The 115,343-nt window shown below is 59.9% G+C and carries 95 protein-coding genes and 2 pseudogenes; 46 read left to right on the forward strand and 51 right to left on the reverse strand.

All coding sequences use genetic code 11. The annotated features are described in order from the left end of the window. Positions 1-188, forward strand: a 188-nt coding sequence (locus HAV21_RS22030; RefSeq protein ID WP_208096672.1) for a hypothetical protein, incomplete at its 5' end; no start/stop codon positions are given. A gap of 44 nt (positions 189-232) precedes the next feature. On the opposite strand, the gene HAV21_RS10675 is transcribed toward HAV21_RS22030, so the two are convergent. The 3 genes from HAV21_RS10675 to HAV21_RS10685 form a co-directional block, all read right to left on the reverse strand. Further along, positions 233-2,320 (reverse strand): PhoX family phosphatase, encoded by a 2,088-nt coding sequence (locus tag HAV21_RS10675; protein WP_166841674.1) that lies wholly within the window; start codon positions 2,318-2,320, stop codon positions 233-235. 80 nt (positions 2,321-2,400) lie between these two features. After that, complete coding sequence (locus tag HAV21_RS10680; protein ID WP_166841675.1) at positions 2,401-3,417, reverse strand: o-succinylbenzoate synthase; 1,017 nt, start codon at positions 3,415-3,417, stop codon at positions 2,401-2,403. Positions 3,418-3,478: 61 nt separating this feature from the next. Continuing rightward, a complete protein-coding gene (locus tag HAV21_RS10685) occupies positions 3,479-4,081 on the reverse strand; it encodes a hypothetical protein (RefSeq protein WP_243753233.1) in 603 nt (200 codons plus the stop codon). A 101-nt stretch (positions 4,082-4,182) separates the two neighbouring features. Between HAV21_RS10685 and HAV21_RS10690 the strand changes: the two genes are divergently transcribed. From HAV21_RS10690 to HAV21_RS10700, 4 genes and pseudogenes are all read left to right on the forward strand, one after another. Beyond that, positions 4,183-4,824, forward strand: a complete 642-nt coding sequence (locus tag HAV21_RS10690; RefSeq protein WP_166841676.1) for a DUF2510 domain-containing protein — start codon at positions 4,183-4,185, stop codon at positions 4,822-4,824. Then, positions 4,821-4,916, forward strand: a pseudogene (locus tag HAV21_RS22565) (DUF2510 domain-containing protein); the annotation flags it as partial. The gene HAV21_RS10690 and the pseudogene HAV21_RS22565, both read left to right, overlap by 4 nt. 51 nt (positions 4,917-4,967) lie before the next feature. Then, positions 4,968-5,408, forward strand: a complete 441-nt coding sequence (locus HAV21_RS10695; protein ID WP_223942667.1) for a DUF2510 domain-containing protein — start codon at positions 4,968-4,970, stop codon at positions 5,406-5,408. 61 nt (positions 5,409-5,469) lie between these two features. Next, positions 5,470-6,552, forward strand: a complete 1,083-nt coding sequence (locus HAV21_RS10700; protein WP_166841678.1) for a LacI family DNA-binding transcriptional regulator — start codon at positions 5,470-5,472, stop codon at positions 6,550-6,552. 167 nt (positions 6,553-6,719) lie between these two features. On the opposite strand, the gene HAV21_RS10705 is transcribed toward HAV21_RS10700, so the two are convergent. Genes HAV21_RS10705 through HAV21_RS10720 form a run of 4 tightly spaced genes read right to left on the reverse strand, consistent with a single transcriptional unit; the run spans position 6,720 to position 11,388 of the window. Continuing rightward, on the reverse strand, positions 6,720-8,102 hold the full coding sequence (locus tag HAV21_RS10705; RefSeq protein ID WP_166841679.1) for a glycoside hydrolase family 32 protein: 1,383 nt from the start codon (positions 8,100-8,102) through the stop codon (positions 6,720-6,722). 27 nt (positions 8,103-8,129) lie between these two features. Then, on the reverse strand, positions 8,130-9,002 hold the full coding sequence (locus tag HAV21_RS10710; protein ID WP_142938230.1) for a carbohydrate ABC transporter permease: 873 nt from the start codon (positions 9,000-9,002) through the stop codon (positions 8,130-8,132). A gap of 8 nt (positions 9,003-9,010) precedes the next feature. Then, a complete protein-coding gene (locus tag HAV21_RS10715) occupies positions 9,011-9,973 on the reverse strand; it encodes a sugar ABC transporter permease (protein ID WP_166841680.1) in 963 nt (320 codons plus the stop codon). Continuing rightward, complete coding sequence (locus tag HAV21_RS10720; RefSeq protein ID WP_166841681.1) at positions 9,970-11,388, reverse strand: sugar ABC transporter substrate-binding protein; 1,419 nt, start codon at positions 11,386-11,388, stop codon at positions 9,970-9,972. The genes HAV21_RS10715 and HAV21_RS10720 overlap by 4 nt, the downstream gene beginning before the upstream one ends. 53 nt (positions 11,389-11,441) lie before the next feature. Between HAV21_RS10720 and HAV21_RS10725 the strand changes: the two genes are divergently transcribed. Then, positions 11,442-12,455 carry a phosphatase PAP2 family protein gene (locus HAV21_RS10725; RefSeq protein ID WP_166841682.1) on the forward strand — a complete coding sequence of 338 codons (1,014 nt, stop codon included), beginning with the start codon at positions 11,442-11,444 and terminating at the stop codon, positions 12,453-12,455. 48 nt (positions 12,456-12,503) lie between these two features. Here the strand turns inward: HAV21_RS10725 and HAV21_RS10730 are convergent, their stop codons facing one another. After that, complete coding sequence (locus tag HAV21_RS10730; protein WP_166841683.1) at positions 12,504-12,773, reverse strand: hypothetical protein; 270 nt, start codon at positions 12,771-12,773, stop codon at positions 12,504-12,506. 219 nt (positions 12,774-12,992) lie between these two features. Here HAV21_RS10730 and HAV21_RS10735 point away from each other — a divergent pair, with 219 nt between their 5' ends. Continuing rightward, positions 12,993-14,360, forward strand: coding sequence for an acyltransferase (locus tag HAV21_RS10735; RefSeq protein WP_166841684.1), 1,368 nt, complete (start codon positions 12,993-12,995; stop codon positions 14,358-14,360). Between the two features lie 101 nt (positions 14,361-14,461). Here HAV21_RS10735 and HAV21_RS10740 read toward each other — a convergent pair whose 3' ends face one another. The 10 genes from HAV21_RS10740 to HAV21_RS10785 all read right to left on the reverse strand — a co-directional run bounded on the left by HAV21_RS10740 (position 14,462) and on the right by HAV21_RS10785 (position 34,072). Next, positions 14,462-17,257, reverse strand: a complete 2,796-nt coding sequence (locus HAV21_RS10740; RefSeq protein WP_347877640.1) for a S8 family serine peptidase — start codon at positions 17,255-17,257, stop codon at positions 14,462-14,464. 172 nt (positions 17,258-17,429) lie between these two features. After that, on the reverse strand, positions 17,430-18,647 hold the full coding sequence (locus HAV21_RS10745) for an MFS transporter (protein ID WP_166841686.1): 1,218 nt from the start codon (positions 18,645-18,647) through the stop codon (positions 17,430-17,432). A 427-nt stretch (positions 18,648-19,074) separates the two neighbouring features. After that, positions 19,075-20,922: a chaplin family protein gene (locus HAV21_RS10750; protein WP_166841687.1), complete on the reverse strand. Its 1,848-nt coding sequence runs from the start codon at positions 20,920-20,922 to the stop codon at positions 19,075-19,077. A 98-nt stretch (positions 20,923-21,020) separates the two neighbouring features. Further along, complete coding sequence (locus HAV21_RS10755; RefSeq protein ID WP_166841688.1) at positions 21,021-22,106, reverse strand: hypothetical protein; 1,086 nt, start codon at positions 22,104-22,106, stop codon at positions 21,021-21,023. Positions 22,107-22,220: 114 nt separating this feature from the next. Then, on the reverse strand, positions 22,221-23,093 hold the full coding sequence (locus HAV21_RS10760) for an MBL fold metallo-hydrolase (RefSeq protein WP_208096676.1): 873 nt from the start codon (positions 23,091-23,093) through the stop codon (positions 22,221-22,223). Positions 23,094-23,186: 93 nt separating this feature from the next. Then, a complete protein-coding gene (locus HAV21_RS10765) occupies positions 23,187-24,764 on the reverse strand; it encodes a polysaccharide pyruvyl transferase family protein (RefSeq protein ID WP_347877641.1) in 1,578 nt (525 codons plus the stop codon). Positions 24,765-24,833: 69 nt separating this feature from the next. Next, entirely contained in the window at positions 24,834-27,740 is a 2,907-nt protein-coding gene (locus tag HAV21_RS10770; RefSeq protein WP_243753254.1) for an S-layer homology domain-containing protein, read from the reverse strand. Positions 27,741-28,218: 478 nt separating this feature from the next. After that, positions 28,219-31,176, reverse strand: coding sequence for an Ig domain-containing protein (locus tag HAV21_RS10775; RefSeq protein WP_166841851.1), 2,958 nt, complete (start codon positions 31,174-31,176; stop codon positions 28,219-28,221). Between the two features lie 200 nt (positions 31,177-31,376). Then, the gene (locus HAV21_RS10780; protein ID WP_166841691.1) at positions 31,377-31,979 is read right to left on the reverse strand and encodes a hypothetical protein; all 603 of its coding nucleotides are present in this window, start codon (positions 31,977-31,979) and stop codon (positions 31,377-31,379) included. 362 nt (positions 31,980-32,341) lie between these two features. Beyond that, the gene (locus HAV21_RS10785) at positions 32,342-34,072 is read right to left on the reverse strand and encodes a polymerase (RefSeq protein ID WP_243753235.1); all 1,731 of its coding nucleotides are present in this window, start codon (positions 34,070-34,072) and stop codon (positions 32,342-32,344) included. A gap of 285 nt (positions 34,073-34,357) precedes the next feature. Between HAV21_RS10785 and HAV21_RS10790 the strand changes: the two genes are divergently transcribed. Both HAV21_RS10790 and HAV21_RS10795 read left to right on the forward strand, forming a co-directional pair. Then, entirely contained in the window at positions 34,358-36,847 is a 2,490-nt protein-coding gene (locus HAV21_RS10790; protein ID WP_347877642.1) for an S-layer homology domain-containing protein, read from the forward strand. A gap of 124 nt (positions 36,848-36,971) precedes the next feature. Further along, positions 36,972-39,950 (forward strand): S-layer homology domain-containing protein, encoded by a 2,979-nt coding sequence (locus HAV21_RS10795; protein WP_166841694.1) that lies wholly within the window; start codon positions 36,972-36,974, stop codon positions 39,948-39,950. Positions 39,951-39,968: 18 nt separating this feature from the next. On the opposite strand, the gene HAV21_RS10800 is transcribed toward HAV21_RS10795, so the two are convergent. Beyond that, positions 39,969-40,181 carry a DUF4177 domain-containing protein gene (locus tag HAV21_RS10800; RefSeq protein ID WP_024817767.1) on the reverse strand — a complete coding sequence of 71 codons (213 nt, stop codon included), beginning with the start codon at positions 40,179-40,181 and terminating at the stop codon, positions 39,969-39,971. A 252-nt stretch (positions 40,182-40,433) separates the two neighbouring features. Between HAV21_RS10800 and HAV21_RS10805 the strand changes: the two genes are divergently transcribed. Further along, positions 40,434-41,222: a hypothetical protein gene (locus tag HAV21_RS10805; protein WP_166841695.1), complete on the forward strand. Its 789-nt coding sequence runs from the start codon at positions 40,434-40,436 to the stop codon at positions 41,220-41,222. A gap of 16 nt (positions 41,223-41,238) precedes the next feature. Here the strand turns inward: HAV21_RS10805 and HAV21_RS10810 are convergent, their stop codons facing one another. The 6 genes from HAV21_RS10810 to pdhA form a co-directional block, all read right to left on the reverse strand. Further along, the gene (locus HAV21_RS10810; protein WP_166841696.1) at positions 41,239-41,898 is read right to left on the reverse strand and encodes a maleylpyruvate isomerase family mycothiol-dependent enzyme; all 660 of its coding nucleotides are present in this window, start codon (positions 41,896-41,898) and stop codon (positions 41,239-41,241) included. A 65-nt stretch (positions 41,899-41,963) separates the two neighbouring features. Further along, the gene (locus HAV21_RS10815; RefSeq protein WP_166841697.1) at positions 41,964-42,245 is read right to left on the reverse strand and encodes a helix-turn-helix domain-containing protein; all 282 of its coding nucleotides are present in this window, start codon (positions 42,243-42,245) and stop codon (positions 41,964-41,966) included. Beyond that, positions 42,242-42,646 (reverse strand): VOC family protein, encoded by a 405-nt coding sequence (locus tag HAV21_RS10820; protein WP_166841698.1) that lies wholly within the window; start codon positions 42,644-42,646, stop codon positions 42,242-42,244. Before HAV21_RS10820 ends, HAV21_RS10815 begins: the two co-directional genes overlap by 4 nt. A 283-nt stretch (positions 42,647-42,929) precedes the next feature. Further along, positions 42,930-44,423: a dihydrolipoamide acetyltransferase family protein gene (locus HAV21_RS10825; protein ID WP_243753236.1), complete on the reverse strand. Its 1,494-nt coding sequence runs from the start codon at positions 44,421-44,423 to the stop codon at positions 42,930-42,932. A gap of 2 nt (positions 44,424-44,425) precedes the next feature. Continuing rightward, the gene (locus tag HAV21_RS10830) at positions 44,426-45,514 is read right to left on the reverse strand and encodes an alpha-ketoacid dehydrogenase subunit beta (protein ID WP_142938199.1); all 1,089 of its coding nucleotides are present in this window, start codon (positions 45,512-45,514) and stop codon (positions 44,426-44,428) included. Next, on the reverse strand, positions 45,511-46,728 hold the full coding sequence (pdhA, locus tag HAV21_RS10835) for a pyruvate dehydrogenase (acetyl-transferring) E1 component subunit alpha (protein ID WP_166841700.1): 1,218 nt from the start codon (positions 46,726-46,728) through the stop codon (positions 45,511-45,513). Before pdhA ends, HAV21_RS10830 begins: the two co-directional genes overlap by 4 nt. A gap of 171 nt (positions 46,729-46,899) precedes the next feature. Here pdhA and HAV21_RS10840 point away from each other — a divergent pair, with 171 nt between their 5' ends. The 3 genes from HAV21_RS10840 (at position 46,900) to wecB (ending at position 49,742) form a co-directional block, all read left to right on the forward strand. Then, positions 46,900-47,364: an Lrp/AsnC family transcriptional regulator gene (locus HAV21_RS10840; RefSeq protein ID WP_014922530.1), complete on the forward strand. Its 465-nt coding sequence runs from the start codon at positions 46,900-46,902 to the stop codon at positions 47,362-47,364. 7 nt (positions 47,365-47,371) lie between these two features. Beyond that, the gene (locus tag HAV21_RS10845; protein ID WP_243753237.1) at positions 47,372-47,908 is read left to right on the forward strand and encodes a YdcF family protein; all 537 of its coding nucleotides are present in this window, start codon (positions 47,372-47,374) and stop codon (positions 47,906-47,908) included. Positions 47,909-48,587: 679 nt separating this feature from the next. Then, complete coding sequence (wecB, locus tag HAV21_RS10850) at positions 48,588-49,742, forward strand: UDP-N-acetylglucosamine 2-epimerase (non-hydrolyzing) (protein WP_166841852.1); 1,155 nt, start codon at positions 48,588-48,590, stop codon at positions 49,740-49,742. Positions 49,743-51,130: 1,388 nt separating this feature from the next. Here the strand turns inward: wecB and HAV21_RS10855 are convergent. The 6 genes from HAV21_RS10855 to HAV21_RS10880 all read right to left on the reverse strand — a co-directional run bounded on the left by HAV21_RS10855 (position 51,131) and on the right by HAV21_RS10880 (position 56,367). After that, complete coding sequence (locus HAV21_RS10855; RefSeq protein ID WP_166841701.1) at positions 51,131-51,565, reverse strand: serine acetyltransferase; 435 nt, start codon at positions 51,563-51,565, stop codon at positions 51,131-51,133. Positions 51,566-51,569: 4 nt separating this feature from the next. Continuing rightward, positions 51,570-52,262: a WecB/TagA/CpsF family glycosyltransferase gene (locus tag HAV21_RS10860; RefSeq protein WP_208096681.1), complete on the reverse strand. Its 693-nt coding sequence runs from the start codon at positions 52,260-52,262 to the stop codon at positions 51,570-51,572. A gap of 40 nt (positions 52,263-52,302) precedes the next feature. Further along, complete coding sequence (locus HAV21_RS10865; RefSeq protein WP_166841703.1) at positions 52,303-53,370, reverse strand: prenyltransferase/squalene oxidase repeat-containing protein; 1,068 nt, start codon at positions 53,368-53,370, stop codon at positions 52,303-52,305. Next, the gene (locus HAV21_RS10870; protein WP_166841704.1) at positions 53,370-54,356 is read right to left on the reverse strand and encodes a glycosyltransferase family 4 protein; all 987 of its coding nucleotides are present in this window, start codon (positions 54,354-54,356) and stop codon (positions 53,370-53,372) included. The genes HAV21_RS10865 and HAV21_RS10870 overlap by 1 nt, the downstream gene beginning before the upstream one ends. 56 nt (positions 54,357-54,412) lie before the next feature. Next, positions 54,413-55,549: a hypothetical protein gene (locus HAV21_RS10875; protein ID WP_208096683.1), complete on the reverse strand. Its 1,137-nt coding sequence runs from the start codon at positions 55,547-55,549 to the stop codon at positions 54,413-54,415. 383 nt (positions 55,550-55,932) lie between these two features. After that, positions 55,933-56,367, reverse strand: coding sequence for a hypothetical protein (locus HAV21_RS10880; protein ID WP_166841706.1), 435 nt, complete (start codon positions 56,365-56,367; stop codon positions 55,933-55,935). A 449-nt stretch (positions 56,368-56,816) separates the two neighbouring features. Here HAV21_RS10880 and wecC point away from each other — a divergent pair, with 449 nt between their 5' ends. After that, the gene (wecC, locus tag HAV21_RS10885) at positions 56,817-58,112 is read left to right on the forward strand and encodes a UDP-N-acetyl-D-mannosamine dehydrogenase (protein WP_166841853.1); all 1,296 of its coding nucleotides are present in this window, start codon (positions 56,817-56,819) and stop codon (positions 58,110-58,112) included. Positions 58,113-58,873: 761 nt separating this feature from the next. Here the strand turns inward: wecC and HAV21_RS10890 are convergent. Both HAV21_RS10890 and HAV21_RS10895 read right to left on the reverse strand, forming a co-directional pair. Continuing rightward, a complete protein-coding gene (locus HAV21_RS10890) occupies positions 58,874-60,064 on the reverse strand; it encodes an O-antigen ligase family protein (RefSeq protein ID WP_166841707.1) in 1,191 nt (396 codons plus the stop codon). Positions 60,065-60,239: 175 nt separating this feature from the next. Further along, the gene (locus tag HAV21_RS10895) at positions 60,240-61,781 is read right to left on the reverse strand and encodes a polysaccharide biosynthesis tyrosine autokinase (protein WP_166841708.1); all 1,542 of its coding nucleotides are present in this window, start codon (positions 61,779-61,781) and stop codon (positions 60,240-60,242) included. A gap of 228 nt (positions 61,782-62,009) precedes the next feature. On the opposite strand from HAV21_RS10895, the gene galE reads away from it, so the two are divergent. From galE to HAV21_RS10920, 5 genes are all read left to right on the forward strand, one after another. Next, positions 62,010-63,023, forward strand: a complete 1,014-nt coding sequence (gene galE, locus HAV21_RS10900) for a UDP-glucose 4-epimerase GalE (RefSeq protein WP_166841709.1) — start codon at positions 62,010-62,012, stop codon at positions 63,021-63,023. 410 nt (positions 63,024-63,433) lie between these two features. Then, the gene (locus HAV21_RS10905; RefSeq protein WP_243753239.1) at positions 63,434-64,870 is read left to right on the forward strand and encodes a sugar transferase; all 1,437 of its coding nucleotides are present in this window, start codon (positions 63,434-63,436) and stop codon (positions 64,868-64,870) included. Between the two features lie 586 nt (positions 64,871-65,456). Continuing rightward, a complete protein-coding gene (locus HAV21_RS10910; protein ID WP_243753240.1) occupies positions 65,457-66,767 on the forward strand; it encodes a DUF4012 domain-containing protein in 1,311 nt (436 codons plus the stop codon). Positions 66,768-66,943: 176 nt separating this feature from the next. After that, positions 66,944-67,570 (forward strand): LPXTG cell wall anchor domain-containing protein, encoded by a 627-nt coding sequence (locus HAV21_RS10915; RefSeq protein WP_166841712.1) that lies wholly within the window; start codon positions 66,944-66,946, stop codon positions 67,568-67,570. Positions 67,571-68,558: 988 nt separating this feature from the next. Further along, entirely contained in the window at positions 68,559-69,341 is a 783-nt protein-coding gene (locus HAV21_RS10920) for an SGNH/GDSL hydrolase family protein (RefSeq protein WP_166841713.1), read from the forward strand. A 430-nt stretch (positions 69,342-69,771) separates the two neighbouring features. On the opposite strand, the gene HAV21_RS10925 is transcribed toward HAV21_RS10920, so the two are convergent. The 4 genes from HAV21_RS10925 to HAV21_RS10940 all read right to left on the reverse strand — a co-directional run bounded on the left by HAV21_RS10925 (position 69,772) and on the right by HAV21_RS10940 (position 72,994). Beyond that, positions 69,772-69,984 carry a hypothetical protein gene (locus HAV21_RS10925; protein ID WP_166841714.1) on the reverse strand — a complete coding sequence of 71 codons (213 nt, stop codon included), beginning with the start codon at positions 69,982-69,984 and terminating at the stop codon, positions 69,772-69,774. A gap of 323 nt (positions 69,985-70,307) precedes the next feature. Then, positions 70,308-71,129, reverse strand: a complete 822-nt coding sequence (locus HAV21_RS10930) for an alpha/beta hydrolase (protein WP_166841715.1) — start codon at positions 71,127-71,129, stop codon at positions 70,308-70,310. Positions 71,130-71,288: 159 nt separating this feature from the next. Further along, positions 71,289-72,716 carry a right-handed parallel beta-helix repeat-containing protein gene (locus HAV21_RS10935; protein ID WP_166841716.1) on the reverse strand — a complete coding sequence of 476 codons (1,428 nt, stop codon included), beginning with the start codon at positions 72,714-72,716 and terminating at the stop codon, positions 71,289-71,291. Between the two features lie 134 nt (positions 72,717-72,850). Continuing rightward, positions 72,851-72,994, reverse strand: coding sequence for a hypothetical protein (locus HAV21_RS10940; RefSeq protein ID WP_166841717.1), 144 nt, complete (start codon positions 72,992-72,994; stop codon positions 72,851-72,853). A 1-nt stretch (position 72,995) separates the two neighbouring features. Here HAV21_RS10940 and HAV21_RS10945 point away from each other — a divergent pair, with 1 nt between their 5' ends. From HAV21_RS10945 to HAV21_RS10955, 3 genes are all read left to right on the forward strand, one after another. Continuing rightward, complete coding sequence (locus HAV21_RS10945; protein ID WP_166841718.1) at positions 72,996-74,084, forward strand: substrate-binding domain-containing protein; 1,089 nt, start codon at positions 72,996-72,998, stop codon at positions 74,082-74,084. A gap of 250 nt (positions 74,085-74,334) precedes the next feature. Continuing rightward, entirely contained in the window at positions 74,335-75,426 is a 1,092-nt protein-coding gene (locus tag HAV21_RS10950; protein WP_243753241.1) for a TerC family protein, read from the forward strand. A gap of 118 nt (positions 75,427-75,544) precedes the next feature. After that, positions 75,545-75,877, forward strand: coding sequence for a winged helix-turn-helix domain-containing protein (locus HAV21_RS10955; protein ID WP_243753242.1), 333 nt, complete (start codon positions 75,545-75,547; stop codon positions 75,875-75,877). Between the two features lie 126 nt (positions 75,878-76,003). Here HAV21_RS10955 and HAV21_RS10960 read toward each other — a convergent pair whose 3' ends face one another. After that, positions 76,004-76,261 (reverse strand): metal-sensitive transcriptional regulator, encoded by a 258-nt coding sequence (locus HAV21_RS10960; RefSeq protein WP_017200146.1) that lies wholly within the window; start codon positions 76,259-76,261, stop codon positions 76,004-76,006. A 123-nt stretch (positions 76,262-76,384) separates the two neighbouring features. On the opposite strand from HAV21_RS10960, the gene HAV21_RS10965 reads away from it, so the two are divergent. From HAV21_RS10965 to HAV21_RS10975, 3 genes are all read left to right on the forward strand, one after another. Further along, positions 76,385-76,999 carry a rhodanese-like domain-containing protein gene (locus HAV21_RS10965; protein WP_166841720.1) on the forward strand — a complete coding sequence of 205 codons (615 nt, stop codon included), beginning with the start codon at positions 76,385-76,387 and terminating at the stop codon, positions 76,997-76,999. Then, a complete protein-coding gene (locus HAV21_RS10970) occupies positions 76,996-77,754 on the forward strand; it encodes a sulfite exporter TauE/SafE family protein (protein ID WP_166841721.1) in 759 nt (252 codons plus the stop codon). Before HAV21_RS10965 ends, HAV21_RS10970 begins: the two co-directional genes overlap by 4 nt. Before the next feature lie 81 nt (positions 77,755-77,835). Continuing rightward, on the forward strand, positions 77,836-79,236 hold the full coding sequence (locus tag HAV21_RS10975) for an MBL fold metallo-hydrolase (protein WP_166841722.1): 1,401 nt from the start codon (positions 77,836-77,838) through the stop codon (positions 79,234-79,236). Positions 79,237-79,573: 337 nt separating this feature from the next. On the opposite strand, the gene HAV21_RS10980 is transcribed toward HAV21_RS10975, so the two are convergent. Then, complete coding sequence (locus HAV21_RS10980; protein ID WP_166841723.1) at positions 79,574-80,998, reverse strand: potassium transporter TrkG; 1,425 nt, start codon at positions 80,996-80,998, stop codon at positions 79,574-79,576. 378 nt (positions 80,999-81,376) lie between these two features. Here HAV21_RS10980 and HAV21_RS10985 point away from each other — a divergent pair, with 378 nt between their 5' ends. The 6 genes from HAV21_RS10985 to HAV21_RS11010 are packed head-to-tail and all read left to right on the forward strand — an operon-like array spanning position 81,377 to position 89,281. Further along, entirely contained in the window at positions 81,377-81,475 is a 99-nt protein-coding gene (locus tag HAV21_RS10985) for a potassium-transporting ATPase subunit F (protein WP_166841724.1), read from the forward strand. Positions 81,476-81,481: 6 nt separating this feature from the next. Beyond that, on the forward strand, positions 81,482-83,149 hold the full coding sequence (kdpA, locus tag HAV21_RS10990) for a potassium-transporting ATPase subunit KdpA (RefSeq protein WP_166841725.1): 1,668 nt from the start codon (positions 81,482-81,484) through the stop codon (positions 83,147-83,149). Further along, positions 83,146-85,278, forward strand: coding sequence for a potassium-transporting ATPase subunit KdpB (kdpB, locus tag HAV21_RS10995; RefSeq protein WP_166841726.1), 2,133 nt, complete (start codon positions 83,146-83,148; stop codon positions 85,276-85,278). Before kdpA ends, kdpB begins: the two co-directional genes overlap by 4 nt. A gap of 9 nt (positions 85,279-85,287) precedes the next feature. Beyond that, positions 85,288-85,902, forward strand: coding sequence for a potassium-transporting ATPase subunit C (locus HAV21_RS11000; RefSeq protein ID WP_166841727.1), 615 nt, complete (start codon positions 85,288-85,290; stop codon positions 85,900-85,902). Between the two features lie 47 nt (positions 85,903-85,949). Next, positions 85,950-88,607: a DUF4118 domain-containing protein gene (locus HAV21_RS11005; protein ID WP_166841728.1), complete on the forward strand. Its 2,658-nt coding sequence runs from the start codon at positions 85,950-85,952 to the stop codon at positions 88,605-88,607. Further along, positions 88,604-89,281 carry a response regulator gene (locus tag HAV21_RS11010; protein ID WP_166841729.1) on the forward strand — a complete coding sequence of 226 codons (678 nt, stop codon included), beginning with the start codon at positions 88,604-88,606 and terminating at the stop codon, positions 89,279-89,281. Before HAV21_RS11005 ends, HAV21_RS11010 begins: the two co-directional genes overlap by 4 nt. 53 nt (positions 89,282-89,334) lie before the next feature. Here the strand turns inward: HAV21_RS11010 and HAV21_RS11015 are convergent, their stop codons facing one another. After that, a complete protein-coding gene (locus HAV21_RS11015; RefSeq protein ID WP_166841730.1) occupies positions 89,335-89,793 on the reverse strand; it encodes an SRPBCC domain-containing protein in 459 nt (152 codons plus the stop codon). A gap of 101 nt (positions 89,794-89,894) precedes the next feature. Between HAV21_RS11015 and HAV21_RS11020 the strand changes: the two genes are divergently transcribed. From HAV21_RS11020 to HAV21_RS11035, 3 genes are all read left to right on the forward strand, one after another. Then, positions 89,895-91,064 carry a glycosyl hydrolase gene (locus tag HAV21_RS11020; RefSeq protein ID WP_347877643.1) on the forward strand — a complete coding sequence of 390 codons (1,170 nt, stop codon included), beginning with the start codon at positions 89,895-89,897 and terminating at the stop codon, positions 91,062-91,064. Positions 91,065-91,574: 510 nt separating this feature from the next. Further along, positions 91,575-91,898 carry a hypothetical protein gene (locus HAV21_RS11030; protein WP_166841733.1) on the forward strand — a complete coding sequence of 108 codons (324 nt, stop codon included), beginning with the start codon at positions 91,575-91,577 and terminating at the stop codon, positions 91,896-91,898. Between the two features lie 192 nt (positions 91,899-92,090). Next, positions 92,091-92,897: an ImmA/IrrE family metallo-endopeptidase gene (locus tag HAV21_RS11035; protein ID WP_166841734.1), complete on the forward strand. Its 807-nt coding sequence runs from the start codon at positions 92,091-92,093 to the stop codon at positions 92,895-92,897. 82 nt (positions 92,898-92,979) lie between these two features. On the opposite strand, the gene HAV21_RS11040 is transcribed toward HAV21_RS11035, so the two are convergent. Both HAV21_RS11040 and HAV21_RS11045 read right to left on the reverse strand, forming a co-directional pair. Next, a complete protein-coding gene (locus HAV21_RS11040; RefSeq protein WP_166841735.1) occupies positions 92,980-93,408 on the reverse strand; it encodes a hypothetical protein in 429 nt (142 codons plus the stop codon). Between the two features lie 26 nt (positions 93,409-93,434). Then, complete coding sequence (locus HAV21_RS11045; RefSeq protein WP_166841736.1) at positions 93,435-93,860, reverse strand: hypothetical protein; 426 nt, start codon at positions 93,858-93,860, stop codon at positions 93,435-93,437. A 378-nt stretch (positions 93,861-94,238) separates the two neighbouring features. Between HAV21_RS11045 and HAV21_RS22470 the strand changes: the two genes are divergently transcribed. Both HAV21_RS22470 and HAV21_RS11055 read left to right on the forward strand, forming a co-directional pair. Further along, positions 94,239-95,246, forward strand: coding sequence for a hypothetical protein (locus HAV21_RS22470; protein ID WP_208096687.1), 1,008 nt, complete (start codon positions 94,239-94,241; stop codon positions 95,244-95,246). A 112-nt stretch (positions 95,247-95,358) separates the two neighbouring features. Continuing rightward, positions 95,359-95,571 (forward strand): hypothetical protein, encoded by a 213-nt coding sequence (locus HAV21_RS11055; protein WP_166841737.1) that lies wholly within the window; start codon positions 95,359-95,361, stop codon positions 95,569-95,571. Positions 95,572-95,700: 129 nt separating this feature from the next. On the opposite strand, the gene HAV21_RS11060 is transcribed toward HAV21_RS11055, so the two are convergent. Together HAV21_RS11060 and HAV21_RS11065 are read right to left on the reverse strand one after the other, a co-directional pair. Then, on the reverse strand, positions 95,701-95,928 hold the full coding sequence (locus tag HAV21_RS11060; protein WP_142938172.1) for a helix-turn-helix transcriptional regulator: 228 nt from the start codon (positions 95,926-95,928) through the stop codon (positions 95,701-95,703). A 2-nt stretch (positions 95,929-95,930) separates the two neighbouring features. Next, positions 95,931-96,593 carry a hypothetical protein gene (locus tag HAV21_RS11065; RefSeq protein WP_166841738.1) on the reverse strand — a complete coding sequence of 221 codons (663 nt, stop codon included), beginning with the start codon at positions 96,591-96,593 and terminating at the stop codon, positions 95,931-95,933. Between the two features lie 159 nt (positions 96,594-96,752). Between HAV21_RS11065 and HAV21_RS11070 the strand changes: the two genes are divergently transcribed. Both HAV21_RS11070 and HAV21_RS11075 read left to right on the forward strand, forming a co-directional pair. After that, on the forward strand, positions 96,753-97,334 hold the full coding sequence (locus tag HAV21_RS11070) for a DUF1349 domain-containing protein (protein ID WP_166841739.1): 582 nt from the start codon (positions 96,753-96,755) through the stop codon (positions 97,332-97,334). A 125-nt stretch (positions 97,335-97,459) separates the two neighbouring features. Beyond that, positions 97,460-97,972, forward strand: a complete 513-nt coding sequence (locus HAV21_RS11075) for a hypothetical protein (RefSeq protein WP_166841740.1) — start codon at positions 97,460-97,462, stop codon at positions 97,970-97,972. 48 nt (positions 97,973-98,020) lie between these two features. Here the strand turns inward: HAV21_RS11075 and HAV21_RS11080 are convergent, their stop codons facing one another. Genes HAV21_RS11080 through HAV21_RS11090 form a run of 3 tightly spaced genes read right to left on the reverse strand, consistent with a single transcriptional unit; the run spans position 98,021 to position 100,632 of the window. Then, on the reverse strand, positions 98,021-98,611 hold the full coding sequence (locus HAV21_RS11080) for a TetR/AcrR family transcriptional regulator (RefSeq protein ID WP_208096689.1): 591 nt from the start codon (positions 98,609-98,611) through the stop codon (positions 98,021-98,023). A 15-nt stretch (positions 98,612-98,626) separates the two neighbouring features. Further along, positions 98,627-99,916: an ABC transporter permease gene (locus tag HAV21_RS11085; RefSeq protein WP_166841742.1), complete on the reverse strand. Its 1,290-nt coding sequence runs from the start codon at positions 99,914-99,916 to the stop codon at positions 98,627-98,629. Then, on the reverse strand, positions 99,913-100,632 hold the full coding sequence (locus tag HAV21_RS11090; protein WP_166841743.1) for an ABC transporter ATP-binding protein: 720 nt from the start codon (positions 100,630-100,632) through the stop codon (positions 99,913-99,915). The genes HAV21_RS11085 and HAV21_RS11090 overlap by 4 nt, the downstream gene beginning before the upstream one ends. Positions 100,633-100,740: 108 nt before the next feature. On the opposite strand from HAV21_RS11090, the gene HAV21_RS11095 reads away from it, so the two are divergent. The 4 genes from HAV21_RS11095 to HAV21_RS11110 all read left to right on the forward strand — a co-directional run bounded on the left by HAV21_RS11095 (position 100,741) and on the right by HAV21_RS11110 (position 102,565). Beyond that, positions 100,741-101,622, forward strand: a complete 882-nt coding sequence (locus HAV21_RS11095) for an NmrA family NAD(P)-binding protein (protein ID WP_166841744.1) — start codon at positions 100,741-100,743, stop codon at positions 101,620-101,622. A gap of 28 nt (positions 101,623-101,650) precedes the next feature. Beyond that, positions 101,651-101,773 (forward strand): DUF4193 family protein, encoded by a 123-nt coding sequence (locus HAV21_RS22570; protein ID WP_166841745.1) that lies wholly within the window; start codon positions 101,651-101,653, stop codon positions 101,771-101,773. A gap of 52 nt (positions 101,774-101,825) precedes the next feature. Then, positions 101,826-102,233, forward strand: a complete 408-nt coding sequence (locus tag HAV21_RS11105; protein ID WP_243753243.1) for a MarR family transcriptional regulator — start codon at positions 101,826-101,828, stop codon at positions 102,231-102,233. 152 nt (positions 102,234-102,385) lie between these two features. Further along, positions 102,386-102,565 (forward strand): hypothetical protein, encoded by a 180-nt coding sequence (locus HAV21_RS11110; protein ID WP_142938166.1) that lies wholly within the window; start codon positions 102,386-102,388, stop codon positions 102,563-102,565. Between the two features lie 73 nt (positions 102,566-102,638). On the opposite strand, the gene HAV21_RS11115 is transcribed toward HAV21_RS11110, so the two are convergent. Continuing rightward, positions 102,639-104,102 (reverse strand): protein adenylyltransferase SelO, encoded by a 1,464-nt coding sequence (locus tag HAV21_RS11115; protein ID WP_166841747.1) that lies wholly within the window; start codon positions 104,100-104,102, stop codon positions 102,639-102,641. Positions 104,103-104,278: 176 nt separating this feature from the next. Here HAV21_RS11115 and HAV21_RS11120 point away from each other — a divergent pair, with 176 nt between their 5' ends. Next, the gene (locus HAV21_RS11120; RefSeq protein WP_243753244.1) at positions 104,279-105,406 is read left to right on the forward strand and encodes a hypothetical protein; all 1,128 of its coding nucleotides are present in this window, start codon (positions 104,279-104,281) and stop codon (positions 105,404-105,406) included. 17 nt (positions 105,407-105,423) lie between these two features. Here HAV21_RS11120 and HAV21_RS11125 read toward each other — a convergent pair. After that, positions 105,424-105,948, reverse strand: a pseudogene (locus tag HAV21_RS11125) (serine protease); the annotation flags it as partial. Between the two features lie 24 nt (positions 105,949-105,972). Between HAV21_RS11125 and HAV21_RS11130 the strand changes: the two are divergent. Then, the gene (locus HAV21_RS11130; RefSeq protein ID WP_243753245.1) at positions 105,973-107,004 is read left to right on the forward strand and encodes an S-layer homology domain-containing protein; all 1,032 of its coding nucleotides are present in this window, start codon (positions 105,973-105,975) and stop codon (positions 107,002-107,004) included. Between the two features lie 56 nt (positions 107,005-107,060). Here the strand turns inward: HAV21_RS11130 and HAV21_RS22265 are convergent, their stop codons facing one another. Further along, positions 107,061-107,753 (reverse strand): S-layer homology domain-containing protein, encoded by a 693-nt coding sequence (locus HAV21_RS22265; protein WP_243753246.1) that lies wholly within the window; start codon positions 107,751-107,753, stop codon positions 107,061-107,063. 777 nt (positions 107,754-108,530) lie between these two features. Between HAV21_RS22265 and HAV21_RS11140 the strand changes: the two genes are divergently transcribed. Then, positions 108,531-109,916 (forward strand): PQQ-binding-like beta-propeller repeat protein, encoded by a 1,386-nt coding sequence (locus HAV21_RS11140; RefSeq protein WP_347877644.1) that lies wholly within the window; start codon positions 108,531-108,533, stop codon positions 109,914-109,916. 372 nt (positions 109,917-110,288) lie between these two features. After that, positions 110,289-112,757, forward strand: a complete 2,469-nt coding sequence (locus HAV21_RS11145; RefSeq protein ID WP_243753263.1) for a choice-of-anchor L domain-containing protein — start codon at positions 110,289-110,291, stop codon at positions 112,755-112,757. Between the two features lie 74 nt (positions 112,758-112,831). Here HAV21_RS11145 and HAV21_RS11150 read toward each other — a convergent pair whose 3' ends face one another. Continuing rightward, positions 112,832-115,201 (reverse strand): glycosyltransferase family 2 protein, encoded by a 2,370-nt coding sequence (locus HAV21_RS11150; protein WP_243753264.1) that lies wholly within the window; start codon positions 115,199-115,201, stop codon positions 112,832-112,834. Positions 115,202-115,343 lie beyond the last annotated feature (142 nt).

The raw sequence follows: 115,343 nt of genomic DNA on the forward strand, positions 1-115,343 counted from the left end.
CAACCGCCGAGCCGGCGGCATACCACCAGCCAAAGCCCACACCAACTACCAAACCCGCGCCCAGCAACCCCTGGCCGCCTAACCAAAAACAACAACGAGACCTGTCTCAAAAACTTGACGACCGCATTGGTTCAGGCACGCGTGATGTGAGCGAGCGTCGGATGACGAAAATGCTCCCCCACCCATAACAGCGGGAGAGGGAGCATTTCGTCAGTATCGAAAGAAGCAGGCGTTACTTGCGGAAGACCTGCACCACCGAGGGGCGAGGGGCGCGCACTGCACCGGCGGGAGGTGTGGCTCCGGCCGGAACGTAGTCCGGGAAGAAGGAGTTCTGGGCTGCGAATGAGCCGTCCTCGCCAGGGTGCTGAACGGCGACGAAGACGGTGCGTTCTTCATCGTGAATGATGGGTCCGCATGTTTCGGCGTCGCGTGGGACAGCGAGGAACTGCTCAACCTTGCCGCGCTCAGGTCCTTCGAGGGTGACCTTGAAGAGCCCGTCCGCGTAGCCGATGGTGCCGGGGGCGCCGTCGGTGGAGATCCAGAGGTTGCCCACGGAATCGAAGGCCACATTGTCCGGGCATGAAATGGGCGAGACCTTGTTGGCCGGGAATCCGGAGAAGTACGTGGAGGTGTTCTTGGCGGGATCGCCAGCTACCAGCAGGAGGCTCCAGTTGAACTTGGTGCCTGTTTGCTCGCGACCTTCGGTGATCTCCACGACATGGCCGTCACGGTTCAGGGTGCGCGGGTTGACCTCGGTGGCGCCTTCCTTGCCCGGCTTGCCACGGTCCGTGTTGTTGGTGCAGGCGACGTAGACCTTGCCCGTACGCGGGTGGGGCTCCACGTCCTCACAACGGTCCATCTTGGTGGGGCCAACCTTGTCGGCAGCGAGGCGGGTGTAGACGAGAACTTCGGGGACGGTCATGCCCGGCACAGCGGAGGTGCCGTTGACCACCAGCGGAAGCCATTCACCAGTGCCATCGAACGCACCGTCGGCAGGGAGTTTGCCCGTGCCGTCAATGTCGGCAGGAGAGTCACCCGTGAAACGAGCCACGTAGAGGTCGCCCTCAGAAAGCAAGCTCATGTTGTTCTTGCGGGCTTCCTTGGAGTCACCAGCCTGGTACTTCCCCTTGGAGACGAACTTGTAAAGGTAATCAAAACGCTCGTCGTCGCCCATGTACGCCACTACGTGACCGGAAGGAGCGACGATGACGTTGGCGCCCTCGTGCTTGAAGCGGCCCATGGCGGAGTGCTTCTTAGGGGTAGAGGTGGGATCGAACGGATCCACTTCCACGATCCAGCCGAAGCGATTGGTCTCGTTGACGTAGCCGGAGTTACGGGTGTCGAAACGAGGCTCGTCGAGCTCCCACTGGCGTGTGGTTGCCTTCGCGGAAATCCCATAGCGCTTGTCGCCGTCGCTGGTGCCCGGAGCTGCGAAGTATCCGTTGAAGTTCTCCTCACCGGAGAGGATGGTTCCCCACGGGGTGGTCCCACCGGCGCAGTTGCCCAGCGTGCCCTTAATCCAGCGGCCGGCGGGGTCGTCAATGGTCTTGACTAGGTTGGTGCCAGCCGCGGGTCCGGTCAGCTCGTAGACAGTGTCTGTGAGGAAGCGCCGGTTCAACGGTGCGCCCTGGACGTAGCTCCACGGCTTGTTTTTGTTCTTGCGCTCGAGCTCCACCACGGCCAGTCCGTGCCCTGCGCGACCGATTGCCCGTGCTTCGGCGGGGTCGAAGCCTACGGGCAGCATGATGTTCTCGTTGGTGTACTCGTGGTTGCTGAACAGCACGGCCCGGCGGTCTTTGGATCCGGGGATCGGCAGGATGTCCGTGTAGTCGTTGTTGTAGCCGAACTGGCGGGCCTGTGCTGCCGCAGTCTGCGCGTTGAGGTCGAAGGCCGGCGAGTCAGCGAAGAGGGGATCGCCCCAGCGGATGATCGGTTTCCAGTCAAAGCCCTCGGGGACGGTGAAGGCATCCACTGCTGCATCTACGGGCTTGATGGCGGTGAACTTCAGCTTGGACTTGTCGAAGCCCTTCTTTGCGGCATCGGAGAGCCCTTGACCGGAGTCGGCCACAGCGGTGTCACCACCGGTTACGGCACCACCGAGGACGATTGCAAGCGCTCCGGCGGCCCCGAGCCCCAGCGCTGCGCGGCGGGACATAGCGGTTGAGGCGATGTCGCGGAAGTAACCATTGGCGCTGGTGTTGCAAACCTCGCCTGAGCAGGCGTTGTCGCATTTCAAGGCACACGTGACGGGGCTCCGCTTGCCTTTTGTGTGGCCGAGCATGGGGAGCAGCGGAAACGTGCGTCCGGTGGTTTCAGACATGGGGGTATAGACCTTCCAGAGGATGTACGAGGTTCCCGCTGAGCCTTTCAGCGGAATCCAAAGCTGAGAGGTCCCTCTGGTTAAGACCCGGTGAACAAACCGTGCTGGTTTCGCGCCAACGTTGAGTGCACGCGGCGGAGCCGGTCCAGCCACCAGTCCCTGCGCTCCCCCGGTGCCGCGTACTGCTCAAGCAGCCCAGCATCGGCCAGGGTCTCACGTAACTGGATTGCGCCGTCGTCGGCCACCAGCGGGTCCAGCGTGATGTCCGAAGCGAACAGCGAAACGGTGCCAAGGCCGCAGGCATAGGGAAGGGACGGGAGCGCGGCTGCGAGCGCCAGGCCGGCACGTATTCCCACCGAGGTGTCAAGTGCCGAGCTTACGACGGCGGGCAGCCCGGCTTGCTCCACAATGTCCAGTGCACTCGCAACTCCCCCGAGTGGGGCGACCTTAACTACGATCAGGTCAGCCGCACCGGCCCTGGCAACACGAAGGGGGTCTTCTTCCTTCCGGACACTCTCGTCCGCGGCGATGAGTACCGGTGTACCTGCAGCAGTCAGCCGACGCCGGACCTCCGCCAGGCCGCCAATGGTGGGGACGGGTTGTTCAGCATATTCGAGGCCTACTGCGGATAGTTTGCCAAGGGCTTCCACGGCTTGCTCTACGTCCCATCCCCCATTGGCATCCACCCGGATGGCAGCTTCAGGAAGGGCCTCGCGTACTGCATTCACTCTGGCGACGTCATCCGCCAGTGCCTGTCCCCGCTCCGCAACTTTGATCTTGACGGCGTCAACCCTGCCGAAGCGCGCAAGCACCTCAGGCACACGTTCGGCCGCGACGGCGGGAACTGTAGCATTGACCGGGATCCTGTCCCGCAAAGGCGGGGGGAAACCAAGCCAGCCCGCTTCCAAAGCTGCGGCCAGCCAGCGGGAGGATTCGTCGTCGTCGTATTCGGGGAAGGGGCAGAACTCACCCCATCCAAGAGGTCCTCGCAGGAGGAGGGTCTCGCGCTCCATGATGCCGCGGAATTTCACGCGCATGGGTAGCGAGACTACGTGGGCGGAATCGAGGAGTTCTTCGAGCGAGGGAAATGCAGGCATATTGCCACTGTACCGGCGGCTTCCCACCCAAGAGGCAGGCCAATTCGGCTATGTGGAAAAGCTACTGGTCCCAGTATTTCTGCGCGTCCGCCAAGGCTTCAGCCAACTGCTCACCGGACAGGACGAGCGAGCTTTCCGGTATCCCCAGCGCTTCCCATCGCAGTACGAGTGTGATGTCCTCCATTGGCAACGGCCATAACCAGTACCTGCCGGTGAATTGAACGAACTCGGAGTTGTTGCTTCCACCGCCGCCTCCCAAGGTTGTCAGCACAGGGCCAGTGACGGCTGCATCTTCGAAGGCCGCCGGTCCGTTGATGGCCGAAACAGCCTTGCGTCCGTCCGCAACAGCTACACCCAGTTCCAGTCCCGTCCGGGTGTCCAGGCTTGACCGCGGGTGGTTGTAGCTCTCCTCCACCATCTCCCGCCACTCCTGGTCCGATTCGGTGCCCCGCCGCACCGACCAGACCAGGTCAAACAGGCAACCTGTGGAGTACACCTCCACAAGTTTCAGGACCACCACGGTGCGGCTGTCCTTGTGAACAAACCCGCCGACGCGCGCAATACCGGGCAGCTCGTCCGACGGCGGGCCGAGCCACCCCGGCTGGGCAGGCTGCGGTTCCCGCGGCCGGGCGGGCTGCTCGGGGAGGTCATCGAAGAAGCTCATGATCCATCCTTACACCGCTGCAACGGGACCGGGAGAGGTGCGTGGCAACCGAGAGGCAGCAATCGCGATATTCTCGGAATACGACTCAAAGTGGGGGAGATATGACTCAATCAACGCCCGGTTCCGCGACGCCTCCCGGCTGGTACCCGGACCCTTCAGACCCGCGGCTCGTCCGGTGGTGGGACGGACGCGCGTGGACAGCCAACCAGGCGCCGGCTCAGTTCCAGGCGCCAGGACAGTTCCAGGTTCCCGTCCAGCAGCCACGTCCGCAGCTCAGCCCGGAGACTCCGGTGTACAACCCGTTTATCTGGGCGATCACCTTGTTGCCGCTGCTGTCCATCCTGCTTCTACTCACGTGGCAGCCGGAGTTCAGGATGATCACCACCCGGCAGGGGGTCACCACCATGGATCCTTTCTCCATGTACACCCCTGGCTATTTCCTGCTGATGGGCGCTAGTTTCCTGTCCTACGGGCTTTCGGTGTTTTTCGCTTTCCTGGACCGTCAGCGCCTCCTCAAGTCCGGCGTCGTCCGTCCATTTCACTGGGCGTGGGCGTTCCTTAGCGCGCTGGTGTACGTGATCGGCCGCTCTGTGATCGTTAGGAAAGTGGCGCCTAATCGTGGGCTGTGGCCTGTCTGGGCAACAATCGCCGTGTTTGTTATCAGCATGGTGATCACCGGCATCTGGATGTCCAATTTCATGCAGTCCGTGTATTCCCAGCTGGGGTATTCGGTCCAGACGTGACAGTTCCCGGGTGGTATGCAGATGCTCGGGACCCCCACAGCCTCCGATGGTGGAACGGTACTGAGTGGGTAGACCACGTGGTACCTGCAGGGGTCCCACGTCCAGCGATTCAGCGCCCGATGCTTCGCCAAGGCCAGAGCGTTGTGAATCCGTACATCTGGCTTATTGCCGTCCTGCCTTTCCTTCCGGGCCTACTCATGTTGACGTGGCATATCGAGATCCGTACCTACACCCGGAACGGCGCCCTCACCCTGGACCCCGCCACGATCATCAGCACTGGCTACTTCCTGATCTGGGGCGGATTGGTCTTAACCTATTGCTCCACAGTGGTGCTGGCCCTGCTTGATACCCGACGCTTGCTGAAAACGGGCGTCACGCGACCATTCCACTGGGCATGGTCCTTTCTGGGAGGGATTCCCTATGTCATTGGACGGTCGGTGGTAATCCACAAGGTGGCTCCACGGCGGGGCTTGTGGCCACTGGTGGTCATCCTCGCGGCGTGGGGACTTTATTTCGTGGCGGGAACTATCAAGGCCTTGGACTTCATGGAGGCCGCGTTGCGTGAATTGGGTTACCCAGCCTGACCCCACCGGATCCTCACACGCGTTAGGTAGACTGCTGACAATAAAGGACGGAAGGACTTCCATGAACCGCAAGGCCACTGCACTGGACGTCGCCAAGAGGGCGGGTGTGTCCAGGAGCGCGGTCTCGCTGGTTCTAAATGGGCGTGGCGACGGGAACGTGGCCAAGGAGAGCCAGGACCGGATCCGGCAGGCCGCCCTTGAATTGAACTACTCCCCCAACGCTATTGCCCTGAGCCTGCGGAACCAGCGCTCCCGTGTGATCGGCATCCTGTCCGACGAAGTAGTGGTCAGCCCCTTTGACGGCAACATCATCGGTGGCGCCGACGACGTCGCCCGCAGCCGCGGCTTTGTGACCGTAGTGATGGACACCGAAAGTGATACCGCCAGGGATGCGAGCGCCATTGAAACGCTCCTGGATCGGCAGGTTGATGGGCTCATGTACGTGACAGTTGGCTTGAAACCCATTGAGATTCCGCACGGCATGCTCCGCGTCCCCTCGGTCCTTGCCAACTGCTATGACAACCACCCTCAACAGCAGCTGCATCACGTCATTCCTGACGAGGTATCCGGTGGCAGGATGGCCACGGAGCACTTGTTGGAACTTGGCCACCGGGACATTGCGCTGTTTGCCGGGTTGGAGGACTCGCCCGCGGCCCCGTTGCGTGTTCAGGGCTACCGGGATGCACACGCAGCGGCCGATATCCCGGTCCATGCAGACCGGATCTTCATGGCCGGCTGGGATATCGACGCCGGTTTCCGCGGCGCCATGAAACTGCTCGACGGCGTGTCCCCGGCTGATCGGCCCACGGCCATCATGTGCGCGAACGATCGCCTGGCGGTGGGTGTGACCCTTGCTGCCGCGCGTTTGGGACTCAGTGTTCCCGGGGACCTGTCCATCATGGGCTACGACGACGAAACCCGGATCGCCGACACCATGGTGCCTTCACTCACCACCATGGCGTTGCCCCTGCGGGAGATCGGCCGTGCCGCCATGACCACGCTGCTGGACGCGATCGAGGGCACGGGCGAAAGCGCGGGCGTAGGCGCGGGCACCCCCACAGCAGGAAAGGGAACCACGGTCGAAACGATGGTTCCCTGCCGCTTAGTGGTGCGCGAGTCCACAGGCCCCGCCCCCACCCGCTAACACCGCCCGTTGCGAGGCCCGCTCTGCACCCCTCGACACACCCAAAGCCTGCAAAGCAGGCCTCACAACACGCAGCCCCCTCGTTGCGAGGCCCGCTCTACACCCTTCGACTCACCCAAAGCCTGCAAAGCAGGCCTCACAACGGACGTACGACGGCGGCCTGCCGCCTACTCGGGCAGCGTCAACTCCCAGACGTCGGCAGTCGCGCCATCGGGCAAGGTGAGCTGCCATTCCTCCCCCGGAGCCGGGTAAGCCCGGACGGTGGTGGCCACGGAACCGGTGCGGTAAACCTCCACGAGGGACGCATCGATAAAGATGCGCAACTGCTCGTCCGGAGTCGGGGAGCCTGCGTAAACCACTTGAGCGGCGGCCCCGGACCCAAGCACCAGCTCCACGGAACCGGCACCTGCAGCACCCCGGACCAGCACTTCGGCGAATTCGGGAACCGCAACGGCACCGGCAGCACCTGTAACCACAGCAGTACCCCGATACGCCTCAACCTCGGGCGCAGGAGAAACAGCGAGCGCCCCGCCAACCACGGACAAAACCCGGGGGTGCGTCAACACACCCGACCACCCGGCGTCGTCGACTTCTTTTTGCGTGCGGCCCCGGCGACCATCACGTCCTGGCCCCTCGTTGGCCCACCCCCACAGCAGTGCCGCGGGTGAGGACCCATGGGCGAGCTGCATAATCTGAGGAGCGTAGAAGTCGCGGCCGAAATCGGACTTCCCCCCGGAGGAAGGCGCAAACACCGGCAGCCCGGACACAGGGTCCAAGGACAGGGACCCGATCAGGTGCCCTACCCCGTTGGCGTGCTCGTGGTCGTCGCCGGAGAGCCACAGGGAGAACATCATGACCCAGCTGGACCCACCGGAAGAAGAAGGCACTTCCACCAGCTGCGGGCATTCCCAGATCTCGGCGGGCGTATGGGCAGCGGCCACGGGGTGGTCGCTGGTGAGCCAGATGCCCTGGTACTCCCACGCGTCCATGTCAGACACCGTGTACAAAAGCAAAGCGGCGCGGCCGTCGGATAGACCTGCCCCTTGCATGGCGTAACGCGCACCGCCAAACCAAAAAATAAAAGGGTCCCGCACTGCGGTGACCAGCGGATCCGAGGGCATTGACGCCGCAACGTGCCCGTCCTGTTCCCAGGAAACAAGGTCGGCAGAGCCGCGGGCAATGACCACCTGGGAATGACCCCCGTGGTCCTTGATACCGGAATAACAAGCGGTTGGCACGCCGTCGTCGTCGGTCACCACACCGGTCCAGCATCCAGCGGAGTCAGGGCCGCCCGCCTGCGGCGAAAGCGCTACGGGGTGCTCTTCCCAGCGCACTAAATCAGTGGAGCTCACATGCCCCCAGTTGATCTGGGAGTGCCGCGCGGACAGGGGGTTGTACTGGAAGAACACGTGGTAGCGGCCGTTGATGTAGCTGACACCGTTGGGATCGTTGATCCATCCCTGCGCAGGCCGCGGGTGGAAGCGCGGGAAGGCGGGATCCGGGTGCGTCGCCGCCATGGAAAGAGAGGAAGAGAGTGCAAGGTCCGTCAACGGAACCCCTTTCAGAAAGATCGGTAATTACTTGCCCGTGCCTGCGGTGAGCCCGTCCTGCAGCGCGCGCTGGCCGAACATGAACACCACCAGCGCGGGAATCATGGAGAGGACAACGCCGGCCAGGACCACGGAGATGCTTCCGGTGCCGAGGTTGCCTTGGAGCGAGACCAAGCCCAGGGGCAGGGTGAAGTTCTGCTCGGAGATGGTCATAATCAGTGGCCTGAAGAACTCGTTCCAGTGGAAGTTGAACGCCAGGATGCCCACAATGGCCAGGCCAGGCATGGCCAGCGGTGCATACACCGAGCGGAACGTCCGCCACGGCGAGGCACCGTCGATCGCGGCCGCTTCAGCGAGCTCACCCGGCAACCCCATGAAGTACTGGCGCATCAGGAAGGTGCCGAACGCCGTCGGGATGGCCGGAATGATCAGCGCGAGCAGTGTGTCGGAGAGTCCGACGCCGCGGATCAGCATGAAGACGGGCACAATGGTGACCTGCGCAGGCACCATCATGGTGGCCAGCACGATCGAGAACAGCGCGCCGCGGCCCCGGAACTTCAAGTGCGCAAACGCGTAGCCTGCCAGCGCTGCGGTGATCATCTGCCCCACCGCGATCAAACCGGTCACCAGGGCACTGTTAATGACCAGGGCCACGATGTTGAGCTGCTTGAACACTTGCTCATAAGAGGTCAGGTCCGGGTTCAGCGGCAGGAACGCGGGCGGCAGCTGGAAGGATTCCGACGGCGGTCGCAGCGAAGTGGACAACGTCCACATCACCGGGCCCAGGACGAAGACGGATGCGATCAGCAAGACAACCACGCGGATGGCTACGGACCAGTCGCGCTTCTTCCGCTTCACTACAGGCGCCGTGGTGGTGACACGTTCTTGAATGGTGGTCATGGCGGGCCTTACTGGTAGAAGACGAATCGTTTGCTGAGCCGGAATTGCGCGGCGGTGATGGCCATGATGATCAGGGTCAGGATCACGCCGATCGCCGATGCCTGGCCGAACTCAAGGCGCTGGAACGCGGACTCGAAGATCACCATCACGGCTGTTCGTGTTGAGTCACCGGGTCCGCCGCGGGTGAGCACGTAGGGCTGATCGAACACTTGCAGCGCGTTGATGATCGCCATCACCGAGGCCACCAAGGTGGTGGGGCTCAGCAGGGGCAGGGTGACGAACCAGTGCTTTCGCCAACCCGTGGCACCGTCAATCGACGCGGCCTCATACGTCTCCACCGGAATGGAGGCCAGCCCGCCAATGAACAGCAGGAACGAGAAGCCAAAGTTCTGCCACACATAAACAAGAATCACGACGGCGGCTGACCCGGTTGGCGTTGTCAGCCACGGGACCGCTGGGATGCCAACGATGGACAGCAACCAGTTCACGACGCCGAATTGCTCGTTGAAGAGGTACCGCATGAAGATCGATACCGAGGCTGCGGAAAGGATCAGCGGGAAGAAGAACGCCGATCGGAAGAACACCCTAAGCCAGGAAGGGAGCTTCTCCTGCACCATGATCGCCAGGCCAAGTGCCAGTCCGAGCTGGAGGGCCACAGCCACCACCACAAACACGATGGTGTTCAGGAATGACACACGGACCGTGGGGTCCTGTACCACCTCAGCGAAGTTGTCGAAGCCCACGAACGTTGGTGCCGAGATGATGTCCCAGCGGAAGAATGCGAGCGCGATCGAAGCGACGATTGGCAGCAAGGTGAAGATGCCCATGCCCACGATGGTGGGGGCAAGGAATGCCCAGGGCAGCCAGCGTTGCTGCATCCGGCCGCGCTTGGACGGCTGCGCGTGTTTGTGGGTCGGCTTCCGTCCCGACTCGCTCCCCGTCCCCGTGGGCGTACTGGTTGCGGTGCTCATGGCTGCCTCCTCAGGGCCAGTTCAAGGTCGCGCTGCATGGAACTGAGGGCGTCCTTGAGTTGACGCTCGTCTCCACTGACAGCCAGGCTTACGTTTTTCATGAGGGCTGTTTCCACGGAAGCCTGCTGGGGTGGCGCTGGAATGGGACCTGTGGTGGGGAACCTGTCCAGGGTGTCGTAGAAGACCTTCCAGTTCCGCGGACCTGTTCCTGCGTAGAGCTGTTGGTTGGCCATTGAACGACGCGCAGGGGTGGTGTTCGGTGTGGGGAACACGATTTGCATGGCTTCACGGCTGGAGCTGAATTTCACCCATTCCCAGGCGGCGTCCTTGTCCTTGGCGGTCTTCATAATCGCGTAGCCCGCCGTGCCGAACTGATGCCGCTGGGTCCGCCACTTGGGGAAGAACTGGACGTCGAAGTCGTTCTCCGTCATCCCCGCCTCGTGGAGGCCTTGCACCCAATAGCCGCCCGCCGGCGTCGTACCTATCCTGTTGGAGGCGAAGAGGCCGATCAGAGAGTTACCGCCGCCTTCCTCCGGCCGCACACCCAATCCGTCCTTCACGAGTCCGCGGAGGTAATCGAAGGATTCGAAGACCCTGGGGTCATCGGCGTTGGGCTCAAGCCACTGGTAGCCGCCGGAGCGGAGGTTGCGGGAGGGGTCGTTGGCATAGAACCCGTCCCACAGCCATTCACCACCCGGGGACTTGGTCTCCTTGAGGAAGCTGGTGTCATTGGCGTAGAGCCACGGCACCACTCCACCGAAGAGCCGGTTGGTCCAGTAGTACGGGGTGAAATCCTTGGGGTTGGCCTTCTTCATGGCGGCGAGGGTGCTGCGGAAGTCCGTATGCGTCCAGTTGTCGGACGGCCGTTCCAGGCCTGCTTTGGTCAGTGCCGTGGTGTTGTAGTACATATTGGCGGCGTTCCAGTCGATGGGGAGCTGGAACAGGCTGCCCTTGTACATGAACGCTTCCACCAGGCTGGGGTGGACATCCTCGAAGTATTCGCGCATATGATCGGCGTCGCGGCGCAGGTACTCATCCAGCGGGTGGGCTAGTTTCTCTGCGAAGAGTTGGGCGCCTTCTGTGGCCACGTATACGACGTCCGGCGGGGTGCCGGCTGCAACCATGGTGAGGATCTTGGTGAAGAAGTCCTTCCAGTCCACCGCTTGGATTGCCTGGACCTTGACCTTGATTTCGGGGTGGACCTTGGCGAAAGCGTCGATGACCTTCTGGCGGGCTTCAGCGTCCGCGGCGGTACCCATGATGGCGATGCTGAGGCTATTGTCTCCGCGGCCTGGAATGTCGGCCCCGGTCAGGCGCGGCCACGACGCCGCGGTGACTCCGACAATTCCTACGCCGAGGGCGGTGAGGGCACTCCTACGTGTGAATTCACGCAAAGCCCCATTGGTTCCCGACATGTAGATTTCCTTCCCTAACACGTGTTAGGAAGCCTATTCCTGTCACCTAACACGTGTCAAGCGTCACAGGAATGTTGCCAAGGCCTCACCTTCGGCCGCCACGCTCGGGAGCGACTCACACGAGCTATCCAGAGAACTGTGGCAGTCTAGTCAGAATGAGTTCCCAGCAATTCCGCACCAGCGGGAGGTCGAGCAAACGGCCGCTTCAAGGACGCGACGCCGGCGCGGGCACAGGATTTCTCTTCTGCCTCGCCACGATTGCCAGCGCCGTTGGCCTGGCCGCGACGTACTACTTCTTTGTGCGCACCACTGCCGGCCAGTTCATCGACGAGTCCGCACTGGTTGAAGCTACCGTTCTGGGCGGAACAGCCGGCAGGGCTTCCACCGAATTCCTGGATATGCTCCCCATGCTTTCGCTGGCAATTGCAGCCATCATGGTTCTCTTCGTGACCGTGGCGCGCAGGCGATGGACCGCCGCCGTAATCGCAGTGGCAGCCTGCATCGCCGCCAACGCAGCCACACAAATTCTCAAGCTCCTCATCCCGGACCGGCCCGACCGCGGCGTACAAACACTCGTACTGAACTCACTCCCCTCCGGACACACCACACTGGCCGCGTCCGCCGCAGCCGCCGTGTTCCTCATGGTCTCGCCCCGCTGGCGCCCCCTGGCAGGCTTCCTCGGCAGCACCTTCGCTGTAGCAACAGGCGTCTCCACGCTCATCAACCAGTGGCACCGCCCGGCCGACGTCGTGGCCGCATTCCTGGTAGTGGCCGTCGTCATGCTCCCGGCAGGATGGCTCATCCTCCGCACCGGCAACAGCTGGAACGTCTGGGCGGGTTACGGTGAACACTGGGCCGCCTCCCGGCTGTGGGTGTGGCTCACCGTAGCGGCCCTGGCGATCGCTACTTTTGTTGCCGCCTACTCGCTGATCCAGGTCATGCCCGGCCTCAGCACAGACAGCACCATCGACTACTTCTGGGCCGGCACCGCCTTCATCGTGATCGCCGGATACCTGTCCGCCCTTGGCGGCACGTGGCTTTTTGGTATGGCGGCGCGCAAGGGCTGACGCTCTTTGAGGGGCGATCGGCGCTAAAGGGTGCGCCGCACCCGGCGCTTAGTCCTTTGGACGGACCGAGTCGAAAAATTTGGGCTCCGGGGAAGGCGAAACACGGTTCCGGGCCTGCTCCTGGATGAAGTGCCGATCCTCATCGGTGAGCACCGTGCCACCATGGGCATCCATAGTGTCCCCCTCCCCCGTTTCCGCATTGATGATCGCGGTGACAGTCCTCGGCACAATCATGGTTCCCGGATTGTCGACGAGCCATTGCTGTGTTTCGGGAGAAAGCTGGTCCCAAAATTCTTTGATGTGCACAACGATCAGCACTGCCCTTCATTGGTGGGGGTAGATTCGCAAACTGCGCCATGCGCGGCGGTGGAACACTCGGTTGATCAGGGACGGAGGTGCTCTTCTAGGCTACGCCGACCCGCGCCGATTCCACCCTGCAATCACCAACGTTTTCGGGGATGACGTCGACTACTTACTCCTCATGAGTTACAGTTAGTCCAATCGATGGACAAACAACTGCTAATCACAGGAGCTCGCATGTCATCCACCCTCAGGCCCGACTCCCGCAAATCCGCCCCGCGCCGGAGCACCCCGGCTGGCACCGTTCCCGCATCCCGCGATTTGGTGGTGGACTTCATCCGCGTTGCCTGCATGTTTGCTGTTGTTGCGGTTCATTTGCTCATGATGGGGATCAGCGTGGACGAGTCCGGCATCGGCGTGGGCAATCCCCTGACGTCGCTGAGCTGGTTTGCGCAAGGTACGTGGTTCGGCCAGGTCATGCCCCTGTTCTTTATCGTGGGCGGTTTCGCCTCGCTCACGTCGTGGCGCAGCCTGCAACGCAAGGGCGGCGATGGCGGCGACTACCTCAGGAACCGGGTGCTGCGGTTGGTTCGGCCTACGGTCGCCTTGTACATCTTCCTCGCCCTTGCTTTGTGGAGTGCGACGGCGGCTGGTGTCCCCGTCGATTTGCTCACCGTTATCGCTGCGGGCGCCGGAGTGCAGTTGTGGTTCCTGGCCGCGTATCTTATCTGCCAAGCCATGGTCCCCACCATGGCAAAATTCCACGAGGCAGCGCCTTACCGGACCATCGCAGCGCTGGCCGCGGGCGCCGTCGTCGTCGATGTCTTTCGTCTGGGCCTGGAACGCAACCCTTGGGGTTTCGACTCGAACCCGATCGGCCTGCTGAACATGGTGTTCGTGTGGGGCCTCCTTCAACAGCTTGGGTTCTTCTACGCCGACGGCTTCTTTGACCGTTTCGCCAAGTGGAAGCTCGTGCTTGCTGCTGCCGGCTGCTACGCCGTGATGGTTCCACTCACGCATGCCGGGCCGTATCCGGTGGACATGCTGACCAGCCAGAACCCGCCCATGTTTCCCCTGATCCTGGTAGGGCTGGCACACATTCTGTTGGTGAAGGCCGTCTACCCGGCGCTGCAGCGATGCGTCCACATCGGTTGGGTGCAGAAGGTGATGTTCGTGGTGGGTAGTCGGGCCATGACCATCTACCTGTGGCACCTGCCGTTGATCATCGCCATGTTTGGCATTGCTCTGGTCCTGCGACTGCCGTTCCCCGAACCGGCCGGCACCGAATGGTGGCTCACCCGGCCGCTGTTCTACGTAGCTGCTTGGGCCCTGGTGCTGCTCGTTTCCACCCCACTGGTCCGGCTGGAACTTGCCAGCACAGCGCTGGCACCGGGTGCATCGCGGCCGGCGATGTGGCGCATCGCCCTCGGAACCGTGCTGGCGATCATCCCGCCGTTCGTGGTGATGAGGTCTGCGCTGGACGTTTCGAATGCTAGCTGGGGGCTGGTGCTGCTGGTGCTCGCCGTAGCTCTGGTGTCCGGGAAGCTGCCGGACCGGGCATGGAAGACCCCGCGAAGTGTTTCGTCCGGGGCCGTGGCTTCCTGACCTGCTTTGAAAGACGAAGGGCCGCAGAACAACCTAATGGGGTTGTTCTGCGGCCGTTCTTTGTTCAAAAGAGGTCGGTAAGTCGCGACCCCCGCGAACAGCTATGGCATGCGGTAAAGGAATGCCGCCATGGCGTCGCGGTTAATGGGTTCCATCGGCTGGTACCAGTAGTTGTTCTCCCCCAGTTGCCAGCCGGAGGAGATCCCGGCAACGCTCATCCAGACCATTTCCTTGTAGAACAGCTGGCCTGAATCGAGGTCCCTGAAAGGTGGATTCATGGGTGCTTCATAGTCGGGCTTGTTGACCAACCGGTACAGGAAGGCAGCCATCGCATCGCGTTTAATCGGGGTCAGCGGCTTGTAGTAACGCGCCCCGTTCTCAGTCCATCCGGACGAAATGCCGGTTTCTGCCAACCATGCCATCTCCTTGTAGAACTGCTGCGTGGTTGCAACGTCCATGAAGGGAGATTTCGCGGGAGGTGTGTAGTCCGGTGAGCCGGCCGCACGGTAGAGGAATGCTGCCATTGCATCACGGTTGATGGGTGTCACGGGCCGGTACGAGACGGATTTGTCCGCCTCCACCCAACCGGTAGAGATCTTGCGGTCTGCAAGCCAGGACATTTCCTTATAGAACTGCTGGGTGGTCGCCACATCCCGGAACGGTGAAACAGCAGGCGCCATAAATTCCGGCCCCTTTGCGCTGAAGTAGGCTTTCCACTCGGAAGTCGCCCCGTTGAGCACTGCATAACCGCTCTTCGGAACGGCTGTGATTTTGGCCTGTCCTCGGGCGGGGTGAGTTCCGGCTGGGAGCGTTTTGCCATCCACTTGGTAGTCCATGGTCTCTGACTCCGGAATAGTGTAGCGATCGTTGCCCATGTACGGGGCTTCGGTGAACACTATGGCTTCAGGCGTAACAGCCTTGTCAGCGGCAACTACAACAGCTGTCGGCTGGCTGCCCATCTCCAACAGAGAGTAGGGGGTTTTGGATCCCATGACGTGCACGGAGAGTGTGCTGCCGAGGTCTTCACTCGTCAGGGTGTAACTCGGCGCACTGGATACGTGCTCTCCAGTGGTACCGGCCTTGTTGCGGGTCCAGCGATAGGTCAAGTCCACAGGGGCCGGGCCCCACGTACCCGGGTTGGCCGTTAGGGTGCTTCCCACGTAGGCCGAGCCCGTGATAGTGGGCACGCTACCAAACAAGGTTCCGGGAGCCACTTGAGCTGTGGGCTCCGAGGTTGCGGAGACGGCCGGTGCGAACTTCTTGGTGGCAGTAACAGTGACCGTGATGGTGGCTTGGTGATCATCCTCAGTCACCCAGTAACCGTTGCCGGTTGCTCCGGGGATGGGTGTTCCCCACCGATTCCACTGATAATTCCAGGTGGCTTCATAGGTGTTTCCCCAGTTGCCAGGTTCAGCAAGCAATAACTTGCCAACAGCAGCCTCACCGGAAATTGTGGGAGTGCCCGCCGTGATTGGCGCAGCCTCGGCTGCCACCTTGGTGAGAGTGGCGTTGGCGTCAACCAAACCGGCGCCGCAGCCACAGCCGTTGATCGGCCGAGCTGAGGCCTTTAGCCTCTGCTCAACATCCGCGGGGGTCAAAGCAGGCAGTTTTGAATACATCATGGCTGCTACAGCCGATACCTGAGGAGCGGCCATGGAACTGCCCTCCATGTAGAAGTAGCCTTCGGAATTAGGAGTAGTCAGACCGTCATTGAGCGTGGACAAAATTCCGTCGGAAAAGACGCTAGCCATGTCTCCGCCAGGAGCTGCGACGTCGACGTTGATGCCGAAGTTGGAGTACGACGCTTTAAGTCCATTGCGTGTGCTCGCACCAACCACCAGCACGTTCTTACAGTTGGCAGGGCTGACCTTGGATGCGTCGATGCCTTCGTTACCTGCGGCCACCACCAAGGAGGCGCCTTTGCTTCGCGCAAAATCTGCAGCGTTTTGGTAGATCGTGGAGCAAGGCGCAAGGCCTCCGAGGCTCAGGTTGATGACGTTCGCTGGATTCGCGTTCGCTGGGGCTCCCGGAACTGTTCCGCCTGCCGCCCAAACGATCGAGTCTGCGATGTCGGAAGCGTATCCGCCGCAGATGCCCAGCGCACGCACCGGAACGACCTTTGCTTTGGGAGCCACGCCTGCCACGCCTCTGCTGTTCCCTGCTACAGCGGCCACGAGGCCGGCCACATGGGTCCCGTGCCACGAAGATGAATACCCGGGCCATCCGGGCTCGCACTCCCCGTAGTAGGTGGCGTCGCCCTCATCTGCCGGATTCGAATCGCGTCCGTTCGAGTCACCTGCAACGAGGGGATCGTGAATCATGTCAAAGCCAGGCAAAATATTGGCGTTCAGATCCGAGTGGTTCGTAATGCCGGTATCGATGACCGCTACTACGCTCCCAGCACCCTGGCTTACGTCCCATGCCCCCAGGACACGCATCCCGCCGCTGTCGACGCTACTGTGCGCCCACTGGTCTGAGTACAACGGGTCGTTGGGCTTGGAAGCGAAAGGTCGCATGATGACGTCGGGTTCGGCGTACTCGACGTTGGGGTCAGCGACGAGGGCGGACACCAGGTCATTGGCTTCTTCAGCGCCGAGTTTCTGGTCCGTTTTCACTACTTCTTCACCCGTTGCAAGGGTGCGCACGGCTTGGACAGGGACACCAATTGTTCCAGCGGCGCGATTCAGGGACGACTTTCGATCCAGTGATTGGATGCTTGCACGTTCCTTGAACTTCACAATGAATTGGTCCGTCGGCAGGACCGTGGAATCGGTGGACATGGTCCGCGGCGCTGCGCTCGGCGCAGGCATCGGCGTTTCATCGGCTACGGCCGGGAGGGCCGGGAGGCCTGCTCCAACCAGGGCGATTACGCCCGCAAGAAATACTTGAGAGCGCACACTGGCTCTCCGTCGGATCTGCATAAAACAGCGCCCTCTGCTCAGACGCCCCCAAGAGCGCGGAAAAATGGCCGCGAGACTGCGGCCAGGATGAGTTTAGCCAAAGTATGGACTTTCCTGCGAATTTCCTGTGAATCTATCCCACCGCCTGAGTCAACGCGCTGGCTAAAAGCTAATAGTTACGCCGGTGCTTCAGCCGTGGAATTGCGACGGCGAACACCACTGCCGCTGCGAACCCCAGTACGCCTGTGGCCCAGACGCCCGCCGACAACGAGAACGCGGCCGTTAACCCGGACAGCAGCACAGGTCCTCCGGTACCACCCGAGTCAGCCATGAATCGCCAGATGCCCAGGAAGTGGCTCCGCCCGTTGTCCGGCGAGAAGTCGGCGCCGAGCGTCATAATGAGCCCCGAACTGATGCCGTTGCCGAACCCGATGAGCAAAGCAACCAAGAGGAGCGGGACGAATCCGGCGGTGAACGGAATCAGAATCAGAGCGGTTCCCATGATCAGCGTTGACGGGATGGCCACCCATTGCCGGCCCTTCCTATCCATCAGCTTCCCAGCGGGGTAGAACACCAGCATGTCGATCGCTCCGGACAAGCCGAAGATCAACGAGGCATGTGTGGCGTCGAGTCCCAGATGGTCCGCCCACAGCGGGATGACTACCTGCCGCGATGCACGCAATGCGCTCAGCAGGAGGATGCCGAAGCCAACTGTCAGGAACACACCGGCATGGGAAACCGCGACGCTCCGCACCGTCGACGCCGGGGGCCGGGGACCGCCGTCGGACGTTCCGGGGGCTACCAGATCCGGAATGGTGAGAGACAAAACAGCCGCGGCAAGCATGCCACCAAAGCCCACCCAATAGGCGCCGCTGATCCCGGCGAACTGCATGACGCCGGCGCCCACGAATGGCCCGATGAAGAGGCCGATCCTGGTGACACCGCCCAAGGTTGAGAGTGCACGCGCCCGGAACATGACGGGGACTGCCTCAGTGAGGAACTTCTGCCGTGCGAGGTTGAAGACACTGGCCGACATGCCAACCAGGGTCATGGAGGCGGCCAAGAGCCAGAGCCCATGTTCCATCTGCGGGGCGAACGCCGCCGCGCCGAGGGCAATCGCACCCACAGTTCCCGCTCCGACGATTGACCACCGTTCACCGAATTTCTCGGTGATGATCGACGCCGGAATGTTGAACAGCCACGATCCCAGGCCTATCAGCGTCACGATCAACGCCGATACAGCCACCGAAGCGCCCAGGTCCCGGGCGGAGAGGGCAATGACCGGCAGGACAGCCCCCTCGCCGAGACAGAAGAGCACAGCTGGCCCGAATGCTGGGAGCGCTACACTGCGGAGGCTGAAGTTTTTGTCTGCTTGGGTGGTGGTCATCCCTTTCATCCTATGACCGCCCTCACCGTGGTTGCTTGGAGGGGCTGGCTGGCTCACACTGTTACCGCGCTGCGCATCCTTTGCCGCCGGGCTCTCCACCTCGTGACTCGCACCGTTTTCCGCGCTGCGCACCCCTTGCCGCCCGGCGCTCCCCTTCGCGACTCGCACCGTTTTCCTCGCTGCGCACCCTTTGCCGCCGGGCGCTCCCCTTCGTGGTCAGGGCCGCACCCTTTCGCGCCACTCGCACCATAGGTTACGGGGGCGATCGGCGCGAACGGTAGCGACGACACGTTGGTGTGGGTTACGGGGGCGATCGGCGCGAACGGTAGCGACGCAGCGTGGGCGTGCGGGGGGTGCGGGCAATTGTTGCGGCTCCGGGGTGTCGGAGCCGCAACAACTACATGCGAAGTGAGATTACTTCCTTGGCTTAGCGGCGGCTGGCTGCTGCCTTACGGCGGCCAGCGACTGCGAGCAGGAGCCCCATCAGGAGCATGGCCCCTGCCCAGAGAACCCACTGACCGTTCAGGCCGGTGTTGGCCAAGGTGTTGGCACTTCCGACGGCGGTGTAGGCTGCGGCCGTCCCTGCACCCTTGGCGGCACCCTGCGCCACTACAGCGCTGGCCTGGGTATCGGTACCCGTGCTAACTCCGACACTTGCAGGAGGATTGACCACCGACGGGTTCACAACAGGAGGGTTGACCACCGGAGGGTTCACAACCGGCGGGTTCACAACAGGAGGGTTCACCACCGGAGGATTCACCACCGGAGGATTCACCACCGGAGGATTCACCACCGGAGGATTCACCACCGGAGGATTCACAACCGGAGGATTCACAACAGGAGGATTCACCACAGGAGGGTTCACAGTGGCTGTCGATCCTCCACCAATTCCCACCGAGGTGGAACCGAGGGTTACGGGAGCCGTGATCGGGATGATCAGCTGGGTGCCGGAAAGAATTCCGTCGCTGCCGGTGGTGGTGCTACCGGAGGTCGTGCCCGTCGGGGCAGTTCCGCCGGTGGTACCCGTGTTCGTGGCGGAAGAGTCACCCAGCAAACCAGCCGAGGTGGAACCCAAATTGACCGGCACAGATACAGGAGCAACAACCTGGGTGCCGGAAAGAACTCCGTCGCTGCCGGACGTGGTGCTACCGGACGTGGTGCCCGACGGAGCAGTTCCACCGGTGCCGGTACCAGTGTTCGCGGCAGATGAGTCGCCCAACAAACCAGCGGAGGTGGAACCCACGTTGATCGGCACCGTCACAGGAGCAACAACCTGCGTACCCGAACCAATGCCATCCGAACCCGAGGTCGAAGCGCCCGAAGGAGCAGGCGCAGAAGCCCCTGTCGAACCAGCACCACTGTTCGTAGCGGAGGAATCACCCAGCAAACCAGCCGAGGTGGAACCCACGTTGATCGGCACCGTCACAGGAGCAACAACCTGCGTACCTGAGGCAATGCCTTCTGAACCGGAAGTGGAAGCTCCCGACGTCGAAGCACCCGAAGGAGCCGACGCACCAGAAGAAGCAGCTGAGCCGGAGGTAGCAGAGGAGTCTCCGCCAACACCCACGGCAGTGGCTCCGATGTTAACAGGGACCGAAATCGGAGCCACTACCTGAGCGCCGGATGCGATACTCTCTCCCCCCGACGTGGTTGCCTGCGCCGGTGCTGAGGCTGGGGCCGGAGCCACAGCAGGGGCCGGAGCAGGAGCTGAAGTTGTAGCAACGGAGTCGCCAAGTACACCAGCTGAGGTCGAACCCAAGCTGATCGGCACTGTCACCGGTGCCACTACTTGGGTTCCTGAGGCGATACCGTCCGAACCGCTGGTGCTGGCTGCCGGCGTCGGACTTGTTGCAGCCGCTGGAGCCGCAGGTGCGGCTGGAGCGGCAGGTGTGGCTGAGCTCGTCGCAGTGGAGCCCCCCAGCAGACCCACTGATGACGAGCCCAGGTTTATGGGCACCGTTACCGGAGCAACTATCTGCGTTCCGGAGCCGATGCTGTTGGAACCGTTGGTGGTGGCCGTCGGCGCCGGGCCCGCACCGGCGGCACTCGAACCTGCAGCAGGTGCCGAGACGGTAGCTGCTGAATCCCCCAATAGTCCAAGTGATGTTCCGCCGAGGCTTATCGGCGCTGTTACGGGTGCCACCACTTGTGTGCCGGAAAGGAGTCCGTCTTTGCCGCTGGTGGTGTCGGCAGCGTTTGCCGCTGTGGCGCTGAGGACGATCATGCCCCCTGCAAAGCATGTGCCGATGAGGCACTTGCGTATGGTCGTGTTCATTGTGGTTCTCTCCTGAAGACGTTGTTCCCAAGGGCGTCCGAGTGACGGATCGCCTGAATGACCGTCTGCCGCGAAGAGCTGTGCGGCTGGTGGGGGAACTAGTCAGGAGAGGAGCCGGGGTCGAAGCACACCGGCGTTGGATGTTGTTCGTTGCCGGCCGTTGCCAGGCCGGGAAGAGCGTCGACGGGGATGATCAGGGCGCCCTGCAGGAATGCTGCTGCTGGGCTGGGCGGACCGTTTTGGGAGTTTCCGGAGCCGGCTCCCGTGAGGCTGCCGGGGACTGCTGCGGGGTCGGGAGTCAGGTCCGCAGGCGCGGCGGGATCGTCGGCTGAGGAGGCACCGCCGAGCACCGCTGTGATCCCGGTGGGACCGAAGTTTCGTGCGGGATTCAGCAGCCCTGAAGCGCTGGCGTTCACTCCTGGTCGAGTGACGCGCGGGTCCAGTTTGCCGGTCTCAAGAAGAGTTGTGCCCGTGGAATGTACGACGCCGGTAGTCGCCAAAGTGCCGGCTTCCGCCGCAGCGGGAGCAACAGGAGCGTCGGTTCCCGGCACAGCGGGAGTCTCGGGTGCCGGGACGGGAGGCGCCACCACCGGCGGAACTGCCACAGGCGGAACAGGCGGAGCGACTACCGGCGGAACTACGGCTTCGACGGGCGGCAGCACGGTGCCTACAACGCCGTCCACAACGCCGACAATCGGGTCCACAATCGGGGACACTACGTCAGTGACAGGTTCCAGCCGGGCGGGTTCCAAAACCTGATTCACCGGCGGAACAACTACGTTTACCGTGTGGTCCACGGTGTTAGTGACAGGAGCCACCACCGTGTTCACCACAGTTCCTGCAGTGTCTGACGGGACCACGTTATTGACCACCGGGACGGCTGAAACCACATGATCAACCGTGCCGCCAACGTGTTCCACAAGGGGTGTCACGGCAGGCACGCGGACGTTGATCTGGTTGGTAGGCACCAGTCCCTTGACCACGTTCGGCAGGGGTACGTTCGGCACGGGGATGCTCACCGATGTTGAGGACGTGACAGATCCAAGAAGGGTTTTGTCAGAGGTTCCCGTATCTGCACTTGCGGCCGAGGCGGAAAGTGCCATCCAGATTGCGGTGCCGGCGCCAGCGACCATGACGGAGCGGAGAATGCTGGTAGCACGCGGAAACACGCGTGAACCCGTCATCTCGACACCCCCAGGTAGTCGCGAACCATTGGTCGCCTTCATCCTAGGACGGCATTAAGCGGTTAGTCCATGGTTGGGAGTAAAGAAAATGGCAAATTTGTAAGGAAGCTTGTTTTACGAAGGATAAAAACCCGTCTTTTCCGGCCCGAAGTCCGGGGTGCCCACTGAAGAACGTCCGTGGGCGTTGGTTTCCTGAAGCCTCTTAATGAACCAGCGTGATTGCTCCGGGCCGTACGGCAGCACAGGAATGGCTTTGGTGGCATCGGAGGGCATATCGCGAATGGACTGGGTTGCTTGCCGGACTGCAGTTCCCATGGTGTCAGCCATGGTTTTCACGAACCCGTCGCTGGCGGGTTTGCCGTGGCCCGGGACAAGGAACTCATAGCGGTGGCGCAGGGCAGAGATGTGCCGCAGGGCATCCGCCCATTCCTCCGGGTACGAGTCCTCAAACGAGGGATGCGCGCCCTGTTCCACCAGGTCACCTACATACAGGGTGGAGTTGGTGCCAACAAGGAGGTCGCCGTCGGTGTGTGCCCGGCCCAGGTAGAACAGCGTGGCGGTGATACCGCCAAGGTCAACGAGGACAGGCTGGTCATGGACCAGGGCGTTGGGGACCACGATGTCGACAGCGTCACCCTCCCCCGCAGCCATCTCGGGTTCGTTGGTGGCTACGAAGCGTCGCTGGTTGTCGGCGTCGCGTTCTATAGCGGCCGCACAGTTGGCGTGCGCCCAAAACTCCGTGACGCCGTCGTCGGCAAATACTGCGTTGCCGAAGAAGTGGTCGTAGTGCGCGTGGGTGTTCACCACAACCAGCGGAAGCTGGGTCTTTTCGCGAACTGCAGCGAGGATCTCCCGGCCTTGGCGCGGGCCGCAGCCGGTGTCGATGACCATGGCGAGTTCAGAGCCCACCACAAGCCCGGTGTTGAGTAACGATCCCTCGGTTTCCAAGACGTAGTTGTCCGGTCCAAGTTCTAGCCAAGCTGACAATTCGTGCTCCGTATCCACTGCAATCCGGCGATGTTCAGGCCTCTACTCTACCCACGGAACCCGAGCGGATGCTGGAAGGCTGGCGGACGTTCCTCAGCGTCGGAGCAGCCTGAGCTTTCGGCCGGCCCGCACCAGCAGGGAGGACTTCAGCACCTGAAGCTCATCATGGAGCTGGTCGCGTTCAGTCTGAAGATGGTCGCGTTCAGACTCCCTGGCGGCAAGCGTTCCGGTGAGGTGATTCAGTTCGTCCCGCAGCCGGTCCCGGTCCGCTTCCACTGCGCCGAGGCTTCCACGGGTGTCTTCCAGAATGTGGGTCAGGCCATAGAGCTCCACCGACTGGTGGCCGATGTGCAGCTCGTTGTTGGCCGTCAGCTGGGCCACGGACGGGTGCTCACTGGAGGCGAGTTCCGGAAGGGCCGGTTCCGGGCTGACAAGAACCGGCGCCTCTGGTCGGGCCCCCTGCAGGGTCTCGACGACGGCGTCCCACCACTCGCGTTGGAACTCGCCTTGGGCGGGGCTCAGTTGCTTCAGATATGAACGGATGTCATTGTTGCTGGCCAGGAACTGGTCTACGAAAGCATCGAATTCCGGAGTGGCCAAGTGGCGGAGGGAACGCATGGTGTGGCCGAGACCCCAGTTTGCAAGTGCCCCACCGATCCGCACCTCACCGTAGTAGTCCACGGCGATACCCAGGCAAGGAACGCCTGCGGCCAGTGCGAAGACGATCGGGTGGTACCGGCTCGCCACCACTATCTCGGCCTGCATCGTCAACGACGCAGACTCCTCCGCGGACAGCTGACCGCAGACCATCACGTTCTCCGTGTTCATCCTGCGCCGGATGTCCTGGTGGGTTTCAATGTCGATGTCAGCTTGGCCCGGGTGCGACATGTGGGCGATCATCACAACATCCAGGTTGCCGGAGTCGGCGATTCTGTCCAGCACCTCAGCGATCCGCTGATTGAAAGCATCCCTGTCCATGGCGCCGGTGCCGGGCGCAAAAGTGGCTACCAGGAAGGGCCGGCCCGGTTGAGGCTTGTACGTCACCTGATCCAGTTCGAGGGCGGCCGGAAGGGCGTGGTCCACCTCAAAGAAGCTCGCGTCGTCGAGCGTCAACCCGGCCGGCACGTCGGCGTTCCGCATCAGTTCCCACGAGGTTTGTTCGCGGACACTGGTGAGCGTTGCTGAGCGGAAGAGTTCCACAACCGTGTCATAGTCAGTGCCCGTCAGGACAGGCCCAAGGGTTTGCCCGGAAATGACCAGCGGCTTGCCCAAGGCGTTGGCGATGGCGCCCACCGCCGCCCTTTCGTAGAGCAGCCAGCCGTAGGGGGAAGTCATGTTCCCGCCACCGGCGATTACTACGCCGTCGCAGCTCTTCATGGTCTCAATGAGTGCATGAACCTGGTCCTCGGCGGGAAGGGCAGACATGTCCCCTGCGAGGATGGCCTTGATCTCGCGCAGGTACCTCTCACGCCGGTGAGGAGGCCACGGGAACTCCAAGGTCTTCACTGACTCGGTGCCAAAAATCCTGGTGCTCTGCACCGGATCCCGCGACAACAGCACAATGTCCGTCACTCCCCTGGCGCGCAGTTCGTCCACCACGGCATGGGTCATGGCTTCGTCACCCACGTGATAAACGGGCTGACCAATATCCCCAAGAACTACAACTCGCACGACACTCCGGTGTTTGGACGCAAAAAACAGCTTCCAGCGTACCGGGTTTGTCCCGTCACCATGGCAAAGTTAGCCGCCAACTGGCACGGGAACATGCGAGTCGACTGTGGTGCCGTTGCCCAGCTCCCCGAATTCGTTATATCCCCATGCCCACACCGTGTGATCGTCTTTCAATGCGTACTGTTGATGAAAACCAGCGATGACCTCAACCACGCCGGTTAGGCCCTGCACCGTAACCGGGATGGATGAGTGTGCAGTGGTCCCATTTCCCAGCTGTCCGTGGCCGTTCGCACCCCAGGCCCGGACGCTGCCGTCCGTCATAAGGGCGTAAGCGGACCAGTAGGTGGCGCTGATGTCTTTCACGTTCGCGAGTCCTGCCAATTGGACCGGAGTGGAGGAGTTTACGGTGCTTCCAATGCCGAGCCGCCCGTATTCGTTCCGGCCCCAAGCCCAAACGGACCCATCCTCGCCAATGGCGTAAGTGGAGTAGAAGCGCGTCTCGACTTCAGCTATACCAGAGACTCCGGACACCGTGACCGGTATCAGCACGTCCGTGGTGGTGCCTACACCCGCTTGACCGTAACCGTTGTGCCCCCAAGTCATCACGGTGCCATCTTTCAGCAGTGCCACCGCGGAAAAATTGTCTGCCTTTAGTGCTTTGACACTGGAGAGGCCCAGCACTTGGGACGGAGCGTAAGCTGAACCTCTGTTGCCGTTACCCAGTTGTCCATTTTGATTTAGTCCCCAAGCCCAGACTGTGCCGTCGTCTTTGAGGGCATAGGTCGAATAGATTCCGGTGACCAAAGTGACAACCCCGGTGACCTCAAGGATCTGGCCTGGTTCAGTCGCGAAATTCGAAGCCGGTCGCCCCAGCTCGCCATAACCGTTGCTGCCCCACGACCAAACCGTTCCGTCGTTCTTTATGGCATATGCTGCTGAGTCGCCATTGAAGATCTTTGTGATCTCAGTCAGTCCTTGGATTCGTGCGGGGATCATCGAGGGGCTTGTGGTGCCGTTCCCCAGTTCGCCGCCCATGTTGTACCCCCATGACCAAACCGTCCCGTCGTCCTTCAGAGCAAGGGTTGAATAGGCGCCTGTCTCGATGTCTTGGATACCGCTAAGTCCGGGAAGCTGCTCGGGTACTGACGAATCAGTCACAATGCCCGTATCGGCATTACCCTCCAGTTTCCAAGCCCACACCGTACCGTCGTACTTCAGAGCGTGAGTCGACGCCCCGTTGACTGAGACCTCCTTGACGTTGCCAAACCCTGCCGGCACAGTCGGCGTCGGTGTTGGTGTCGGTGTTGGGTTGGGGTTTGTTGGTTGGGGTTTGATGACGGGGGTGTTTTGGCAGGGGTTTGCGGTGAAGAGGGGCCAGGTGTTGGTTGCTGTGGCTTTCCATTCGCCGAGGTCGAAGCCGAGTATTTTGATGCCTGCCAGGACGCCGAGTCGGCCTTCGACGCCGAGTTCCAGGGGGCAGGTCCAGGTGAGGTCTTGTCCGCTGGCTGCGGTCACGGTGATGGTGGTGGTCGCGTAAGGGCCGATGCCGAAGGTGATCCCGGCGATGCCGTAAAGCTTCATGGTGGCGTCGAAGTCCAGGGATGCTCGTGCGGTCAGGGATGCTGAGGCTTTGTATTCGTTTTCGATTCCTGCGGTGGTGGGTTTGTCGTTGACCAGGTTGAACGAGCCGTTGTTGTATTTGAAGCCGTGGTTGCTGGTGACGGTCTGGGATGAGGAGAACACCACCTCGGCGTTTCCGTCCAGGGAGAAGTTCGCGTTCATGGTCGCGTTGCTGGTCACTACTACCGGGACCGGGCCGGCCATGAACGTGAACGCGGAGTTCAGTTCGCCCAGTTTGGCGGTGACCTGGCCTTTCAGTGATCCCTGGGCCGTGAGGGAGTGTTCGGCTTTGATGGAGGGGGTGATGACCACTGAGACTTCCTTCAGGCTCAGGAAGGCGGTCTCCAGGGTCATTTTTGCTGTGGCTTTGGCCGTGACGGAGGACTTCAGGGTCACCGACCCGTCACCGGTCAAGGGTGCGTCGGGTTTGCCGAACTCGCCCTTGACGGTCCTGCTCAGGACCATGGATTTGTTGAACACCTCCGCGGAGGCCGCCGCGTAAGGCCGGGCCATGTCCGGTGTGGTTGCGGGGCCGGTTCTGGTTGAGGTGGGGGCCGTGTCAGGTTCAACCACGACGTCGGGCGCCGGGATGAACTCGGAACTCACCGGGGTGCCGGTCACTTCGAGCAAACCTCCCGTGGAGACCACGGCCTCGGGCACGGTGGCGGGTTTGGTTTTCACCAGGGTGGTTCCGCCCGGGTCGCGGACTACTTGGACTACCCGGACCAGGAGCCCGTCCGGGGTGCCGGTAGTAGCACCGGAGACCAGTACGTCATTGGGTTTGATGTCCGTGGCCTGATCCGAAGGCAACGCAATGGTGTTGGTGGTCACCTGGGCGGTTTGGAGTTGGGCGGGTTCCAGGACTTCAACATCCGGGGCCACCGTGACCGTCCCCGCGGCAGGGTTTCCCGGGTCGGCCGGGGTTTTCTGGCCCGCGTACCGGTAGAGGAACGCGGCCATCGCATCACGGGCGATCCCGTCAAAGGGCCGGTACTGACGCGCCCCGTTACCAGCATCCCAGCCCGTGGAAATCCCGGCCCCGGCCAACCAGGTGATCTCCGTGTAGAACCCGCCACCGGCGGGAACATCCGTAAAAGGAGACACCGGTGGGGCCGTGAACGCCGGCTTGTCCGCGTACCGGTACAAGAACGCGGCCATCGCGTCACGGGCGATCGGAGACAACGGACGATACTCACGCACCCCGCCATCGAGAGCCCAGCCGGTGGAAATACCCGTGGAGGCAAGCCAGGTGATTTCCTTATAAAACGCTGCCTCTACCGGCACATCCGTGAACGGCGACACCGTGGGGGGTGTGAACGCCGGGGACCCGGCATGACGGTACAAGAACGCGGCCATCGCGTTCCGGGCAATGGACTCCAACGGACGATACTGCCGCACCCCGCCACCAACATCCCAGCCCGTGGAAATACCCGACGCGGCCAACCACGAAATCTCCGTAGCGAACTGCGACTCCACCGGCACATCCGAGAACGACACCACGTTCTCCACCACCGGATCCGCAGCCACCGCCGACGGCACCACCAACAACCCCGGCACCACCACCACAACAACAGCAACCAACCACGCCACACCACGACGAAACACCGCAACCCCCACACACCGGCGACACCCAGACAACACTCAGAAACCAATCAGACGACACCCACCACCTGTAAAGCAACAGTTGGAGGAATTGCGGAGGGAGGTTACGCGACCTTGAGTTCAGTTTCATTCCCCGCACCCCTGAGCCCGATCCCTGCGACCCACATACAAACGGCCGGCCTGGAAACTCCAGACCGGCCATTTGGTTCTTCAGGGTGTTAAGGAGAGGACATTAGGGTGTTTTGGACAGGAAGTGCTGGACGTTTTGGATGATCGGCGTCCTGGCGTCGTACTCGAGGTAATTGATGTCCATTAAGACAACAACGCGCCCTCGTCCGGTCTTCATGTCTCCCTCAGACCAGACGCCTCCGATAGCCACGCTTTCACTACGTGCGAAGACGTTCCTTGCGTCCACACCGGCCATTCCGGTGATGGCGCCGGGTGCATCAGGTGCAAAAGTGGAAAGCACGTTGGGCACCTTGGTGATCTCATTGGTGGCTGCAGGATTGAAAGTGAAGGTTCCCTGCACGTCCCCCATACGTCCGACTACTACGTTTTGGTCGACCAGGACCTCCTGCAGGACACTCTGAACGCTGGCATTCAGCGCCTCGCAGCACGGGCGTTCACCTGTGAGGTAGGCCGCTCCACCGTCTGCAATGAAACTGGCAACGCGGCGCTCTTCAGCATCGCTCCATCCGTAGCGGGACGGATTCCAAATTGATTTGTAGCCGCTCAAATCCTCAGGGAGAACCGTCGCCTCCACAACCTCTGCACCGGTGTCGCGGAGAGTTTTGGCGACACTTGCAATGCCATACCCTTCATCGCCATCGGCATATACAAGGACTTTGTTTCCACGCGGTGGGGTTGGGTTTACCACCAATGCCAGCGGAGCCGATGCAGCCGCTCCGGATTTGTCCGTCGCTGTAACAGTGATGTTGACCGTAGCAACTGCAGTTGGAACACCCGCGACTATGCCGGTCCCTGGATTGAGGGCGAGACCTGACGGCAGCGTCCCTTTGGAAATCGTCCAGGTGTAGGGCGGCGTCCCGCCCTTGGCAGCGAGAGCTATTTTGTATGCCCTTCCCACGGTCGCGCTGGGCAACGAGGCTGACAGCACCTTCAGGGGTTCAACCGCTGGGTTTACTTCCGGGTCGGGAGTACCGGGGGCCGGTGGCTTTGTGGACCATGAGGCGATGGTCTTTTCGTAGATCGTGCCGGAGTAAATGGTCACGTGAGGCCCGCCGTCGAAGAAACAGACAAGGCAAGCGCCAAGTTCGAATCCAACCCGGCCCTTAAGCTCGGCCATGGGGTCTTCGGTGGGGTGGTAACCGGCAGAGACGGACGCGTTGATCTGGCCCGTAATTCCGACGATTTCCACCCATGTAACGCGTGTATCGATTGCTCCGGTCAGGGTCGCATCGATGCCCGAATCGCTGGAGAGGCCTAACGGCTCGTGCTCAGTACCGCAGGTGGCGGCCCGGCTTTCCTTGCCGTCACGCCACTGGTAGGACGTGCCGCATTGGAGGGTGACGGAGGTGCTGAGATCCAGTTTGCCGTTGACCTCAAACGTCAGGGACGGCTGGGCCGTCATGACGATGGCGCCGACGCCGGACGGGACGGTCACTTTGACCTCGGGACCCGTCAGAGTGCAGATACCTTCACCGGAAACAGCTGCTCCCAGGTTGACGGTGATAGATCCCTCGATGTTGGCCTGGAGCTGGTGAAGTCCGCTAAAGAAGGGCTTCCAATCGGCATAGAGCGAGGGTTTCATGTCAGGCGTAACAGACAAGCCCTTGAGGTCTGCTGTCGCGCCGCCTTCACACTGTATTTTCTTCGGCGCAGGGACCGGATCCTTCGCTGCGAAAGGGGTGGAGAGTTTCTCGGATTCGCCCAGTGAGGTGGCTACAGCTGCTGGGTCGGTGAAATGAACAGTGCCTTCGGAGTAGGCCGCGGAAAGGTTGGCCGTGGAGACCGACACCAAGAGCGTGCCGTCAGCGGTCCTTTGAACGTCATTGACGTAGAGGATTGCGCCTGATTCGAGATTGGCCCAAGGGTCCAGAGTCAGCACCTGACCCGCGGTCACGTCGATGGACGTAAGCTCCACGGAGACAATCTGGTTCGATTCAGGGTCCCTGTTGATGGCAACGATGTTGTCCCCTGGGACGCGGACCGTATTTTCCTGGGGCACCAGGATCTCGCATGCCTTGCCTGCACACTCTTCAGGTGCGGCTTCCGGGACGCTAAGGTTCAGCGTGCGCGAAAGCTTCATCCCGGAATCATCAGTGGCTGTCACAGAGACCGGGTAATCACCCGTGGCCGTTGGAGAACCGGACAATATGCCGGTGGGCGAGAGAGTGACACCCTCCGGTAGGCCTGAGGCGCTCCATGTCAGGGAGCCGAATCCGCCTGCCCCAGTGAGCTGCTCGAGGTACGTGACTCCGGCGATGCCATCCATCAAGTGATCGTTGGAAATGGTGAGCGGGCTTGTTTTCAGGTGGAAGCGGTACATAAACGCTGCCATGGCATCACGGTTGACAGCCTGCAACGCCCGGTACGTCTTCGAGCCGTTCGCTTCGGTCCACCCGGTGCTGATGCCGGAAGAGGCAAGCCACGCCATTTCCTTGTAGAACTGCTGGGACGTGGACACATCCGCGAATGGCGAGACTGCCGGCGGGGTGTAATCCGGGCTTCCCGCCAGACGGTAAAGGAACGCTGCCATGGCATCGCGGTTGACAGGCTGAAGTGCCCGGTAGGTTTTAGTGAAGCCGTCTGCTTCGGTCCAGCCGGTGCTGATGCCCTTGGACGCGAGCCAAGCCATCTCTTTGTAGAACTGCTGGGACGTGGACACATCAGCGAAAGGTGACTCTGCGGGCGGGACGAATCCCGGACTGCCGGAGAGCCGGTACATGAACGCCGCCATCGCGTCCCTGTTTACTGCCTGCAACGCCCTGTAGGTCTTTGACCCGTTGGCCTCGGACCATCCGGTGCTGACACCCGCGCCAGCCAACCAAGCCATCTCAGCGTAGAACTGCTGGGATGTGGAGACGTCTGCAAAAGGAGACGTGGCGGGTGCAGGGAAGGACGGCCCGTTGTTCTGGGCCACGGAGTCCGGCTGGGTCTGGGTCGAAGCCGCGGGTACGGCCGCTGGATCTGCGGGAGCCGCACTGGCCGGAACCAGCCCGATCATCATGAAAGCCGTTAGGGCAAGACTGATCCCGGAAGCAAGAAGCTTCCGTCTGTATTTATGGCGCACTTATATCAACTTTCCGCACGTTTTGGCGGAAACCCGCCCCCATTTCATCTACCAATTGGCAGTTATTCTAAAAGATAGCCTTAGTCTGCTGCGTACTCCAATTTCACTTCATGGCGGAATCGGCCCAGAGTCACGTTTCAGGTGGCGGGATGTTTGACGAGCTCGGGCATCACGGCTCCACACTCATAGGCGGGTGAATCAGCGCCCACTATCGCACCTAGGAATCCATGCAAAGGGCAACCGAAACGGCGGAAGTCGCCTCCGTCGTAGGAGACGAGGAATGCGTCAGGCTTAGTTAGGGCTTCCTTGATAGCTGGCCACTCCGATTCGGGAAATCCGGCCATCCCGGCGGTTTGGTGCCCGCCGGGCGATCCTTTGAAAACCTTCAGGGCTGTGGTACCGCCAGCGGGAGTTGAAACGTCTGCATATCCAAAGCCAAGCAAGATCGAGCATGGTTTGGTGGCGCGTTTGGCGGACTCAGCGGCCGATAGACAAATGGGGCTGTCGCTATTCCAGAGCGCGCTGACCAGGAACTTCGGATTACCGAAGGGCTTAGTCACGCCATCCACCCCTTTGAAGGAAACGTTGCGTCCCGGAGTGGTGTTTATTATGTGGAGGTCCATATCAAGTAGGAACCTGGCACTCATAAAGCCCGGCTTGTCGTCGGCCACTGTCTCGCCCAAGGAGCTCGTTATGACATTCACATCGAGATCGAAAGTGTAGCCGTCCACATCTTTCATGTGGGCAACAAAAGTGCCGGACGGCCCTCTCGTACCGGCGACTGCAGGGCCAGTTAGCGGCGTTTGCGTTGGTGTGGGCGTAACAGATTCCACGGGCACAACGGCCTCTGAGGGGCTTGCAACGGGGCTATTAGCGGGTGGCGTTCCAGGGCTCGGCGCGCAGGACACGAGCGAGGCCACTGTCAAAGCCAGAATCCACACGTGGGCATTGTATTTCCTGTCTGCTCCGGAAATTCGCATTACCGTTCACCCCGAGATCTCCCACCCATAATGGGCTCGACACCGTGCCTGACCAAACCGTATTGCATGCCTCCTCGAACGCGCTATATATGACTGATGAATTTTTGTCATGTCACACGGATTTATCGAGCCTGTGCCAGCCGCTTCTCCACGTCGGCAGCTTTTTCGGGCTGGCCGGACACCACGTAAAGCTCCGAGAGGATGGACAGTGCCCGCTCCGGTTTGGGAGTCAGTGCAGCAGCGCGTTCAATATCTGCAATTGCGCCCGCCGCATCCTGCCCGCTCGCTTTGGCAAGTCCCCGGAGGAGGTATGGCTCCGACGTCCACGGAGAGCGCTCAATCTGCCTGTCCAGAGTCTTCCATGCGGCCTCAACGTCGCCAGTCCCAAGTTGCCCGACGGCAAGCGCCGTCAGTGCCTCCATGGAGCCCGGGTTACGCTCGACGGCGGAACTCGCCCAGGTGACTGCGGCAGCTGCCGCTGTTGTATCGCCGGTGACGGCCCGAACAGCGAACGCCTGGGCGGCAAGGAGATCTATGTCCTGGTCCCAGGGTCGCAAAGCCCTGGCCTGTTCGAATTCCTTGGAGGCCAGCGGGATGTCCCCCTTGGCAGCCAGCTCAGTTCCGGATTTCATTGGCAGCTCTGCGCTTGCCGCCACACCACTGAGGATGGCACCCATCAAGGCAAGCCCTGCCGCTGCCAGGCGCACTGAATTCAACACCTTGCCCGGCCGACGCCCGGCGTCTGCTTCTTGTGCTGGTACATTTCCAAGGATGGCACCGGCCAGAACGCACACCAGGGCGGTTGTTCCCGGCGAGGTGAAGTGAGTCATGAGGGCGAATCCGTAGCCGCATACTGCCGCCAGCGCGCCTACCAGAAACAGTTTGTGTTCGTTCACCGGTAGGGCGCGGCTACGCCTGACGCCCGCCACGATGACCGTACACATAACGACCCCCGCGGATAGGAGGAACAGCAGTCCTCCTGCGCTGACCAATTGAAGAGCCACCATGTGCGGGCTGTCCGCCGGGAACTCAGTTCCCACGTTCCTGGCGAATGCGTCGGATAGGTGAGAAGGCAAGACGTCCACGAATTGCCCGGCCCCAAGCCCAACGAACGCGTTGCCCGACAATGCACGGAGGGATGCCTCCCAGAGATACACGCGACCCGCGACTGTTTCCGTGCTGAACAAGCGATCAGCGACGGAAGGGATGGACCATGACAAGACGGCCGCAGCGCCCAAAAAGCCCGCGAGGGCAGTGAGCGCGAGGACTCGCTTTCCGGATCTCATGAGCTGGAACGCCTTGAATCCGAAAAGCACAGTTCCGCAAACTACCACAACCAGAATGCAAGCCCGCGAACCGGAAGCGACCGTAACCACTCCTGCCGCAACAGCACCTATTTGTGCCAGCCTGTTCTTTGTCCACAACGCCGAGGGCAGAAGCAGCAAGCATGCGACCAACCCCACCAAGCCCAGGTCCGTGGCATTCCCCAAGGTCGCTCCGGGACGGACATCGTCGGCGCCGCCAAGGGGCCTGAGACCAGCCGCCTCGGCCACCGCGATAGGCGCCAGAATGAGCATGCTGAAGCACAGCCCCCGGCCTAGATAGCGCCTGCTTTTCGAAGCCGTGGACCCCCCAAGCACTCTCGCACCGGCTACCAATAGACCCACATACAAAAGCAGGACAGGTAGGCCTTCGTAACGCGGCCATCGTCCAACGATGGCAGCACCGGGGTCTCCGGAACTCAGTGCGGCAATGAGGAAAGCCGCCGCTATCGCTGCCAGAATCAGCGCCACGGGACGCCCGAGTCTTGACGTCGCCGGGACTAGAAGGCCCACGCCCAGTGCAATAAACAAAATAGTCAGTTTTGGCAGCACAAACCTGTGCAGGCCGTCCGGAAGTAAAACCAGGGGCGCTGCGATAAATAACGTCACACTAATGAGTGCTAATCGGTCATTACCGAAAGTTGACTCCCAAATGCGACGTAATGATTGCACTATTTTCCCCCATGATCGACAGACCCGCCGTATAAGAAATAGCATGTGGCAGACGCAACAACTTGACTTGACTCGGCGTCGAAAAACAAATATATGGGGGCACCTTTGAAAAAACCGAAAATTTCCCGGCACTTACTTGTGCCCGTGGCCGGTCTGTCACTCCTCGCAGCATCCTTCTCCGGCGCTCCGGCCGCCATGGCTGCGGGAACTGCGAGCATCAGCGGTAGCGTGCAGATGCAGGCTGGTCTGAGTGCCAGCATGATCATCATCGACGCTTACAAGGACGATATGTACGTCGGCGAGACCCGGATTTGGAGCGGTTCCGGGGCCTATACCTTGAGCGGTCTGGAGCCCGGCAACTACAAGGTCAAATTCAGTGCCTACGGTGAAGGTGGCGGCGCTCCGGTCAACGTCCAGGAATGGTTTGACGACAAAGAACTGGCATCCTCGGCTCAGACAATCACTCTGACCACGGGGCAGGCACAGGCAAACGTCTCAGCAGTCCTGAACGCAGGCGCTACAGTCGGCGGCAAGGTGTCCGTCCCTGCCGGCGTCGATGCCACCAAGGTGAACGTGAACGCAACACGCGATGGCGAGTACAGCTCATATAGCACTTCGCTGAAAGCGGATGGTACGTACTCGCTCACCAACATGATCGCCGGTCAATACCGGCTGCGGTTCAACTGGGGCTCCCCGTGGGATCCCAACCCAACCCCCAGCCCGGTGATCGAGACCTTCCTTGGGAGCAAGGACTGGTCGTCAGCCACCCTGCTCGAGGTTCCCAAACAAGGCAACATCACGCAAAACGTTTCTTTGGCCCCCGCCGGAATCGCGACCGGCAAAGTGACTGTTCCAGCCGGTGTCGATCCCACGAAGGTCTCTGTCTACTTTTCCAATGCGGCCAAGCCCTCCGATCCAGGGGGATACACCACGGCAAACGCCAATGGCGACTTCAGCATTGGAGGGCTGACCCCGGCCACCTACCGAGTTTCCTTTGGCTGGAGCGGCTCCGACTCCCCCGTGCTTTCCGCGTACTACGGGCCTTCGGGAGCTACGCAAGACAATGCCACTTTGGTAACCCTGCAACCAGCCCAAACCGTTACAGGAATCAACCAAACACTGATAGCTGCCGCGAAAATAAAGGGCAAAGTGACGGTCCCCGCAGGATTCTCGGCGTCTGGCATCATGGTAACGGCTAAAGCCACAACCGACCTTGCCTGGGTGAGCAGTGCCCAAACCGATTCGACGGGTGCGTTCAGCATAGGCGGCCTCCCGGCAGGATCATACAAATTGCAGTACTCGCCCTTCAACCAAAACCTTCTGGACCAGTGGCAGGGCCAGAAGCAGGACGCGTCAGCATCAATCGCCGTTGCTGTGACTACCGGTCAGACAATCTCGGTGGCCAATGAGGTTTTGGTGCCTGGGGCCGCCGTATCGGGCACGCTCAGCGTTCCTGCAGGTTCCTTCAGCCAAGCCAACTACGCTGCCTTGGTAGGCCCCGGCGGAGTGGTCAGCCAGGCCTCTGTCGATAACACTGGAAGCTTCTCTTTCAGCCGGCTTCCGGCAGGGACCTATGCCATTGAATTCAACCGATCCAGCGGCTTGACCACTGACGTTGAAGCCTCCTTCTTCAAAGACAAGTCCGAATCCGCAGGCGCTTCATCAGCCACCACGGTCACTGTGGCTACAGGTGAAGCGAAGACCGGGCTGACAAGCACAGCGAAGACGGGTGGCACGCTCACGGGAAAGATTGTGGGCACAGACGGGCAGCCACTGAATAATGTTCCTGTCCGCGTTTACACCAAGGACGGCTCGCTGGTCACCCGCGGCGCGAACACCATCGCCGATGGCACGTTCAAGGTGACAGGACTTACCACGGGAAGCTACTTGGTCTCGGCCAACATGATCCCAACCCGGCCTTCGGGCTCCCTCGGAACTATCTTCTCCGGCAACGTCAAGACCGAAGGGGCTGCCTCGAACGTAGGAACCACAGTGGGTACAAACACTGACATCGGTACCCTCAGCTTCGCCACAGCAGGCAACGCCGGCACCGGATTCTCCGACGTACCTGCGGGCGGGCAGTTCAGCACAGAGATTAGCTGGATGGCCACTGCCGGTATCAGCACCGGCTGGACGGAGGCGGATGGCTCCAAAACGTTCCGGCCGCTCTCCCCCGTCAACCGTGATGCGATGGCAGCCTTCATGTACCGGCTGGCAGGAAAGCCAGCCTTCACTCCCCCGGCCACGTCACCGTTCACGGATGTGCCCACCAGCAGCCAGTTCTACAAGGAAATTACGTGGCTCGCTGACAAGGGTGTCTCCACCGGTTGGACAGAGTCGGACGGCAGCAAAACCTACCGGCCCCTTCAGGCTGTCAACCGGGATGCGATGGCAGCCTTCATGTACCGGCTGGCAGGGAAACCCGCCTTCGATCCCCCGAGTGCGTCACCGTTCACCGATGTGCCCACCAGCAGCCAGTTCTACAAAGAGATCACCTGGCTGGCAGCTCAAGGCATCAGCACTGGCTGGACAGAAGCGGACAACAGCAAGACGTTCCGCCCGCTTAACGCCGTCAATCGCGATGCGATGGCTGCCTTCATGTACCGCTATAACGGTAAGTTCAACCCGAGTTAGTCCTCAGCAAGCGAACGGCCGGCACCACAAGAGGTGGTGCCGGCCTTCTCGTACCTTCGGGTGCCGCCGTCCAAGGCAGCCCCTTCTTTCGTCCTGATTATTTTCCCAAGGTGTGGGGGTTGCGGTGTTTCGTCGTGGTGTGGCGTGGTTGGTCGCTGTTGTTGTGGTGGTGGTGCCGGGGTTGTTGGTGGTGCCGTCGGCGGTGGCTGCGGATCCGGTGGTGGAGAACGTGGTGTCGTTCTCGGATGTGCCGGTGGAGTCGCAGTTCGCGACGGAGATTTCGTGGTTGGCCGCGTCGGGTATTTCCACGGGCTGGGATGTTGGTGGCGGGGTGCGGCAGTATCGTCCGTTGGAGTCCATTGCCCGGAACGCGATGGCCGCGTTCTTGTACCGCCATGCCGGGTCCCCGGCGTTCACACCGCCCACGGCGTCTCCGTTCACGGATGTCCCGGTAGAGGCAGCGTTTTATAAAGAAATCACCTGGCTTGCCTCCACGGGCATTTCCACCGGCTGGGCTCTCGATGGCGGGGTGCGTGAGTATCGTCCGTTGTCTCCGATCGCCCGTGATGCGATGGCCGCGTTCTTGTACCGGTACGCGGACAAGCCAGCGTTCACGGCCCCACCGGTGTCTCCTTTTACGGATGTTCCCGCCGGTGGCGGGTTCTACACGGAGATCACCTGGTTGGCCGGGGCCGGGATTTCCACGGGCTGGGATGCTGGTAACGGTGCGCGTCAGTACCGGCCCTTTGACGGGATCGCCCGTGATGCGATGGCCGCGTTCCTCTACCGGTACGCGGGCCAGAAAACCCCGGCCGACCCGGGAAACCCTGCCGCGGGGACGGTCACGGTGGCCCCGGATGTTGAAGTCCTGGAACCCGCCCAACTCCAAACCGCCCAGGTGACCACCAACACCATTGCGTTGCCTTCGGATCAGGCCACGGACATCAAACCCAATGACGTACTGGTCTCCGGTGCTACTACCGGCACCCCGGACGGGCTCCTGGTCCGGGTAGTCCAAGTAGTCCGCGACCCGGGCGGAACCACCCTGGTGAAAACCAAACCCGCCACCGTGCCCGAGGCCGTGGTCTCCACGGGAGGTCTGCTCGAAGTGACCGGCACCCCGGTGAGTTCCGAGTTCATCCCCGCGCCCGACGTCGTGGTTGAACCCGACACGGCCCCCACCTCAACCAGAACCAGCCCCGCAACCACACCGGACATGGCCCGGCCCTACGCGGCCGCCTCCGCGGAAGTGTTCAACAAATCCATGGTCCTGAGCAGGACCGTCAAGGGCGAGTTCGGCAAACCCGACGCACCCTTGACCGGTGACGGGTCAGTGACCCTGAAGTCCTCCGTCACGGCCAAAGCCACAGCAAAAATGACCCTGGAGACCGCCTTCCTGAGCCTGAAGGAAGTCTCAGTGGTCATCACCCCCTCCATCAAAGCCGAACACTCCCTCACGGCCCAGGGATCACTGAAAGGCCAGGTCACCGCCAAACTGGGCGAACTGAACTCCGCGTTCACGTTCATGGCCGGCCCGGTCCCGGTAGTAGTGACCAGCAACGCGACCATGAACGCGAACTTCTCCCTGGACGGAAACGCCGACGTGGTGTTCTCCTCATCCCAGACCGTCACCAGCAACCACGGCTTCAAATACAACAACGGCTCGTTCAACCTGGTCAACGACAAACCCACCACCGCAGGAATCGAAAACGAATACAAAGCCTCAGCATCCCTGACCGCACGAGCATCCCTGGACTTCGACGCCACCATCAAGCTCTACGGCATCGCCGGGATCACCTTCGGCATCGGCCCCTACGCGACCACCACCATCACCGTCACCACCGCCAGCGGACAAGACCTCACCTGGACCTGCCCCCTGGAACTCGGCGTCGAAGGCCGACTCGGCGTCCTGGCAGGCATCAAAATACTCGGCTTCGACCTCGGCGAATGGAAAGCCACAGCAACCAACACCTGGCCCCTCTTCACCGCAAACCCCTGCCAAAACACCCCCGTCATCAAACCCTCCGACCCAGTACAAACCGGCGTCATCGGCATGGCGGCGGGGATTGAGAGCGCCTTCGCTCTGAAAGCCGACGGGACACTGTGGGCATGGGGTTTCAATGCCTCCGGAAATTTGGGGACAGGCTCCGATGCGTATGCCACCTACGTGCCCGCTCTGGTTTTGGGACTTCGGAAGGTCACAGGTGTCGCAGCATACGGATACAACGCCTACGCCCTCAAGAGCGACGGATCCGTGTGGGCCTGGGGGAGCAACTATTACGGCCAGCTTGGCAACTCAAGTGGTGGGCAATATTCATCGGTTCCACTGGAGGTACAGGGATTGAACAGCGTCAGGAGTGTCGCCACTAACGGGAACACAGCCTACGCGTTGCGCTCCGACGGCACTGTTTGGGCATGGGGAAACAACACCAAAGGCCAGCAAGGGCAAGGCCACACTCTGGGGACAGGCAGTACACCCCTTCAGGTGCAAGGTCTCACGGATGTCACCAAAATCTCGGGCGGCGGAAATTCGGGCTACGCCTTAAAAAGCGACGGTACAGTGTGGGCGTGGGGTTACAACGGGGAGGGCCAGCTAGGCAACGGAACAACCGTCAACTCCTTGGTACCGGTCAGGGTTTCGGGCTTGGACGGAGTGCGGGACATTGTGGGCACCAGCTATGGCGCCCTTGCCCTTCGCAACGATGGAACCGTCTGGGCTTGGGGTCACAACGGGCTTGGCCTGTTGGCGAACGGAACATACCAGGGATATAGCGATGTCCCCGTTCAGATCCCTGGGCTAAGTGGCATGGAAAGCATAGGGGCTAACACTAATAGCGCCTTCGCTTCCAACGGTGCAGATGAGTTTTGGGCTTGGGGGTACAACTATTCAGGGGAGCTGGGAGATGGCACCCGAAACAACGCAACCGCACCGGTTCGCGTGCAGCAGCTAAACGGTGTCCAGTTTGTCACTGGAGGCCTCTACACGTCCTATGCCCTAACCGGCGACGGAAGACTCTGGTCTTGGGGAGAGAACGGTCTGGGACAACTAGGAAACGGCACAACTGCAGACTCTTACGTTCCGCAGGAAGTTCCGGCCTTCTGATCCGGCGTGCGTGGAGCCCTAGCCGACGCGCTCAAACACCATGGTCGCCTGTATGCGATCGCCGCCGCCGATCACGCCCTTGCTTCCGCTGCTGGCGGTGGTGATGGTGTGGAGCCTGTAACCCTTAGCGGCTTGATCGTTGATGGCCTTTTCCAGGGAAGGCAGGTTACCCGAACCGGCGCCCCACATTTTTTCTTTCAGGATCACCTGGAGAACCACGTATTGCTGCATTTGCGCCACTTCCTTCTGTTGCTGGACGGTTGCGTGCAAGGCTACTCGACGCCGGTGGGGAACCTATGGGTTTCTGTCCAGTTCGCGGTCCACAATCCGGATTGCATGCGCCGTAACTGATCTACTAACAACCCTTATTGTCATGGGTTGTGTGCCGGAGGAGACTTGTGGCGACGGCATCCCATCTGGGGCCGCCCGCGAGGCCACTGAGCTGCGGGGCCTCGCAGTACCCCAAAGCGGCTTGGTGGATCGGTGAGCCCCATGACACCCCTGGATCTGGCTACTCAAAGACGGCGCTATCTCTTACCCTTGCTGGTTATCGCACTCGTTGGATGTCTCGGTGGGTGTGACTCCAAGCCCGACGACGCCTCCCTCCCGTCCCCAAGTTCTTCTACGACGGAGGCCCGCACGGCCCCGGCACAGCCTGAAGGTGGCGCCCCCCAAACAATCCCACTGCTGCCGGAGAGTGGCAACCTCGACGCCGGCACCTACCGCGTCCTCGTCAAGGGCTACTCGGCGCCTTTCGAGATCACAGTCCCAGCCGGTTGGTCGACTGACGACGGCGATGGTGTGGCCAAAGATGACCCGAATCACCCGGACGAATGGGGGGTCTACGTGGGTTGGTGGCCCGCCGACTATGTGCCGACCGACGCATGCGCTTGGGAGGGCGCGCTCGTCAAGGTCGATCCGTCGCTTAAGAGCTTCGTCGACGCATTGACGGCGCAGACGTCAACGGCGAGCACCCCTCCCGTCAAGGTCAAGGTGGGTGATTACTCCGGCTTGGAGTTCGACCATTTCGTCAAGGGCGGCGTGGACATCACAGGCTGCGACCGCGATAAGTTCTGCATCCACTCTGAATTCTCAAACGAATGCTCACGCTGGTACTCGAGCGCCGCTGAGCGCGAAACTTACCGGGTTGTGGATTTGAACGGCAAGCGCGCTGTGAGCTGGGTGGTGCAATTCCACGAATCGATCAATCCGGAGCTGACGAGGGAGGCACGCGCCGTTTTCGACTCGATCATGTTCGGGCCCGGTAATTGAACGGGCAGCTGGGGAACTAGGCGGATCTCGCGGCCGAGATGTCCAGGCGTGAGCGAAGAGTAGGAACACCGGGACCCTTGAGGTCCTCAAGGTAGGGATGACGTCCGGCCATCGCCATCACCAGGGCGAGGGTCGTACCAGTAACCAGCGGTCCTGTACCTGAAGAGAAGGCGCCGTCATTCGCCTCCAGCCGCAGGTCGGCGGCGTGCGTGCGGCTGGCGACTGCAAAGTCCCGGCGGGCGTAGAACTCCGCGACGGGCGTCAAAGCGTCAATGCTCGGAGTGCGTGGAAGTCCCAGAGGCCGGCGGATGTCCTGGGCATGCACCACTACCTCCCCCAGATACGCCGGAGTATCGGAGGACGGTGCGATGCTGCTGTGGATGACGGCTCGAAACCGGTCCAATGTCTTAGCCGGAGTGCTACCAAGGTGCTCCTCGAGCCTGCGCTGGTTATGCACGTCAGGGCGGAAACGCGCACCGAGCATGCTGCGCAGCCACTGCCACTGGTTAAGGCTCGCCGCTGCCGTGAGATGTGCGACTACTTGCTCCACATTCCACTGCCCGCACAGGGTCTTGTGACGCCACTGTTCCGCGCTAAGGCCCATCAAGTCCTCCATCAGCGCTGCGCGCTCAGCGTGAACCAGGGTCCAAAGATGGCCGTCCGAAAGTTTCCCCATAACTTCCTGCTTTCTCCACATGAGTGTCGTGGGTTCAATCCCACGCTCGCTTCTTATAGACGCATTCAAGCACAGCATCCGCCCCAGCGTTCCAGCGCGAGGATCGCCTCGCGCAAGGCGAGCCCTTTATCGGTCAGCGCGTAGGCTCGGGTGTTGTGCCGGAGCGGCAGGCGGGACAGTACACCGGCTGCTTCGAGCTCGCGCAGTCGGGTCGCGAGGATGTTGGTCGGCACCCCGAGGTCGCGCTGCAGATCGCCGTAACGCTGTGGCCCGTCGAGCAGCCGCTCCACGATAAGCAATGCCCACCGTGGTCCGACGATGTCGAGGGCCGCGGCAAGGTTGCTCACGCGCTCGGCTGAGCGTCCGGCTTCATCCAAAACGGTGAGTAGTGGTAGCCGTCAGGGTCATCGAATTGGCGCTGGTACATGAAGGGGTAGTCATCGGTGTCACCGATCCGCCCACCGGCGGCGCTGGCGCGTTCGATAAGCTCGTCCACCGCCTCTCGGCTGTCGAGATCGAATGAAACTGTGACCTTCGAAGGGGTTTCGGGTCCGCCCACCAACTCCTCGGTGCCACCGACGCTCGCGTACATCTCACGGCTACCGAGCATGACGTACTGCTCGGGGGCGATCGCGAAGCATGACACGTTGTGATCGGACATCTCAGTGTTGAGGGTCCAGCCGAGGGCGCTATAGAAAGCTGTCGCGCGCTCGACGTCTTCAACCGGGCATGTGATAAATAGGCTCATGCGGCCCATACTTGCAAAATGCAAGTAAGGCGTCAAGACCTTGCTGGTTGCGATGACTCTGGGGTGCTTTGGTTGCCGATTCGGCCCTACTGGCGGGCTACCCGGAATGGGCGGCCCGCCAGTGGGCCTATACGCGCAGGGATGTGAGAGAACGTTCGGCTCAAACCCCCCGGAACTGATAGAGCGTCCGGCTCAAGCCCGAGGGAACTGATAGAGCGTTCGGTTTTAGCCCGGGGGGATGTGAGAGAGGGATCCCGAGTTGGGGATCGGATGTGAGAGAGGGTTACATGTCGGCTAGCGCGCCGCCGGGGTTTTCGATGGCGTCGGCGACGTACCGGAGGAAGCCGGCCGCGGTTTCGCCGTCGCACACTCGGTGGTCGAAGGCCAGGGTCAGCTCGGTGACCTTGCGGACGGCCAGCTCACCGTTGACCACCCAGGGCTTGTCGATGATGCGGCCCACGCCCAGCATCGCGACCTCGGGGTAGTTGATGATGGCGGCCGAGCCGTCCACACCGAACACACCGTAGTTGTTCAGCGTGAACGTGCCGGAGCCCAGTTCCGTGGGGGTCGCCTTTCCGTCACGTGCGACGGCGGTGAGTCGGCGGATCTCTGCGTCCAGTTCGCGGGCACTCAGCTGGTGCGCATTGCGGACAGAAGGAACCACGAGTCCGCGGTCGGTCTGCGCGGCGAAGCCGAGGTTGACGCCTTCGAATCCTACGATCTCCTGCGTGCCGTCCTCTGCAGTTTCAAAGCGCGTGTTCAAGGCCGGGTACTTTTTTAACCCAGCCGTGACAAAACGGGCGATGAAGGCCAACAGACCAGGGGTATCGTGCGGTGCGCGCTTCTTGAGTTCGGCCCGCATCTCCAGCAGCGCGGTAGCGTCCACGTCCACCCACACGGTGGCTTCGGGGATCTCCGAGCGACTGCGGGTCATGTTCGCAGCCACGGCCTTGCGGACCCCACGAACAGGCGTCCGAGCCGAGACCGACAAACCAGTCCGGCTGTCCACGGCACCCGCATCAATAGAAGCAATAGCAGGAGCGGGAGCGGAGACACGAGAAGCCGCAGGAGCAGGCTCACGTGTAGCAGGCACAGTAATAGCCGCTTCCACATCCCGCCGCATGATCAGCCCACTGGTCCCCGAGCCCTCAATGGCATCGAGGGAAACCCCGTGATCGCGCGCCATTTTCCGGACGAGCGGAGAGATCACGGCACTGAGCTTGCCGGGGATTCGCGTCCCGGCCACGGAAGGCTCCATCACAGGCACAGCAGCAGGCTCAGCTGCAGGCTCAACAACTGAAGAAGCAACAGAAACACTCGCCTTACGCGGTCGGGTCCGGCCACCTGTCACTCCCCCGGGAGTTCCGTACCCAATGAGCACGTTGCCAGATCCGGCCTTCTCCTCGGTCCGGTACGTCTCGGCGGCAGCTTCCGCGGCCGGCGAAGCGTCAAGACCTGAGGACACCGGCGAAGGATCAACAGAACCAGCCGGAACAGGAGCTGCGGCAGCGGGCGAAGCCGCAGAAGCACCAGCGCGAGCGATCGAGATCAGCGGCTTGCCGACGTCGAGCGTTTGACCCGCTTCACCGTGCAGCTCGGCAACGGTGCCGGCGTAAGGCGAGGGCACCTCAACCATCGACTTGGCGGTTTCAACCTCGGCGATGGGCTGGTCAACCACAATCTCGTCGCCCACGGCAACGAGCCAGTTCACCAGTTCGGCCTCGGTGAGGCCCTCCCCGAGATCGGGCAGTTTGAAGACCTGCATATCTGAGCTCATGGTCAGTCCTCCCATTGAAGGTCGTCGACGGCGTCGAGGATGCGGTCGACGCTTGGCAGGTAGTAGTGCTCCAACTTGGGAGACGGGAACGGGACGTCGAAGCCGGTCACCCGAAGAATTGGCGCGGCGAGGTAGTGGAAGGCGCGTTCCTGGACGCGGGCCACGATCTCTGAGGACACGGAGGCGAATCCGTGGGCTTCGGCGATCACGACGGCGCGTCCCGTCTTGCGTACGGACGCGCAGACGGTTTCGTCGTCGAAGGGGACGAGGGTTCGGACGTCGATGACTTCGAGTGAGCGGCCCTCTTCGGCGGCGGCAGCTGCAGCGGCGAGCGCGGTGGGAACGGAGGGGCCGTAGGCGATGAGTGTTGCGTCTGTGCCGGGACGGGCAACAGCTGCGCGGCCCTCGGTGGAGGTTCCGGCGTCGTGCTCTGCTCGCAAGGCACCCAGGTCAACCTGGTCCTTGGACCAGTAGAGCTTTTTGGGTTCCATGAACATGACGGGGTCGTCGGAGTCGATTGCTTCGCGGAGCATGCGGTAGCCGTCGGCCACGGTGGCTGGGGTGTAGACCTTCAGGCCGGCGGTGTGGGCGTAGTAGGACTCGGAGGAGTCGCAGTGGTGCTCCACTCCCCCGATGCCGCCGGCGTAGGGAACACGTATGACCATGGGCATTTTGAGTTTGCCCTTGGTGCGGTTGTGCATTTTGGCTACGTGGCTGACGATTTGTTCGAAGGCCGGGTAGGCGAAGGCGTCGAACTGCATTTCGATCACGGGGCGCATGCCGTTGATGGCCATACCGACGGCCATACCGACGATGCCGGATTCGGCCAGCGGGGTGTCGAAGCAGCGTTGTTCGCCGAATTCGGCCATGAGGCCGTCGGTGATGCGGAAGACGCCGCCCAGCATTCCGACGTCTTCGCCGAATACCAGGACGGATGAGTCGGCGCGCATGGCGTCGGCCATGGCGGTGTTCAGCGCCTTGGCCATGGTGAGGCTTTGCGGGCCGGTGGCTTCGGCCGTGGCCGCGGCGGAAGCGGCGGCGCTGGCGGTGGCTGCGCTGACGTTGCCGTTAACGGTAGTGGTGACGGTCATTTTGCGCTCTCCGTTCCGGTATTTTCGGCGCTTTCAGCGCGGGCGAGTTCGCTGGCGAGCAGCTCTGACTGTTCTTTCAGCTGCGGCGTTTGCTTATCGAAGACGTACTTGAAGAGGTCCAGCGGCTGGACGGGAACGTCCTCCCCCAGGCCTTCGCGGAGCTGGGTAGCGACGGCTTCAGCATGCGAGGCGATGCGCTCCGACGCGGCGGCGTCCAGCAGACCCTTGTCCGTGAGGTACGACTTCATGCGTGCCAGCGGATCCTTGGCCTGCCATTCGGCAACTTCGCTGTCCGGGCGGTAGCGCGTGGCGTCGTCGGCGTTGGTGTGGGCCTGCATGCGGTAGGTGTGGGCTTCGATCAGCAGCGGGCCGGATCCTTCGCGGGCCAGCTTCACGGCCCGGTCCATCACGGCGAGGAGCGCGACGAGGTCGTTGCCGTCCACGCGTTCACCGGCCATGCCGTAGCCAACAGCCTTGTGGGCCAGCGACGGCGCCACGGACTGGTGGCTGAGCGGTACGGAGATGGCGTATTTGTTGTTCTGTACGAAGAAGATGACGGGCAGGTGGAAGACGGCGGCGAAGTTCAGGGCTTCGTGGAAGTCGCCTTCGCTGGTGGCGCCGTCGCCGCACATGGCCATCACCACGGTGTTTTCACCGCGCAGCTTGGCGGCGTGGGCAACGCCCACAGCGTGGAGCAGTTGGGTGGTCAGCGGCGTGCACTGGATGCCGACGTTGTGCGCGCTGGGGTCGTACCCGCCGTGCCAGTCGCCGCGGAAAATGGTCATCACCTCAACGGGGTCCACCCCGCGGGTCATGACGGCGACGGCGTCACGGTAGGTGGGGAACAGCCAGTCACCTTCGCTGAGGCACATGGCGGCTGCAACCTGGCAGGCTTCCTGGCCGTGACTTGAGGGGTAGACGGCCATGCGGCCCTGCCGGACCAGCGCAGAGTTCTGATCGTTGACGCGGCGTCCGACGACGAGCTGCTCGTATGCGGCCATCAGTTCAGCATCGCTGGGTGTGGGGTATTCGTGGCCGGGTTCGGTGCCTTGCTCGTCATGGGAGCGGAGGGTGCCGTCCGGGTTCACCATTTGGATCTGGTGCCGGGCGGGGAGCATGTAGTCCTCAACGCTGATGCCGAATTTTGTCCGAACGTCAGCAGCTTGGTCCTCTACCGCCGTTTCCGGCGCAGAGTGATCTGCGTGGATCGTCATTGGTCCGTCCTTCTTTAGCCACTATGTGCTTCCAGTATGTTCCCCGGGCTTGTTTCGTATCCAGCTTTCCGCCGAATCATGGAAGCCCTTGCCTAAACTGGGTATTCTGAAAGACAAATTGCAATTGTGAGCTGGGTAACGTGCCCGTGCTGTAGACGAATTGGAGAGCCAGTGAGCGAGGCTGAGGCGGAGCAGACCGCCGTACCGCTGGACAGCGTGGACCGGGACATCATCCGAGAGCTGACCACCGATGGGCGCATGTCCATCACGCAGGTGGCGGAGAACGTCCACATCAGCCGCGCCCATGCGTACACCCGGATCGCCCGGCTTACCGGCGAAGGTGTGCTGACCAAGTTCACTGCGCTGGTGGATCCCATCAAGGCGGGGCTGCGGTCCTCCGCGTACGTGACGTTGAAGGTGCAGCAGCACTCGTGGCGTGAGTTGAAGGAACAGCTGCGGGCCATCCCGGAGATCCACCACATTGCCTTGGTGGGCGGCGACTTCGACGTCATCCTCCTCGTCCGCGCCACAGACAACATCCACCTCCGCCGCGTCATCTTCGATCAGCTGCAATCCATGGACGGCATCCTGGACACCCAAACCTTCCTGGTGTTCGAGGACGTAGATACCCGGTGACGTTCCAATGGAAGCTCGCCTGGACGCTGGCGGCCAGTGCCCTGGCGGTGTCCTGTGGCTGATTGCTGCCTTCCAGCTCTTCCACAACCCGCCTCACGCCACTCCCCAGCGAACCGACGCCATTGTGGTGCTGGGCGGCAGGAGCAGTGAACGACTCCCGGTGGGCGTCGCCTTGCGGGGGCCGCTGGGCATCAAGGACTTGGTGGTGATCACCACCGGGCTTCCGGCCAACGCCGGTTCGGATGAGTTTTGTGAAGCGCACGACGGCGACCCTCATCTTGACTGCTTCCGCCCGGATCCACTGAACACCAGGGGCGAGGCCGCGCGGCTAAGCGATCTGGCGATTGAACGGGGTTGGACGTCAGTGACCGTGGTGACGCCCGACTATCACCTCCAGCGGGCCGGCACCCTCATGAAGCAGTGCATCGCAGCTGACGTGCACATGGTGGGCACTAAACCGGAGCTCTCCCCCGCTGGCTGGCTGTGGCGATTCGTGGTGGAAACCGGCGGCTTTTTTGATGTGTGGTTGCGGCCCGAATGCTAAGTGTGCTGCGGCTGCTGGTACGGCGAAAGCAAGTAGTGTCGTGTTCTTACTGAAGAAAAACGAGTACCCACTACTCTTACCCTCGTCTTGTCTAGAGGGCGAGCATGACAGGCATGACTATCTACATTGTTGAACCAGGCGCACTTGTCCACCGTTGCCAATGCTGCGGGGAACTCGCAGATCGGCTCTTTTGCGAGGATTGCCAGCCGCACATCAGTAACAACGGCAAGGTCTGAGCACGAAATTTTGCGAAGCTCAGGCCTCCGACGCATACATGCAAACTCACCCGGAGCGTCAGGCCTTCCCTTCGACCCTCGTTGCATGACTTGCGACTGAAACCCCTACTTCGTGTCCTGAAACCAGCCATTGTCCGTCAACCATTCGTCCCGGCTTCCGACATCGCCGCACTCGCTAATAACGTCATAGCAAGTTCAGGTACTGGATTCACTGCATGGCGCTATGCGCCCATTAGATACGGTCCCTGTCCTACGGGCGCAGCAAAATTGACGACCGCATTCCTCCCGGATGTTAACCAAGTCTCTGGACTGGCTCGACACACTGGCTCCAACGTGGCTAATCGGCGCGTAGCAAAGACGTCTGATTCTGCCGAGGGAGCGATGCTCCGTTAGGATGACTTTGGTCTTTGCCTTACACCAGCTCGCTCTTTGGGGGATATATCGTGCACAGGATTATGCCAATTTTCGGCACCCGCCCGGAAGCCATCAAAATGGCTCCCATTGTTCGCGCCTTGCAGGAATCAGAGCATCTTCACTGTGTCGTCACGGTGACTGGTCAACACCGCGAGATGCTTGACCAGGTGAACGAACTCTTTGGAATTACGCCTGATCACGATCTTAACATTCTTCAGCCAGGCCAATCACTGACCGATATCATGACGCGAACAATGAGTGGACTTGACACTCTATTCGCCCGCGAGAAGCCGGACGCAGTGGTTGTCCAAGGTGACACGACCACATCTACCGCAGGTGCTATCGCTGCCTTTTACCACGGCATTCCCGTAGTCCACGTGGAAGCAGGTCTGCGAAGCGGCAACCTCCTTTCCCCATTCCCTGAGGAGGCAAACCGTAAAATCACTAGTCAAATTGCCTCATTACACCTCGCACCCACCAGCACCAGCCGTGCCAATCTCCTGGCTGAGGGCGTGCCCGCGGAAGACATCGTGGTGACGGGAAATTCCGTCATTGATGCATTGCTGACGACCGTCAATAAGAAGGTTCCTTTCTTGGACCCTCGTCTGGAAGAACTTGCAGATAGCGGGCAGAAAATCCTTCTGGTGACAACGCACCGACGCGAAAACCAAGGCGATGCCATGCGCGGCGTCGGCAGAGCGTTGGCCCGTATTGCCGACTCTAATCCAGACCTGGTTATCGTCCTTCCTGTGCACAAGAACCCGCTTGTCCGCGAAGCCGTCCTGCCAGCCATTGAAGCAAAGCAAAACGTGCTTGTCACAGAGCCTTTGGCTTACGGTGAGTTCACTCGCATGCTGTCCCTTGCCCACATCGTCCTAACCGACTCCGGCGGAGTGCAAGAAGAAGCTCCTAGTTTGGGCAAGCCGGTACTTGTGATGAGAGACAACACAGAGCGCCCCGAAGCTGTCGTGGCAGGCACAGTCACACTGATCGGCACTAATGAGGAACGCATCGTGAATGAAGTTTCACGCCTTCTGAACGACGCTGAGCACTTTTCGGCTATGGCCAACGCTGTCAATCCATATGGTGACGGTCGCGCCTCGGCCCGCACCGTCGCAGCTATAGCAGAGCTGTTGGGCGTCGGGCAACGAGTAGAAGAGTTCGGCATGCCTGTGGCAGTCTGAGCACCATCATCACTGCATCTCTGGCTTCCAATCACTCGCGCAACTTAGAGGAAGACGACTCAGCTCGTCGAAGCTATTCGCAAGGGGCGCCCTCAACCTTCTTCCTTGCGAATAGCGGCAGCCACATTAAGGCGCCCCGTCCACCTATCCGGCTCTGTGTCTTCCTTTCGGTCGAGAAGCCCAATACACGGCAATCAATAGCAAGCTTCGAAGACATTCTGCAGCAAGCACAATTCCGGCCATTTTGAAGGCGGTTACTTGACCGGAGTATAGGACTCCGCCCAATATGGCAATCAGTTGCGTGGCGCTAATCCAAGCAAAAAAACGTTCTCGTCCGCTAAGCGATAGAGCGCTGCCGACGGAACTGGTTAGAGCATTGACAAAGGATGCGACGGTCAGCAGCAGGCTTGGCAACCAAAGTTCACTGTACTCGGGGCCCAGCACAGTACCGACCCACGCCGGGCCCGCCAGAACCAGTAAGACTGCCAGCACTCCGGGTATGAACGCAGATGCGACGGCGCTCGAAATCAGAAGGCTCAGGGTCTCCTTTCGACGGTGCGCCTGCAGGTTTGAAGACAGTTTTGGCATGACTGCCGTTGACACTGCACTAACGCTTACAGAACCAGCCGCCTGAAAGCGCTGGGCAATGTCGTACTCTCCCGCCATCCGAGCCGATGCTGCGCCGACGAAGAAAATCGGTGATCTAACAGCAAGCGCGGTTAGCGATGAACCAATAGCGATGACAAAAGCTGACTTCCACCGAATCTTAGGCACGGCAACACGGCCCTTCATCACTGGGCGCAACGCAGATACACCGAAGAGCGCTGTTATCGATAGGACCGCTAACCCTTGACCGAGCAGAAACCCATCGGTACTGTCACGGGGCGAAAGAACGGCGGCAACTATCCCACCTGCCGGAAGGGCAAGAGACTCGCATATCTGTCCAAAAAGAGAACGCCCTCGTGCTACCAAGCTGACGAACCACAATCTTTGAAGAGCCGAAGCTGCGCACGCAATCGCCAAAACAGGAAGTAGCACACCGGATGCACCCCAAGCAACGGCAGCGACTCCCCAGATCAAGACAGCCACCGAGGCTACCGAGCCCCAGATCGCTGTCAGAGCGCGCGTATCCCGTAACGCTACACTCGCTATAAAGGAACCCGAAAGATCACTGCTTGGGTCGGTTGAATCCTTTAGGCCTAAAACCTCAAGACCCAGCGGTCCGGCCACACGAAATATTACAATTGCGCTCCAGAAGATTCCGTTTATTCCTACAACTTCAAGCCCAAAAAGATACGCCACTGTGGCCACCTGAAGAATTAGCAGCAATGCACCGCCTATGCGGATAACGAAAAGCCCGGCGGCGCGCCCCAATAGGGAAGGTATTTTCATCCGCCGTCAGTGGCTTTGAAAGGCTCAAGAGGTACGGCCAACGGCGCAATCATCGTAACCCCCTGCGCAACGTTTTTAACCACCAAGGCGTTGGGACCAATCTTTGCATCGTCCCCAACCCTTACCTTGCCAACAACCTTGGCACCAGGAAACAATTTGACCCGATTTCCAATGGTCGGAATAGCGCCCGCAACTGATCGTCCCCCTATAACAACCCCAGGGGAAATAAGGCAGTCATTCCCAATGATTGCGCTGGCGTGGATGACAACTCCAGAACCTCCGTAGGCCAATTTAGTACCTGAACCGATGGTGCAAGTCGAGGGAACATAGGCACCGAAAACCACTTGCCCTAGCACTGTGCATATTTTTGGAAGAATTGGAATTCCGCGCCGATGGAAGGAGTTACCAAGCCTGTAGAAAAGGAGATACATGATTTTAGCTCCCTAGCCTAAGACGACCACGAACGACGTAATAGATGAACTTTGCATTACCCACCAAGTAACGCCGCATCATGCGGCGCGGTTCCTGTAGGAGCCTATAAAACCATTCGAGACCACACCGCTGCATCCAGATCGGTGCACGGGTCGTCTCTCCAGCCACGACGTCGAATGAGCCACCCACCCCAACGCAAAGCTTGACCCCAAGCCTGTGTAGATTGTCGGCGAGGAAGACTTCCTTGAACGGCGAGGGCACAGCAATGAACAAAATATCGGGATTAGTTACTGCAACTTCTTGGCAAATTTCCAAGTCGGATTTGGATTGACGCCAGTATCCATCGTGGTGACCGACTACCACCGCACCGCGCTCTCGGAACGCATTAGCGGTCGCCTCAACCACACGGCTCTTTGCGCCCAGCAGGTAAATTCTAAGTCCATGCTTCGCCGACTCGTCCACCAAACGGTTCATGAAGTCGATCCCGGCAACTCTTTCCGGAAGAGCGTCGCCCAACAGCCTACTCGCCCAAACCACCGACTGACCATCAGCGTTGACCATAGAGCAACCGTTAATTGTGCTGCGAACCGTTTCGTCCTCAACAGCGGCGACTACTTTTGCGGCATTTACAACAACATGCTGGTGGGGGCCTCCGCTTGCAATGAGCTCCAGCGCTCGTTCCACAGACTCGTCCATGCTTAGGCGATCGACTGTGAGCCCGAGCAGGTCAGCTCTACTAGTTTGATTCTGCAACAGCATCCCTCTTTGCTAGCTTGGCAAGAGCCAGGACTGCATGGCCCTGGTTCCATCTGAGAAAAAGTGGCCCGCGCGGTGAGGACCTGAAAGCACCATTACTGTCTTGTGTTGACAAAAGAACGCGCAGTACGGACGGCTTCAATTCCGACAAACCCATTTCAGAGCCATAATCAGCAATAGCACCCAGCACGGTTGCATTGTTATGAATTTCACGGGTCGATGTGGTGTCCCCTGCAAAATACTTAGGCTCGCCGCTGTTGGTGAAGAACGACTCCTTCCAATGCCGAAGACCCCTGGTTGGGGCCTCGTCCACAAGGAACCCGCGACGTCCCAGTTCCGTTAAACTGTCAATGACATAAACGGTGTGAAAGCTGTCCTCCCATTCAAGCCCAGGAGCGTCCCCGTATGCCCAGCCACCATCCGGCCGCTGGTGGCTGATGGTCTTGGTGATAGCTTTTTGGACCAATTCCTCATGAAGTCCCAACCGCCCTAAGGACTCTGCAGCCAGCAGGCTGCCATTGTGAACAAGCTTGTCGGATGTGTCGGTGTAGTAAAAGTACCCCCGCTTGTCGTAAAGGTTTCTTAACCATTTGCCAATTGCGGGAGAAACCTCATCTGTTCTACCTACGGAATCAATGGCACGAATCGCGAACGTTGTTGCTACAACGTTCGGAGTTCCTTGCGGATAGTAGGCCCATCGTGTTTGCACATCGAACTCATAGCCCCACGGGCGGCCCGATCCCATGTGCAGAAGGTCATCGACGAGAGAGTTAGCAAGATTGATGTCGCCCAGCTCCTTGGCGGCCATGGCGAACAGCGCGAGACTTTTTGCCATCCGAACAGGTTTAACACCGACCAAGCGCCGAGTTCCTTCGCCTGATCGCTTGAGGACTTGTATCCAGGCTTGCCGTGTCAGTTTTGTGTTCAAGAGCTTAGCCACCGGCGAGGATAATCCGTCGTAGGGATCCGCACTATAAAAGTCTCTACTGACTGCCAGCGCTAGACCTGCAGCAGCAGCTTTAGAGACTTCCATACTGATATTGCTCATTATTTGTACCGCCGATCGATTGCACTGCAGTATATTTCATCTAAGCTCCGGCGATATGTTTCAATCGAGTAGGTGGTCTTCCAAGAACGTCGCGCGTTGGATCGGATGCTGTCAGAAGCGGATTTTCCCCGAAATGCTTCTTCAATGGCTGCTGCCAAGACTTCGGGATTATTTACCTCGACTATGATTCCATTACGTTTATGCGTGATGACCTCAGGAATGCTCCCAACTGGGGTCACAACCGGCATCGCTCCGTGCGCCATAGCATCCAGAAGCGACAGCGGCAGTCCTTCGGCATGCGAGGGAAGAGCAAATACGGCAGCTTCTGACATGAGCTCCCCAAGGCGCCTCTGGTCCACCCACCCATGCCATTGCACTGGGGCTGAGCTGTTCTCGATGGCGGCGACGATTTCAGAATCCGGACAATCGCCGGCCAGATCCAGAGACCAAGAAATATCTTCGGAGACAAGCTCTGCGGCGCGAAGTAATTCTCGGATGCCCTTCGAAGGTACCAGTTTTCCGGCAAAAAGGACACGGTTTTGACGCTCCCCAGGATTCAGAGAGGCGGGACCAGGCACAGCGTTTGGAAGAACACAAACAGCAGACGACTTGACGCCAAGGTCTGAAACAACGAACTCCTCCCACACGCGACCTAGGACGATAACGAAGGCAGCGTCCCGGAAGAAGCGACGTACGACCCATTTCAATGGACGAGGGAGCTTGGCATAGAAGCGTTGATAACCTCCACCGTGCAAGTGGATGACATACGGAACCCGACGTAATTTTATGAGTTCGGTTAGCAGAATCTTTCTAAGACTCGAACCAGAGGAGGCGACATTTACATGAGCAACGTCACAGCGGGGGTTTTTGATCAGCTGTGCGACGCAGGTGAGGAAGGACTGCAGTCTACGCTTCCCGGATGCACCGGTATCTATGAACCTTAACTGCGAGACCTCCGAATATGAAGATTGAACATGACTCATCATGACCCCGATTCCTCCAGCGGATCCTGGCATCGGACCCAGAACTAGAGCACGAACGGTCATTCTTTCACCACGGATGGAATGTGCTGTTCGATCAGACGGATCTTGGCGTTGGGCGTCGGTGGCAGCGAGACGACTGATGATGTAGTGAATTTGATCAGGTCGAGGCAGCTCTTTTGCAACTCCGACCCAAAGCCTTGAACATCCTCCGGAGTAGCACCGATCGCTGGAACCACAAGAACTTCGGCTTTGCCTGCCTCAAATTGGCGAATTCTGAATGCAAAAATCTTCTCATATATAGCCGAATGTAGGTTGAGCGCAGCAATAGAGACGGTTCCGCCCGAGTGGGTTACCAGGTGCTCCTGAGCCCGCCTTCCACGGATGTCGCGGATCTCGAGGCCCCCAGTCGACACCTCGACCAGTTCGGCAGTGTCTCCAGTGTCATACCGAAGCAGCGGCATAGCTGTTAATCGCAGCCCCGTTGCAATGATTCGTCCCCTCTCACCTACCGCTACTGGACGGTCTGAGTCGTCCAAAAGTTCAACGTATCCGTACAGAGGGTAGAACGAATACGTGTCCTTCTGTGGGTTGTACCGTGCCATGGCAACCCGCTCGCTCAGTCCATATGAGGGCAAGAACGTAGCGTTTGGGAATGCAGTTTGGATCAACGCTTGCTGATGGGGCAGCGTTCCCTCAGAGACCGGGAAGATACCCTGCACACTTAATCGAAAGTTGCTGTCGTCTGCACGAGCTGCCTTAGCTAAGGCAGCTATAGCTGACGGATAGCCATGAATGAAGCGAATGCGTTTCTGCTTAGTCAGCTCCCAGTAATGAGCCGATGTTGCCTCATCCAGCCCCATCGCCGAGAGCATTAGCTCCGATGTTGCTCGCGACAGCTTCCATCTTCTGGGAGGACGCCCACCGAGATGGACTCCTCGGATAACTGATCGCCAATTGCCCGGCTTGTAGCCCGATTCGCCCCAGGCATGACAAACATAGGCCCATTCTGAGGCAGCACGGCGGCGGTCAAGATAAAAAACAGCTGGTTCTCCCGACGAACCGCTAGTCGTGACCTTGTCAACCTTATCCAAGCCAGTCGCAAGGAACTCCTCGGGTCTGCCTCGGAAATCATCTTTATAGAGAATCGGGAGAGAAGCCAAGACCTTAGCGGGGTCGTCGACAGAGGAATTGAGCATCGAGTAGCGAGGATCGGAGCAGTAGGCGGTCACATCACGAGCTCGCAGAAGAAGCGTCCTTAGCAGCTCCAACTGCCTTGCGCGGGCGACTTCCGGAGAGCCGAAGGCCCTCGCGATTGACTCACTTGTCACTGCAAAGTCTTGACCGTAACGTAGCTTAGGCGGCAGCCACTGAGCAACCAGCCCCAACACTTCTCTGAGTGCAGGCGAGCTGTGCGCGAGGTACTCGCGGATCCTACTCAACAATGTGCAATCCCCCATGGTGAAAGTTAGGACCGACGTAGAGCGGGTCCAGCATCAGTATCGTAGTAGATGTGCGAACCCGCAAAGAAATCCCTGCAAAAGCGTCGTCACCCGCTGGCTCTGGCGGTCATCCGGCCCAACTAAACAGCTGAATCTCGGACGCCGACCCGGCGGGCAGGGATCCCAGCCCAAATCTCGTAGTCACCTGTAGAGCACATCAGGACCGCGTTTGCAGCGACGATCGTGCCATTCCCGATACGCGTTATCCCATCCCCAGCGAGCACCTTAGCGCCTGGAAAGATCACCACATCGTCGCCAACAATCAAGCGTTTCATTTTGGACTGCCCAAGCGGCAGGTGTGCGTCTTTTCGACCTAGTGTGACCTGATGGTAGATACGAACATTCGTTCCGATTGTCGTCAACGGGTAGAAGACGGTACCTCGTCCACTGTGAACCAGACGCAATCCTTCACCCACCACCATCTGTGCTGGGCTATCGATACCGAAAACCAGGGACAGAATGGCACGGACAACTCTGAATCGCCGGAGGTAAACCAGTCGTTCTACAAGTGTCATGGCAACAGTTTAGGTGGACGTACACGCTAACACTGACACTGGAGAGCCGGCCACGCCGAAGCCCACGCCTCGACTAAGGAAAGTCGACGCCGCTCCGAAACTCACACAGTTGCTTCTCACGCTGGCGCAAGGCAGGTCCATCGTCCTCGCGCGCCCTATCGTTGTGGAAGCAATCACATAACGTAGATTTACTCAAAGCGTTTGCGCTCCTCCCACCTTGCCTGTCAAAGTTAGCTTGGGTCATAAGCAGTGACAGAAGAGTCACTCTCCGAGTCAAGGTTGGTCCCCGGCGCTCAGACTCACATGCAAATTAGCCATAGGTCTCAAAGCAACGTACGCCCGGGCAGGTTGGAAAACCTACCTACGCGAGCGAGGTACCTCAGCCTTTGGACGATAGTTCGACGAGCGTCGAAGCCGCCAAATCTTTAGCCAGTTCATTAACCAGAAGTATGGGGAGCATTGCGTTGAATACGATCAATCGCGTAGCAGTCATTGGTTTGGGTTACATCGGATTGCCGACCGCTGCCATTTTGGCGACGAATGGCTTAGAAGTTATCGGAGTAGACGTCAACCAGCGGACAGTGGACGCTGTGAATGCCGGCCAGGTCCCGTTTGTGGAACCTGATCTGGGAGTTCACGTGGCTGGTGCCGTGAGCCACGGACATCTCACTGCCAGTATTTCGACTCCGAAGGCTGACGCCTACATTGTCGCCGTTCCAACACCGTTCAAAGCGGACCGGTCAGCGGACTTGAGCTACATCGAAGCTGCTGCCGAGGGTATTGCACCGCAGCTGATCGGTGGCGAACTGCTGATCTTGGAGTCAACCTCTCCCCCCGGGGCCACAGAACATATGGCTCAGTACATCCTCGACCTTCGCCCTGACCTTAGTCTAGACGGTGCTGATTCCAAGCCTGCGATTCTCGTAGCACACTGCCCCGAACGAGTCCTGCCGGGCAGAGTGATGATCGAACTCGTTATCAACGACCGCATCGTTGGGGGCATTACTCCTGACGCAGCCGAAAAAGCCAAAAATCTATACTCGGTCTTTTGCAAGGGCGAGATTCTAACCACTGATGCCGTCACTGCCGAGATGGCCAAGCTAGTAGAAAATTCGTACCGCGACGTCAACATTGCCTTCGCCAATGAACTTTCAGTAATCAGCGAAAAACTTGGAATTGATGTTTGGGAGTTAATTCGCCTCGCCAATCATCACCCTCGGGTAAATATTCTTCAACCGGGCCCAGGTGTGGGTGGTCACTGCATTGCTGTGGACCCGTGGTTTATAGTTGCGGCCGCCCCAGAGGAAGCTCGTCTTATCCGCACCGCGCGAGAAGTTAATGACGCAAAGCCGGAATGGGTCTTCCAACAAGTTCTGTCGGCCCTTGAACTTCTCCCGTCCGCCGCTGAAGTTTCGGTTCTGGGATTGGCCTTCAAAGCGAACATTGATGACCTCCGGGAATCTCCCGCCATAGAAATCGCTGCTCACCTAGCGGAGGCCCTACCTAGTACACGATTCAATGTGGCCGAGCCCCACGTAGCGGAACTTCCCGGGCAACTCTCGGGCCGATCCAACGTGAAATTGGTGCCAATTGACGAGTCTGTCTCACGTTCTGATGTAATCGTCGTTTTGGTCGATCACGACGACGTCAAAGCGATTATGATGGAGCAACTCGAAGGTAAGGTCGTGATAGACACGCGCGGTGCGCTGCGTCGCGAGCCTGTTCTCAACACACTTGATGCATAGTTTGTTCATTCCGACAGCATGCCGTCGGGACGCTCTCCAGATTTGCTAAGGGGCAGTTCTCAAAAGATGAGAACTGCCCCTAACAATAGTCTGCTATTCGTGGCTGCGTATAGGTGCACACCCACGCGCTACCGGAAAGCCTGGCGCCAAACGTACGCCGGTGCCCAGATCCCTTATCCTTCGGGCTAATGGTTGAAGGGTCATGCAATGCCAGTCACGACGTCCCAACCGAAGAGAGTTCGAGGTTGATTTCAAAGATCCTTGGTGTCGACCGAAGCCGCTGACTCGGCGTAAGTCTTGAAATGAATGGGCAGATGCACACGCCTCTGCCTGCAGGCCTAATCAAACTCAAAACCGAGCTACCCTCAGATACATACCTTCCGCCTTGCAGGTAGTCGTGATTGACGGGGGTGCGCAGCGACCGGTAGCGCGCTGCAATACCCGGCAGCATGAGAGTGCTGAAACTTACCCCATCACGGACGCCCAAGAAGAACCGCCAAGGCATTAGAGCCTTTCCGTCGAGCTTATACCGGCATCACTGGAGCACTCGAACTCTGACCGCGGGGCTGTCGACGTCACAGCCTCTAGATCTACCTGTCGGACTAGCCTGAAACGTCAGCTATTTCCGGTATATAAGTGAGTTAAATCTTTGACTCAGCCCTGCTATGTGGCGGGCTGCCAGTCAATGCTGTAAACACATTGATTAGCCTCCGCCGAAGGCTAAGAGCTTGTTCCAAAGTGCCCAATGGGCTGCGAGTCCGCTATACCGCTCGTAGAAGTGCCGCCGTTTCAACAGTCCCACTGTCCTCTTGAGGGCGGTCGTGGCCGGCAAGATTGGCGGAGTAGATGGCCATACCCCAAAAAACTGCGAGCCCAGGACGGTCGAGCAGAGTGTTGCTAAGGACCATTCCCGCAAGCGCAGCCGTTAGCGCCATCGACCCCGCGGGTGACAACATGCGCCTCGTGGCGATTATGCATATGACGAAGAAAAGAAGCCCCACTAGACCAAACTCCATGATCAATGTCACCAGATCGGAGTGTGCGGACTTCTCTTCCCACCACCAAAGGGGGGTCACGCGGTAATCAGAATAAGCACCACCGCCGAACAACTGGAAGATAAAGCTCTCATTGAGAAAGATATGCAGCCGCTCATTCCAAGCATCCAGCCGCCCCGATCCTAGTGCGCCTGCACCCAGTTGCCCCACAGTGCCACCCTCAACTGAGTTCTCATCTCTATAAAGTACCGAGCCCAGGACCATAAGCGAACATAAGGTCACAATTAGCCAGCGGGGCCATTGCCTTTGATTTGCCACCCAGAAAATTGCGAAAACTCCGAGCATCAGCATCTCGGTGGCACCACCGTAAGCCAGCAGCAAGGCGACAGCCGTAGAAACAAATGCTAGCTTGACTGGCCACCGCCAAGGGGACGTCCAAATGACTATCGCGAGAGCGCTGACGACAATCGCGGACGAATGGAAGCCTTCTTCACCGCCTACAAAGGCTCCTGCTCTCACCACGCCAGCGACTGTCACTCCGGGCGCAGTAATTGCCACAACAGATGCGTACATCAGAATGATGGCTGCTGCGCACGACAGAAGCCTCCTTATGTCCCCCATGGGAAGGCGAATAAGCACAAGCAATGCGGCCAGCGAGATGCAGTATCTGGTCAATGCATCCATGTTCTGAGGTATACCAACCCAACTCATGGATAGCCCCATAAACAGCATAAAACCTAGCAGCAAGAGAACTGAGGTCATCTTTCGAGGACACAGTAGGCTGCCGACCATCAGGGAAGCAACGACACAGAGAGCCACTAAGCCAGACAATCCCGGCCGCATCGCAACCAAGTTGTTGAACCCGACAGCGTAGGCGAGGGATACTGCTACGGACACAACCCCAACAGTCTGCGCCAAGAAATCCGGCTTCACTGGAATGTAATCGATTGTCGTCATTGGTTGAGCCATCGAACGCCCTAGTAAGCTTGAGTTTCTGGTCATCAGGGCCTTTCATCGTCCACGAGTCGCTACGAGATCGAGCACGTTCCCTCTTTCCTTAGCTGGACATTCAAGCGCGACATTGACGCCGTTTGCTCGCCGTCGGGGGCTTAGCCAGGGATCCTTTGGAAATTCATTGTGGGAGCCTAGATTTTGGAAATTTCGTGGCCGGCTGCAGCCGGTCGTCTGGAGCGTTCTGTGATGAACGTTTGGTCGCAATAACGGGCCCGAAGTTCCGAGTTTCTGGTGACGCCCCGTCCGAGTCTCCCGATTTAGAACGTCTCTTGCTGATGGGCGCGTCTCGAACGCTTCGACCGTCACGTGGAGATTCGCGACGTTCGTAGGAGTATGAGTAAGCATCCGCGCCCTTAGACGGCAATTGGTTCAGAACGATACCAAGTATTTTCGTGTCAACGAGCTCGAGCGCCGCAAGGGAACGCTCAAGGTCGTGGCGCCGGGTGGAGTGAGCACCGACGACAACTATTACACCGTCTACATGTTGAGCAAGGACAGTCGCGTCGGTAACGGGAAGTACCGGCGGCGTATCAATGATTACGGTGTCGAAAGTGTCAGAAAGACGATTCAAGAGCTGCTTCATGTCCGCGGATCCCAGGAGTTCGCTTGGATTCGGTGGGATCTGCCCTGAAGCCAGCACATATAGGTTTTCCTCACCCCAGGGTTGCAGCAAGTCATTCAAATCCGCTGCGCCCAAAAGTGCGGTGGTCAAACCTGCGTTGCGATCAAGTCCTAGATACTCACTGACCATCGGTCTACGTAGGTCAGCGTCGACAATGCAGACGCTATGACCTGCCTGGGCCATTGCGATGGCTAGATTGGTTGCCGTCGTGCTCTTACCTTCACCGGGGAGGGATGAGGTCACCATTACAGTTCGTGCGTGGCCGGCAACGTTGGCAAACTGCAGATTCGTACGCAGCTGCCTGAACGTTTCTGCCCTCCGGCTTTGGAGAGGGGCCTGTGTTAGAAGAGGCTTCTTGACAGCGTCCTGATCAAAAGAAATGCCGCCAAGCAAGGCCGTGCCAGTAAGAGCCCTTAGATCAGCCTCTCCACGAATGCGGTTGTCCGTCTTTGCCCGAACGATGGCGATCGCCAACCCCAATAGCAGCCCCGAAGACAGTCCTAGAAGCAAGTTCATACGCACATTTGGTGCAGAGGGAGCGGAAGGCGCCTTTGCAGGAGCAATGACCGAGAGATTGACCGGTGAATTACCTCCCGTTTGAGGTTTCTCAAGCCAGGCAACCGTCGTAATCAAACTGTCAGCTACCGCTTGGGCGATCGCTGCAGCCTGCACGGCTGAGTTGTCAGTCACAGAGATTGTAATCAAAACCGTGTTCGGGTCCGCCGTAGCCTTGACTCGCGGAGCTAGTTGCTCTGGCGCCATGGACAAACCCAATACATCGATGGCAGGCTGCAGGACCTTCGGAGACTGAACAGTCCGGACGTACGATTGCACCCTAGCTTGGATGAAGGTATTGCCTTGCTGCAGTTCCTGTACAGAGCCGGAACTCTGGATCGCCACAAAAAGCTGCGTCTCGGCGGTATAAGTAGGCTTCGAGAGTAGTGATGCGCCCCCTCCTACAAGTAGACCTACCAACCCGACGGAGATGATGATCATCCAGTTGCGACGCAGTATGCGTATGTACTCGTGAAGATCCAAACCGCGTCCCCTATTTCTCTGCACACCTGAAGCCCGCCGCTGCATAGGACGGTGGCGCACGATTGTGTTTTCTCAAGTGTAACGGGCGTGATCGAAGGTTCCGAGTCTCCGAAACGCCAGAACTAGCCGCATCACTATGAACTGAGGTGAGCTGCAGTACGCAGAACAGTGCACCGTTCCGTCACTGATTTTGGTTCTCGACCCAGCAGTAACAGTACACTCAGCCATATGAAAGTTTTGGTCACCGGAGGCGCCGGATATATCGGTTCACACACCGTCCTCTGCCTTCTCAATGATGGCCACGAAGTTGTCGTTCTAGACAACCTGCGGAACTCTAGCCCCGAATCATTGTTCCGAGTAGAAGAACTCGCAAGCAAACGTGTCGATCTGCGTCGAATAGACATACTGGACGCCGCTGCCCTTGACGAGGTGCTGGCTCAAGGAGAATTTGAGGCAGTCATTCACTTTGCGGGTCTAAAGGCCGTTGGGGAGTCGGTCGAAAATCCGCTAATTTACTATAGAAATAACGTTGTTGGCACGCTCAACTTGCTTGAAAGCATGGAAAGAGCTGGAGTAAAGAAGCTGGTCTTCAGTTCTTCGGCCACCGTTTATGGCGATTCGGAGCATGTTCCGCATGTCGAAAAGGCATCCCTTGACGCAACCAACCCGTACGGTAGAACCAAGGAACAGATTGAGGACATCCTAACGGACCTGGGTGCTGCCGAACCTGAATGGGCCATCGCCCTACTCCGCTACTTCAACCCCGTCGGAGCGCATGAGTCGGGCCTGATCGGCGAAGACCCTCGAGGCACTCCGAACAATCTTCTACCATTTGTTTCACAAGTCGCGGTCGGACGAAGAAAAAAAGTCACAGTGTTTGGCAATGACTACCCTACCCATGACGGGACCGGAGTCAGGGACTACATCCACGTCATGGATCTGGCTTCCGGTCATTTGGCCGCCTTGAACTTTATCGAGTCAGCAAATGGCGTGTACCGCTGGAATCTGGGAACTGGGCGCGGATCGTCGGTTCTAGATGTGATTGAAGCTTTCAGACTGGCGTCCGGCCGCTCAATTCCCTATGAGTTTGCGGCCAGAAGACCGGGTGATGTGGCAATCAGCTACGCCGACGCCTCAGCCGCCTTAGCCGATCTCGGATGGTCTGCCCGTAAGAACCTCTCGCAGATGTGCGAAGACCACTGGCGTTGGCAGAACTTGAATCCGCACGGATACTCCTCGTAATCGCTGATTTGCAGTTATGGGTCGGCAATACCAGCATTCACCACCCGGCCTCTTCGCCATGGGTAGTGAATAAGGGCAAGGGGATCCGGGGTCTGGATGCTGCCACTGCAAACCGAAGTTGTCGCCCCTGTTGCGCATTATGACCTCACACTGAATGGGGCGGGTACGTCCGCGAAACTGTCTTCGTACTACGCCGAAACAGACACGGCTGCAACAGAACACTGAAAGGAACATGCGTGGTCACCCTGGTCGCACACCAGCGGAGGTTGCAGCGCTCTCTCGGAGGCTCTTCGTAATCGAAGGCACCCGTCTCGTGACAATGCAGCATTGCGAATGCTTGTCTAGGCCCATGTATCCTTACGACGGGGTTCTCCCTACACGAACACATGCCTACAATTGGGGATTGCACATTGGGGACCGGATCTGATTGGCGACCACGATCATCGCGTCTTCTCAGGTTTGCCGATGCTTTCGTCATAGTCTGGGCTGTTTCAGGTGCCTATGTCATTCGTTTTGGTCTCGAACCGAGCTTTCTGGTGACGTCACAGGAGCCGAACTACGTCTGGCTATCAGTAGCGTTAGCCATCGCCTGGTGGCTCATGCTGGGAGCTTGGAACACTCGCCAGAGTCGGATCCTCGGCGCTGGACCGGATGAATACAAGAGGGTTGCTGCCGCCTCCCTCTGGCTATTCGGACTGATTGCAATATTCTCGTACGTCTTTCGCATCGAGACCGCACGAGGTTACGTTGGCATAGCATTGCCAGTTGGCCTGCTAGGACTCCTTCTCGCCCGATGGCTGCTTCGCCAGCACCTAAGCGTTGCTCGACAAAAGGGCAGCAGCATGTCACGGCTACTCCTTCTGGGCGGACCGAGTTCCGTTGCGCACCTAGCCAAGTCGCTTCACAGCGCCAAACACGCCGGATACCTTCCCGTTGCGGCCTTCACGCCAGGCGCGCGAGATCAACCACCTATCGAACCCATCTCCGGGTTGCCCATATTGGGAAGTGGAACGGACACACGGGCCGTTCTAGAAGCAATCGATGAATGCCAAGCCGATGCGGTTGCTGTCTCCGCTGGTGTGCAGTTACATCCCCAGACAATTAGGCACCTTGGCTGGGAGCTGGCCGCACGTAACGTCGGGTTGATCATGGCTCCGGCCTTGACTGATATCGCAGGGCCCCGTATCCATACACAGCAAGTTGCTGGGTTGCCGCTAATTCACGTGACCACACCGACCCTCGAAGGTGGGCAACGCGTTGCAAAGCGCTTGTTTGATGTCCTGGTCTCCGGCTTATTGATCATCTGCACCCTTCCCCTGATGTTGATAATCGCCGGTTTAGTGAAGGTTGGAAGCAAAGGGCCGATCCTCTTTAAGCAGGCTCGAGTTGGCAAGGAAGGTAAGCATTTTCAAATGCTAAAATTCCGATCCATGGTCGTTGATGCCGAAGCCCGACTCTCAGAACTTGAACACCGGAACGAAGGTAAAGGCCTTCTATTCAAGATCAAAGATGACCCCCGAATCACGCGTATTGGGGGTATCCTCCGGAAGTACAGCTTGGACGAACTTCCGCAGCTATTCAACATACTTGCTGGCTCGATGAGCCTCGTGGGACCGCGTCCACCACTGCCTCGCGAAGTCGCTGAGTATGAGCACGACGTTCGGAGAAGGCTTTTGGTAAAACCAGGGCTCACTGGTCTTTGGCAAGTTAGCGGCCGTTCAAACCTCTCTTGGCAGGATTCAGTTCGGCTCGACCTTTATTATGTGGAAAACTGGTCCTTGGCCGGCGATCTAGTCATAATTCTCCGCACGGTAAGGGCGGTGTTTCAAAGCAGCGGCGCCTACTGAGCGTTTTGAGAGCGGCACGCACACTGACCGATCAAGAAAACTGAATGAGGCTATAGCAGCAATGTCATCGAGATCTGGCAGCACTCCAGTTCGCTCCACGCGCATCCTGCGGAAGCGCATTAAAATCATCGGCATCTTCACTGCGGCGGCAGCTATTGTTCTGCTCGGAGCAGCAGCATGGATGAGCTCAATAGCAACGACCATTAACTCGGAACTGCAGAGTGCCACACGCCTAGTGCCAAACCTAAAGGCTCAAATAGCCGCAAACGATGCGGAAGGGGCAGCCCAAACTGTTGAAGACCTAATCCGACACACTGGGGCAGCTCGCGACGCTGCTGACGACCCAGTATGGACTGCAGCCACAGCAGTGCCGTGGCTCGGCCCCAACGTGCAGACGGCCACTGAAGTTGCACGGTCCGCGGATGATGTAGCTCGCCTCGGGGCGGCTCCTTTGGTGAACGCCTTTCACTCACTCAACTGGGCGACGCTGGCACCATCCCCCTCTGGTATGGATCTTGAACCCCTTAAAGCTGCGGCTCCACAAGTCGATGCAGCTGCTCACGCAGTTCGCGAATCATCTAATCGCTTGAATGAAATCGACACGCAAGGCCTGCTACCGTCCATCTCAAGCGCCCTGGTGGAAGCACGAACGGAGCTTGCGGGCCTTGGTGATAATCTCGACGTTGCAGCCGACGCGGCAAGAATCGCACCCGCGATGATGGGGGCCGACACTCCACGACGATATCTACTTCTCATGCAGAATAACGCGGAGTCTAGAGCGACAGGTGGTATTCCCGGCGCGTTGGCCGTCCTAGCCATTGATAAAGGCTCCATGAACCTGGCCTCCCAAACCAGCGCAACAGCCCTAGGGAGCTTCGTCCCGCCCCTAACCGTTGATGCAGAGCAGCAGGCAATATTCTCGCCCCGCATTGGACGCTTCATGCAGGATGTGAACCTCACTCCTGACTTCGCCACAAGCGCGGCCACTGCCCAAGCCATGTGGGAGGAGCGAACCGGCGAACGGGTAGATGGTGTGCTCTCCCTTGATCCCGTTGCGCTTAGCTTCATACTTGAGGCCACCGGTCCCGTTAATATTTCGGACCCCTTGGTCCAGCAGGCTGGAGCGGGCTTGCCGACCGCACTAACTGGCGGGAACGTAGTCCAAACTCTCCTATCGGATGCGTACAAAGTGATCGAAGAACCGAAGCTCCAAGACGTCTACTTTGCGGGCGCCGCGAAGGAAGTTTTTGGTGCTTTGTCGTCAGGGAAAGCCGATCCCAAAAAGCTCCTTACTTCGCTCGCAAAAGGCGTCGAGGAACGGCGCATACTTCTTTGGTCCAGCGCTCCCGAAGAGCAGACGGCAATAGACCGGTACCCACTGGGCGGAAGGATCGCTGGCGCAGCAGTAGCACCGGCCCAGTTCGGCATCTACTTCAACGACGGAACAGGCGCGAAAATGGACTACTGGGTAAAGCGCTCAATAAAAGTAGTCAAAGACTGCACTCGTGATGGATACAGGGAAGTCACAGTGAAAGTCACGAGCACCAATACCGCCCCGGTTGACGCCCCGACGTCTCTGCCTGAGTACGTCACAGGAGCTGGAGCCTACGGTGTGCCGCCAGGCTCCGTGCAGACAAATATTGTCGTCTACGGTCCTGTTCAATCGAATATTGACACTGTTGTCAAAGACGGAAAGAAGGTGGCGTTCGCCGCTCAGAGGCACAGCAACCGAGCAGTAGGAACGTCCACGATCCGCTTGGCCCCCGGCGAAAGCACTTCTTTAGAGTTCAACTTTGGCCATATCGTTCAGCACTCGACACCGGAAATCGTAGTCACGCCCACAACCCAGCCAGTAAGCGATGTGATCCAAGCCACAATCAAGGCTTCATGCGAATAAGTTAGGGTGAACGCATTAATCCTTTGTAACGGGTCTAGTTTTTCTTTGCTGTCCGTGCACTTTGAATGGTAAGTTCTAGGTGGGCAGCACACTGAGATTTCGCTTACGTTTACGTAGGGTCTCGGAAATCTCCAACCACCACGTCGTAACCACTTTAGGTCTCAGGGGGGACACACATGAGGAAATCTCTCGCAGCACTTACGCTTGCAGGTTCCATCGCACTTCTCGGCGCAGTACCAGCCGTAGCTAACAATGCCAACTATCCGGCACCCAATACCAGCGTTGCCGTATCCGACGCCTCAGTTGCACCGGGTGAAGCTTTTGTTTTTAGCGGAACAGGCTTCATCCCGGGAGAAGGCATTACGATCACGGTGACTCCGACTGGTACTCCTGCAGCACGCGCTGGCAGCATTTCTGCTGGCAGCCTTGCCGTTTCTAGTCGCATTCCGCTGGCACCGTCCACATTGAGCGCGACCGCTGATGGCAACGGTGCATTCTCCACTCCGATCGTCATTAATGAACCTGGTGCCTACACCTTGACGGCTACCGGCAACTCGTCCGGAGTGACTGTTGGTCCTGTCACTGTAGTCGTCGGCGGTGCTGCCCTATCGAACACGGGTGGAAACTCTGCCGCCGGCACGGGGACGGACTTGGCCAATACCGGCGGCGTCCCGCTCGCCAACACCGGCGCTGACTCAAGCCTCATTCTGTGGTCCCTTGTGGGCGCAGGCGCGCTGGCCGCGGGCACCGCATCTGTTGTCGTTGCTCGACGCCGGGCAAAAGGCACCGAGGCTTCTGCATAGTCCGTGATCTGAACCTTTGCGGGTGGATAGCCAGCTGACTAAGCTGGCTATCCACCCGCATTTTTGTCATCCATGCACTTAAGAAACGCCGCTTGTGGTATTTGTAGAGACTATGGGGCGGCACTGGCGGAGAGGCAGATGGCATATTGAAGTGGATATGCCCGCATCACACTTGCGGTTACCCCGAAATTTCAAACAGTACGTCCTACTAGCGCTATTGGCTGTTGCAGCTGTAACCATGAGTGCCTGGGCCCTGTTTCGAACCTCCTAAACACCCCCTCATTATCACGAAACATCGTGTACTGAGGCCTAGTAGCCACTCGGATAGCCTAACTGAGTCAACAATCCCCGAAGTTTTGATGACACTCGTCCGGAGTACACACTCCCCCTTACTCGGGAAGAGGCAGCCTCCCGAGAACTGCCCTCGACATTTCAAGGTGATTCACAAGTTTGGGGATGCAACTGGAAAGTAGCCGCATGATGATCGTGGCGGCACGCTCTGCCAGACAGTCCGGTTGCTGCGTCGATGGACTCAGGTTATCAGTTACGTAAACACCTTGAAGAGACAGAAAACGACTTGCCGCATAGGCCTAAACCCAAGTAGAACTGGCCAAAAGTGAAGTGCTCACATCGAACATCGGTTTCTAACCGCAGCGCCGACAATAGTTGTGGTCGCAGTAGCCACGCTCTCGAATCGTAGTTGACCCGCCCCTGCTTCAGGAATGGTCGGTCAGCTGGTGGAGGAGCTCGCATCCTGAAGAGGAAAGTACGGCAGGTGGGCAAGGTCGGTAGAACTCGGCTACCTTAGTTGCAACATAAGGCAATGAACCAGCAGTATTGGATCACGGTCCTACTTATCAGCCGTTTACAACGTCTGTAACTTTTGTCTAGGGGACCTGAACTCGACGAGTGCGATGCAACCTTTTGACTTCAAGCCGCTTATGCTGGATGCGGTTTGCGTACTACAGCGTGACTTGACAATGAATTCTTGGGGGAAATCGTGGCCTCTAGCCGCCTCACTCGCCGCCACCTCAAGCTGGCCGCCTTTAGTCTTGGAGCTGCTCTTGCCGTGGGGGCCGCATCAATTCCATTTTACTCGACCTCAGTCGCGATCCAATCGCAGCCTCCGGTGTCTGCACAGGTTGCCGAGTATCTTGCGCAGTCTAAAGACAAGCCTTCGCCCCAGCCCATGAAAATTATGGCCGTACTTGGCGATTCATTCTCGTTGGACAAACCGGACTACTGGCACCGGCGCGCAGCTGCCTGCATCAACTATCAGCCCTTCGTGTCCGCAGTCGGAGGGTCCGGTTTCGCGCAGCCTGGTCAAAATCAGCAGCCATTCGACTTCTCAGCGCGCGTTGAGACAGTGGCCACGAAGAAGCCAGACATCATCATCTTCGCCACGGCATTCAACGATGCTGCCTATACCGAGTGGCAGCCCGAATATGTCAAAAGCAGGACACTAGAGACTATTGCGACTTATAAGTCCCGGCTGCCCGAAGCCAAGATCGTGATTATGGGTCCGTTCTGGGCCGTCGACCCCTTGCCAGCCAAGATTACTAACAATAGGGACATTCTCGCCGCCGCTGCGAAGGAGGCTGGGGTGACTTATGTAGATTCCTCTACTTGGGTTCGCAAGGACGAGGATCTGGCAGATAATGACGGCCAGCATCCAACTGCGTCAGGGCATCGGCTCATCGCGGACAACCTACTTGCCGAACTAAGCGAGTCCGGGCTCGTGAGTCCAAATGTCGAATGCGGCATCAAGTAAGCGCCTGGCCGCAGAATCTTCCCGTCACAAAGTCATCTCCGTTGTCATTCTTTATTCATCAATCCTGTAGGGAACCTCTAGCTACCCGTCCCCGCCCAGCCTCCGACTGACTGACTTCTTCCGCGATCTGCCCGCGTCCGTGCGGTGGAGGTGGGCTCCCCCGGGAGGAATCCACGGCGTCTTCGGTGATGCTCAAGGCTTGGCGGTGGCGCAGTTCCAGCCATCCTTCGGGAGACCCGCCCATGGCACGCTCGAAGTCGCACTTGATTTGTCCCCTCTCGTTCACGTTGCGGCCGTGAGGGAGTTTCGGCTGGTCAGCATCTGCATCTTCTTCAAGGCATGGCCATTGTCGGTCGACCCTTTTCACTGCGGGGCTCAGACGTCCTGCGCAAGGAGAGAGTCCAAAACCGGGGGCCTGAGCTCGGAGAATCTACAGCCCTGATTCGTGGACATGCTGTCTCGTGCTGAAGATAGCGCGTATTCCCATGACGTAGCTATACAGGGTCAGCCCGACTCTAAGAACCACACCGAGCAGCGCGATCTCGCCGCGGCGGATCCACCATGGCAGAATTCTGGGGATGCGGCGCACGGGCAGCCCGGCCAAGGACGTGAGCACCATTGTCAGCGCGGGAATGGAACCCAAAGCAAAAGGAATCCCAAGGGACCGCCTCCGCCTCCGGAAAGCGGCACGACTAGAACCGGCGAAAGCACGACGTAACCGACGACGACCCGCCAGCCTCCCACCATCCAGCCCACTCCAGTTTCGTTCAGTCCGCTGAGAGGGGCCCACCAGACGTCGCCGATTTGTCAGGCGGCGGCGCCGGCCTTTTGGAGGATGTCATGGTCATAGAGAACCACACTGGTTGCCTCGTCATTGCACGGACAAGTGAAATCTTGTAATTCCGGCGGTAACAACGACTCTTTAGTGGTCGCTACTTCTCGCGTGGCATAGCCGAGTCCGCATAGTTACGGGCGCTTGGGCAGCTCGCCCAGGAAGCTAGTCACATCCTGCGCCACGCGCTCAGGACACTCCCACAGCACCAGGTGACCGGTATCCTCGTAGACCTTCAATCGTGCACCGTTGATGCGTCTAGCCAAGGTTTCTTGGTGCTGCCGCGGCACCAAGTGGTCGTGGGCGCCCCAGAGCATGAGTGTGGGGACGGAAATGTGGCCGGTCTCCGTCGGAGGAACCGCCTCATAGAATCCGCGCAACGAAGCTTTCCAAATTGATGCCGGCATAGCGAGTCCGTCTTTTACCCGGTCTTCGATGTAGGAGGCCGAAACGGCATGCAGCAGTCTGTACCAGGACAAAGACTCCCGAACCCAGTCCTCTGAGATCGGATCTTCCAGCCCCTCTACGTCGTCAGCAAATGGTGGCTTCCCATGCAGGCTCAGTGGTGCGCCTACCAAGATCAGGGAAACTACAAGATCCGGATGAGTGGCAGCGAGTTGCTGTGACACGTATCCCCCGCTGGACGAGCCCAGGACATGCGCATGTTTGACGTCCAAAGCATCCATCAGGGCAACTACGTCCATAACTATTTCGGACAACGCATAACCGCTTTCGGGCTTGTCCGCCTCACCATGACCTCGTAGATCGGGCGCCAGAAGCACAAACGTCGGAAGCGAGGCAATGAGACGACCGAAACTCCGCCGGGATTCACCCCACGCATGCAATAGCAGCAGCGGTGCGCCGCCGTCGTCGGCTATTTGCTCAAGGTTCCCTTGTACGAAACAGGGCACACTGATCCCGGTGCTCAAAGCGACGGTCCTGACCCCGGACTCCATGACCCCAGCGTACGCTCGCGGCTCGCCGGTTGTGCAGCATCAGCCATTCCGGGTCTTTCAAAGCCACCAACAGCAACAGCGTCCGTCTCTGGGGGAAGCAGAGCCCAGGGACCCGGACCTTCCCTGTGCTCAACCGGACGCACAGGGAAGGTTCGCAGCTTAGTAGCCTTTGGTGGCGGCGCCGAACCGGTACGCTCCCCTGTCCACTCCCCCGGCCGGACGGGTTACTCCGGTGAAGTCAATGCTGGGCGCGAGTTGGGTGGTGCCACTGCCGACAGCCGGCGAACCGGACTTAATCCGGAAGTCAGAATCCGCCCCAACCGTGGAAGGGTAGTAGAACAGGGGATCCGCTACCTCGTCCTGCGGCCCCAACACCTCCGGGGCAGCTCCGTTGAAGTACGTGTTGTAGTCATACCGGACATTCACGTTGTTGTACTTGGAGTTGGTGGACTTGCCGGTCCGCACGTAGGAGACATTGTTCAGGACGTTGCAGTCCTGGCTTTCCCAGGCCCCGATGTTTCCATAATTCAGGGTGGAGCCTGCGGCGTTGAAGTAGCCGGTGTTGTTGATGATGTCCACGTTGTTGGCCTTGTAGGCGTGGATGCCCGAACCGCCGTTGTTGAGAACCACGTTATTGGCCACCAAAGTCCTGCCCTGGTAGCGGACACCACCGGACTCCAGTCCCAGCGTGGAATCGACAATGATGCCATTTCCGTCCGAAATCTTGCCGGTATTCCGCCACGGAATGGTGGACTTGTTGCCGTAGACCAAATTCCTCGTAAAGAAATTCCGCGTCCCCGTGTTTGTGTTGAAGTTGGAAGGCACCAGGGTGGAGACGCCACTGTTGGCGAAGATGGAGTACCAGGCATTGTTATAGATGGTGTTCTGGTTCACCGTCAGGTAGTCGGCCTTGATAGCAGCAACACCACCCCCGGGCCAGCTATGAATGACGTTGTTGCGCACGATGATGTGGTGGGAACCAACCGTGCTGGTATCCCCCTGCGCAAGCTGGATGCTGATGCCGCTGGCATTGTATGTGGGGGTTGCCTGCAAACGTGCAGCGTACGCATCGGCATAAGTGAGTTCGGCGTTCAAACCTGCAAGGGTGAGGCCCTCGATGGTGATGTAGTCCGCTCCCGTGATCCTGATGCCGGCCCAGGACTCCCGCGTCACCGTGATGACGGGCGTATGCCCCGGGTACGCAGCGTAGGTGATCGGAAGACCATCTTGTCCGGAGCGCGTGATGTTCAAAGTCCCACTGTTCCCCGGGGTGCCGTTGTCAATGTAAGTCCCGTTCATGATCAGCACAGTGTCACCGGGTGTGGTGATGTTCGACGCCGCCTGCAGTGTCCCGAAGGCCTTTTCCGGTGTGGTGCCATCCTGGGTAGGGCCTGTTCCTGCCCCGGCCCGGACGTAGATGCTCCGTCCCGCTACGGCGCTTGCGGGCCTGGCAACGATGCCGCCCTCCTGGATGGTGAAGCCAACCGCTCCCACCGCTGCGCCGATCCCCATCAGTCGCAGGACGTCTCTGCGGCCGGGGCCGCGGAGCTGTTCCAGCGGATTGGGCTCATTGCGTGAATTTGTCATAGCCAAAACTTCTCCCCTTTGAGTAATACCGCATTCGTTCCGCGGTCACGACGCAGTCAAACATGTGACTTGCCCCACAGCCCACGGAAACGAACCAATTAGCACACACTCACACAAAGGCAAACAAACGTTCCTTAAGCAGCGCTGACATCCGCAGCGTCCTCCGCGCGGCATTCTTGACCTGTCAGCAGCGCCACCTGCGGGTAGACTGCCACCACCCCGGGAGCCCTGTCCCCCAGAAACCCCGGCATATCCAAGCCGGCTCGAATGAGGATCACGATGGCACCAGACACACGTTTTGCGGAACAGCGGTATGAATTCGTCATGAACGAGCTGCGCAGGGAAGGATCGATTGGCGTCGGGGACATAGCCACTCGCCTCTCGGTAAGTCAGATGACCGTCCGGCGGGATATCGAGGTGCTGGCGCGGCGTGGGCTCCTGAGCAGGGTCCATGGTGGTGCCGTTCTTGTGAGCACCGCCAATGAAGATGATTGGCCCCCGACAAATAACCAGTCCAAGTACAAGCTGGGGATTGTCGTGCCATCGCTGGAGTATTTTTGGCCCGGAATCATCAGGGGAGTTCGCGCCACGGCAACAGCCAAGAAGACTGCAGTTGTGGTGAGAGGCTCAGCCTATGACGGGCCGGACAACCGTCGCCAGATAGAAAAACTGATTGAGCCTGGAAAGGTTCATGGACTCTTACTGGCGCCGACCACCTCAGGCCCAGGTGGCCCTGATTTGCTGCGTTGGATTGGCGGTCTTTCTGAACCACACGTACTCATGGAGCGTTTCACGCCGTCCCATCTGGTGGGTGGCGGTGCCGACATCGTAGCCACCGATCATCGGCACGGAACGGAAATTGCTGTGCGGCACCTACGCTCTCAAGGCCATACAAAGATTGGAATACTCATCAGCCGGGAGTCCCCCACCGCAGGTCACATCCTGCGTGGTTGGGCGGCGGCCTGCGCAGAGCTGGGGATTCCGAACGGCACCGATCTGGTGCACGAAACGGTGAGCTTTGACGCCCCACACCGGGAACACGTGCTGAAACTTGTATCCGACAAGATCCTTGGCGCTGGAATCACCGCCCTGATCATCCACTCAGACCCTCACGCTGTTGACTTCGCCCAGTTTTGTTCCCGCCACGGCATAGCGATCCCCGACGACGTAGCGGTGGTTGCGTACGGCGATGAAGGCTCACATCTGGGAGAGCCCCCGCTCACTGCCGTTCGACCGGCCAAGCAACACGTGGGGCGCCTCGCAGTGGAGATGCTGCTGGCACGCCTGGAAGAGGGTCCCGGACGACCCACTCAACGCATATATGTGAATCCCACCTTGGTAGTACGGGAGTCGTCAGTCACGAAATAGCGCAGGGATCACCATGCCCTGGACTCCTCGCTACAGAGCTTGCAGGACAGCCCTAATGCCCTGCACGAGAAAGGCTGGCCCTGTTGCCTCAATAGGTGAAGCATGGTTCACTATTTCCACGGAGGGGAGTATCCCCCAAATGTTCCGTCGTCAATCCGGCCGTCCGTGTACGGCCCGGCGGGACAGGCCATTTCTCGAAAGTGGCTGGGAAAGACCTCCAGTTGGTTCACCGACTGGAAGAGGTTTCCTCATGAATGTTCCCCTATGGGCATGGCTAGCCGTTCTCGGCGTTATTGTTCTGATGCTCGCCGTGGACTTATTCGCCCACCGCAAAGCCCACGTAATCGGCGTCCGGGAAGCAGCCCTATGGTCAGCGGTGTGGGTTGCCTTTGGAGTTGGTTTCGGCGCGCTCGTGTGGCAACTCTACGGAGCCGAATACGGTCAGCAGTACTTCGCCGGATACCTGATAGAGAAGTCCCTCGCCGTGGACAACGTATTCATCTGGGCCATCATCTTCACCTACTTCGCCGTCCCCCGCGAGTACCAGCACCGCGTGCTGTTCTTCGGCGTGCTGGGGGCTCTCATTTTCCGCGGCATCTTCATCGCAGCAGGATCAGCCATCATCGCCAGCGCCGGATGGGTGCTCTACCTGTTCGCAGCCTTCCTCCTCATCACCGGCTACCGCATGATCCGGCACCGCAACGAACACCTCGACCCCGAAAAATCCAAAACCCTGGCGCTGTTCAGGAAAAAGGTCCCCATGACCAATGACTTCCACGGCCAAAGATTCCTCATCCGGAAGAACGGCGTCCTTCTTGCCACCCCGTTGCTAGCAGTCCTGGCCCTGGTCGAATTCACCGACATCATCTTCGCCGTGGACTCCATCCCGGCGATCTTCGCCGTCACTGACGAAGTCTTCCTCGTCTTCACCGCCAACGCCTTCGCGATCCTCGGCCTCAGAGCCATGTACTTCCTCCTCGCGGACCTGATCCACCGCTTCATCTACCTCAAAATTGGTCTCGCACTCGTCCTCATCTGGGTGGGCATCAAGATGCTCCTCAAAATCGACATCTACTACATCCCCACCCCCATTTCCCTCGCCGTCATCGCCACCATCTTGGGCGTATCCATCGGCATGAGCCTCTGGGCTACCCGGGGACAAGGCCGCAAAGAACTCCCCGCGCCAGCAAAACCGCCCTTCGGGACAGCCACACCCCAAGAACTCGAAGCACTGGAACCACTCTGGCCAAACAGCTGGGCGAAGAAACAGCACACACCACAGGAGCAGCCTCAGGACAGCGGGGAACGCCGCCCCTCAGTGAGCGAAGGAGACAAGAAATGAGCGTCTACCCGCACCGGGCCATGTGTCCTTATCAGTCACGGAAACGCCGGCGGGGCATCTGCGAACGCACACTACACATGCGTCGCTCCCAATGAGCTCGAAGGAAGCGTTGCCAGCTATGCCGCCTCCGCCCCCGCCTCCGCGGAAACGGCATAGCTGGACCTTCCTGACGAACCACGGACACGTCCTGCTTTCCGTTGCCACAGACCCCGGGATCAGGGTCACGGAAATAGCTGAACGTGTTGGGATCACACCACGTGCAGCCCTTCAAATACTCAAGGACCTCGAAAACGAGGGGTATCTTCACCGCAGCCGAGTGGGACGCCGCACCCACTACACCCTGGAACCCCACCAACACTTCCGACATCCCAGTACATCAGCACATGAAATTGACGAGCTGATCCTCCTACTCGCCCCTCATGCACCTTCAGCTTCTACCGAGGACGACTGACCTCACTCAGCGCGGGCGCTTGCAGTTGGGCGCGGGCGACGGCTAACCACGGCTGTTCGATTGCCTGGCATGCGGGGTTTGGCTAGGGGCCGGCGTGTCCGCATCTGCTTCGACCCATCGCAAGGGTCAGGCGAGGGAGAGGAAGAGCTTCTCCAGCTCCTTCTTGTCCATGGTTGCGTCCTTCTGGACAATGCACTGTTCCAGCCCCGTGGCGATGATGGCGAACCCTGCCCGGTCCAACGCCTTGGACACTGCCGCCAGCTGCGTCACTACGTCCTTGCAGTCACGGCCTTCTTCCAGCATGCGGGTGACAGCGGCCAACTGGCCTTGCGCGCGCTTGAGGCGATTGATGACGGGGGTCAGTTCTGAGGGATTGAGTTCCACGTACTTCTCCAATGATCAGGATCCTAACCTCGATCCTATACCCCCTAGGGTGTTTTGATTACCCCCGGGGGTATATGCAATACTCGGTGGGGTATCCACCTATCCCCTTCCGAGAGGCCAAAAATGACTCCCCCTCCCACGACGCAAGCCATTACCGCCCTCGCCCCGGAGACCCTTCGGACCTGGATCCATCAGCACCAGGACCTCATGGTGATCGATGTTCGCTCCGCGGCTGAGTTTGAGGCGATGCATATCCGCGGCTCCTACAACGTGCCCCTCCCGCTGCTCTCAGAACACACAGACGAGCTGGCCACCCGCTTGGGCTCCAGGGTGGTTCTGGTCTGCCAGTCAGGAGCACGCGCCGAGCAAGCCCGGCAGCGCCTGGGCAAGGCCGGCCTGGAAGGTGCGTACGTCCTAACCGGCGGAGCTCCCGGTTTCGCCGCAGTTGGCGGGGACGTGGTCAGGGGCAAGAACCGCTGGGACCTCGAGCGCCAGGTCCGCCTCACCGCAGGATCCCTGGTGGTCCTAGGCCTGGCCGGAGGCAAACTCATCTCTCCCAAGGTCCGCCTACTCGCTGGCGCCATTGGAGCCGGGCTGACCTTCTCCGCCGCCACCAATACCTGCGCCATGGGTAAGGCTCTTTCAGCCATGCCGTGGAACAAAGCCGCCAAAGAACCCACCCGCGAAAGCGCAATCCTTCAGCTACCCCTGGTATCCCCTGGGGGTGCCGCAGCATGATTTCAGCCCTGGGCCTGGGGCTAGTGGTCGGCGTTGTCCTGGGTGTAGTAGGCGGTGGCGGGTCCATCATCGCAGTGCCGGCCCTGGTGTACGGGGTGGGCATGACCCCCTCACAGGCTATTCCGACGTCGCTCCTGGTAGTGGGCGTGTCCTCCCTCGCCGCTCTTTTACCCCGGGTCCGTGCTGGCCTGAACTGGCCCGTGATCGCATTGGTTGGAACAGCCGGCATACCGGCAGCCTGGGCCGGTGCGGCCGTGGGCAGACTGCTTGATCCCAACATCCTGATGCTCGCCTTTGCCGTGATCATGGTGGCTGCAGGCATTCGGATGCTGATGAAAACCCGCGAATCCGAGGGGTCCTGCAGCACGGGCCCACACCGCGCACTCCGATCCTGCGTTCCGAAAGCCGTAGGAGTGGGCCTGCTGGTGGGGTTCCTCACCGGATTGCTGGGTGTTGGAGGAGGTTTCCTGATCACTCCCGCACTGACCATCCTTCTTGGCCTGCGCATGAAACAGGCAGTAGGAACGTCCCTGGCAATTATCGTGATCAACTCTGCCGCCGGGTTCAGCGCCCACGCAGCCGGCTACACCATTGACTGGGCCACCACCCTGGCATTCGCGGTCCCGGCCATCCTGGGATCCCTTGCAGCAGCCCGCCTTGCCCGTCACCTGCATGACAAGCACATCCGCATCTCATTTGCGGTACTCATCTTCGCCGTCGCGGCATGGGTCACCGCCGGCACAGTCACTGCCTGACCCAAGCAACCCGATACAAGCAACCGGCCCCAAACAACTGGGCCTATTCAACTGGACCTATTCATCAAGGGAGCGAACATCATGCTTATTGAGCGTATTTACGACGAAGACCTCGCCCAAGCCAGCTATCTGATCGGCTGCCAAGCCAAGGGAGAGGCCGTTGTTGTGGACGGCCGCCGAGACATCGCGGTCTACCAGCAACTGGCTGAAAAGAACGGCATGAAGATTGTTGCCGTCACAGAAACCCACATCCACGCTGACTATCTGTCCGGCACCCGTGAACTGGCCGCCGCCACCGGCGCAACGATCTACGTCTCCGGCGAAGGCGGCCCGGACTGGCAGTACAAGTTCGACGGCGAGCGCCTCTACGACGGCCACAAGATCACCATCGGCAACATCAGCATCCAGGCCGTGCACACCCCAGGCCACACACCTGAACACTTGTCCTTCCTGGTCACCGACGGCGCATTCAGCGACCAGCCCGGCTACCTGCTCTCGGGCGACTTTGTCTTCTCCGGTGACCTGGGCCGACCGGACCTGCTGGACGAGGCAGCCGGGGGTGTGGACACCCGCTTTGAAGGTGCAAAGCAGCTGTTCGCGAGCCTTCGGGATAAGTTCCTCACCCTGCCGGACTATGTCCAGGTCCACCCGGCCCATGGTGCCGGGAGTGCCTGCGGCAAGGCCCTGGGTGCAATCCCGTCTTCCACCGTTGGCTACGAGCGGCTGTACGCCTGGTGGGGCCCTTACCTTGCCGCCAACGACGAGCAGGGTTTCATCAACGAGCTTCTGGACGGGCAGCCCGACGCGCACGCCTACTTTGGGCGGATGAAGCGGGAAAACCGTGAGGGCCCAGTGGTGATGTGTGAGCGGACGCCTCTGGCCGAACTGACGGTAGACATGGTTGCCGCTGGTCTGGCCGAGGACACTCTCACGTTCATTGACACCCGTTCCCACCGTGAGGTCCACGAACGCACGGTGGACCGTTCCCTGAACGTTCCGGCCGGCAAATCCGTGGCCAGCTACGGCGCTTGGGTTGTGAACCCGGAGACCGACAAGAACCCCTTGGTACTTCTAGCGCGGGACCGGGAGCAGGCCATGGACATGTGGGACCATTTGGTACGGGTTGGCATCGACAACGTGGCAGGTTACATCACCAGCATTGCAGGGCTTCCCCTGGTGACGCCAAAGCTGATCCAGCCCGAAGAGTTGCAGGGTTTTGACGCCGCTTTGGTGCTGGACGTTCGCAACCGCAGCGAACACGTGGCCGGGAATATTCCCGGCTCCTACCAGCTAAGCGGTGGGCGGGTCATGTGGCATCTGGACGAGCTTCCCACCGAGGGAACCCTTGTGACGTACTGCCAGTCAGGTGTCCGGAACTCCGTGGCGGCCAGCGCCCTGCGCCGTGCCGGATACGACGTAGTTGAGCTGGACGGCAGCTATGCAGCGTGGAGCGCACAGCAGAACTCTGCCACGACGGCCTAATTAGCCACGTCCCTTCAGACCGCCCGGGCAGGTCCCCCCTCTTGCCCGGGCACCTTCACGGCGGCGGGGCCGGACACCTGTACCTGCGTACTGTGTGTCCGGCCCCGGCCTGCGGTTCGTACAACCGCCAACTATTGGGGGTTTATTGGAGGTAGTTCATGAGCCGCTGAGATCAGTTAAGTCCATGGGGTACTCACCGGGCACGAGTAGTGGGTACTCGACTTTCTGCCGTATCCGAGAGCTGGCTACTTGCTGTGGGAGCCCGTTTTCCTTGAAATCCCGCGGCTGAAAACGCACTACGGATTGATACAACCCGGGAACAGACCGGCTGAAATTATCAGCCGATGATGGGCCGCTCTTCGGGTAGCTGGAAAAGCCTTGGCCGGGATGCCAAGGCGATGGCTGAGGCAACCGTGACGGTTCCTATACGGCCGGCAAACATCAACGCCATCAGCACCCATTCGGCGGTGGGAGGCAGGTTGTAGGTAATGCCCGTGCTCAGCCCTACGGTTCCGAACGCCGAGATGGTCTCGAAAAGCACTTTCTCCAGGCTGTAGTCGGTGGACATGAGGAGCAACAGCGTCCCAAGGATCACCACTCCCACACCCAGCAGGGCCACGGTGAGAGCCTGGCGTTGGGTGGAAGAACTAATGGACCGGTGTGCGATGGTGACGTGCTCGCGTCCCCGAATTTCGTTCCAGATGGCAAACCCCAACACCAGGAAGGTGGTGATCTTGATTCCGCCGGCCGTTCCTGCGCTGCCACCGCCAATGAACATCAGGATGTTGGTGACCATGAGGGTTTCGGGAGTGGCTGCCCCGTAGTCAATGCTGTTGAATCCTGCTGTCCGGGGAAACACCCCTCCCCCAAGCGCCGCCAGAATCTTGCCGCCAAAGCTCAAAGGACCTAGCGTCTCCGGACGGTTCCACTCAAAGGCACCGAAGAGTACGATGCCTGCAATAAACAGCAGCACATAGCCGAAGATGGTCAGGCGAAGGTGAATGGTCCAGTTCTTGACGTTGAAGGGATTTCTGAATAACTGGATGATCACCGGGAAACCGAGTCCCCCGGCAATGATGGCCGCGCAAATGGGAACGATGATCCAAGGGTCCTCCGCGAAGCCAATGAGGTTGTCGCTGTAGAGCGCGAACCCTGCGTTGTTGAACGCGGAGACTGCATGGAATACGCCGTGCCATAGGGCTGTTCCGGGACTGTCGTCATAGGCAATCCAGAAGCGGACCGTCAGGATCAGTGCAGTGACGGCCTCAAAGGCGGCCATAATCTTCACCACCCTGAACAGCACAGCCTTAACGTCCCCGAAGTTCAGGGTGTGGGTTTCCGACTGCGCCACAAGCTGGCCGCGCAGGCCGATGGTCTTTCGCACGAACAAGGCCAACAGGCTAGCCAGCGACATGATCCCGAAACCACCTACCTGGATGAGCATCAGAATCACCCCGTGCCCGAAAGGGGTCCAGAAAGTGGCTGTGTCTACTGTGATCAGGCCAGTGACGCAGACAGAGGACACGGCGGTAAAGAAAGCCGTGGTGACGAGGTCATCCACCTCGCCTGTCCGCGAAATGGGCAGCATCAAGATCCCCGCGCCGATGATGATCACCGCAAGGAACGCCAACGGCACCGAACGGACCGGATGCAGCAAGGACACCCTCAGGCGCTCGCCTTCCCGCCCGAGTGCCTGCAAAAGCGGGTTGCTGCGCACAACGGATCGTTGGGCTGTGGACAGTCTTTCCGGGGCGCGCGTCATCAAACACGCTCCCAAGGATGTTTGAACACTGGATCCCTTTCCGGGCAGACCGTCAGCATCACAACCCGTGCCGAAATTAGCACCGATGAGGGAGCCGCTGGCAGGAAACTGGCATTTCTTGACGAATCCTTAACGCCCGCCCGTTAAGGCCACGTCAAGATTTCCAGCGTCCGCATTAAGGATTCGTAAGGAACGCCTTTTCGCCACTTTTGCAGGAGTTGACTGACATCAGCCCCCGGGAAAGGGGCTCTGATGAAAGGACGTTCCAGTGGCCGACGTGGCTGTTGTGGTGATTCTTGTGGTGAGCATGGGAATCGTGATGTGGGTGGCCCACCTTTTGGGCAAGATGGTGGACGGCGATGGCCCGGTGAGCGGGCAATGAGCGTGGATGCCATCATGTGGGTGAGCTTGTTCGTCCTTGGCTTGGCCGTTGCAGGGTACCTGCTTGCAGTGTTGCTCAACCCGGAAAAGTGGTGACGGCGGGTGGTCTTCAGTACTGCATCCTTCATCACCCAGATAGCCGTGCTGGTACTCGTGTTGGCACTGCTGCACAAACCCTTGGGCCTTTACATGGCACGGGTCTTCTCAAGTACCAAGCACGCCAAAGCTGAAAGGGCCCTCTACCGCCTGGCCGGGGTGGATTCCGGGACTGAACAGAGCTGGTCTGTGTATCTGCGCAGCGTTCTGCTCTTCTCCCTGATATCCATCCTGGTGATCTTCGCTCTGCAGCGCCTCCAAGGCGTACTGCCCGGCAGCAACTCCCGTCCCGGCGTGGACCCGTGGGTTGCCATGAACACCGCTATCTCCTTTGTCACCAACACCAACTGGCAAACGTATGTGCCTGAGGCCACCGTGGGCATCTTTGTCCAGATGTGCCTGCTGGCCGTGCAGAACTTCCTGTCCGCCGCCGTCGGAATCGTGGTGGTGGTAGCCCTGATCCGCGGCATAGCGCGGACCACGACTGACCGCTTGGGCAACTTCTGGGTGGACCTTACCCGGGCCTCGTTCCGCATCCTGTTGCCCATCGCTACGGTGGCGGCAATCGCCCTGGTGATGGGCGGCGTCGTGCAGAACTTCTGGTCCACGGAGGTCACCAACACGGCCAACGGCGTGAGTCAGCTGATTCCCGGCGGTCCAGTGGCCTCCCAGGAAGCAATCAAAGTCCTGGGCACCAATGGTGGCGGATACTTCAACGCCAACTCTGCCCACCCCTTTGAAAACCCCAGCGTGTTCACCAGCCTGTTCCAGGTGTTCCTCATCCTCCTGATCCCTTCAGCCCTGCCCTACATGTACGGGCGGATGGTGGGTGACCAACGCCAGGGCTACACCGTGGCTGCCGTGATGGGGACGCTGTGGCTGACGTCCACCGCGTTGATGGGCTGGGCGGTGTCTTCCGGACAGGGAACAGCGACGGCGGCAGCCGGCGGATTGGGCGAAGGGTTCGAACAACGGCTGGGACCGGCAGCGAGCTCCATCTTCGCCGCGTCCACCACCCTCACCTCCACCGGCGCCGTTAACGTTGCCCACGATTCCCTGCCTCCCTTGGCCGGCGGAATCGCAATGCTGAACATGATGCTGGGTGAAGTAGCTCCCGGCGGAACCGGATCCGGACTCTACGGAATGTTGGTTCTGGCCATCATTGCGGTGTTCATTGCCGGGCTGATGGTGGGGCGTACCCCGGAATTCCTGGGGAAGAAGATCGGCCCACGCGAAATGAAGCTCGCCGCCCTCTACATCCTGGTCACCCCCACGTTGGTACTGGTGCTCGCCGGAATCTCCTCCCTCCTCCCCGAAGTAATGGCAAACGCTCCGGCGTCAGGGCCGCATCAATTCAGCGAACTGCTCTACGCCTTCACCTCCGGCGCCAACAACAACGGCTCAGCTTTCGGTGGCATCACCAGCTCCGGCCCCTACCTGTCCACGCTCCTGGGGTTGGCCATGCTCCTGGGCAGGTTCCTGCCCATTGCGTTGGTTCTGGCCTTGGCCGGCTCGCTGGCCCGTCAAAGGAAAATCCCTGCCTCCGCCGGGACAGTCCCCACCCATGGCCCCCTGTTCGGCTCGTTGCTGCTGGGCGTGACCGTGATCCTGACCGCTTTGAGCTACTTCCCCGCCCTGGCTCTGGGCCCACTCGCAGAAGGACTTATCAAATGACCAGCTCCAGTACGGCTGCGGCCGCGGAGACCCAATCACCCATCAGCTCCAGCGGCGCTCCTGCCCCCGGCCAGCCGGGCCATCACAGCAAGGCACCGGCCAAACTCAACGCGTCCACGCTTCTGGCAGCACTTCCCATGGCGTTCAGGAAGCTGGACCCGCGGCAAATGATCCACTCTCCTGTCATGTTCGTGGTGCTGGTGGGGGCTGCGGCCTGTACGGCCATCTGCTTCCTGAAGCCTGACGTTTTCAGCGTCGCTGTGACGGTATGGCTGTGGCTCACGGTGCTGTTCGGCACCCTTTCCGAGGCAATCGCCGAGGGACGCGGGAAGGCTCAGGCGGACAGCCTCCGCGCGAGCCGCCAAGGCGTCATGGCCCGGCTCCGGCTGGAGGACGGGACCATCAAGGAAATACCTGGCACAGATCTGAAGCTGAACGACGTTGTCATCTGCGAGGCCGGGGACGTGATCCCCTCCGACGGAGAAATCATTGAGGGCCTGGCCAGTGTGGACGAGTCCACCATCACCGGCGAATCTGCGCCCGTCATCAGGGAATCCGGTGGCGACCGATCCTCCGTGACCGGCGGCACCAAGGTCCTCTCTGACAAGATCGTAGTGCGCATTACCGCCGAGCCTGGAGCCACGTTCATTGACAGGATGATCAAGCTGGTTGAAGGGGCTGTCCGGCAAAAGACCCCCAACGAGATCGCCCTGCACGTCCTCCTCGTTTCGCTGAGCATCGTGTTCCTGGTGGTCACCATGGCTTTGGCACCCTTTGCGTCCCTGGCGGATGCAACGCCGTCCCCTATCGTCTTGGTGGCGCTGCTGGTATGCCTCATCCCCACCACTATCGGGGCCCTGGTCCCGGCAATCGGCATAGCAGGCATGGATCGGCTGGTGCAGCACAACGTCCTGGCCACCTCGGGACGGGCGGTGGAAACAGCCGGCGACATCACCACACTGTTGCTGGATAAGACTGGAACCATCACCTACGGCAACCGCCGGGCCGTCAACTTCTTCCCGGCCAACGACGTCGAAATGAAGGAACTCATCACCGCCGCCCGGCTGTCCAGCCTCGCCGACGAAACCCCGGAGGGCCGTTCCATTGTGGAGCTGGCCGACACCAAAGGTATAGACGGACCCGATCTCGCCGGTCTCCGCAGCAGTTACTCGGAGATCGCCATAGTGGAGTTCACGGCCAGCACTCGCATGAGCGGCTTGGATCTGGACGGGCGCCTCATCCGCAAAGGTGCGGCGTCCGCCGTCGGGAATTTTGTCACCGACGCCGGCGGCCACCTTCCAGCCGAAGTCCAGTTCCGCGTGCAGGAAATTTCAGCCCAAGGCGGCACGCCGCTGCTGGTAGCCGAGAACACGCACGACGGCGGCGCACGGGTTCTGGGAACCGTGCACCTTGCCGATGTGGTCAAGCCAGGCATGAAGGCCCGCTTTGCCGAACTGCGGAAAATGGGTATCCGCACGGTGATGATCACCGGCGACAACCCCGTGACAGCCAAGGCAATCGCAGCCGAGGCCGGCGTGGACGACTTCGTGGCCGAAGCCACGCCCGAGGACAAACTGGACGTCATCCGCCGCGAACAAGGTGAAGGGCGTTTGGTGGCCATGACAGGTGACGGCACCAATGATGCCCCGGCCTTGGCGGCAGCGGACGTGGGGGTGGCCATGAATTCAGGGACACCGGCCGCGAAGGAAGCAGCCAACATGGTGGACCTCGACTCGGACCCTACCAAGCTGATCAACATCGTGGGCATCGGGAAGCAGCTTCTGATCACCCGTGGTGCGCTGACCACGTTCTCGGTCGCCAACGATGTTGCCAAGTACTTCGCAATCGTCCCGGCCCTCTTCACCGCCGCGTTCCCGGGCCTTGGACTGCTGAACATCATGGGGCTGGCCAGTCCGGCGTCGGCCATTTTGTCTGCGGTGATCTTCAACGCGCTCATCATCATCGCCCTGGTTCCCTTGGCGCTTCGCGGCGTGAAGTACCGGGCAGTCACCGCCAACCAGGCACTCGGCCGGAACCTGCTGCTCTACGGGCTGGGCGGGTTGATAGCCCCGTTCCTCGGTATCAAACTCCTCGACCTGGTTATCTCCCTCATCCCAGGCATCGGCTAGGAGCCACTCATGAATGTCATTTCCGGATACCTCCGCCAAGCAGGAACCGCCATCAGGTTCCTGCTCCTGGCCACCATAGTGCTGGGCTTGCTCTACCCACTAGCCGTCTTCGGCGCAGGACAGCTTGCCGCGCCTTTTCAAGCCAACGGTTCCATCGTGAAGGACTCCTCCGGGCAGGCTGCGGCGTCCGCGCTCATCGCCCAGGCCGCGGCGGATGACTCAGGAACGCAGGACCCGCAGTGGTTCCACCTCAGGCCCTCCGCCGTGGGTTGGGACCCGGCAACGTCCTCGGCCAGCAACCTGGGGCCCAACGATGCCAAGCTCCTGGAGACCGTAACCACCAACCGTGCAGCAGTTGCGGCAGCGGAGGGCGTCAGCCCTGAGGAGGTCCCGGCCGATGCCGTGACGTCCAGCGGTTCCGGACTGGACCCGCACATCTCCAAGGACTACGCCACCCTCCAAGTACCGCGGGTGGCACGAGCCCATGGACTGGAACCACAAGACGTCCAAAAGCTGGTGGACCAGCAAACAAGCAGTGGCCTGGAGGCTTTCCTGAGCCAGCCCTCGGTGAACGTCACGCTGCTCAACCTCGATGTGGCACGTCTGGCCGGGACGCGCGGCTAACTGCCGTTCCGGAATGTTCAGATCGTTCAGAGTGAAAGAATAAAAACATGGCGCGGGCAACACTGAGGATCTTTCTGGGGGCGGCACCCGGCGTCGGCAAAACCTACGCCATGCTCGAGGAAGCCCACAGGTTGCTGGGCAGGGGCGAGGACGTGGTGGTGGCGTTTGCCATGCACCACGGCCGCGCCGACACCCAAGCCCTCATCCATGGACTGGAAACCCTGCCACCGCGGGTGATCGAGTACAGGGGAAGCACCTTTGAGGAAATGGACCTGGACGCGGTCCTCGCCCGGCACCCCCACACTGCGGTGGTTGACGAATACGCGCACACGAACATTCCGGGTAGCCGCAACGAAAAACGCTGGCAGGACATAGAAGAGCTTCTGGAGGCAGGCATCAACGTCCTGTCCACAGTGAACGTGCAGCACCTGGCCTCCCTGGGCGACGTTGTCAGTGCCATCACCGATGTGAAGCAGGCCGAAACAGTCCCGGACGATGTTGTGCGGCGTGCCGATCAGATCCACCTGGTGGACATCTCACCGGAACTCCTCAGGCAGCGCCTGGGCGACGGCAAGATCTACGCTGCAGATAAGGTCGATGCCGCGCTGTCCAACTACTTCCGCGTAGGCAACCTGACAGCGCTGCGTGAACTGGCGCTGCTCTGGCTTGCGGACCGCGTGGACGAAGGACTGGCACGCTACCGGGCCGAGAACAACATCGAGAACAGTTGGCCTGCGCGTGAACGCATTGTCATTGGCCTCACCGGCGGTCCCGAGGGTGAAGTGCTCATCCGACGGGCAGCACGAATCCTCAAAAGGGTAAACGGCGGGGACCTCCTGGCCGTCCATGTGCGCGCGGCCGATGGTGTGGCAGCAGAATCTCCCCACGACCTGGAAGCCCAGCGAACCTTGATCAAGGACCTGGGCGGCAGCTACCACACGGTCTCCGGTGAAGACCCCGCCCAAGCGTTGCTTGACTTCGCCCGCAGCGTGAATGCCACCCAGATTGTGGTGGGCGTTTCGCGGCGTAAGTTCCCGGCCGGCTTCCTGACAGGCGGCGTGGGAAGCCGCGTGGTGAAGGGCTCCGGCGATATTGATGTCCACATGGTTTCCCACCCCTTGGGAGGCCGGGGGTTGGAGCGCACCCGGAAACGGGACCTTGGACGTGTCCGGGTGGCAGTGGGATTTGCCATGGCCGTTGTGGTGCCGGTGCTGCTGCAGCTGCTCCTGGCAGCGGCACCGTCGCACAACATCGCCACGGCAGTCCTCATCCAGCTCAGCGGTTCCGTAGCCGTGGCTTTGGTGGGCGGCCTATGGCCCGCACTCCTCGGTGCCCTGTGGAGCAGTCTGCTGGTGAACTACTTCTCCGTCCCGCCGTTGGGGACACTGACCATCAACGACCCCCAAAATTTGCTGGCCCTGCTGGTTTTCGCGGGAGTTTCCTCAGCCGTGGCCGTGGTGGTGGACCTCTCCGCCAGGCGATCCAAAGAAGCGGCACGGGCACGGTCCGAGGCCGCTACGTTGGGGGATCTGACCCGTGGGGCCTCTACCGCGGAAGATCCCGTCCAAGGCCTCCTGGAGCAGGCGTTGGATGTTTTCCAGGTCCGCGCCGCTGCGTTGTTCGTTACTGCGGACAGGAACCAATCTTCTTCTGCTTCCGTCTCCTCCACCGCAGACGGACCGCAATGGCAGCTGGTGGCCTCGGCAGGCAACCCGGAGGCCGACCCGGACGATACCGAAAACATTGAGCAAGTTGACGGCGGCACCCGGCTTGTCCTCACCGGCAGAGTCCTTCCCGCCAGTGACCGCCGGCTACTGGGCGCTTTTGGGGCACACCTTTCAGCGCTGCTGGAACGCCGCCAACTTGCAACCACCCGCCGCGAAATGATGCGCCTTGCCGAGAGCAACACCATGCGGACATCCATCCTGCGCGCCGTGTCCCACGACCTGCGCACCCCCCTGGCCGGGATCAAGCTCGCGGTGGGAGGCCTCCGCCAACCGGGTGTCCACTACACCGAGCAGGAAGAAGAAGAGCTGCTGGCCACCATCGATGAATGCTCCGATCGCCTGGACGGGCTGGTGGGCAATCTGTTGGACATGTCACGGATCACCTCAGACTCCGTTAATGCCCTCATCAAACCTGTCCGCTGGAACGAGGTAATCCATGCTGCCCTGCACGGCATCACGCCCGGACGGGTCAGGGTGGACCTGCCACCGAACATGCCCGAAATAGACGCCGACGCCGGGATGCTGGAACGGGTCATAGCCAACATCGCCGAAAACGCGGTGAAGTACGCACCAGACTCAGACGTAGTAATAGTGGGCGCCGCCGGTGGTCTCAGCAACACCACCTTGGCAGGCAGGCCGGCAGGCGAACTCCGCATCATTGATCACGGCCAAGGCGTGCCCGCGGCCAATGTGCTCAAGATGTTCCAGCCTTTCCAAAGGCTGGACGACGTGCCCGCCGCCACCGGCGTAGGCTTGGGACTCGCTGTGGCGCAGGGCTTCACCGAAGCCATGGGCGGTACCCTCACCGCAGAAGAAACCCCAGGCGGCGGACTGACAATGCTGATCAGGCTGCCCTTGTCCACAGGTCCCGACTTTGACTCGCCACAACGCTCCGCAGCGCCCGGACTACCCAAAGTGCCCGGTCTCCCCGAAGTGCCCGGTCTCCCCGAAGTGCCCGCCCAGAAAGGTCTTGAGTGAACACCATCCTGGTTGTTGACGATGATCCCCACATTGTCCGGGCACTAGCCATCACTTTGAAAGGCCAAGGGTACGCGGTAGTCACGGCCGCGGACGGGCAATCGGCACTTCACTCAGCCGCCCAAAAACCTGTCTCAGTGATCATCCTGGACCTGGGCTTGCCCGACATGGACGGCACAGCAGTCATTTCAGCGTTGCGGGAGTGGAGTTCGGTACCCATTCTGGTCCTGTCCGCCAGACATGGGTCCAGCGACAAAGTTCAGGCCCTGGATGCCGGTGCTGATGACTACATCACCAAACCGTTCGGACTGGACGAACTGCTGGCACGGCTTCGGGTGCTGCTGCGCCGCAGGAACGAATCCGGCGAGGACATCACTGTGGTGACAACAAGTTCTTTCACAGTGGATCTGGACAAGCGGCAGATCACCAAGTCCGGTACGGATGTTCGCATGACCCCAACGGAGTGGAACATCCTGGACATCCTGCTCAGGAATCCGGACAAGCTGATCACCCAGCAGCAGCTCCTCACGGAGGTCTGGGGACCCGCCTACGCCAAGGAAGCAAACTACCTTCGCGTCTATATGGCCCAGCTCAGGCGCAAGCTCGAGACAGAGCCAAGCAACCCCCGGCATCTGATCACCGAGCCGGGCATGGGCTACAGGTTTGTTCCGTAGCTGGTTCGTTCCGTTGCCGGTTTGTCCCGTAGCCGGCGGCAGCAGCGCCGTCGTTATTCCTTTTCCTTTTCGGCCGCCGCCTTCAGGTCTGCCGCGAACCGGGTGAAGCTGGCGTCAAAGGACGGGATCTTTGATGCAAAGAGCGGAAAGACGGGACCGCCGATCTTCTCGGCCATCTCAAAGAGGGAGCGCCCGTCGTTGGTCTCCATGATGGTGTAAACCCTGGTTCCCAGAGCGTCACCCCAGGCGAGCTTTTGTGGGGCTTGGAACTCTTTGACCTTGAGTGTGAAGGTACGGCTGGGATCCAGCGTGGAGACCAGCTTGATTTTTGATCCCGGGGCGATTTCACCGTCCACCGAAACCACCGTGGAGTTCCATGCGGGGTAGCCTTTGGCATCAGTGAGAAGCCGCCACACAGTGGACGGAGGCGCGTCGATGGTGGTGGAGACCCGGGTTTCACGGCTGAAAGTTTTACTGATTGTGGTGGCAGTACCGTCAGGTGTTTCAGGCATTTTCGGTCTCCTTATCGCGCGAAATGCGGTGGTGCTTCTGATGCTACAGCGGCGCTGCTACATTGAAAGCCATGACTTGGGGGCTCGGGAAGTTTGGCGCTGTGATCACAACCAGCGCGTTGTTGGGCGGCTTGGTTGTCGGTTGTGCCGCGCCTCAGCCGGGCAGCTCACCCACTCCCCTGCCGGTGTGTGAGCCTACGCGTCCGTTGGCGCCAAAGGACGGGATTCTTGCCGGCGTGAACCTCGATTGGGAGCACGAGACCCTGGAGCAGTATGCGGCCAATCTTGGTCGCCGCCCGGCCGTTACAGTGACCTTCACCGACTTTCCCATGTCAGATAAAGACAAAGAGAACGTCGGCGCAGCCTTCGAACAGATCCGTGCCAATGGTGGAACCATGCTCCTCACTCTGGAGCCCAAACAGGGTTTGGCATCAGTGACGTCGGAGAAAGCAGACGAACTCGCATCAACGCTGGCCCGATTCAACAACGCAGGCGTCCCTGTCATAGTGAGGTTCGCCCACGAGATGAACGGCTCCTGGTACCCCTGGGGTCAGCAACCGGCCGCATACGTCGCCGCGTACCAGCTGGTGGCCGAAGCGGTCCACACCAAGGCTGCCGGCACCGCCATGATGTGGGCACCCAACTACGGCGGCGGTTACCCGTTCAGCGGCGGCAAATATGAAGCCGTGACCGGATCCCCTGACTTCGCAGCCCTGGACACTGACAAAGACGGAGCCATCACAGGTACTGACGATCCCTACGCGCCCTACTACCCCGGCGACAATGCCGTGGATTGGGTTGGCATGTCCCTCTACCACTGGGGCAACACTTATCCGTGGGGCGCAAACGTCATCCCGGAACCGGGGAAATTCCTTCAGCAGCTCACCGGCACCTACAACGGAGCCGGCGGAAACGATCTGGCCGTCCCCGATTTCTATGCCGACTATGGAACCGCCCGGAACAAGCCAGTGGCCATCCCCGAAACGGCCGCGCTCACTGTGGCATCCGGCGAGGGTGCCGACGTTTTGGCGATCAAGGAAGCTTGGTGGGGCCAACTCTTCGACCCCGCCATCCCCAAGGACTACCGCGCCTTGAAAATGATCAACTGGTTCGAGTGGGACAAGAACGAAGTAGAGGTCAAGGCCACCGTGGACTGGACTGCGACCAAGGACCCGCTGGTTCGGGAGGCCTACACCGCAGCCCTCCCCGACTGGTTCACCTTTGCCGAGACCCCTGAGAAGTGCACACCCGCCGAAAGCGCGGCTTCCTGAGCTAGGGCCACAGGTTCTGTGCGCGGGCCGCAGCCGAGCTGTGGTTACTGCCGTCAATCGCGAGGGAGCACTCCTCCCTACGAAGGATCCACGTCAGCTGGAACCTACGGATCAATTTGCGAACGCCCCGTCACATTCTCCATGGAAACAACTACCGAGCCGGCAGGACCCGAGTCGCTCGGCAGGGACACGGTATATGGGCGTGGCGCGTAGACCGTGCAACTACAATGGTGTAGTTATTAGAATGTGTGAGACCTATAACTGGTGTGGGGGACTGACCTTTTACGATGTCACCAATACCTAGACCTGAAAACTGCTTCCTCGACTCCCAAATTAGGCTCTCCAGACGCGGAGGCGCTCGTTGGCGCAACGCAGACGGTTCTCGACTCTGGGAATGGGACTCACTGCACGGTCATATTGAGGGTTACACGAAACGTGGACACCATATAGGTGTCTTTGACGCTATTACCGGTGAACGCATCGGAGCAGCTGTAGCAGGGAGGAAGATCGATGTTTGACGGACGCGGAACGTTCATTTCGGCCTGTCTCTCTGGCACTGCCTTGCTGGATGACGTTGACGACTGGGTGGAAGAATGGCACGAGTCGCCGCAAGACATGAGCCTGGACGATTTTCTCGGTTTCAGCCACGAAGAAGGGGCGCTGTGGGCGGAACGTCCCGAGTCTCTTCGTTTTATCGTGGCGGCTCATAGATACGGCAAACCAGTGCAAACGATCTTGCTCAGCCGGGATGATTTTGCTTTGGCGGCCCGCGCGAGTGATTCCGCGGAGGCGACAGCAGTCCTCGGCTGGCTCCGCCAGACAAACCGTCTGTGACCTCAATTGCCAATACCATCGCCGGTAACGGCTGCTCGGCGGCTAGCTTCGACGGTCGTTCAGCGTTTTGATTTAGTTCCCCCCGTTGATGTGGAGTTCTTACTGCGCTCTAGGGCTGAGTTGACGAGAGTCGATTGGCCGATTGAGTCGGTAGATGCCGTACTGACAGGCTTGGCAGGGGACCCCCGCAAGGTGGCAGTCTTCATCCGCGCCACGGATAATCTGCTACGGGAGCGCTTTACTATGGCTCATGAACTCGGCCATCTCCTGTTGCCTTGGCATCTTCCAAACGCAAACTGCGAGGTTGGAGAAGGAGCGCTGGATCTGCCGACTTACTCGTTAGAAGCAGAAGCCGACGTCTTCGCTTCTTGCCTTCTTGTCCCTGATGCCTGGCTCCTGCATCAGGTCCAGCGGTTTGGAGACGACATGTCGCAACTGCTGCGAGAACTCAACGCAGCCGAAGTCACTACAGCTGCAGCTCTCCAAGCCCTCCGCCGATATCTACTCGCAGGATGGGTATTCGTGAGTTATGGCGAGCGGCAGGTCATTACTGCAACTCGGGGCACCAGGCTGCCGCACGCATCGACCAACGAAGAAGTAGTCGCCTATCTTGCTGGAGAGTGCCACGCACAAGGGGAGGCATCGCTGAACGGATTCCCTGTTCAGTGGTACCGAATGGTCGAGTCGGTTGCCCTGCCTCAAAGGAGCCCTGATGACGTCCGATCTGACCGTCAGGTCCTATTGGACGCGATCGCAATGGTCGAACCAGATTCGCAGCGCCGCAATTCAATTGCCCAGTCTGCCAATGGCAAAGTTGGTGGTGCACTGAGAGAAGCTGGCGGGCGCTCGGCAAACCTGACCTTTCAAGCTGTCAGACATAGGTGCGAACAATGGGAGCACTCAAAGTTGCTAGCACAACCCGATTTCTTACTCTGGCTCGCCGAACGCTCCCGCGCTGTGGAAACCGGCATGACCAAACGGCGAAGGCCCAAGAGCTAACGCGATGGTCTCGGCTCTGAGTTGAGTCAGCTATTCTGAAGCCAGCCGCCGTCGACGTTTGGCTTTCAGGCTTGAAAACAGGTTAGGACTTATCGCCGCGCGGAACCGGCTGGGGCGGGACGGCAGGGTCCGACGCCGGTATACAGAACCTCAGCCCGTCGCCCCAAAACCCGCTATTGGTGCAGAACAGTGGCACCGCCTCGTCGCCGACGTGGAGTGTGGGATTCCGCATGCGTTTGGATGATGAGTAGCTCAACTCCACCGTGCCGTCAGGTGTCTTGCAGCTGTAGGCGCCGTTCCACGGACTCAAGTCTTCGCAGGTATTGAGTTCCCGCGATACGCCATCCCGGTCCACGTACTCCCAGGTCCTGTCCGCCTTCTGGCCGACTTGAATGACGGAGTTTGGAACCGAGCGGGCATAGTCGCGGGTAAATGGGCGCTCGTCACAGCCCGCGGCCGTCAGAGTTAGCAGCGCAAGCAGAGCAAAGCCTATTTTTGTTTCACGACGCATTCCGTTGTCCCCCAAGGCAGGTTTGATTAGTGCTCCGACGGTATGTCTACCCTGCCGGTGGAACTCGGCTTAGGTGAACCCCGTAGCCTGCGGAGCTGCGAAGCCCGGAACTCCTGAACGGACAGCGTGACCGCATAGAACGTGAAGGCACCAGCCAGAGCAGTCAGAAACAGCGCGCCCCACATTGGACCTTGTCCTTGCCCCAGCGGCGCAAAGAAAAGCACCACCGAAAAGACTGTAAGTATCGCGGCAACCACCGCGAGAATACCCATTCCCCACCACGTGCTGACCTGCGCATGACCGCGGCCAGGGGCAAAACCAATCTCGTCCGCCGGGTAGCTGTGGAGTTCGCCGGTGTTGGTGTTGAGAAGGACCCGCTTCTCCCCTGCTGCAACCGCCGCCTTGTGCTCGGCATACACGGCGTCATTGTGGCGCTCGCGGTCTGAATACATGATCTGTTTCCTTATTTGCTTTCGAACAAGGTCTCAGAACCACCGGGCAATTCCCCGTCTCATTCGCCCGAGCTTGGCGTTGGCCACTTCCAGCGACCATCCTCGGTGATCTCGTAGGCCACCTGACCAAAGAGGAAATCACTCGTGCCAGCTGGGTTGCCACCATGCGCCCGGTAAATGACCTTTGTGGCCACCATTCGATGGCCGATCCTCAATGTCGAACAGATAGTCATCCAGTGATTTCACCTAGTCAGTAAACCATCCACCAAGGTGGCCAGCGAAAGATTCTGGCAGACGTGTAATCAATCGGCCCCTGCCGGAAACAACATGTATGAGCAGAAGAACTGCTCCATCACTCCGTGGGGGAAGGAACCCAAAATGAAGTACCGTCGATCCGGACACGCCAAGTACGCCACTCTCGCAACACTCACCCTGGCACTCACGCTCGCCGCCTGCGCACCGGCTACCCCGGTCGCCAGTAATTCATTCACCACTGCGGCAGCAGAAACCAGTAGCCTGGTGGATCTCCCCGCAGTTCCTTTGGAAGAAGTAGTTGCTGCTCCGGTTTCCGAACACAACCCCTCCGCACAAGTCAGCCAGCCGGAAGTCGCTGTTCCCCTGGCCAATGCTCCCGTCGTGATCACTCCCGTGCAGGAAGTAAACGTTCCGTATCCGGCAGCACCGACAACTCCCGCAGTGTCCGCTGAACCTGTTGTTCCCGCGCCACCTGTTGTTCCCGCGCCGCCGGCGGATCCGGCACCGCAGGCAACCAATCCGCCGTCGACCGTTGCTCCTTCCGCGCCAGAACCAGCGCCGATAACACCCACCGAACCGTCAACCCCTCACGTCTCGCCCGATTACCCGCAGATCGGCTTGTACACGTTCCCGGACGGACATATCTCCTTCCTGCTGCCGGCGGACTGGACCGCTCAAACCGAGCGACTGCCCTTCGACTTGAACGGTAAGCACTACGAAACAGTCATAGCGCACGTCCATGACGAAACGGGCGCTGAGGTTGCGCAGATCACCAGCGGTATTTATGGCGGCGTGGTGGGCGGGCCAGTGAACCGCACCATCCTGGACTCCCAGCCACTGACCGGCTTCAATAGCCGACACGGAGCCTCCCACTTCGCCTTCTTCAAGGACGAATATCCCTTTGACACCGAATACACCCGCTACTTCATGGGTGTGGTGACAGATGACTTAATGACTGAGGGCCCGGACAGCACCTCGGCCAGCAGCTTCCTGATCATGGGCAACGGCGGAGCGCAAGCCACTACCAACATCGAAGTTTCCATGACCCCCGAAAGCGCCGCGGCCTGGATGGAAACCGAGCAGTACAGCAAGCTCAAGGCCCTCCTGACGAGCCTCCAGTACGCGGAGTAACGGCTCAGGCCCCGCCCGACACCCGCACGCCGGTCCAAAGGTGTGCGGGTATCGCGGTGGCGCCCAAATTCCCGCTTGAACCGCTCAATTCCACATCTCGAGAGAAACGAACATGGAACTTTTCGATGCCCACACTGCAGTAATGTCCGCCGTCCTGCTGGTTCACGTCGTGGGGGTGCTGATTGTTGCCGTTACAGCAGTCGTGCTGGTGACGTTGATGTTCGCGGTGGTCTTGGCCGTGCGCGGAGTCAAAGTCACATGGGCACTGCTCAGAAGCCGCGCAGCTGAGACGAAGCAGTTGCCGGGAGTCTCAGTTCCCGTCTAATTGCAGCTGCCCCAGCCGCCAGTGGATGATCTCCCGAATAAGATCGATGGGAAGTGGCGCGCTGTGGCGTAGCTGAACAAGGTGGTCCGTGGTTCAAGGCCGATCCTAGTCCGTCTGAACAGGCAGGCCCTAGTCGATGACCAGCAGGTCGCCTACCTCACATTCAAGTACCCGGCAGATGGCTGCCAGGGTGGAGAACCGGATAGCCCTAGCCCTGTCATTTTTTAGGACGGAGAGATTTGCGAGAGTAACCCCTACCTCCCGGCTCAAGTCTGTCAACGTCATACCCCGCTGCTCCAGAAGCTCATCGAGCCGGCAATGAATCATGTCCTCGTCGGCTTGTTTAGCCGGAGCCATCGCTATACCAGCCCCTCGGTGTCGCGCTGCAGTTGCGCACCCTTCGCGAACACAGCGGCCAGGAGCAGAAGGGCGACGCCCAATACCACTGGCAGGAGGTCGACGCTGAAGACAATGTAGTAGTCGAGATTGCCCTTGCCAATTGGACTCTCGACAGTGAGCACATTGTCCAAGCTGTCTACGATCAAGAGTTTGCTGAATCCCTGAAGAATCGGAACGACCACCCCGATCAGGACAAGCACGCCACCCATGATGGAGATAGAACGAGTTAGTGTCGGTGCGAACGGCACCCCCCGCAGCAAACGCCAGCACAGCATGATCACGGCCGCACACACCAGCAGAGTGGTTAGCTGCCCGAGGACCGCGGCTGCTGTATTCAGGACCAGTGCGTCTCGAGGAAGGTCGTGGAGGACGAGGTCGATATTGCCTCCATGGAGAACCTGCTGAACTTTGGGGCCAAGAATGCTGGGAGCGGAGGGATCTGTCCTGCTGATGCCCAAGGTTGGCAAAGCCACCGTGGTCACCCCGGCAAACGCATAGCCAACTGTGGACACAAGCCTAAGGATCGCCGCCACAGCGACTCCACAGGCAGCTACTAGGAGGAGCCACAAGCCCACCTTTGCCACCACGTTAACCGACGTTTTGGTCGAGAATGCAGTTTTCACGCGCCCGCTCCTTATCGTTTATCAATATATTGATAAACGATAACACGTCAGCTTGCCGCATGTCCTTGGAATCGGAAAGTCCGCATCGAATACGCTGATCCAAACGCCAGCTGCCTAGAAGCACTGGAACTTTCATGCGCTGAAACATCAAGGAGTCCTGTGCCGACTGACATCCCCTGGAACCGCGGCGAGTGGACCAACCAGCCAGCCGCCGTCGTCGAGCAGGAAGGCGACCTCCTGGTTACCGCGGCCGAAAGCAGCGACGCTTGGCGCGTCACGTCTTACGGTTTCATCCACGACACCGAACACGCACTGCTCGCCCCCTTCGCGCAGGAGAGCGCTATGGAGGTTGAGTTTACGGCCGCGTTCTCCCAACAGTTCGACCAAGCGGGCATCTTCGTCCGCATCAGCGCCGAGCATTGGATCAAGGCTGGCGTGGAATTCGCCGACGGCGCCGCTCAACTGGGCGCGGTGGTAACCGACCGCTTCTCCGACTGGTCCCTGGCACCTGTTCCGGAATGGACCGGTGGCCGGGTCCGCATTCGGGTCAGCCGCTCCGGCGACGCCCTCACCATCCGTGCCGCTGCAGGCAGCAACGAACTCCAACTGGTGCGGGTTGTCCCGTTGGCACCCGAATTGGTGGCCGCTGCCGGGCCATTCACCTGTGCACCAACGCGCTCAGGGCTGACCGTCCCCTTTCACTCCTGGCGGGCTACGCCCCCGGACAGCCAGCTCCACTGAGGCCACCCAGCCCGGCGAACTTGCGGGCTTCACCGTTCATGAGATTATGGAGTTTCCGGCAGCCTGGCATTGACAGTGCTGCGACTCAGTTGGCTCCATAACAAGCCTATGGGGGGCACATCACGGTGGAAGATACTGCAAGTCTTTGGCGCACTGACCCTACGACGTTCCGCGACGTGGTGATCAACCGTCAAGCCTTGGAAGCTGCGCTGGAAGGCGATTGTCCACCCGTTGAACGAGTCAGGTACTTGGCATTACTCGGCCGGGACGCTGAAGCCCTGGACCAAGGCTTCAAGCTGCTGCCCCACTCGCCTGACCGCCGGGAGCTGCTGCTGGTGCTTGCCCAAATCCATCAGCGCCAGTACCGCTGGCATGATGCCGCCGTTCTCCACGAAAAAGCCTTGCGAACAGTCCGGTCACCCGAAGAGGAAGCCTACGTTCGTCACCACATTGCCCGGAGGCTCTTCGATGAGGCCCGGTTCCGTGCTGCCGCCGATGAATTTCAATGGGCGGCAGACCTATACCGCGTCGCTGATCAACCTGACCTTGCCGAAGAAAACCGCCAAGCCATGCGGCACGCCCTCCATGTTCACAGTGCCGATCAGGGCGCAGGACGATCCGCGTACGAGCTCTCCTAGAATTTCGCCCACGGCACGCAGCCGGCCGGGAGCCGCATGACAACTCCGTCAGAGGAGCCTGTCCCAGATCCATGTGAGATCCCGAAGCGATGCCGGGGCAGAGTTTCCTTCGGTTGGCCGTGCTCTGGAAAGCATGAGGGAAGACGCCATTTGCGTGATGAGGCCAGCGGATGCATCAAGTTCGCCGGGTGACCGCTTCGGATCCAGTGTTTCCAACTTGAGCCGAATGATGGTGCGTACTTCATCAGCCAAGGGCATGAGCCGACTCGCTTGGCGCTCAGCCAGCGCCGGAGACTGGCTCAGGAGGCTCAGCCTGGCACGGAGCAGCTCCGGCGAACTTTCACCATCCTCGGGCAGTTCCACGAGTTCCAAAGCACCCGAGAGGACCCCGATTTCCTGGGAGCTGAGGTACTTCCTTGTTCGTTGTTCATGGATCTGAGGGAGGTCCTTGCCGAGCAAAGCGTCTTCTTTTGTTTCGAAGTGGTTGAAGAAGGTTCGTTGGGCAACCCCTGCTTCAGCGCAAATCTGCAGCACTGTCAGTGCGGCCACGCCTTTTTCGGAGGCGAGCCGCACTGCAGCCGCTTCAATGGAACGCGCTGTCGCCCTTCCCCGGGCGTTGCTGTTTCGGCGCGTGCTCATCGAATGGTTCATGCTCTATTCATACCTCAGTGCATCGATCGGGTTTTTCTTCGCCGCCCGACGAGCCGGAAGTGTGCCAGCCAACAACGCGATAACCACGATCAAAATGATCACCGCGGCAATCCCGGAAGGTTGGAACAGGAGCAGGTTGAGGCCGGAAAGCCCCTCCAGAGGTCCACTTGCCAGGGCACTGTTGAGCGGGAATCCGATAAGGACGGCCACGACGACGCCGAGGACGCTTCCGAGGAAGCCTATAAGAACCGCTTCCAAACTGAACAACGCAAAGACACGTCCGTTGCTCATTCCCATGGCCTTCATCAAGCCAATCTCCCGTGTTCGCTCCTGCACGCTCATCAAGAGCGTGTTGACGATCCCGAAGGCCGCGGCAACCAAGGCGATAATTGCGAACGCGTTGAGGACACCAGTGATTCCACTGATGATGGTCTGAACGATACCGAGCTGATCTTGGATGGTCTGAGCTGACATGCCGGACGCGGCGATCTCTTCCTTCAATGCCGCGATCTCCGAGTCCGTGGCATCGGTCGGGAAATAGGCCACCGCAACCTGGTATCGGTCCGGTTTGTCCGAGCCGGCCTTCTGCTGCTCGGCCACCCTGTCAACCAAGGCGGCGTTGGCGCCTGCTCCCGAGCTGAGCAAGCTGGTGCGTGCCACCCCCACCACGGTTGCTTTCGTCTCGTGGCTGGCTCCCAGGACGTCGCTGAAGCCAAGTGTCACCTGCAAGCCGACTGCGTCCTGGGCGCTCGTAAGGCCCAGCGCTTCTATGTAGTCCTCAGGAAGAACGATTTGCGGCTCTTCACTTGATGCGTCGAGTTGCTTGCCAGCGGCAAGGTCAGCTTGAGCAATGGAGGAAGTGGGTGCGATGGTGAACTGGTACTTGTCGCTGGTCCCCGTCGTGATCCAATCCACGGAGACTGGTGAGATGGGAGTGACGTTGCTGAGCCCCTTGATGGCGCCGAGTGCGGCGATGTCTGCATCTGTCAGGGCCGAAGCCGAGCCAGTAAGCGGGTTACCGGCCCCATTGTCCGGGCTTGAGGTTGCGGGGTCGTATTTCCGCGGACCTGGCTCCGTTGTAGCTGTGACCGAGCTTCGGGAGATCAGAAAGACGTCCTCAGCCCCCAGCGACGCAACCTGATTTGTCACATAGCTGGAAACGCCGGCCCCGACGGCGGTGGTGAGGGTGAGGGTGAACGACCCGACGAAGAGGGCAAGGACCGTCAGAGTGGTTCTGAGCTTGCTCCGGAAGGTATTGGCAAAGGCCGAGCGGAGTAAATCGAGTGCACTCATGCTGCCACCGCCCCGGCGACGATTCGGCCATCGCGGACATGGATTTTTCTTCCACAGCGCGCGGCTAAATCTTCGTCGTGAGTGACGATCACCAGTGTGATGCCGCGTTCGCGGTTGAGGGCGAACAACTCATCTTCCACCACGCGGCCGGTCATCGAATCGAGGTTCCCGGTGGGCTCGTCGGCGAAGATGACATCCGGCTCCCCCACCAGAGCACGTGTCAGCACGACCCGCTGCTTCTGACCTCCGGACAGGTCGCTTGCTTTATTCCGGGCTTTTTCTTGCAGCCCAAAACGCTCTAAAGCCATCAGTCCGCGTTTGCGTCGTTCGGCGGGCGCCACACCGGCGATCTTCAAAGGCAGGGTCACATTTTCCAAGACCGACGTTCCGGCCGTGAGGAAGAACTGTTGAAAGACGAAACCGAAACGCCTGTTACGCAACCTGTTGACGTCCTTCACCGAAAGACTGGTTGCCTCGGTGCCCTCCACCACAATGGCACCCTCGTCCGGTTCATCCAAAAGGGCAAGGAGATGCATGAGCGTAGATTTTCCCGATCCACTCTTTCCGACGATGGCCACGGTCTCACCCTTTTCAATCCGCAGGTTCACGTCATCAAGCGCTTGGAAACGTCCCTCTCCCTTTCCATACCACTTGGATACACGCTTGACCTCAAGGAGCGGGCTTGGTGCCGGCAGGGGTTCCTTACTATTTTTCATGCATTAAGAGTAACAACAATAGGCAGTAACTGCCATATCTTGATCTCTGACACCGGGCTGGGCTAAACCTGTGGTTAGCTCACACAAAGCGCACGGAGGGAAAACCTAATGGCTGGCGAGACGATCCTGGTGACTGGTGCTACCGGAAACATAGGCAGAGTGGTGGTGGAAGAGCTGCTGGCCGCTGGTTTCAGCGTTCGCGCTGCGGGAAGGACGCCGGAATCAGTGACCCGCATATTCGGCAACAGAGTCGAATCAGTGGGGCTCGACTTCACGGACCAAAGCACATGGGCCAGCACCTTTGATGGTGTCCACCGAATGTTTCTCATGCGCCCGCCACACCTTGGCAAGCCCAAGACCCAGATGATCCCGGCACTTGAATACGCCCGTGACCACGGCGTCACACACATGGTGTTCCTCTCCCTTCAAGGAGCCGAGAAGAACAAAGCAGTCCCGCATGCCGCCATCGAAGCCTGGCTCCGTGGATCAGGCGTGACATGGACGTACGTGAGGGCATCTTTCTTCCACCAGAACCTCACAACAACACACCTGACAGACATCCGGGACCGGGACCGGATTCTGGTGCCTGCCGGACGCGGCGCCACCGCTTTCGTGGACGGAGTGGACGTGGGCGCTGTTGCAGCAGCAGCCCTTCTGGATCCCGGCAAACACGGCAACGCCGCCCTGACAGTGACAGGAAGTGAAGCTCTGACCTATGACCAGGTAGCTGGAATCCTCACAGCAGAACTCGGCAGACCCATCACCTACAGCCGCCCGGGCATCTTCCGATACCTCCGCCACTCCCGCAAAGTCCTGGGCATGCCGTGGGGCATGGCCTTGGTGACAGCAGCTATCTACACCACAGCCCGAATGGGCCTGGCTGGCGGCCTGACAGATACAGTCCACCACGTCCTCGGCCGGGAACCTGTCAGTTTCGCCGAGTTCGCCCGCCGGGAACGCGACAAATGGATCCCGAACCTGCAGAGCTGATGCTGGGAGCACCATCGGCACGGACGACGTGAAACGTGCTGATACCTTCGAGCTTCCCGGATCTGATCTCTCCGGCGAAGAACGTCAAGTAGGGATCATCCCCATCCAGAACGACGCCGCCACGTCCGATTGCTGCACAGGCCTGATGTAACCTAGTAAGTAACCTGACTATTCGGAAGCGTGGGGGTGCCTGAATGCCTGATATGGAACGATGGCCAACCAGCCGGCTGCTGTCCACTGCGGCGCGGCTTGTGGAATTGGCATGGAACGACAAATTACGTCCGCTGGGGCTGACCTATCCAGCGGTACTGACCCTGGACGCCGTGGCGACGGCAGGACCCATTACGCCCGGGGATCTTGCCCGGAGCGTCCGTGTGCAGGCTCAAACCATGGGCCCGCTACTGACCAGACTCGAATCGCGTGGGTACATCAGCCGGCAACCCAACAGATTCGACCGGCGCAGCCAACTGATATCAATTACTGACCTGGGCCTGTCACTGCTGGAGCAATCCCACCAACAGGAGGACAACGTATTGTCGGTGATCAATCTGGACTCCGAGGGGCTCCGCGAGGACCTGCTGGCAATCGTGCGGCATACAAACTTCAACTAACGGTTGAGGATAGGCCGCGTAGACGAAACTCCGCCAAACAAGGCAGTATTGAGTCAACCGCTGATGAAGCCCGGCGTTCCAAGGGGACAATTCTCTTCCCCACCCGGGCTAGCCATAATGAGCGTGATGCCCGGACAAGCAAAAAGGGCGTCATGAGTGAACTTCAAATAGGCGATAGCCTTCCGGTGGAACTTCTGAGTTTCAGGGCAGCAGAATGCCTGGTATCTACAAGCGCCAACGAATCCGAGCACGTATGCGTCCTGGATGCAGGGCACACCGGCAACCATTTGTCTGCAGGGGCAGACATGGTGGTTCGGGCGGCCTGGAGCTGAGCCAGCTGACGGCTAGCGACCCGGCCCGGCGGCTGCGTCGCTAGCCTGTCAGCAGCTTCACCCGGTAACCGCCCTATGTACCGCAGAAAGTCCGGTACGGGCCAAAGCTCTCCGGTGCAGGCTCGGCGAACTTTTCCAAGCCAGTGCGTTCGCTGTAGGGGTCATATATAGCTGCAAGCAACTGTTCCGTTGGGACCATGTCCCCCGCAGTTGCAGCAGCAAGAGCTTCCTCCACCAAGTGGTTGCGCGGGATGTAGATCGGGTTGACCCGGTCCATGGCATCGGCGTCCGGGACGGTATCCCGCCAACGAGCCAGCCACGAATCGAAGGCAGCCAAATCCAGGACCTGACGGCGTGCAGGTTCAACATCCCCGCGGGCCGCCTTGCCGAGACTGCGGAAGAACGACGTGTAGTCTGCGCGCGCCTCTTGGACCAACTCAAGGAGCTCGTCCACCAAAGGCGAGGCAACGGCGTCGTCAATCTCCTCAGCCAGCCCAAGCTTGGCCTTCATACCGTTGAACCATGTGGCGCTGTATTCCTTGCGGAATCCGCCCAGGGCATCAACGGCAAGTGCCACCGCTTGCTCCTCATCCTCATGGATCAAAGCCGCGATTGATTCGGCAAACCGGGCCAGGTTCCACTCCGCAATCAGCGGCTGGTTACGGTAGGCGTAGCGTCCCATTTCATCAATGGAGCTGTACACCGCCCCCGGATCAAAGCCGTCCATGAAAGCGCACGGGCCGTAGTCGATGGTCTCGCCGGACACAGTCATGTTGTCCGTGTTCATCACGCCGTGCACAAACCCAACCAGCATCCACTGCGCCAGAAGTCTCGCCTGGACAGAAATCACGTCCTTCAGGAGCGCGAGGTACCGGTTACTCTCACCGCCCGACGACGGGTGGTGCCGTTCGATCGCATGATCAGCCAGGCGCCGCAACAGATCCATGTCATTGCTGGCCCTGGCGTGCTGAAAACTGCCCACCCGCAGGTGACTGCTGGCCACCCGCGTCAGGACGGCCCCCGGCAGAAGAGTCTCGCGCTGAACCTGCCGCCCGGTGGCGACCACCGCTAGGGACCGGGTGGTGGGGATGTTCAGTGCAGACATCGACTCGCTGACGATGTACTCCCGCAGCATGGGCCCCACCGCGGCCAAACCATCCCCGTTCCGGGCAAACGGCGTCCGCCCCGAACCCTTGAGATGGACATCGCGGAGCTTCCCGTCAGCGCAGGCAACCTCACCGAGCAAAAGCGCGCGCCCGTCCCCCAAACGCGGAGAATAGAAACCGAACTGGTGACCCGAATACCCTTGGGCCACAGGTGTAGCTTCCTCCGGGATGGTATTACCGATCAGCAGCCGTACGCCCTCCGGGCTCCGGAGAAAATCCGGATCAAAACCAAGTTCGACGGCGAGCGGCTGGTTGAGCACCAGAAGCTGCGGATCCGGTGCTTCCTCCGCCTGCCAAGGAATGGCCAGCTCCGGGAGCTCCCGGGCGAAACGGCCCTCAAAGGCGACAGTGGAATGCGCGACTTCACTCATCTCTCAAGGATATAGATGCTGTACCCGGCGCGAAATGATGGTCCATCCCCGGCTAGCATGTGAACCACTGCCACATGGCGGGAGATCAATTTGGGGGCGGTTTCCGCCAAAAAGTTAGGCAATAAGTGGCTTCATCTGCGCAAGTGCGTCGTTTTCCAGAAACAAGAGGGTGGGCCGTGGGGCTTGCAGCCACGTCCTTGCTCGCATTCCTGGGCGGTATGGCCCTCTTCTTCAGTAACACCTTCCATCTCCCATGGACAGGCCCTGCCCGCTTCATACTCACGGGACTCGTCGGCCCGCTCACCGCGAGTCTTTCCGCCGTCGTGCTGTTGCGTCTGGCCAGCCGCGTACCTGCCGCTGGCGCCCGCTTTGTGGCGCTTGCCGCGGTGCCTGCGTGGGCGCTGGCGGCGACGGCCGCAGCGAGCTGGGCCGTCCGCTTTGACGAAGCGGACGCGAATCAGGGCTACAGCTGGTTTGGATCCTCCACGCTGCTCTTCATGATTTCGGGGTGGATCACCGGGACGGCGTGCGTGGCTGTTGCCTTGTACTCCTTGCTGGCAAGCCGGCGTTCGCATCCCGTCCGACTCTTACAAGCCGTTGTCCTGGCGGCACCGCTGGCTCTCATTCTCGGGGCAATCATGCTCATGCCTCCCATGGTAGGAACATTGGGAGCCATGGTGCTGCTGGTGGTGGCCTTAAGGCAGGACATGCCCGCCGCCTCGCGGGACGTGGTCCCTCCGCGCGTAGTTCCCCGCGAAGTGGTTGCACCGAGCCGCCGCGTTGTGGGCGGCTCGGCGCTGGGACTGCTGGTGGTTGGTCTGGCGTGTGCGGTCTTTGCCGTTACGGGGAGTACCTGGGCACCCATTGCCACGGATTCCACCCACGCCATGAACCTCGGGTTGGCCTACGGCGCGTTCGCCAGCATCCCCTTGCTGGTTCTTGCGGGACGGGTACTTGCCCCTCGCTTGGGGCCCACTACGCCGTGGTCTGTTCTTCTTGGATGCGCGTCCATGGTTGTCCAAGGGTGCGCGCAGCTCCTGGGAGCCGGCCACACCTTGCAGTGGAACGGCATCCTGATTGCAGCAACCCTCATGGGTTTTGCCATCGCACTGCCGTTGGGTGGTTTGGTGGCTGGCGGCCGTCTTACGCGCATCACTGTGGTGGCAATGATGGGTCTTGCTGCTTCCGTGGTGGGACTCCCCCTTGTGATGATGTCCGCGTTCCTGGCGCCGATCGGGTCCGCCGTCCTGCTCGTCTGGGCTCTCTTGGCCGGTAGCGTGCGGCAGCCGCGGCTTAACTCCTGAGTCGCTGTGGACTATGCCTATGGCATGCGGTAGAGAAATGCGGCCATTGCGTCTCTGTTGATGGGCGACAGGGGTTTGTAGACCCGGCTTCCGTCGGTCTCTACCCAGCCCGACGAGATCTCCATCTCGTACATCCACGCCATCTCATAGGCGAACTGCTGACCGGAGACCACATCCGCGAATGGTAAGAGGTCCATGTTCTCGAGCTGAGGAGACCCCGCGAGCCTGTGCAGGAAGGCGGCCATAGCATCCCTGTTGATCGGTGTTAGAGGTCTGTAGCTCCGAGAGCCGTCGCCTTCCACCCAGCCAGAGGAGATCTTCTGATCAGCCAACCACGCCATTTCCTTATAGAACTGCTGAGTGGTCAGCACGTCCCTGAACGGCGAGTTGGCGGGTGGGGTGTAGTTCGGCGAGCCTGCCAAGCGGTACAAGAACGCCGCCATGGCATCACGGTTGATGGGCGTCAATGGCCTGTAGGTGATCGAATTGTCCGCCTCGACCCAACCTGTGGAGATGCGCCGATCTGCTAACCACGCCATTTCCATATAAGCGATCCGGCAGAGTGGATGCCGCCGCTGGCTGGGACTGCTTGCCAATACGTCACGGACTGGGTCCTCGTAAAATACCGTTGGCAGTTGACTGTGGATGCCGCTGAATCGGCGGCAATTACGTCCACATTGCAGGGTGGCTGCGGTACCACCACGGTTGCTGTGCCAACCATCGCGGTTGAAAGCACGCCCGTTGACCCAGGCCCCATCACTTTCAGCGACGTCACTGGGTCCACACAATTCAACGCGGAAATCGCATGGCTTGCCTCGCAAGGCATTTCCACCGGTTGGGTGGAAGCGGACGGGAGCCGAACCTACAGGCCACTTACTGCCGTGAACCGTGACGCCATGGCGGCCTTCCTCTATCGACTGGCCGGCGAACCTGGCTTCACACCCCCGGCGACGTCGCCCTTCGCCGACATCACGCCGTCGAGCAAGTTCTACAAGGAAATCACCTGGCTCGCAGCAAGCGGCATCTCCACGGGTTGGACAGAACTGGATGGCTCCAAAACCTATCGCCCACTCAGCCCGGTCAATCGCGATGCCATGGCTGCCTTCCTCTACAGGTTCGGGGGCAATCCCGCCTTCACTGCTCCTGGCACTTCTCCATTCGTGGACGTCCAGGTTGGAAGCCAGTTCTACCAACAAATCACGTGGCTGGCGTCCAAGGGCATCTCCACCGGTTGGGACATCGGATACGGCTGCCGCGCCTACAACCCGGTCCAGCCAGTGGCGCGTGACGCCATGGCTGCGTTCATGTACCGGTTCGTCAACGGCGGCAACGGTGGCATCACGGGCAGCACCTGTTCGCCTCCGCCGCCTCCCGTGACGCCGCCGCCGGTGACGCCGCAGCCTCCGGTCACACCTCCGCCGCCGGTAACGCCGCAGCCACCGGCAAATCCGGGTGACAGCGTAAACTGCACGAGTTTCAGTACGTGGCAGGCCGCCCAGGCATGGTTCGACAAGTACTACCCGTGGTACGGGGACGTCGCGAAGTTGGACTCAGACAAGGACCGCATAGCCTGCGAGACTCTGCCCGGCCACCCCTAAGGACCACCAAAAAGCGGGTCCGGCTCACTATGAGCCGGACCCGCTTTTGCGACTCCTTAGCGGGCCTTGTCCGCGATTCGAAAAAGAAACGCCGCCATTGCATCACGCGTGATCAAAGTCAGGGGACGATATGTCCTCTGCCCGGTGTTTTCCGTCCACCCCGTCGAAATGCCTCGTGCGGACAGCCAAGCCATCTCCTTGTAGAACTGTTGTTGCGGGGCTACGTCCTGGAAAGGGGACACGGCCGGCGGAGTGTAGGCCGGGTAGCCTGATGCCCTGTAGAGGAATGCAGCCATCGCGTCACGGGCGATTGGTAGGCCTGGCCGGAAGCTGCTGCTGCCGTCCTGGTTCTCCCATCCGGTTGAAATGCCGGACATGGCCAGCCACGCAATCTCCTTGTAGAACGGGTGGCTGGTTGGAACGTCCACATAGGCGGAAGTCTGAGGAGGTGTCCATGGAGGTGAGCCAGCCATCCGGTAGATAAACGCAGCCATTGCCTCACGGCTGACCGACGTGAGCGGTCGATATGCGGAAGATCCGTCGTTCTCCTTCCAGCCGGCCGAGATGCTCTTTGCCGAAAGCCAAGTCATTTCTTTATAAAACTGCTGGTCGGTTTTGATGTCCTGAAACGGGGAAGCAGCGGGCGCAGCGAATGCATTGGCGGCATCGATATAGGCGAAATAGTCATCCACTGTGGTGAAGACCGTCGACGGAGCAGAACCGGTGAATTCATAACCAACCACCTGCATCCTGAGGCTTCCATGCAAACCGGGGGCCACCCCTACCCCCAAAGCGTAAGCGGACTCGGTCGATGCCCGTTTCATGGAGTCACCGTTGTACTCAATCCAGGCTTTAACGGCCTCGGACTCTTGACCGTCCATGCAGGCATATGACAAGTAGCCTGCCCAGCGGAGGCCCGGTAAGTCTTCCGTTGTGTCAGCTGGCCGGATCCCCAGACGCTGCCAATCATTTGTCCATCCCTGTGCCTGGTCCGTCCCAGCAAGCGTCAGAACAGCCGGCTTCAGCCCATTGGCTTTGCGGTACTTGTTGATGCCATCAAACATTGCCCTCACCGATGGGCGGTTCGAGTAAAGCAAATTCAGGTCTGTGACGGCATGAGCAGTGGAAGAAGCGCTCGCCTGCGTTGGTGCGTGGAGTGTGCCGAGTAAAAGCCCGAAACTGAGAACGACGACAGCGGTCACAGTCCGCCAGGACACCCCGCGATTATGTTGGATGGCTGTTTTCATGAAATCCCCATTTATATAAAGCGCGACAACCGAGCCGCAACAGGCTCAATATATCTGAAAGAAGCATACTTATGAGTAATCTTGCTTTGAACGGCTGCCACTAGCCGTCTTTGATGTAAACGTAACTTGGGGGAATCAATGCACTCACGGATATCTGCCGTGCATGGGCCTACGCGCCAAAAATACGCTGCTCTGGCGGTTGCAGCCGTCGGGGTGTCTCTAACCCTGGGGGCATGTACTGCTCCTGCATCTACTGGTACCCCCTCTCCTTCCACCAATGTGCTGGACAGGAGCGCTACAAGCGCCGGTGCGATCTGGGAAGTAGCCCTCAGCCCTATCGCCCAACCAGAAGTGGCCGACGGCGTCGCCTTGGTCTACGCAAAAACTGCCAGCAGCGTGACTGCCCACGCCGTCTCAGTCACTGACGGGAAGGAATTATGGACCCAGGCGGTTCATCCCGGCATAGGTGCCCCCGGCGTTAGTCTGACTCCTGCCGTAACCAAGACCTCCACAGGCGAAAGCGTGGCAGTGTTTTTACAGGAGTCCGCTGCCCCAAGCACCGACGGTGGCACCTCGTGGTGGACCGCTCCGGTGGCCGTCGACTTGAAAAGCGGCAAAGAGCTTTACCGGGGAGACCCGCAGCTGATCGAGTCCCGTCCGGCCGCCTGCGACGATGAGAAGGACATGTGCTTCACGTCGTTAAACGCCCAAACCCGCCTGACAACGCAGCACAGAGTTGACTTGAGTACTGGCGCGGACTCGACGGGTCCAGAGGTGAATCCCCTTACCGGCAATTTCAGATTGGTGGGCGACGGGCTTTATTCCGTGGTGGAAGGCGGCAAAGAACGGCTTGCCAGAGTATCCGCTGGCGACAAGCTGTGGGAAGCCGACGTGGAGTCTATCTTTGGGCCGGGCGCAACTACCAACCTCGGATGGTCTTTTGAATACTCCAAGAAACTAGACCTCTACATCGGCTCTGTAGGCATCAATCCAACTTCGGAAACTGACTACGTCAGACTCATGGAACAAACCTTTACAGTAGACCTGACCAAACATAGGACTGTAGGTTTCCGCGCCTCTACCGGGGAGAAACTGTGGACAGCCGAGGGCTCCGAAAAATGGTGCTCCAGCGGTGTGGGAAAGACCGAAACAACGCTTATGGATGGCAATGCGTTCCCGGTTCGCTGCGAATACACCCAAGGAACCATGGCTGTACCAGGCGGAACTTACCAAAATGCTGAAGGCAAGCTAGTGGGCTATGACCCGGTCTCGGGCGAGGCAAAGTGGCAGACAACATCCACACCCATCAAAGCAGCTACAGATTTGTTGGTTCCTTCGCCGAGCCGGGGAGACGTGGTGCTGACCGGCGGCCCTGATGGCATGACCATGGTTAACACCCTTAGCGGAGAGAGCCGGGCGGCGACGAAGGATGACGTGTTCCTTTGCTCCGAAGCGGCCACGTACCCCCTGCCAGCCGACGCCCCTTTCCCCGTTCAACCCGAAGGAAACCTGGGAACCGGGGGGTCAACGCTCTACCCCTGCGATAGGAGCGCGAAGGCCGTACCAGCGCTGACCATGGGCACACTCCGCGACATTCCTACCACTGACGAAGGCGTTGCCGTCCTCGCCCGGAATGGCGCCCTCTCCGGCTTCAAGCTTCCCTGACTCAGGGTGGCAGCGGAAACGGACGCAGTGGGTGCCCAGGCTGACGGGCAACCAGCCGTTTGCTGGAAATTAACATCTACCGCCCTTATGGACTTATTTACTAAAAAGCCTTTATGATCACCGCACCAGCAGATTTACACACCCCGTGAAAAGACGCTGATACCAGCCCACCGCAATAGCTCAGTATTGCAACTAAAGCAACATAAAAATTTCCGTTCGCACCCAGGTCCATCACCAGTGAGGCAATTGGTGACGGGCACATGACGTTTTATGAGAGAGCGCCCCTTGAGCAGATCGCCTGACCCCACCGCGCCCATACCCCCTGCGGGGCATCACAAAAGACAGCGCTTTTCCCGATCCAGCCGTACCGTGATGGTTGGTTTTTTCTGTGCTTCGTTGGTCCTCACAGGCCAGACAGCAGCTACCGCCGCTGGTGAAACCGAAAAAGCCGTTACCTTCACCGATGTCCCCGCAGGCATGATGTTCGCCAAAGAAATGTCGTGGCTGGCAAATGAGGGAATCTCCACCGGCTGGTCCGATGGAACATACCGCCCCCTCACTGCCATAAACCGTGACGCGATGGCGGCATTCCTCTACCGGCTAGCAGGCAGCCCTGAGTTCACGGCACCCGGCACCTCGCCGTTCCAAGACGTCAGTCCGGGCCAGCAGCATTACAAGGAAATGGCTTGGCTGCATCAGCAACAAATCTCCACTGGCTGGGACGTGGGAAACGGCAAACGGGAGTACCGGCCCACATCCGCGATTAACCGGGATGCGATGGCGGCCTTCCTCTATCGCTTTGAAAATAAGCCTGAATTCCAAGCACCAACCACGCCTCCGTTCTCTGACATCAGCAGCACCACGCAGTTCTACACTGAGATTTCCTGGCTCCATGCGAAGGGAATCGCTACGGGTTGGGACAACGGAGACGGTACTGCTTCCTACCGTCCCCTTTCGCCCATCAATCGTGATGCCATGGCGGCCTATCTTTACCGGTTGTCGTTGCCACCAGCCGAGGATGGCGTGGTCACCTCGCCGGATACGCTCATCATTGACAGCGCCACCTTGGCACAGAAGTACGTTCAGGGCGATACCACCATCACCTTCAACTCCGTAGGAGCGGGTGCCCCGGATATCGATCCCGGAAACGTACTTGTATCCGGATTCTCAGAATTCACCCCTGACGGGATGCTGGTTCGGGTCCAGCAGGTCACTAATGCCCCCGACGGCAAACAAACAGCCGTTGTTCAACAGGCCACCCTGCCTGACGCCATCTACGACACCAACGGCCTGGTGACGCCAACCACCACCATCGTCAAGCAAGAGTTCCTTCCCGCCGACGGCGTCGAAGTGATCGACAACGCCCAGGCATCCGCTGCTCCTTTCAACCGCAATGGCGCGCGAATTCCGGCAGATGAACTGGCCACAGCCAGCGACGTGTCACTGCCCATTTTCGAAAAGACCTTCAAGTTCTCCGACACCCTAAGTAAATCCGTAACCGGCACAGCGTGGAAGACGGTGGACGTAGAGGGCACCGGCACGCTGGCACTCAGCAGCGAATTCGGCGTCAGTTCCGATGTCAACGCGGAAGTAGATATCCACTGGGCCTCACTCAAACAGGCTAAGTTCACGCTGGACACGGGCTTGTCCGCTGAAACGACAGCAAGGGCAACGGGTACTTTGACCGGCACGGCCGAGAAGAACCTGGGAACCGTCAACACCTGGGCTCACGTCCAAGTGGGGCCTGTACCTGTGGAAATCCAGTTCATTTCCTCCATTGATCTCAAGGCCAAGAGCGAATGGACGGCAGATACGTTCGTCACGGCGGCGGCATCTGCCACCACCACGGTTGGTATGTCCTATAAGGACGGCAACTTCCAGCCTGTAGCTGAGTACGGCGGCAACGCTGAGGCAACGTTCCAAGGACCGCAGTTGACCAGCGAGTCTTCTGTAACCATCGGCCCCACACTGACTGCCAAGTTGTACGGAATTGCTGGCCTCACGGGTGGTTTCGATGCCTATGCAAAGTACGCCACCGGGCCTGAAACGTGCGCCCACGAGGTAGGACTGGCAGGGCGGATAGGCGTGATTGCCGGCGTCGAGGTCTTTGGCATGAAGCTGACAGATGAGTGGAAGAAGGAACTCACCAAGAACCTTGTCCTCTGGCAAGGCGACCTCTGCAAGCCCGTAACACCGCCGGTTGACGACGTCACCGAAGAAGTCTTCGGTGACGGCATTGCCGTACAGGAAAAGGGCGGCGCCGGGGACTCATCCCAGTGGGGCCGGGCCACTGACTACGGCCCCGGTGGTGCTGCGTGGATCCTGTCAACAGGCAACATGCAGAACTCAGTGGGAACACCCGGACAGGAGGCTTCCAGCGATTTGGGAACCCCTGGTAACACCACATTGTCCGAATTCATTGGAGGTCTGCCCACATTCGATGCAGCCTCGTACTGGGCAAAAGTTGTTCCCTCCGGTGACACCCTCCACGTTCGGTATTTCTTCGCCAGCGAAGAATACCCGGAGTATGTAGGGAGCAATTACAACGACGTCATGGGCGTCTTCGTCAACGGCACCAACTGCGCGTTGGTACCCGGGACACAAACCCCGATCAGCGTAAACAACGTCAACGATCACACGAACCAAAACTATTACATTGACAACACCGCCGGAGCAAGCGGATTCAACACCGCCATGGACGGTATGACCACCGCCCTTACGTGTTCAGTTCCGGTGCAACCAGGCGTTCCTGTCACCGTGGAGATTGCAGTTGCTGACACCAGCGACGGCATCCTCGACAGCGCCGTGGCATTGCTCGATGGAGGCATCTGGTCCGACTAGATCCGATCAGCAAGACAGGGCCTTCCGCCATCAGGCGGAAGGCCCTGTTTTTTTGATAAGCCTCCGTAAATCGACTACCGCAGTGAAATTCGACGACGGCGGTCCGTCCCGCCGCGGAGGTCACGGTTGAGCCGGCGGTCACCGTGGTAGAGGATGGATTCCCAATCCACTTCCTCGGGAGTCTTGGGAACAACCAACGATTCCGGCTTGACCTTCTTCTTCGGTTCAACGTAAAGCCAGTTGACCGCCCCCAGGACAACATCCACCACGGAGTTCCACAAGCCGATGTATGCCTGGATGCACCACATGGCCAACACCGCGTTCAGTGAGGCGAAAGCGACGTTGCCCCAATTGCCCTGTTGGGCGTCCCGCCAAACCGTCAGGACAGAGAACGCGACGATTGCGTAGGGAATGAGAACGTAGATGGCGGGGGCTGCTGTGCGGTCCTTGACCTTGGGGGTTCGGACAAAGGGAATCTTGTCCCCTGTGAGGCCTTGCTGGAGAGACTTCAAAACACCGGCCAGGTTGACCGGCAGCAGGATGAGGTTGAAGCCATAGATGCGGAAGATGTCGCTGAAGCGGTGGCCACAATCGCGGAGGTCCGACCCCATGCAGAGGAAGTACGGCAGGGCGGCAATGAAGACTGCAGGGCTGAGGAGCCTACTGTCATAGGGGTACGCCAAGAGGAATAGAAGCCCAAAGCTGGCCCAGGTAATAGACGCCATGTAATTGACGCGCAGGAGAACCTCGCGGATCAGTATCCGTTGGCGTTGACTTCGCCGCTGCGAGAGTTGGTTCCAGAGCTTGGGAAGGATCAGCAGTCCGCCATTTGCCCAGCGTCGACGCTGCACCACCAGGGAACCGAAGTCCGGCGGCGTGGCGCTGTAACTCAAACGCTCCGGATAATTCACCAGGGTCCATCCGTGGGTTCCCAGGTCAATGCTGGATTCCGTGTCCTCAATGACGGTCCGGTCCTGAATATAGGTTCGAATTTCGAACCCGCCAACCGTTTCAACTTCAACGATGTCCTCAATGGCGCATTTGCGGATAATCGCGTTGGCACCCACCCAGAAAGTGGCTCCATGGAACGTCATTCCTTGATGGAGGATGTGCTGAATATCCGTGGTGGCACCGGCAATCCTCTCGATGCGGGTGGGCGCACCGCGGAACGACGAATACGGGGTCTGCGTAACTGCCACACGCTCGTTGCCCGCAGATTCCAGGAAATAGACCAACCGCAGGCAGTAGTCCCGCAGCAGTAGAGAATCGGCGTCCAATGTCAGCAAATAGGTGCTGTCCGGAACCAACACATCGTCTTCACGCGGAACCAGGGACGGGCGAAGCACCACGCTCCCGGCTGTCTCTTCCCGCCGCCACCGCTTACCCATGAGGGAGATGTAGGCGTTGAGGTTCATGGCCTTATTCGCCTCGTGGGAAAGGCTGGCGTAGCGCTTACGTTCAAAAGTCTCAGTGCGGACATTGAAAATCCACGTGAGCCGTAGGTAAAGCTGCTCCATCCGTTCGGGGCTGGGCGCCGTGTTTTGGGCTTTTGCGGCGTCCAGCGCCAACAGAACGAGCCTCAGTTCACGTGCCAGTCCCATGATGACCAGGTCCACAAAGAACTCGTCCACATGGTCTTCTACAGTCTCGGCTTCAGCCATCGCTTCCAGCCACTCCACGGCCGCTTCATATTCCGCAATCAGGAGACCGAGCTCATGGGCTTTGTCTGCTTGATTTACGCCCCGGCTCTCCTCTTGAAGGAGCAATCCGCGCCTCTCCCGGAAGGTATTCAGGGCTTTGTTCGCACGTTCCGCCGGGGAGGACAAAGCATCCGCGATCTGACCCGCCAGCGCCCTGGTCTGTTCAAGGCGGTGAATCTTTTCCGGCTCAGTAGGGTGCGGTGGATCGTCCAAGAGCAAGACCACCCGCAAATCCGGAAACTCCTGGAGTGCAGCCGACCACAGCGTTCCCCTGACCACCTGCGGTTCTTCGGCATAGGAGGGCACCAACACCGTCACGGCCTCTTTATAGTTGGCAAAGTGGGCGTCAAGTTCGCCTCGGGGTACCCTGCGATGCTCCTTGAACCGGTACAGCGCCCCTTGCCGCGCCATAAGGTACATCAAGGCGGAAAAGGTCAAGAACGTCACAACAATGAGGTAGGAAATGGACTCAAATCCGAATCGGAATCCCGAGTTCGGGTTGTCAACAAACTGCCGAATAATGGTGGAAACCACGTAGTAGAGCCAAGCCCCTACCGTCACAAGCATGGCGAGCCTGCCGAGCACGATCTTCCGGGAAGACGGCGTCGGATGAACAATAGCCAACGGTTCAGACCGCCGCTCAGACCCCCATTGCCTCTTCCTACCTGCATTTTCCGGACGGTCCGCAGGATGCTCTTTGGGATCCCGCTCGACGTCGGATAAATCAACCAACTGGTCTGTCATCATTCCCCATCAGACTGTGAACCGCGACTTCCGGACCGATAACCGGTTGAACGTCCGACTTCTGTAACAAAAGCATCGCCGATTGCCCTTATAGTAATCGATAACAGGAGCCTTGGATTCCAGCGCGGTCCATGGAAATTTA

The organism is Paenarthrobacter sp. MSM-2-10-13, from assembly GCF_011605365.1.
Lineage (GTDB): Bacteria > Actinomycetota > Actinomycetes > Actinomycetales > Micrococcaceae > Arthrobacter.

Bases quoted from the DNA above. Each gene is read 5' to 3' on its own strand.
- HAV21_RS10675 (WP_166841674.1), bottom strand. From the start codon at position 2,320: ATGTCTGAAACCACCGGACGCACGTTTCCGCTGCTCCCCATGCTCGGC.
- HAV21_RS10680 (WP_166841675.1), bottom strand. From the start codon at position 3,417: ATGCCTGCATTTCCCTCGCTCGAAGAACTCCTCGATTCCGCCCACGTA.
- HAV21_RS10685 (WP_243753233.1), bottom strand. From the start codon at position 4,081: ATGAGCTTCTTCGATGACCTCCCCGAGCAGCCCGCCCGGCCGCGGGAA.
- HAV21_RS10690 (WP_166841676.1), top strand. From the start codon at position 4,183: ATGACTCAATCAACGCCCGGTTCCGCGACGCCTCCCGGCTGGTACCCG.
- HAV21_RS10700 (WP_166841678.1), top strand. From the start codon at position 5,470: ATGAACCGCAAGGCCACTGCACTGGACGTCGCCAAGAGGGCGGGTGTG.
- HAV21_RS10710 (WP_142938230.1), bottom strand. From the start codon at position 9,002: ATGACCACCATTCAAGAACGTGTCACCACCACGGCGCCTGTAGTGAAG.
- HAV21_RS10715 (WP_166841680.1), bottom strand. From the start codon at position 9,973: ATGAGCACCGCAACCAGTACGCCCACGGGGACGGGGAGCGAGTCGGGA.
- HAV21_RS10720 (WP_166841681.1), bottom strand. From the start codon at position 11,388: ATGTCGGGAACCAATGGGGCTTTGCGTGAATTCACACGTAGGAGTGCC.
- HAV21_RS10735 (WP_166841684.1), top strand. From the start codon at position 12,993: ATGTCATCCACCCTCAGGCCCGACTCCCGCAAATCCGCCCCGCGCCGG.
- HAV21_RS10745 (WP_166841686.1), bottom strand. From the start codon at position 18,647: ATGACCACCACCCAAGCAGACAAAAACTTCAGCCTCCGCAGTGTAGCG.
- HAV21_RS10750 (WP_166841687.1), bottom strand. From the start codon at position 20,922: ATGAACACGACCATACGCAAGTGCCTCATCGGCACATGCTTTGCAGGG.
- HAV21_RS10755 (WP_166841688.1), bottom strand. From the start codon at position 22,106: ATGACGGGTTCACGCGTGTTTCCGCGTGCTACCAGCATTCTCCGCTCC.
- HAV21_RS10770 (WP_243753254.1), bottom strand. From the start codon at position 27,740: ATGGCCGCGTTCTTGTACCGTCATGCCGGGTCCCCGGCGTTCACACCC.
- HAV21_RS10775 (WP_166841851.1), bottom strand. From the start codon at position 31,176: ATGATGATCGGGCTGGTTCCGGCCAGTGCGGCTCCCGCAGATCCAGCG.
- HAV21_RS10780 (WP_166841691.1), bottom strand. From the start codon at position 31,979: ATGAAAGATGTGGACGGCTACACTTTCGATCTCGATGTGAATGTCATA.
- HAV21_RS10800 (WP_024817767.1), bottom strand. From the start codon at position 40,181: ATGCAGCAATACGTGGTTCTCCAGGTGATCCTGAAAGAAAAAATGTGG.
- HAV21_RS10810 (WP_166841696.1), bottom strand. From the start codon at position 41,898: ATGGGGAAACTTTCGGACGGCCATCTTTGGACCCTGGTTCACGCTGAG.
- HAV21_RS10820 (WP_166841698.1), bottom strand. From the start codon at position 42,646: ATGAGCCTATTTATCACATGCCCGGTTGAAGACGTCGAGCGCGCGACA.
- HAV21_RS10825 (WP_243753236.1), bottom strand. From the start codon at position 44,423: ATGAGCTCAGATATGCAGGTCTTCAAACTGCCCGATCTCGGGGAGGGC.
- HAV21_RS10830 (WP_142938199.1), bottom strand. From the start codon at position 45,514: ATGACCGTCACCACTACCGTTAACGGCAACGTCAGCGCAGCCACCGCC.
- pdhA (WP_166841700.1), bottom strand. From the start codon at position 46,728: ATGACGATCCACGCAGATCACTCTGCGCCGGAAACGGCGGTAGAGGAC.
- HAV21_RS10845 (WP_243753237.1), top strand. From the start codon at position 47,372: ATGGAAGCTCGCCTGGACGCTGGCGGCCAGTGCCCTGGCGGTGTCCTG.
- HAV21_RS10855 (WP_166841701.1), bottom strand. From the start codon at position 51,565: ATGTATCTCCTTTTCTACAGGCTTGGTAACTCCTTCCATCGGCGCGGA.
- HAV21_RS10860 (WP_208096681.1), bottom strand. From the start codon at position 52,262: ATGGACGAGTCTGTGGAACGAGCGCTGGAGCTCATTGCAAGCGGAGGC.
- HAV21_RS10865 (WP_166841703.1), bottom strand. From the start codon at position 53,370: ATGAGCAATATCAGTATGGAAGTCTCTAAAGCTGCTGCTGCAGGTCTA.
- HAV21_RS10870 (WP_166841704.1), bottom strand. From the start codon at position 54,356: ATGATGAGTCATGTTCAATCTTCATATTCGGAGGTCTCGCAGTTAAGG.
- HAV21_RS10875 (WP_208096683.1), bottom strand. From the start codon at position 55,549: ATGCTCAATTCCTCTGTCGACGACCCCGCTAAGGTCTTGGCTTCTCTC.
- HAV21_RS10880 (WP_166841706.1), bottom strand. From the start codon at position 56,367: ATGACACTTGTAGAACGACTGGTTTACCTCCGGCGATTCAGAGTTGTC.
- wecC (WP_166841853.1), top strand. From the start codon at position 56,817: ATGGGGAGCATTGCGTTGAATACGATCAATCGCGTAGCAGTCATTGGT.
- HAV21_RS10890 (WP_166841707.1), bottom strand. From the start codon at position 60,064: ATGACGACAATCGATTACATTCCAGTGAAGCCGGATTTCTTGGCGCAG.
- galE (WP_166841709.1), top strand. From the start codon at position 62,010: ATGAAAGTTTTGGTCACCGGAGGCGCCGGATATATCGGTTCACACACC.
- HAV21_RS10915 (WP_166841712.1), top strand. From the start codon at position 66,944: ATGAGGAAATCTCTCGCAGCACTTACGCTTGCAGGTTCCATCGCACTT.
- HAV21_RS10930 (WP_166841715.1), bottom strand. From the start codon at position 71,129: ATGGAGTCCGGGGTCAGGACCGTCGCTTTGAGCACCGGGATCAGTGTG.
- HAV21_RS10935 (WP_166841716.1), bottom strand. From the start codon at position 72,716: ATGACAAATTCACGCAATGAGCCCAATCCGCTGGAACAGCTCCGCGGC.
- HAV21_RS10945 (WP_166841718.1), top strand. From the start codon at position 72,996: ATGGCACCAGACACACGTTTTGCGGAACAGCGGTATGAATTCGTCATG.
- HAV21_RS10950 (WP_243753241.1), top strand. From the start codon at position 74,335: ATGAATGTTCCCCTATGGGCATGGCTAGCCGTTCTCGGCGTTATTGTT.
- HAV21_RS10955 (WP_243753242.1), top strand. From the start codon at position 75,545: ATGCCGCCTCCGCCCCCGCCTCCGCGGAAACGGCATAGCTGGACCTTC.
- HAV21_RS10965 (WP_166841720.1), top strand. From the start codon at position 76,385: ATGACTCCCCCTCCCACGACGCAAGCCATTACCGCCCTCGCCCCGGAG.
- HAV21_RS10970 (WP_166841721.1), top strand. From the start codon at position 76,996: ATGATTTCAGCCCTGGGCCTGGGGCTAGTGGTCGGCGTTGTCCTGGGT.
- HAV21_RS10975 (WP_166841722.1), top strand. From the start codon at position 77,836: ATGCTTATTGAGCGTATTTACGACGAAGACCTCGCCCAAGCCAGCTAT.
- HAV21_RS10980 (WP_166841723.1), bottom strand. From the start codon at position 80,998: ATGACGCGCGCCCCGGAAAGACTGTCCACAGCCCAACGATCCGTTGTG.
- HAV21_RS10985 (WP_166841724.1), top strand. From the start codon at position 81,377: ATGAGCGTGGATGCCATCATGTGGGTGAGCTTGTTCGTCCTTGGCTTG.
- kdpB (WP_166841726.1), top strand. From the start codon at position 83,146: ATGACCAGCTCCAGTACGGCTGCGGCCGCGGAGACCCAATCACCCATC.
- HAV21_RS11000 (WP_166841727.1), top strand. From the start codon at position 85,288: ATGAATGTCATTTCCGGATACCTCCGCCAAGCAGGAACCGCCATCAGG.
- HAV21_RS11005 (WP_166841728.1), top strand. From the start codon at position 85,950: ATGGCGCGGGCAACACTGAGGATCTTTCTGGGGGCGGCACCCGGCGTC.
- HAV21_RS11015 (WP_166841730.1), bottom strand. From the start codon at position 89,793: ATGCCTGAAACACCTGACGGTACTGCCACCACAATCAGTAAAACTTTC.
- HAV21_RS11030 (WP_166841733.1), top strand. From the start codon at position 91,575: ATGTTTGACGGACGCGGAACGTTCATTTCGGCCTGTCTCTCTGGCACT.
- HAV21_RS11040 (WP_166841735.1), bottom strand. From the start codon at position 93,408: ATGCGTCGTGAAACAAAAATAGGCTTTGCTCTGCTTGCGCTGCTAACT.
- HAV21_RS11045 (WP_166841736.1), bottom strand. From the start codon at position 93,860: ATGTATTCAGACCGCGAGCGCCACAATGACGCCGTGTATGCCGAGCAC.
- HAV21_RS22470 (WP_208096687.1), top strand. From the start codon at position 94,239: ATGAAGTACCGTCGATCCGGACACGCCAAGTACGCCACTCTCGCAACA.
- HAV21_RS11055 (WP_166841737.1), top strand. From the start codon at position 95,359: ATGGAACTTTTCGATGCCCACACTGCAGTAATGTCCGCCGTCCTGCTG.
- HAV21_RS11060 (WP_142938172.1), bottom strand. From the start codon at position 95,928: ATGGCTCCGGCTAAACAAGCCGACGAGGACATGATTCATTGCCGGCTC.
- HAV21_RS11080 (WP_208096689.1), bottom strand. From the start codon at position 98,611: ATGAGCACGCGCCGAAACAGCAACGCCCGGGGAAGGGCGACAGCGCGT.
- HAV21_RS11085 (WP_166841742.1), bottom strand. From the start codon at position 99,916: ATGAGTGCACTCGATTTACTCCGCTCGGCCTTTGCCAATACCTTCCGG.
- HAV21_RS11090 (WP_166841743.1), bottom strand. From the start codon at position 100,632: ATGAAAAATAGTAAGGAACCCCTGCCGGCACCAAGCCCGCTCCTTGAG.
- HAV21_RS11095 (WP_166841744.1), top strand. From the start codon at position 100,741: ATGGCTGGCGAGACGATCCTGGTGACTGGTGCTACCGGAAACATAGGC.
- HAV21_RS11105 (WP_243753243.1), top strand. From the start codon at position 101,826: ATGGAACGATGGCCAACCAGCCGGCTGCTGTCCACTGCGGCGCGGCTT.
- HAV21_RS11110 (WP_142938166.1), top strand. From the start codon at position 102,386: ATGAGTGAACTTCAAATAGGCGATAGCCTTCCGGTGGAACTTCTGAGT.
- HAV21_RS11115 (WP_166841747.1), bottom strand. From the start codon at position 104,102: ATGAGTGAAGTCGCGCATTCCACTGTCGCCTTTGAGGGCCGTTTCGCC.
- HAV21_RS11130 (WP_243753245.1), top strand. From the start codon at position 105,973: ATGCCGCCGCTGGCTGGGACTGCTTGCCAATACGTCACGGACTGGGTC.
- HAV21_RS22265 (WP_243753246.1), bottom strand. From the start codon at position 107,753: ATGCAGGTGGTTGGTTATGAATTCACCGGTTCTGCTCCGTCGACGGTC.
- HAV21_RS11145 (WP_243753263.1), top strand. From the start codon at position 110,289: ATGGTTGGTTTTTTCTGTGCTTCGTTGGTCCTCACAGGCCAGACAGCA.
- HAV21_RS11150 (WP_243753264.1), bottom strand. From the start codon at position 115,201: ATGACAGACCAGTTGGTTGATTTATCCGACGTCGAGCGGGATCCCAAA.